Raw genomic sequence first — 114,532 nt, 5'->3', positions numbered from 1 at the left:
ACCGGGCCGCTGGGTTCGGGCGCCTGCAGCAGATGGTCGATCACGGCGATGAGCCGGTCATTGAAGTAGCGCCCCGGATAGCCGAGGTCCTCGTAGGCTTTCTGGAAGAGCGGATAGAGCTGGGCATAGGTCTTGGCCGCCTTGGCCGGATTGATCGACTCGGCAAGCTGCACGATGGGCGTGTAGCGCGCGGCATTGCCGGCCGCGATGGTCTGCGCCGCGCCCTTCCCTTCGGTGGTGAAGCGCTGCCTGGTGGGCTGCACCGGCCACGTGCTCGCGGGCGCCTGCTCGCGTGCCAGGTTGTCGACCGTGGCCACGGTGCGGCGCACGATGCCCTCGAACTGCAGGAAGTCGGCCACGTTCTTGCTGCCCATCAGGTCGACGAGCGCCTTCATCACGCGGGTATCGGAATCCGCGACGGCGGGCAGCCCCGAGGCGGGCAGCGCGATTGCATCGATGGGATTCTGCGGCTCCAGCGATTCGGGCAATGGCGCTGGCGCCGGCGCAGGCGCAGGGCCGTCGTTTGGCGCGGTGGTGGCGACCGGTGACGGCTCCACCGGCCTTGGTTGCTGCTGCTGGTACCAGCGCCAGCCGAGGAATGCGGCTGCAAGCGCCAGCAGCACGATGACGATGAGGGTTCCCGTCGACGATTCGCCGCGCGGCCTGTACGAGGGGGCGTCGCGCAGTTCGGGCACATCGCGGATTTCGGGGGTGTCTCTGTCGGACATGTGGGCGGTTTCCTTTTGCGGGGATTGCAGTGGGAGACGAGCTGCTATGGTGCACCAACAGAGCCCGCATCACGGCCGCGTCCTCGTAACGCCCTGTGACGCGCCGACCGCGCGAGAGTTCAGCCGCTACGGTGCGCCTGCTGTAAGCGATTGCAGCCACGCCAGCGAGCCCTGCAACTCGGCCGGGCGAATCTCGTGCCCCCCCGGAAAATCGGCACCCGACAGCGCCAGCGGAAGGCCGCGGGCCAGCTCGCGCGAGGCCTGTGCAGCACTGGGCGGAATCACGTTGTCCGCGCTTCCGTGGCTCACCCACAGCGCCTTGCCCTCGAAAGCCTCGGGCGGTGCAATGTGCGGCACCACCTGCGACAGCAGCCGGCTGTGCCACACCATCGCGGCACGCACCTTGCCGGGCTGGGTCAGCAGCAGCGACAGCGCCATGATGCCGCCCTGACTGAAGCCGCCGACCACCACGCGCTGCGGCGGCACGCCCAGCTGCTGCGCCGCGGAGCTGATCATCTCGCCGACCAGGAAGCGGCTTTCGCGCTCCTGCTCCTCGTTGATGCGCCGCTCGCCATCGGCCAGCACCTGGAACTCGAACCACGCATACGCATCGGGCGAAAGCACATAGGGGGCGCGCAGGCTCAGCACGTGAAATTGCGGCGGCATGAGCCGCGCGAGGCCGAACAGGTCTTGTTCGTTGCTGCCCACGCCATGCATGAGCACCAGCAGCCACGGCTCGCGCACGCTCGGGTTGGAGGCTTGCTCGAGAAACTTGAAGGGAAGGTGGAGTTGTTGCGTCATGGTTTCTTCAGGCGGCAAGGGCATGGATGAAACCTTGCGCAAGGGCGCGCGTGATCTCGGCGGCCGGCAGCTCGCGGCAGCCCGTCGCGTTCTGGCCCGACCACAGCGGGGAAAAATCGCCGCTGCCTTGCGCTTCGGCCTTGGCGCGCAGCGGTGCAATGCCCGAGGTGGCAAGCGGGAACTCCGGCGCCACCGAGCCGATCGGCCCCAGTTCGCGCATCACGCGGTTCACGATGCCGCGCGCGGGCCGGCCCGTGAAAAGGTTGGTCAACGCGGTGTGGCGCGCGGCATCGCTCTTCAGCGCCGCGCGGTGAATCGCGGTCGTCGCGGCTTCCGGCGCCAGCATGTAGGCGGTGCCGACCTGCACGCCCGCAGCCCCCAGCGCCATGGCCGCGGCCACGCCGTTCGCATCCGCAATGCCGCCGGCCGCGATCACCGGCACCTTCACGGCGCGCACCACCTGCGGCAACAGCGCGAAAGTGCCGAGCTGCTTCGTCAGGTCGTGCGAAAGAAAATGGCCGCGGTGGCCGCCCGCCTCCAGGCCCTGGGCAATGACCGCATCGGCGCCATGCGCCTCGAGCCACAAGGCCTCGTCGACCGTCGTGGCCGACACCAGCACCTTGGCACCCCAGCCACGTACCTGCGCCAGCAGCGCCTCGGGCGGCAATCCGAAATGAAAGCTCACCACCGGCGGCTTGAACTCGGCCAGCAGGTTGGCCACCTCGGCGCTGAAGGGATTGCGGCCCGGGCCGGTGGGAATGCCGGCCGCATCGATGCCGAATTCAGCGTAGTACGGCGCCAGCGCGGCGCGCCATGTCGCCTCGCGTTCGGCACTCGGCTCCGGCGGCGCGTGGCAGAAGAAATTGACGTTGAAGGGCTTGCCGGTTCCGGCGCGGATCGCCGCGAGTTCGCTGCGCATGGCATCGGGGCCCAGCATGGCGCACGGCAGCGAGCCGAGCCCGCCTGCGTTGCTGACCGCGATGGCCATTGCGCTGCCCTGGACGCCGGCCATCGGCGCCTGGATCAGCGGAAGCTCGGTACCGAGAAGTTGCTGCAGTGTGGTCATTCGAATGCGCTCCTTGTTCGTGTGTCGTCGGATGCCGGCCATTCTCCTGCCAAGACCGAGGTCGCGGCGGCGGACGTGGGTCCGCTTGATTCGAGCCTAGATCAATGCCCTCAATCGGCGCTGCGCGCGGTCGAGTCCGACGACCAGGCGATTCTCGATACTTTCCGCCTCCGTGATTCGCTCGTCGAGCCACGCTGCATCCGTGCATCCGACTTGGGACATTCTCTGCATCATGACGCCGATGAGGGCGTTTTGATCCGTGATCAATCCATCCCAGAGGTCGACATCCGCCTGGGCGCCTTGTATTTCCAAGTAGCTGGCCGTCATCGTTGTCTCCTGCGCCTGTATGCGGCGCTCTATTGCGGTAGGCCGTGCGCGGAAAACGGGACAAGAACACTCAGGCCGGCACCACGGCGTTGCATGCGATGGCGTCGCCGCGAGCCCTTGCCTGCTCGCGGCGACGCCTGATCAGAGCCGCATCAAATCGGCAACCGCGAGGATTGCCTAGGCGATGTCGAACCGGCCAAGGTTCATCACCTTGGTCCACGCCGCGATGAAGTCCTTCACGAACTTCTCCCCTGCGTCCGAGCTGCCGTAGACCTCGGACAGGGCGCGCAGCACTGAGTTGGAGCCGAGCGCCAGGTCCACGCGCGTCGCGCTGCCCTTGCGCTCGCCCGTCGTGCGGTCAATGCCCTCGTACAGGTTGTTCTCGCCGGGCGCAGCCTTCCATGTGGTGTTCAGGTCGAGCAGGCGCACGAAGAACTCGTTGGTCAGCGCGTGTTCCTTCTGGCTGAAGATGCCGTGCTTGGTGGCACCGACGTTGGCGCCCAGCGCGCGCATGCCGCCCACCAGCACCGTCATCTCGGGCGCCGTCAGCGTGAGCAGCTGGGCCTTGTCGACCAGCAGCGCGTCGGCGGGAATCGCATAGTCCTTCTTCAGGTAGTTGCGGAAGCCGTCAGCCACGGGCTCGAGCACCTTCATGGCCTCCACGTCGGTTTGCTCCTGCGACGCATCCATGCGGCCGGGAGTGAAGGGCACCGTCGCGCTGTGGCCTGCGTTCCTGGCGCCCTGCTCGACGGCGGCGCAGCCGGCCAGCACGATCAGATCGGCCATCGAGATCTTCTTGCCGCCCGATTGCGCCTTGTTGAATTCGCCCTGGATGCCTTCCAGCGTCTGGAGCACCTTGGCCAGCCTGGCCGGCTCGTTGACTTCCCAGTCCTTCTGTGGCGCCAGGCGGATGCGGGCGCCGTCGGCACCGCCGCGCATGTCGGAGCCGCGGTAGGTGGAGGCCGACGCCCATGCCACCAGCACCAGGTCTGTGACCGACAGGCCCGAGGCCAGGACCTTGGCCTTGAGAGCCGCGGCGTCCCTCTCGTCGATCAGGGGATGGTCGACCTTCGGGATCGGGTCCTGCCAGATCAGCTCTTCCTTCGGCACTTCCGGGCCCAGGTAGCGCGAGCGCGGCCCCATGTCGCGATGGGTCAGCTTGAACCAGGCGCGCGCGAAGGCGTCGGCGAACTGATCGGGGTGCTCGAGAAAGCGCCGGGAGATTTTTTCGTAGGCCGGGTCGAAGCGCAGCGAGAGGTCGGTGGTCAGCATGGTGGGCACGCGCTTCTTCGACTTGTCGTGCGCATCCGGAATGTCAGCCGGTGCGCCCTTGGCCTGCCACTGTCCGGCGCCAGCCGGGCTCTTGGTCGGCTCCCATTCGAACTTGAACAGGTTCTCGAAGAAGAGGTTGCTCCACTTCGTCGGCTGCTGGGTCCAGGTGACTTCCAGGCCGCTGCCGATGGCGTCACCGGCAATGCCACTGGCATGGGTGCTCTTCCAGCCCATGCCCATTTCTTCCAGGTCATTGGCTTCAGGCGCCGAGCCGACGAGGGTTGCCGGACCGGCCCCGTGGGTCTTGCCGAAGGTGTGGCCGCCGGCGATCAGGGCAACGGTTTCCTCGTCGTTCATCGCCATGCGGGCGAAAGTCTCGCGGATGTCCCGCGCCGCCGAGACCGGGTCGCCGTTGGCGTTGGGACCTTCGGGGTTAACGTAGATCAGGCCCATCTGCACGGCCGCAAGAGGGTTCTCCAGTTCGCGGTCGCCGGTGTACCTCTTGTCTTCGAGCCACGTTGTCTCGTTGCCCCAGTAGACGTCCTGGTCGGGTTCCCACGTGTCCGGGCGGCCGCCGGCGAAGCCGAAGGTCTTGAAGCCCATGGACTCGAGGGCCACGTTGCCGGTCAGGATCATCAGGTCGGCCCACGAGATCTTGCGGCCGTACTTCTGCTTGATCGGCCACAGCAGGCGCCGGGCCTTGTCGAGGTTCACGTTGTCGGGCCAGCTGTTGAGGGGCGCAAAGCGTTGCTGGCCCCGGCCGCCGCCGCCCCGCCCGTCGCCGGTGCGGTAGGTGCCGGCGCTGTGCCAGGCCATGCGGATGAACAGCGGCCCATAGTGGCCGAAGTCCGCCGGCCACCAGGCCTGGGAGTCGGTCATCAGCGCACGCAGATCATTCTTCAGCGCTTCGTAGTCGAGGCTCTTGAACTCCTTGGCGTAGTTGAAGTCCTTTCCCATCGGATCGGACTTGGAGGAATGCTGGTGAAGCAGGTCGACCCGCAACTGGTTGGGCCACCAGTGTTGATTGACGGTGCCGCGGCCCACCACATGGTGGACGGGGCACTTGGCTTCAGGATTCTGGGTCATGGGGGTCTCCAGTTTTGGTTGAGGCGTAACATTCTGGATCCGCAGGGACGAATAGGGCAAACGCTTTGCCTATGACGGCGATAGCTCATTGCCGCGTCGACGGACGCCTTCTTGCGAAACCGGTGCTGCCGGCCCCAGGGAGCATCAGACCAGTTGCAGGTCCTTCGGCGCCACGCCGTCGAATACCCGCGCGAGCTGGACCGGCGAGAGGCCGTACATCCGCCTGAACAGCCCGCCGAACACCGCCCTGTATTCGTTGAGCACCGGATAGTCGCGGTTCTGGAACAGCGTGGCTTGCGCCACCTCCTGCTGTTCCCCCACGACGCGCCCGCCGGCCTGCGCCGAGAGGCCGCCGCCCAGCACCCAGTAGACGGTGCCGTGGCCGTGGTCGGTGCCGCGGTTGCCGTTCTCGCGGAAGGTGCGGCCGAACTCGCTGATGACCACCACCACGGCGTTGCGCCAGGCCGCCTCGCCCATCTCTTCGGCGAAGCCGGCCACGCCACGGCCCAGTTCTTCGAAGCGGTTGGCGAGGTAGCCGGCGGCCGCGCCCTGCCCCACGTGCGTGTCCCAGCCGCCGACATCGACAAAGCCGATGTCGAAGCGCTCGCGCATGAGCCGCGCCATCCGGCGCGCAACGAGCTCGAAGCCCTTGGCCGTCATCGCGCTGCGGCTGGCGGCGTCCATCTCGGCCTGCATGGCGCGCATCACTTCGCCCTGTACCTGGAAGCCCTCGGCCACGGGCTGCGCGAGCGCGGTGTTGCGGTACATCGCCGCAATCACCTCGCTCTGGTGCGCATCGATCGAGGGGCGCGCATTGCCCGAGAGTGCCATGTTGGCCGCCTTGGCCTGGCCGCGCATCACGATCGGCAGCTGGTTGGTGAACGCCATGGGCGACACACCGGCCAGGGGCCCGGCGCCGAGCACGGCCGCAAGCCGGTTGAGAAAGCCCGAGCCGTAGTCACGCCGCTTGCCGAGGTCCTGGCCGAGCTCGATGGAATCCTGCGTTTCGAAATGGCTGCGCGTGAGGTCGTCGGTGCCGGCAAAGGCGATGAAGGCGGCCTGCTTTCGCTGGTACAGCGGCAGCACGCTCTGCGCCAGGACCGGGTGCAGGCCCCATTGGCCATCGAGCGGCAACGCGCCGCTGGGCTCGCCGGGCCGGGCAATCGCGATATTGGGCCGCGAGGCGTAGTAGAAGTCGCTCGACGTCGGCACCAGGAGGCTGGCGCAGTCGTAGGCGCCGCGCAAAAACACCACGAGCAGCTTGGTCCCGTCAGCCGCGGGCGCGGCCACCAGCCGGCCGGCCGCGCCGGCGAGCGGTGCGGCGGCCGCGAGCTTCAAGAGTTCTCGGCGTTGCATGACATGTGTCCTTTCTCGTGCCTTGCTCCTTCCCCTTTCGGGGGAAGGCTGGGATGGGGCAGGCGGTGCTGGTTCCGCCTCGGCGCTTCATCGAACGCCGCCTTGCCCCCACCCCTGCCCTCCCCCGAAGGGGAGGGAGAAAATCCATCAGCGGCGCATCAGCTCGGGCGAAGCGAGCAGGAAGGTGTTCCATTCCTGCGGATTCTTCGCCTGCGCGAGCGCGGTACGGGTCTCCGCCGCCAGGCCGGCTTGCATGACGCGCACCGCGGGCGACTCGGCCAGCGGCGGATATGCCGGGCGCTCCAGCGGCGCCTTGTTGTCGCCGGCGCGGAACAGCACCGCGCCGTTGCTGCCGATGGCCCGCGCGACCTCGAAACGCGTGTTCATCTGGCCGGCGCTGGCCCACGCGGCTTCGCCGAGCGGATAGCCGTCGGGCGTCTCGTGCCCGTAGAGCGGCTCGCCCATGCGGTTGAGCCAGCCGAGCAGCGGATCGACGTTCTGCACCACGCGGTCGTCATACGCCAGCCGCACGCCGGCCATCACGTAGTGCACCGGGTCGCGAAACTTCCGGCCCAGCGAGGCGGCGAATTCGGTGGACTCGAACATGGTCCGCAGCACGGCGGCGATGTTGCCGTCGCTGCGGCCGAACGCGCCGGCCATGCGGTCGACCAGCGCGGGCGGCGGATCGTCGGCCACGAAGTACATCGCGAGCTTGCGCGAGATGAAGCGCGCGGTGGCCGGCGACCGCACCAGGCGGTCGAGTGCCTCGTCGGTCTCGACCAGGCCGCGCGCCTTGATCGGCTGGCCGAGCAAGGTCTTGGCCCCGTAGTCGTGGCGGTTCGGGTTGAATTCGAACAGGCCCTGGCGCACATGGTCGGCCTGTACCTCGGGGCGCATCTTCGGCGGCGGCGCGTCGGCCGGCTGCAGGTTCATGCCCACGCCGGTGAGCACGCGCGCCAGTTCCTGCACGTCGGTCTGGGAATAGCCGCTGTCCACGCCCATGGTGTGCAGTTCCATCAGCTCGCGCGCGTAGTTCTCGTTGATGCGGTTGGCGGCGTTCTGGGCGTTGTCCAGGTAGCGCAGCATCGCGGGATGGCGCAGCGTGGCGCCGAGCAGGTCGCGGAACCGGCCGAGCGCATGCGGGCGGATGGCACTTTCTTCGTAGTCGCCCACCAGGGCGCGGATGACGTCCTTGCGGACGTTGACGTTGAAGTGGTTCATCCAGAACCAGGTCATCTGCTCCTGCAGCTGGTTAGGCGAATAGAGGGCGCGCAGCACGAAGCGCTGCTGCGCCTCGCGGGCGAGTCGGTTCAGCTCCTGCTGGTAGGCTTGGCGCGCGGCCTTCTTCTGTTCTTCGTCCGTGAACGCGTCGGCCGCCTTGCGCTGGGCCTCGAGCGCTCTGGCGAGTTCAGGCAAGGGCGTGCGCGAGAGGGTCATCGCGTCGACCTGGGCTTGCGCGGCCGGCGGCAGCGGCTGCATCCGCGGGCTGAGCTGGCGGCCCATCCAGGTGGGCAGGCCGGTGCGCGCCAGCTCGGCCTGGCTGCTGGCGCTGGCGCCCCAGGTCACGCGGTCGAGCCAGCGCAACTGCGTGGCAGGGTCTTCGGCCACGCGGTTCAGCGCCGTGAGCGGCTCTGAACCAGGCCGCTGCGTGCCGACCGTGCAGCCTGCCAGCAACACCCCTGCTACGGCAACCGACAACACGCAAAGACGTCCGGAAAGCTGCATGGATCGCATCATGAACCGATCAACCCGCGCCGTGGTGGCGCGGTTGACCGGCTCGCGGCGCCGGTCAGGTAAAGCTGGCGCTCAGCCTGGTTTCAGGCCGCGACCACGGTGCTGGGCTCTGCACCGCCAATCTGGCGCAGCGCCCGCTCGAACACCTCTACCGGCTGCCCGCCCGAGATCAGATGCTGGTCGTTGATGATGATCGCGGGCACCGAATGGATGCCCGCGTCCGTGTACATGCGTTCGCGCTCGCGGGTTTCGCGGGTGAATTCGTCGCTGGCCAGGATCTCGCGGGCCCGCGCCGCGTCCAGCCCGGCCTCGGTGGCCGCGCGAACCAGCACCTCGGGGTCCGAGGGGTTCTGCCTGTCGGTGAAGTAGGCCTTCAGCAGCAGCTTCTTGAGCGCCGCCTGCTTGGCCGGGCTTTCGAGTTCGGCCCAGTGCAGCAAGCGGTGTGCGTTGAAGGTGTTGTAGACGCGTGGTCGGCCTTCGGGGCTGAACTCGAAGCCCACCTCGGCCCCGCGCTGGCGGATCATCTCGCGCGACTGTGCCTGCTGTTCACGGGTGGAGCCGTATTTCTGGTTCAGGTGCTCGAAGGTGTCCTGCCCTTCGGGCGGCATCTGCGGATTCAGCTCGAAAGGCTGGAAGTGCAGTTCCGCCGTGACGCCGGGCGACACGCGCCGCAGCGCCGCCTCGAGCGAAGCGAGGCCAACGGCGCACCAGGGGCAAGAGACATCGGAAACGAAATCGATCTTGAGATGGGAAGTCATGGGCGCCATTCTTCATGGCGCCGACGCCCTTGGTGCGCGCAAGGTCTTCAGGCAGCGGCCTTGGCCATGCGGGCAGTCGCCAGCGTCTGCTCGCGCAGCCGGTCGTACTCAAGCTTGTCGACCGGAACCGCATCGGGCATGCCCAGGTCGTTCATGTGCACGCGATAGGTTTCGCGGGCGGTCCAGGCCGAGATCGCGGCGACGGCGCAGATCGCCAGCGTGATGGCACCGACGGTCAGCGGGATGTTGGCAGCGCCGGGGGGCGCGACCGCCACGAACAGCGCCGGCAGCAGCGCAGTGATCGCGGTGCCGATGTTCTGCGAGATCGCCATGCCCGAGACGCGAGTGCGCGTGGGGAACATCTCCGGATAGAAGCTCGGGAACACGGCGTTGTAGCCCTGGTAGACCACGCCCCACATCAAGAGCGACATCACGATGGCCAGCGGCACGTTGTGGATGCTGATGGCATACAGGTAGCCGAACGACAGCAGGCCCGAACCGATGGCACCGACGACGATCGGCAGGCGGCGGCCGACCTTGTCCGACAGGTTGCCGACGAACGGGATCACGATCACGGCCAGGATGTTGCCCATCACCGGAATCCAGAGGTAGATGTCTTTCTCGAAGTTGATGCCGTAGCCCGGCTGCACCGCGTAGGCGGCGCCGAAGATGGTCGCGACCACCGGGATCACGTTCATCAGTGAGCACAGCAGCACGCGCAGCATGTCGCCCCAGCTCTCGGTCACGGCCTGGATCACCGGCGCCTTCGGCTTTGCGCTCGTGGCGACTTCGGCGAAGGCGGGTGTCTCGTCCACTTCCTTGCGGATGATGTAGCCGGCCACGATGACGATGAAACTCAGCAGGAACGGAATGCGCCAGCCCCAGGAGTTGAAGGCGTCCTTGTCCATGTAGTGCGCGAGCGGCAGGAATACCGCGGCCGCCATGATCTGCCCAGCTTGCACGCCCTGCAGCGTGAAGCTCGCGAAGAAGCCGCGACGCCCGAATGGCGCGTGCTCCAGGATCATCGAACTCGCCCCGGAAATCTCGCCGGCCACCGCGAAGCCCTGGATCAGACGCAGCACCACCAGCAGCGCGGGTGCCCACAGGCCGACCTGGTCATACGTCGGCAGCAGGCCGACGGCGATGGTGGAAAAGCCCATCAGGAACATGCAGACGATCAGCACGGTCTTGCGGCCGTGCGTGTCACCCCAGTGGCCCAGCAGCAGTGCGCCGATCGGTCGTGCGACGTAGCCCACGCCGTACGTCGCGAGCGATGCGATGATCGCGATCTGCGGGTCGCCCTTCGGAAAGAAGATCTGGGGAAAGATCAGCGCCGCGGCGGTGGCGTAGATGAAGAAGTCGTAGTACTCCAGCGCCGAGCCTATCCAGCCGCTGGCGGTGGCTTTCTTCGACTGGTGCTTGCCTTTCGGCTCGTGGGCCGTAATGGTTGCCATGGTTTGTCTCCAGGGTTGACGAAAAAAATCTATGCCTGCGCCTGCGATGCCATGCGCGCGGGCGCGTTGAGCGCACCGTAGGCGTCGTAGCCCGCGGTGCGCTGTGCCAGTTCGAAGAAGAGTCCGCCTTCGATGTTCTCGGTGTAGATGTGCAGGTAGTCGCCCGCGGGCGAACGGTCGAACAGCACACCCGCCTCGCGCAGGCGTGCGAGCAGCGCCGGATCCAGATCGATGCGCGTGGCCAGGTCGTCGTAGTAGTTGTCCGAAATGGGCACGAATCGCGTGCCGGCGGCGCGCAGGCGCGCCACGCTCTCGAAGATGTCATCGCATCGCAGCGCGATGTGGTGCACCGCGCCGCCGCCGGTCACGCTCAGCGTGCGCGCGGTGCGGGTGCGCTGGCTCAGCGACACGTTGAGCACCAGCCGCACGCTGCGCCCGGCGTTGGCCACGCCCCGGCTGCGGATCAGGCCGAACGGGTCGGCCAGCTCCAGGCTTTCGCCCGGCTCCAGGCCCAGCACGGCGCGCGTGAACAGCACCCAGGTGTCGAGCTGGTCGACCGCCAGGCCCAGCGCCACATGGTCGATCTGCGTCAGGCCGGCGCCGCCGGCATCGGCTGCCGCGTCTTCCTCGAGGATGAAATCGGCTTCGTACAGCCCGTTGGCGCCCAGGGCCTCGGAAACGAAATGGATGAGGTTGCCGCCCGGTGCCACGATGGCAGGCACGCTCAATTCATCGGGGCCGACCGGGCTGTCGTGGCGCTGCGAGCGCATCGCGGTCGCGCGGTCGACGGCAGCGATCGGATCGGCACAGCGCACGCCCAGCGCGCAGACCGAGGTACCGTGCGCTTCGAAGCGGCTGCGCGCGAACGAATCCGGCTGGGCATTGACGATCAGGTTGATCTCGCCCTGGCGGTACAGCACCACGGCTTTGGAGCGGTGCCGGCCGACGCGGCGGAAGCCGAGCTGCCCAAGCAGCGTGCCGAGCGAACGGGCCGATGCCTCGTCCGCCGCGAACTCGATGAACGACAGACCCGAGAGCGCCGGCGCGGCGGGCGGGCTGAACAGCTCGACGCGCTGAGCGCGCGCAGGTTCATCGGCGGCTGGCGCCAGCCGCCGCTGCGCCTCGCTTTCGAGGTACAGCAGCGAGCGCATCGCGTCCACGGCGGTGCGCCGGTTGGGCGTCTCACGGAACAGGTCGTTGAAGATTTCCAGCGACAGCGGCCCGGTGTAGCCCGCGCGCAGCACCTGCTCGAAGAACCCGATCACGTCGAAGTCGCCCTGTCCCGGAAACGAGCGGTGGTGGCGGGCCCACTGCAGCACGTCCATCGAGAGCAGCGGCGCGTCGGCCATCTGCAGGAAGAAGATCCTGTCGCCCGGAATCGCCGCGATGCCCGCGGGATCGTCCTTCAGCGACAGCGTGTGAAAGCTGTCGAGGATCAGGCCGAGGTTCGGATGGCCGGCCTGCCGCACGATGTTCCAGGCCTGGCCATAAAGCGAGGTGAAGCGGCCCCAGGCCAGGGCCTCGAAGCCTACGCGCAGGTTGCGGCGGGCGGCACGCTCCGCGAGTTCGTGCAGCTGGGCTGCGGCGAGTACCGGGTCGTCGATGGCCAGCGGCGAGGTGTTCGAGCAGCACAGCATCGTCGGCGCGCCCATCGCCTCCATCAGGTCGAACTTGCGCTCGGCGCGCTCCAGGCTGCGGCGGAACTGCGCCTCGGGCATGCCCTCGAAGTCGCGGAACGGCTGGTACAGGTCGATCGAAAGGCCAAGGTCCGCCGCGATGCGGCCCAGCTCGGCGGCGCTGCCCTTGAAGTTGACGAAGTCGGCCTCGAACAGCTCGATGCCGTCGAATCCCGCGGCCGAAACGGCTTCGAGCTTCTGGCGAAGCGTGCCGCTGAGAGAGACGGTGGCAATGGAGCGATGCATGGGGGTGACTGTAGGAACACCCGCCAACCGTCACAACGCTTCGCACCCTGGTCGCGTTCGATAATCGGACGCCTACGTCCACTGTTCGCACGAAACAGGGGTTACACCTAGGCAAGCCGCCCCCGCCGCATGCGGTTTTTTTCAGAGGCTGCGCCAGTAATCGATCAGCAGCTGGGCAAACTCGACCGGCCGCTCCACAGCGCTCAGGTGCGCCGCATCGATGGTGGCCAGGCGCGCACGGGGAATCGCGGCCACCATGGATTCGGACATTGCCGGCGGCGTCGCTTCGTCCTGCAGGCCGGCAATCACCAGCGTCGGTACGGCGATGCGGTGGTTGCTCTCGCGAAAATCGATGGCGGCCACGGCGTTGCAGCTCTCGATGTAGCCCTGCGGATCGGTGCGCACCAGCACGTCGTTCAGCGCCTGGGCCGCGGCCTTGCCCTCCCCGGTGGTGACGAAACCGTGCGTGAGCCAGCGAGACACCGCGCCCGGCGCAATGGCGGCCACGCCCTTGGCTGCCACCGTTTCGACGCGGGCACGCCACGGCGACTGGTCGGGATAGTGGGCCGACGAATTCGCGATCACCACGCTGCGCAGCAGTTCGGGATGCCGCACCGCCAGCGCCTGCGCGGTCATGCCGCCCATCGACAGGCCGACGAAGTGCACCGGCTCTGCGCCCGCCTCGCGCTGGATGAGCTCGGCCGCGTCCTGCGCCAGCGTTTCGACGCGCAGCGCGCCCGGCACCACCTCCGAGCCGCCATGGTTGCGATGGTCGTAGCGGATCACGGTGTGGGCGCGCGCGAGCTGCTCGGCCACGCCGTCCCACATGTGCAGGTCGCAGCCGAGCGCGTGGCTCAGCACGACGAAGGGGCCGCTGCCTTCGCGGACGACATTCAAACGGGTCATGGTGATTCCTTTTTCATCGGATGTTGAAGACGCGGCAGCCACAGGAACGCGATGGCCAGCAGCACGCAACCCGCGAGCAGCATCGGCACGACCATCGGCCAGGCGCCATTCGAAAAATCGTTGTCGACGAACTGTGCCGCAAGCTGCCCGGCGCTGAACGCCACCATCATCATGCCGAAGCCCGACCACGACACGGCCCGGCCCGCCAGGTGCGGCAAATCGCCCACGGCGCCGGCCTGTCCGCAGGGCTGGTGGATGCCGTGGCCCAGGGAATAGACCGCATGCCCCACAAGCAGCGGCACGGCACTGTACGGCGCCAGCCAGCAGCCCAGCGCCTGGATCGATGCGCCGGCCATGCTCAGCGTGGCGCCAAGCTGCACGGTGCGCACCGGCCCGTGCTTGCGCAGCAGGCGCCGGCACAGGGTGGTGCTGAAGATGTAGACCAGCGAGCCGCCCGCCGGAATCCAGCCGTACATGGCGGGCGACCAGCCCAGATAGCCGATGTAGACCATCGGCGAGAGCAACAGGAAGCAGAAAAGGCCGCCGTAGGTGGTGGCGGCCAACGAGGCCCAGGCCCGAAAGCTGCGGCTCGCGAACACGGCGCGGGCGCTGCCGCGCGGCGCCGAAAGATCGCCCGCCAGCGGCCGCCGCGTTTCGCCGAACGAACGCCAGCAAAAGGCTAGCAGCAGCAGCGCGTAGAGCGCCATCGAGGCCATCACCCAGCGCCAGCCGGCGCCTTGCACCAGCCATGCGCCCAGCAGCGGCGCCAGCAAGCCCACCACGCCCAGGCCCGTGAGCCCGCGCGCCATGATGTGCGGGCCTTCGTGCGCGGGATAGAGGTCGCGCACCGCCGCGCGCGCACACACGAGGATGGCCGCCATCGAAAAACCCTGCAGTGTGCGCCAGCCCGCAAGCACCGCCACGCTGCCGGCGAACGCACCGCCGAGTGCGGCGACCACATAGCAGCCGAGCCCCGCCAGCAACACCGGCCGGCGGCCGAAACGATCGGCCAGCGGCCCGCAGAGCAATTGCGCAAAGCCGAAGGCCAGCACGAACAGCGTGAGGCTGGTGCTGGCCGAGCCCAGCTCCTTCGCGATGGCGGGCAGTGCGGGCAGGTAGCTGTCGGTGGCCATGGGCTGTGCCGCCAGCAGCAGCGGCAACAGCAGGCTGAAGCCGACCTCGAACCGGCGGCGCTCGCGAAGCCCGGGCCGCGTCACTGCGCAGGCGCGGCCAGCAAGCCCTTTTCGCGCAGGATGCCGGTTGCGATGCCGAAGGCGTGGTTGGCCACCGGCACGCCGCAATAAATGGCCGCCATCATGATGACTTCCTTGATGTCCTCGGGCGTCAGGCGCGACTCGGGCGGCCCGTCGAGTGCGGCGCGCACGTGCATCGCGAATTCTTCATAGGCGTGGATGCCCAGCATCATCGACAGCACCATGTAGCGGCGCGTCTTGTCGCCCAGCGCCGGGCGGCCCCAGATGTCGTTCCAGGCGTGGCGGGTGATGAGCTCCTGGAACTCGGCGTTGAACTCGTTGCGGTTGGCCAGCGACTTGTCGACCCACGCATCGCCCAGCACGCGGCGGCGGTTGACGAGCCCGGCTTCGTAGTCGCTGGCGGGAGGTGTGCTTGCTTGGTCGGTCATCGGGATGTGTCTTTCGCAGTCAGTTGGGCGCGCAAGGCCGCCACTTGCAGCAGCGCGGTTTCGCCGGCGCCCCCGGCCAGGGCGGGGTCGAACCATTCGTCCGCGGCCTCGCGCGGCAGCTCCGCGCGCAGAGTGTCGATGTTGGCACGCATGCGCGCCGCGTCGATCTGCAAGCTCGGCAGCGCACCGGCCAGCGCGCGCGCGCTGCCATGCGCAGACATGAGCAGCTGCGGCCATTCAGCCAGTTCGGCCTGCCAGCCGCCGAGCGCGCGCTCGTGCTCCTGCGGCATTGCGGCCAGCAGCGCGGCCACGCGCTGCGGCGCGCGCTGGGCCGCGGCCAGCGCAACCATGGCGGCCACGGGGTTGCGCTTGTGCGGCATCGCCGAGGAACCACCGCGGCCCGGCTCGGTGGGTTCGGCCACCTCGCCGACCTCGTACTGGCCCATGAGCGAGATGTCGCGCGCGATCTTGCCCAGACTGCCCGTGAGCAGCCCCAGCTCGCAGCCGAGCGCGACCCATTCGTCCCGCTGCGTGTGCCAGGTGGCGCCGGCGTTGCCGAGACCGAGTTCGTCCGCCACGCGCTGCACGACCGCCGGGCCCTGCCCCTTCATCTGCGCGAGCGTGCCGACGGCGCCGCCGAGCTGCACGTTCAGCGCGTGGCGCGCGGCCGTTTGCAGCCGCGCACGGCTGCGCACCAGGGGCGCTGCCCAGCCGGCGCATTTGAGGCCGAAGCTCGTGACCGAGGCGGGCTGCATCAGCGTGCGCGCAAGAATCGGCGTGGCCGCATGCTGCGTGGCGTGCTGCAGCAGCGCCTCGATGGCGCGGTCGACATCGGCTTCGATCAGCGCGATGCCTTCGCGCGTGACCAGTGCCATGGCAGTATCGATCACGTCCTGGCTGGTGCTGCCGAAATGCACGAAGGGCACGGCAGCGGGATTGAACAGGCCCACGGCCTCCTTCAATGCCTTGACCAGTGGAATCGCGACGCTGCCGGCGCGGCCGCTGTCGCGCACGATCTTCGCCACGTCGAACAGCTCGACCTTGCAGCTGCCGACAATCGAATGCGCGGCCGTTTCCGGCACCAATCCGAGCGCGGCCTGCGCACGGGTCAATGCTGCCTCGAAGCGAAGCATGGCATCGACGAAGTTGTGATCGCTGAAGGCGGAGAGCGTCTCGGACGTGGAAAGAAAGCCTTCAAAAATACTCATGGTGAACGCCTCTTGCGTAAAAAAATCAGGTGGGCGCAACGCGCATTACACCGCGCCTGCCACTTGGACCGCACGGCCACCCCGAAGGCGCCGCACTTCAGTAGCTGATCTTCGCCGTGGCGCGCAGCGCGTCGGCCGTGGCGGTGCCGAAGCCGAAAAACTCAAGGTATGCGGGAATCATCTCGAACAACATGTCGGTACCCACCTGCACGGCGCAGCCCTTGTCCAGCGCGGCGCGCAGCAGCGGCGTGTATTCCGACTTCATGACCACCTCGCCGACGAAGGTCGACGGTGCGATGCGGTCCACGTCGAATGGCAGCGGATCGCCTTCCTTCATGCCCAGCGGCGTGGCATTGACGATCACGTCGAAGCCCGCCGGATCGTTCGATCCCGTGGACACGGCGAGCGCGGGATAGTGCGCGCGCAGGCGTCCGGCAAGCGCATCGGCCGAAGCCGTGTTGGCGTCGAAGAGCGCGATTTGCGCCACGCCGGCCGCCGCGAGCGAAGCCGCGATCGCGGAGCCCACGCCCCCGCTTCCGGAAACCAGCACGCGCGCGCCCTCGAGCGCGCGGCCCTTGCGCAGAACGCCGCGCACAAAGCCCGCGCCGTCGAACTGGTCGCCCACCAGCGTGCCGTCGGCGCGCTTGAGCACGGCGTTGCAGGCACCGGCGATCCGTGCCGTTGGCGTTACCTCGCCGACCAGGCCCATGGTGGTGATCTTGTGCGGCATGGTCACCAGCGCGCCCCGGATGTTGGTGAGCCGGAACAGCGCGGCGAAAGCCGCGGGATAGTCCTCGGGCTTCACGCCCATCGGCACCACGACCGCGTCGATGCCCTGCTTCTCGAACCAGGGGTTGTAAATCATCGGCGCCTTGAAGCTTTCGGTGGGAAAGCCCAGGTGCGCCACGAGGGTGGTCTTGCCGGTGATCATGAAGTCCTTCGCTTGGCTTTTGGATTTACTTTCGAACCTTGGCGATCTCGGCGTACAGGTCTTTCACCACGGCCTCGCCCACCAGGGCACTGTGCTTGTCCACCACCGGCTTGACCTTGTCGCGAAGGCGCTGCATTTCGGCGGGGCTGAACTCGGTCACCTGCATGCCGGCCTTCTTGAGGTCCTCCAGAGCGGCTTGCGCCTGGCCACGCGACATTTCACGCTCGAACTTGGTGGCTTCTGCGGCCGCCTCGGTCATGACCTTCTTCTCGGCATCGCTGAGCGAATCCCAGAGCTTCTTGCCGACGATCAGCGCCTGCGGGTTGTAGACGTGCTGCGTCAGCGCCAGGTGCTTCTGCACTTCGGCGAACTTCGACGTGCGGATGACGGTGTTCGGATTCTCCTGGCCATCGACCGCCTTTTGCTCGAGCGCCGGGTAGAGCTCGGGGAACGGCATGGGCGTGGCGTTGGCACCCAGCGCGGTAAAGAGGTCGATGTAGATGGGCGACTGGATCACGCGGATCTTCAGGCCGGCCAGGTCTTCCACCTTGTTGATCGGACGCTTGCTGTTGGTCACGTTGCGAAAGCCGAGGTCCCAGTACCCGAGGCCGATGAGGTTCTTGGCAGCGAGTTCAGTAAAGAGCTTCTTGCCGAAAGGCCCATCGGTCACCGCGTCGGCTTCCTGCGGGTTGGCGAACAGGAACGGGAAATCGAACACCGCGAAGGCCTTGACCTGGTTGGAGAGGATGCCGGCATTGAGCACGGTCATCTCGATGGTCCCGCCCTGGATGGCCGAGACGGTCTGCACGTCGCCGCCGAGCGTGCCGCCGGGGAACAGCTTGACCTGCATCTTGTTGCCCGACTTCTGCGCGACGAGTTCGCCGAACTTCTTCGCACCCAGGGCCTGCGGATGATCGCCCTGGTTCTGGAACGCGAACTTGATCGAACGCTCCTTGATGTCCTGTGCAACGGCCGCGGCCACGGGCAGCAGCATTGCAACGCCGAGGCAAAGGGCACGGGTGATGGTCTTCTTCATGGCTTGTCTCCTTGGGGGTTTGAATCGAAACAGGGAACGTGGAACGCGGGGTCAGTTGGCAAACCAGCGCATGGGCACCAGCACCAGCGAGGGAAAAAATACGAGCAGGAACATCACGATGAACTGCGCCGTCATGAACGGCAGCACGCCGCGCGTCACCTCGTCCATCTTCATCTTGCCGACGCCCGCCACGACGTTGAGCACGGTGCCCACCGGAGGCGTGATCAGCCCGATGGCGTTGTTGATGATGAACAGCACGCCGAAGTAGACCGGGTCGATGCCCGCGGCCTTGACCACCGGCATCAGCACCGGCGTGAGAATCAGGATGGTCGGCGTCATGTCCATGGCCGTGCCGACCGCCATCACGAGCACCATGATCGCAATCAGCAGCAAGGTCTTGTTGCCCATGAAGGGCTCCAGCAGGCTGATGAGCTTGCTCGGCAGGTCGGCCACCGTGATGAGCCAGGCCGAAACCATGGCCGCGGCCACCAGGAACATGATCACGGCCGTGGTCTTGGCCGCGCTCACGAAGACCTCGTAGAGCTGAGCGACGCTCATCTCGCGGTAGACCACCATCGCGACGAACAGCGCGTACACAGCCGCGACGACGGCTGCCTCGGTGGGCGTGAACACGCCCATCTTGAGACCCACCAGCACGATCACAGGAAGGAACAACGCCCACAGCGACTCCTTGAAGGCCTTCGCGCGCTCGGCGCCGGTGGCCTTGGGCGCCGGCTGGATATTTTCGCGCTTGGCGACCCACCACCACGCGACGGCGATGCCCAGCCCCAGCATGATGCCGGGCACGATGCCCGCGAGGAACAGCTTGCTGATCGACACGTTGGCCGCAACGCCGAAGATCACGAACCCGATCGACGGCGGAATGACCGGCGCGATGATGCCGGCCGAGGCGATGAGACCCGCGGCACGCGCCTTGTCGTGGCCCGCACGCACCATCATCGGCAGCAGCAGCGCCGCGAGCGCCGCGGTGTCCGCTACCGCCGAGCCCGACAGCGCGGCCAGCAGGCAGGCCGCCAGGATGGCCACGAAGCCCAGGCCGCCGCGGCGATGGCCGACGAGCGTCAGGGCGAGGTTGACGATGCGCTTGGAAAGGCCGCCGACATTCATGATCTCGCCGGCCAGCATGAAGAAGGGAACGGCAAGCAGCGGGAAGCTGTCGGCGCCGTTCACCACGTTCTGCGCCAGGATCTGCGCGTCGAACAGGTCGAGGTGGTACATCAGCGCCACGCCCGAGAGCAGCAGCGAATAGGCAATGGGAATGCCCAGCGCCATGGCGGCGAGCAACGAGCCGAGGAAGATGAATACGGTCATGGCGGGTTCCGGCTCTCAGCGCTTGTCGTGGGTGTTGCGTTCGATCGCATCGTCGCGCCCGAGCTGCGCCAGGTCTTCCGACTCCTGCACCATCACGAGTTCTTCTTCGCTCAACTGGCCGGTGAGCGCACGCACCAGGTCGCTCAGCAGGAACACCGCCGCCGAGGCTGCGAACACGATGCCCGAGGCGTAGAAGATCGCGGTCGATGCGCCGGTGACCGGCGCCTCCACGTCCCAGTTGATCTTTGCCTGCGCGAGGCTGCCGCTGAACAGCAGCCAGGTTGCGTACAGCATGAGCAGATGGCCGATGACAAGGCAGATCTTCTTGCCCAGCACCGGCAGGCGTGCCACCAGGAAGTCGGTGCCCAGGTGCGCGCGCTCCTTGACCGCGACCACGGCCCCGAGGAACGTGACCCAGACGAAGAGCCACCGCGACACTTCCTCCGACACCGTGATGCCCGAGTTGAAGGCGTAGCGAAGCACCACGTTGCCGAACACCAGCACGACCATGATGGCAAGCGCCAACGCGATCAACGCATCGAGCACCTTGCAGTAGCCGTCGAATATCTTTGTCATTGCGTCTCCTCCTTGATATGGGTTTTGGTTTCGCCGCTTGGGGTCAAGCCACGCTCGGCGAGCGGTAGCGCAGGGGCATGCGGATCTCGGCGTGCATGGCCGGCGGATAGACGATCTCGCGCAGAAAGTCGGCGTCGTCGCGCACCCCCTGCGCCGCATCGGCATGGCCGAAATACCCGAGGTAGTGCGGCATCTGCTGGATCAGCATCTCGAAGCCGGCCTGCGCGTTGAGACCGCGCGCACGCGCCGCGCGCACCAGCGGCGTCGGCTGGTTGCGCAGCAGGATGTCGAACAGCGCGGCATGGCGGTCCAAGCGGGCGACATCGACGGGAAGCGCGTCGTTCTCATCCAGTCCGAGCGGCGTGGCGTTGATCACCAGGTCGTAGCCTTCGGGCGCGTTGCTGTCGGCGACGGCCACATCGGCATCGAAGAACGCGTCGAGCTTGGCAGCGACGCCGGCGGCCTTGCCGGCCGAGGTGTCATAGAAGGCAATGTGCTCGGCGCCATCGACCGTGCCGCCTTCGGCCAGCGCCACGCCGATGGCGGCGGCGCTCACGCCGGCACCGAGGATCAGCACCCGCTTGCCGCGAAACGGAATATTGAAGTGGTCCAGCGCACCCACGAGGCCTTCGCCGTCGAACAGGTCACCCTCCAATTCGTTGTTCTCGATGCGGCGCACCACGTTGACCGAACCCGCCACGCGGCCAAACAGGCCGCAGCCGTCGAGCAGGTCGACCACCAGCGGCTTGTGCGGCGGCGCGATCACCATGCCGCGCACGTTGCGGGCCAGGAAAGCCGACTTGAAGAACACCGCGAAGTCGCGCAGCGGCACCTGCACGGGCAACAGCACCGCGTCGATGCCGAAACGCTCGAAGACGGCATTGAACAACCTCGGCAGGCGCACGTTGCGCACGGGGTCGCCGGGGATCAGGTACGCCAGGGTGCTGCCAGTGATGGAGGTGGTCATGTCTTGCCTCTTTTGTGCGGCAATCGCTCCAGGGCCATTGCCAAGCCGAACTCTATCCATCTCGCCACCCCAGTCACCCTCGGGGCAGGCCTAATTTGGCCGACAATCGTGCCGATGCGTTCGTTTATCGTACAAAAACAGGGTTTATCCCGATCCAGGCTGGAGGCGGAGGCGCCCGCGGCGCCTGCACACTTCCGCCCATGAGCACCGATCTCACCGATCTTTCTCCCGCCCCGGCCGGCCTCGACAAGCGCGACTGGATCGCCGGCCTGGAGCGCGGCGTGAGCATCATCGAGGCCTTCGACGACGCCCATCCGCGCCTCACCGCAAGCCAGGCCGGCGAGCGCACCGGCATGACGCGCACGGCCGCGCGGCGCTACCTGCTGACGCTGCAGCACATGGGCTATGTGGCAAGCGACGGCAAGCTGTTCTGGCTCACGCCGCGCGTGCTGCGGCTGGGGCAGTCGTATCTCGACTCGGCGCGGCTGCCGCGCATCGTCCAGCCCTTCTTGCAGCGCGTGGCGGCCGGCACGCACGAGATCGCCTATCTGAGCGTGATGGACGGCGACGAGGTGGTCTACATCGCCCGCAACGGCCCCAACCGAAGCATGAGCACCGGCTACGTGCTGGGCGCGCGCGTGCCGGCGCAGGTCACGGCCGCCGGCATGCTGATGCTCGCGCTGCGCGGCGAGGCCGAGTTGTCCGAGTGGCTGGCCAACCGGCAGCTGCAGGTGTTCACCTCGTACACCATTGCGAGCATGGAGCGCATGAAGCTCGAGCTGGCGCGCATCCGCGCGCAGGGCTGGGCGCTGTCGGAACAGCAGCTCGATCTCAATTCGCGCGGCATTGCGGTGCCGCTGCGCGACCGGCACGGCACGCTGGTCGGCGCGCTCAACATCACGATGCCGATGGGCCACGAAAGCTCCGAAGACGCGGTGGCGCGGGTGCTGCCGGTGCTGCGCGAAACGGCGCAAGCCATGCGCAACCTGATCTGACTGACAGCTTTCCGACAGCCTCCGTGGAGCAGGATGCGGCTTTCTTTCAAACAAGCGATGGAGACAAGCACCATGTCCGACAACTTCCTGAACGACCCGCAGCCCACGCGCCGCCAGTGGCTGCAGGGCGGCAGCGCACTGGCCCTGGGTGGCCTGCTGCCGTCGATGGCCTCCGCGCAAGCCGGCTGGCCCAGCAAATCGGTGCGCTTCGTGGTGCCTTTCGCGCCGGGCGGCAGCTCGGAGATCGTGGCGCGCTCCACGGCGGCCGAACTCTCGCGCACACTGGGCCAGAGCGTCTTCGTCGACAACAAGCCGGGCGCAGCGGGCAACATTGCCATGAGCGAAGTGGCGCGCAGCACCGACCAGCACACGCTGATCCTGGGCCACATCGGCACGCTGGCGGTGAACCCGTACATCTTTGCCAAGCTGCCCTACGACCCCAACAAGGACTTCAAGCCCGTGAGCCTGCTGGCCAAGGTGCCGAGTCTCTACGTGGTGCACCCCGACGTGCCGGCACAGAACCTGAAGGAGTTCATCGCCTATGCCAAGTCGAAGCCGGGCAAGCTGAGCTACGGTTCGGCGGGCAACGGCAGCGCGGGCCACCTGGCCTTCGAATACCTGAAGATGACGGCCAACGTCTTCATGCTGCACGTGCCTTACCGCGGCACCGGACCGATGGTGACCGACCTGCTCTCGGGCCGCCTCGATGCCTCGGCCATCGGCGCGGCGGCGATCATTCCCTTCATCAAGGCCGGCAAGGTGCGTTGTATCGCCACCGGCTCGGCCAAGCGCCTGCCACAGCTGCCCGACGTCGCCACGGTGGCCGAGCAAGGCTTTCCGGGCTTCGAGATGACGCAGTGGTACGGCATGCTCGCGCCGGCGAACATCGAGCCCGCGAACCTGGCCAAGCTGTCGGCCGAAACGATGAAGGCCGTGAAGTCGCCCGATTCGATGCAGCGGTTGACCGCTGACGCGGCCGAGGCCGTCGGCGGCACGCCCGAGCAGTTCGCGCAGTTCATCGCGGCCGAACAAGCACGCTGGCAGAAGGTGATCGCAAGGGCAAACATCAAGCCGGACTGATTGGCACACCCCCAGTCTTCGCGCACTTCGTGTCGCTTCGCCAACCTCCTTGCAGGGGGCAACACCAGCGGCCCGGCAAAGCCGGTTCCGCGGTGTTCCCCGAAAAGACCTGGCGCCACTAGCATCACCCCATGCGCATTCTCTTGGCCGAAGACGAACACACCCTGGGCACCTGGCTCTGCAAGGCGCTGGAGCATGCGGGTATCCAGGTCGAATGGGTGGACGACGGCCGGCTGGCGGACCGTGCGCTGCAGCAGCGCGACCACGACGCGCTGGTGCTCGACCTGGGCCTGCCGGGCATGGACGGCCACACGGTGCTGCAGCGCCTGCGCGAACGCGACCAGCGGCTGCCGGCACTGATCCTCACGGCGCGCGATTCGCTGGGCGAGCGCGTGGCCTCGCTCAACGCCGGTGCCGACGATTTCCTGGCCAAGCCCTTTGCATTGGCCGAACTCGAGGCGCGGCTGCATGCGCTGGTGCGCCGCGCGCGCGGCGTCGAGCATCCGCGCCTGGCGTGCGGCCCGCTGGTGTACGACAGCGCACGCCGGCAGTTCGCGCTGAAGGGCGAGGCCTTGGCGCTGTCGCCGCGCGAACTGGCCGTGCTGCGCGTGCTGGTGCAGCGCAGCGGCGAGCCCTTGTCGAAGCAGCAGATTCTCGAACGGGTGTTTTCCGACGACGAAGAAGTGCACCCCGAGGCCGTCGAAGTGCTTGTCTACCGGCTGCGCAGGCGGCTCGACGGCACCGGCGTGCGCATCGTCACGCTGCGCGGCCTGGGCTATGTGCTGGAAGCGGACTGAGTGCGCGTGACACTGGGCATCGCCAACCGGTTGCGGCGCGCGAGCCTGTGGCGGCGGCTCGCGCTGCTGCTGTTCCCTGCCCTGCTGGTGGTCACGGGCCTCGAGTTGTGGATGACGCGGCATGACGCGCTCGCCGCCGCCAACGCGGCCTATGACCGCTCGCTGCTGGGCGCCTTGAAGTCCATCGACGCCAACATCTCTACCGCGTCGGGCGGCCTCTCGGTGGAGCTGCCCTACGCGATGTTCGAGTTCTTCGAGCTGACGGCCAGCGGCCAGGTGTTCTTTCGCGTAGCGACTTCCGACGGGCTGGTCGAGCTCGGCAGCGCCGACCTGCCCGCGCCGCCCACCGAACTGGCGATGGGCGTGCCGGCCTTCTACGACGCAACCTACTTCGGCGAGGCCGTGCGGCTCGCCGCCTACCGGCGCGACCTCGACCGTGCGCCCGCCGGCAGCACCGGCCGCAGCGTGTTGATCCAGGTGGGCGAGAGCACGCGCTCGCGCAAGGAGTTCAGCACGCGCTTCGTGCGCAGCGCCGCGTTGCGCGATGGGCTGGTGCTGGTGCTGCTGCTGTGCGGCACCGCCATTGCACTCGCGGCGGCACTGCGGCCGCTGTCGCGGCTCGCACGCGAGGTGCAGGCCCGCACGCCCGACGACCTGACGCGCATCGCCGAAACCGACCTGCCCGCCGAAGTGCGCCCGCTGGTGGACGCGGTCAACCAGCAGATGTCGCGCACGCAGGATCTCGTGACGCAGCAGCGCCAGTTTCTCGACGATGCCTCGCACCAGTTGCGCACGCACCTGACCACGCTGCAGATGCAAGCCGACTACGCCAGGCGCGAAGAAGACCCGGCGCAGGTGCGGGCCGCGCTCGATGCGCTCGGCACCGAGATCGGCCGCGCGACGCGCAGCGCGCAGCAGTTGCTCGCGCTCGGCCGCAGCGACACGGTGGCGGTGGAACCCGCCGAGTTCGACCTTGCCGCGCTGTTGCGCGAAGTGGCCGTCGATCTGCTGCCGCTGGCACGCGCCAAGCGCATCGACCTGGGCATCCATGCACCCGCGCCGGAGTTCTTCGCGGTCGCGGACCGGGGCCTGCTGCGCGAGGCCTTGAGCAACCTCGTGACGAACGCCATCACCTACACGCCGGCCGAAGGAACCATCACCCTCTTCGCAGCCGGCGATGCCGCGGGCTGGAGCCTCAACGTAGAAGACGACGGCCCCGGCCTGGGCGAAGAAGAGCGTGCCGCGCTGGGCCAGCGCTTTCGCCGTGGCGCGCGTGCGGGCCAGGGCGGCTTCGGCCTCGGGCTGGCCATTGCGCGTTCGATCGCGCAGCGCCACCGGGGTGAACTGCGGCTCGAGGCGCGCGAAGCCGGCGCGGGACTGCATGCCATCATCTGGTGGCCCCGGCCGGCGGCCAGCTAGCAGCCCACCTTCCATGCAGATCCCCTTCTCCAACCGCCGACATGCGCTGCGCGCGTTGTCCGCGCTGCTGATCCCCGGCATCGCCTGCCGGGCCGCTGCGCAATCCGGCGATCCGTCATTGGCCGCGGCCGACTGCGTGATTCCCGCCAAGGCCGGCGGCGGCTTCGAACTCACCTGCGCCCTCGCGCGCGATGCACTGCAGGCGGTGCGCCCTTCGCGTCCGCCACTGACCCAGCGCTACCTCCCGGGCGGCATCGGCGCGGTCGCCTTCGACCGCATCGCCACCGGCCAGCTCGGCGGGCCGGGCACGCTGGTCGCGTTCTCCAGCGGCTCGCTGCTCAACCTCGCGCAGGGCCGCTTCGGCCCGCATCCCCCTTCGGCCGTGCGCTGGATCGCCACGCTGGGCACTGACTACGGCGTGATCGCCGTGCACCGCGACTCGCCTTACCAGCGACTGCAAGACTTGGTCGCCGCTCTGCGGCAAGACCCCTCGCGCATGGCCTTCGGCGCGGGCGGCACGGTCGGCAGCCAGGACTGGGTGAAGGCCGCGCTGCTGGTGCGCGCCGCGGGGCGCGATCACAAGGCGATGCGCTTCGTCTCCTTCGAAGGCGGCGGCGATGCGCTGGGCGCGCTGCAGGGCAAGCACGTCGACGTGTTCCCGGGCGATGCGGCCGAGGCGCTGCAGGCCATCGCGGGCGGCGCGGCAGTGCGTCTGCTGGCCGTGCTGTCGGAGACGCGGCTCGGCGGTGCGCTCACCGGCGTGCCGACCGCACGCGAGCAAGGCGTGGACATCGTCTGGCCGACCGTGCGCGGCCTGTACCTCAGCGCGAACGTGCCCGACGCTGCCGTGCGCGCATGGACCGCCGCGTTTGCGGAAGCCACTGCCGCGCCGGGCTACGCCGCGCTGCGCGAACGGCACGGCCTTTATCCCTTCGCGCTCACCGGCGCCGCGCTCGGCGACTACGTGCAGGCCCGCATCAAGACCTACCAGGCACTCGCGGAGGAGCTCGGCTTGCGCCGGTGGAAGCCCTGACCGAGCTCACGCCGAAGGGCGTGACAGCGTTGCCAATTTCTTCTTCGCGCTTTGCAAGAGGCCGAGCCTCTCGACGGGCAGTTGAGCCTTCGTATCCCCCAGCGCGATGATCTCGAGCGCACAGGGCGCCGCCAGCTTCGACGCGAGTGGGTCGTGCGGCGTCAGGCTGTTGAACCTGGCGTGCGAGATGACGTGCATCTTCAGATGGCGGTGGATGTTCTTCGACAGTTTCTGACAGGCGGCCGTCATGGCAGCTTCGTCGGGCGTCAGCTGGCCGTGCACGACGAGGAGTTCCACGGTGCCGTCCTTGTCCTCACCCAGAACGAAGGCGCGCAAGACCGAATCCTTGAACTTGGCGCGAAGCATCGAGCGAACCGGCTCTGCGGCGGCGAACGACTTCAGCGCGATGTTGCGCAGTTCGTCATGGAAGAGGAACGAGCGATCGATCGAAACGGTTTCGGCCTGGTCGGCCTTCGGTTTTTGCCGCTTCAGGATGCCGCTGCTGACAAGGTGCTCCAGGGTGCGCGTCACATCGGCGGGGTCGAGCTTCGAACGCTGGGCCAGATCGCTGGAAGAAAACTGTTGGTCGGGAGCCGCGTAGGCGACCATTAAAAGCTTTTGCACCTCAGGGGCGAAAAGGAAATCTGCGGAGCTCATTTTTTTCCGGTTTTCGACAAGTGGATCGCATTTTCGGCCCCGCGAACGGGTCAGCGCCCCCGATGCGGTTTTATCCACGGCGTTTTCGGGACGAATTCCGTAGGGGCGCATGGTGCAGGCCTACAGCGGCGCTCGACGCCGGCCATCAAGAATGCCTGAACACGAACAAGGAGCTTCAGCCATGGAACAGACGATGGACAAGCCGGGCATGGCCGCGGCGCGGAAGTCGCGGGCCGCCGCGCCCCGATCCAGCTTCGGCTCAGGCTCCGAACGGTACTGGGCACCGTGCCTGGCCGTGGCGCTGCTGGCGGTGTTTCTCTTCTATGTGGCATTGAAAGACCTGGTGCACGAGAGCGCCGCGCGCGCGCCAACCTTGCCGCCCGCGGTCATGCCAGCCCACGTCGAGGCCACCGTGCCGGCCGGCAACCGCACGGCGACACGGTCGTCCGAGGAACCGGCCTTGCCAACGCCCCATCGCGCGCCGCTGGCGAACGCCACCTTCGAGACCGCGGTGATCGCACCCTTGGTGGTTCCCACGCAGCCGCACGCAGAGGCCGTGCCCGCCTTCGTCGAGGTGCACAAGTGCGTGACGCCCGAGGGCGATGCCGCCTATTCCGACGGGCCTTGCCCCGAGGGCGCACGCGCGAGCACGCTGCGAGTGCCGCGCAACCTGCAAGCAGCGGCGAGGCCGTAAGCGGCTCGGGCCGGCCGCCTCAGGCCGCCTTCAGGAACACGTCGTGGTCCGGCGCGAAGTTGGCGTGCAGCGGCAGCATCGCACCGCCCAGCGCGCAGGCTTGCGCACCGGCCCTTCCGCCATGCAGGCGCGGCTGCCAGATGCCTTCCCAGTTGCACCGGCCCAGAGCAGCGCGCGTCTGCTCCAGCAGCGCCTCCAGCAGCGAACGCGACATCGAGCCGTCCATCACCACGTCGGCGAGGTCGAGCACCGCCGTGCCGCTTGCAATGGCATGGGCCAGCGCCACCGATGCCGAGGCAAGCCAGGCTTGCGTTGCCGCCGCAAAAGGCGCCTGCAAGGCGCGGTCGTCGTAGGCCGCGGTGGCATCGAGGCCCTCCCTGCGCAGGCGCTGCTCCAGCTCCCAGAGCGAGGCCACGGCAATCAGCTGTTGCGCGGGCGCACCGCCGGCCGCAGCAGGCTGCATGGGCAGCGAAGCCAACGCCCCCGCGTTGCCGTGCGCGCCGGTATGCAGGTGCGAGTTGATGACGAGCCCGCCGCCCACGAAGGTGTCGACGAACACATACAGAAAACTCTTGAGATCGTGGCCACGGCCCGTGACCAGCTCGGCCACGCAGGCGGCCACGGTGTCGCGCGCATAACCCACCGGCACCTCGGTGCGCGCGCGTACCTCGGCGGCCAGATCCATCTGGTTCCACACGTCGGACTGCGCCTTCGACAAGCCGAGCGTGCGGTGCCAGCCGCCCAGCTGGAACGGCGCGGCCAGCCCCGCGCCCACGGTGCGCACCGCCAGCGGGCCCAGTCCGTCGCGCAGCCGGTGGATGTGCTGCGCAATCGCGGGCAGCAGCTGCTCCGCATCGGGAAACTCGTAGCTGATGGCATGGCGCTCGCGCACCTGCGCGGCAAAGTCGATGAGCAGCCATTCGGCACCCCGCCGGCCCACCTTGATGCCGATGGCAAAGGCCCCGTCAGGGTTGAGCGCCAGCGGTACCGAAGGCTGCCCGATGCGGCCGCGCACGCGGCCCTGCTTGACGATGAGCTGGTCTTCCTCCAGCCGCGCGGTGATGAGCCCGATGGTCTGCGCGCTCAGCCCGGTGAGCCGCGCGAGCTCGGCCTTGGGCAGGCTGGTGTGAACGCGCAGCGCCTGCAGCACCACGCGTTCGTTGAACTGGCGCATGCCGACCTGGTTGGAGCCGCGCGGGCGCAACAGGTCGGGTGGGCGCGCAGCAGCTTCTGCATCAGGCATGGGCCTCCGCGGGCAGCTGGTCGGCAGTCATGGCGCCGGTCATCACGGCCACCGTGTCGCTCATGCTGATCTTCTTCGGGTTGAGCACAGCCGCGCGCTTGCCGAGCCGCGCCACGTGGATGCGGTCGGCCACCTCGAACACATGCGGCATGTTATGGCTGATGAGCACCACCGGCAGGCCACGATCGCGCACGCGGCGGATCAGCTCGAGCACCATGTTGCCTTCCTTCACGCCGAGTGCGGCGGTCGGCTCGTCCATGATGACCACGTGCCGCGCGAAGGCCGCGCTGCGCGCCACGGCCACGCACTGGCGCTGGCCGCCGGAGAGCGTTTCCACCGCCTGCGTCATCGACTGGATGCCGACCTTCAGGTCCGCCATGCGTGCGCTGCTCTCCTGCAGCATCTTCTTCTTGTCGAGCATGCGCAGCACATTGCCCATGAAGCCCGGGCGGCGCAGCTCGCGGCGAGAAAGAGGTTCTCGTAGATGGTCATGGCCGGCGCCACGGCCAGGTCTTGATAAACCGTCTCGATGCCGGCGCGGCGCGCGTCGAGCGGATTGCGAAAGTGCACGGGTGCGCCGTCGAGCAGGATTTCGCCCTGGTCGGGCACGATGGCGCCCGAAAGCGCCTTGATGAGCGACGACTTGCCCGCGCCGTTGTCGCCGATCACCGCGAGGATTTCTCCTTCGCGCAGCTCGAAGTCGACACCGTCTAGCGCCGTGACGTGGCCATAGCGCTTCACCAGGCCCTTGGCCTGCATGATGATTTTCGGATTTGCCACAGTGTTCATCAGCGGGCTCCCCGGCGCGAGAGTTGATCGGCCGCCACGGCAAGAATCACCAGCACGCCCGTAACCAGCACCTGGTAGATCGACGAGACGCCCATCAGCGTGAGCCCGTTGCGGAACACGCCGACGATCAGCACGCCGATGAGCGAACCCAGCACCACGCCGCGGCCGCCGAACAGGCTGGTGCCGCCAAGCACCACGGCCGTGATGGCATCAAGGTTTTCGGTCTGCCCCGCGTTCGGGTCGCCCACGCCGGTGCGCGCCACCGACAGCAGCGAGGCAATGCCGTAGAGCACGCCCGCGGCCACATACGCGCCCAGAAGCACGCGTTGGGTGGGAATGCCGACCAGGCGCGTGGCCTCGGCGTTGTTGCCTACTGCGTAGATATGCCGGCCCGCCGCCGTCTCGCGCAGCACGAACCATGCGAGCAGATAGAGCACCAGCATCAGCACCGCGCCCCAGGTCACTTCGGCGCTGCCGATGGTGAAGGTGGTGCCCAGCCCCGTGAGGCCGGCGGGCAGATCGGTAATGGTCTGCGAGGACGAATACAGCTGCGTAATCGCAAACGCGATGTTCAGCGTGCCCAGCGTCACGATGAACGGCGGCAGCTTGATGCGCGTGACCAGCAAACCGTTGAGCAGGCCGAACAGCGTCGTCACACCGATGCCACACAAAATGGCCACCGGCACCGGCAGCCCGAGCTCGGTGGCGAACTTGCTCATGATGATGCTGCCCAGCGCCATCACCATGCCGCACGACAGGTCGATGCCCGCCGTGAGAATGATCAGCGTCTGGCCGATGGCGATCACGCCGACCACCATCACCTGCTGCATGATCAGCGAGAGGTTGCCGCCCGTCAGAAAGCGGTCGGACTGGGTCGCAAAGAAGATGCATGCGCCAAGCAGGGCCAGCCACGGCCCCAGGGCGCCCCACGGAATGTGGTGCGTCGGAGATTTCGCCATCAAGGTGCTCCGGGCCTTGATTACTTCTTGCCCCAGCACAGCTCGGCGCCCGTCTTGGTGTCCTTGCTGTCGACGCCCGCCACGCTCTTGCCGGCGATGAGCGTCACGCCCGTGTCGACGTAACCCGAAGCCTTCTTGCCCGTCTTGGCATATTCCACGCCCGCCGCCACGCCCATGGCCGCCATCTTGAGCGGGTACTGCTGCGACGTCGCCGCGATCACGCCGGCGTTGGTGTCCTTGATGCCCTGGCAGCCACCGTCCACGGAGACGATCATCACGCCCTTCTCCTTGCCCGCGCGCTTCAGCGCGTTGTAGGCACCGGCCGCGGCGGGCTCGTTGATGGTGTAGACCAGGTTCACGTCGGGCGCCTTCTGCAGGCAGTTTTCCATCGCCGTCTGCGCCTTGGCCTGGTCGCCGAAGCTGTCGGCCATGCAGACGATTTCAGGCGACTTCGACAGCTCGTTCGACTTGGCATCGTTGGCCGCGAGCCCGAAGCCCTTCATGAAGCCGTTGTGCCGCTGCGCACCCACCGGGTGGCCCGGCAGCAGGTCGAGCGCAACGATCTTTGCCGGCTTGCCGGCCATCGCGGCCTTGGCGTATTCGCCGATCAGCACGCCGGCCGTGTAGTTGTTGGTGGCAAAAAGCGCGTCGGTTGCGTCCGGCGGATCGGCCGGGCTGTCGAGCGCAATCACCATCACGCCCTTGTCGCGCGCCTTCTTGATCGCCGGCACGATGGCCTTGGCGTCGCTCGGCGTGATGAGGATGGTCTTGGCACCCGCGGCAATCATGTTTTCCATGGCCGTGATCTGGCCCGCGTTGTCGCCGTCGGCCTTGCCCGAGCCCGAAAGCAGCTTGGCGCCGAGCTTCTTGGCCTCTTCCTGCGCGCCCTCCTTCATCTTCACGAAGAAGGGATTGGTTTCGGTCTTGGTGACGAGGCCGATGACCGGCTGATCGGCGGCAAAGGCGGCGGACGATGCGGCGAGGGACATGGCCGCCAGGGCCAGGATGGAACGGGAGCTGAGCATGTGTGTGTCTCCATGGGCAGACGGCGTGCGCCTGCGGTCTTGGGATCCGGTAGCGGGTCCGGCGAGGGACGCGGCATCCGGGCGCAGGGAGACTATCGGCCAGGAGAGCGACTAAATCAAGTGGATTTAGTTATCGAAAACCCGGAGTCGACCAGAGGAGTCGTCTGATCCGGCTTGCCTTGAAACTTCGCCTTCGCGCAAATATTCGCCATTGACCCAGAAGATCTTTTTTGGCTTGGATCATTGGTGCGAGTCTTGAAAGAATCGCTGCATCGCTCATTTTTTGCGAGGCACTGTCAGAAACCAAGCAGCTGCATACGCGCGTATGTCAGAAGCGCCGCTCCCATATCGGGATTGAATCGTTTGAGCAGAAAAAGGTAGAGCGGGATAGGCGTCGCGTCTTCTTCTTTATCAGGGTCCCAGCCGCCTTCCTCATAGAAGCAACACACGGCACATCGAATCAGTGCAGCAAGGTCCGGTCGTTCGCTTTCGAGGCGACTACAAAGCCTCACTAGCTCGACTCTGCGCGATCTTCGCACCTCGTCACTATCGTCAGTGCCGAAGCTGGCGATTGCCGCTTGAAGGTGTTGAACCAGCAAATTCAACTCAGTAGATGGACTGATTTTTTTTCGACCTGTCCGCTTTTGATAGATGCGAGTAAGAGCTCCGCATCCATCTTCATCATTCGGCTGTAAGTAACCTCGCCACTCGTCAGTTCGTGCTCGAGGGTTTCGAGATCTTCTTCTTCGGCGTCACTAAATGGTCCACTTATTTTTTTGCTCCATCACATACGCCAAGCCGACCCATCACATGTCCACATGAACTACAGAACGGAAGAACGCACGCGGCACGCTCCGCTGTTCGCCGTTCCACAGCGGATCCTGCTCGATGTCATAGACGCCACCATTGGTGCACGCTCCACCCCTGCCCTTGCTGTTCGTTCAACGCGGCAGCGCTTTGCGTGCTCTCGAACGCGAGCACGTCGCCGTCCCATCCGAACGAGGTGGTCGCGTCGCCTGATCGCTTGACGATGCGGCGGCCCAATGGGTCGTAGCTGAAGGTGGTGGTGAGGCCGTCGTGGTCGGTCGCCGCCGTCATGCGGTTGAAGCCGTCCCACGCGAAGACCGTCTTGCGACCGTTCTTCACACGTTTGGCCGCCCGCAAAGCTGATGTCGTCCGATTGACACTGCGTGAAGGTGCTGGTGCCAACGGAAGAACTACTCGCGCACGTCAACGCCTTGCGGTCCCGCGCTCTCGACCAACTCGACATCCGGGCCGAAGTCTCTGTGCTGCGGCTCGTGGTCAGAAAGCTTTTTGTACAGGGCGCGCAAGTAGGCAGGCTTGTCCTCAACTTCATCGAGGTCCACTGCTTGCGGCACTACCCAACCCCAGAGCTTCTCGATCTGACCAGACGACCAGATGTACTCCAGGGCTTCCAGAACTCTTTGCTTGCTCACTGGCCCGAAGCTATCGAAGTCCGCCTTCATTGCATCGAACAGCTTGGCGCGACAAGGCTCTTCATTAATGTGGAACTCATCGAGCTCGTCATCGCTCATGGCGAGCAGGTAGTAGTACATCTTGTGGATGTAGCGAGGAAATATTTGTGTCGTCATGGATCGAGATCCGGATATGCAGTGATGATCCCTTTGGGACCTCTAACTACAGTTGCATGAGTGGTGGTTTCTGGACAGCCTCCGCCGCCTTTCCTGTAACCCTCACCAATGTCGCGCCCCATATTGATCGTAGCTTCGTTGGTTCCCGTGCGATCCATTGCCGTCTTCCCGCGTTGAATCGCATCGAGCTGATCAATGTTGCTCAGGAAGCGCGTTGAATTCGGGCCGCTTGACTTGAGCTTTTTGCAGGGTTGATCTGGTGGCACCCCCGTCTTGGCACGATGCTGCTGCTGTGGCAGCGTGGTGTGTGCCCCGTGCCGCGAGTACGCATGGCCGCCTGAAGCAGCGTCTTGCTGCTGAAGAATTTGACCGGCCCTGCGGTTGGCCCGATTGCCTGCCAATCCGAGCGGGTCAGTCCAGTCGAGAGGATTCGGCGCGTACTGGTGCAGATTGTTGCCCCCAGCCAGCTTGATTGGATCACTGGAGACAAACCGACCCGACAACGGGTCGTAGTACCGATACCGGTTGTAGTGCAGCCCCGTTTCCTCATCGAAATACTGTCCCTGGAACCGAATCGGGTTCCTGAACCCCGCTCTTCTCCCTGCCTCGCTGATGGCCTCCCGCGCCTCGCCCCAGGCCTTGTACTGCACCGACCACGCAATGCTCCCCTCATGGTCCGTCAGTTCCTGCGGCGTGCCCAGGTGGTCGCACTGATAGAAGGCCATATCCTTCCTGTCGAACGCACGCGGCACGCTCCGCTGTTCGCCGTTCCACAGCGGATCCTGCTCGATGTCATAGACGCCACCATTGGTCTCCATCAGCGCCTTCACATCCGTCGTCTCGCTCAGCGCCATTGCGCGCGGCTGCCTGATCTGCACCAGCGGCACGAACGAATTGCGCTCGTGGATGTAGTGCACGCTCCACCCCTGCCCTTGCTGTTCGTTCAACGCGGCAGCGCTTTGCGTGCTCTCGAACGCGAGCACGTCGCCGTCCCATCCGAACGAGGTGGTCGCGTCGCCTGATCGCTTGACGATGCGGCGGCCCAATGGGTCGTAGCTGAAGGTGATGGTGATGCCGTCGTGGTCGGTCGCCGCCGTCATGCGGTTGAAGCCGTCCCACGCAAAGACCGTCTTGCGACCGTTCTTCACGCGCTCGACGAGATTGCCGCGCTCGTCATAGCGGTAGCTGGTCCCGGCGTATTCCTTCAGCAGGTTGTCGAGCAGCTTGTTCGCCGTCCGCTGCGCGGGGCCTTCAGCCTGGGCGGGATCGACGATGTTGCCCGCGGGGTCGAAGGCGAACACTTCGCGGCCCAGGCGGCCGTGGGCTTCGAGCAGGCGGCCTACGGGGTCGTAGCGATAGTCCAGCCGGCCGCGGCGGCTGTCGCCGATGGCGGTGAGCTGGCCGGACTTGTCGTAGGTGTAGCGGCGGCTGAGCTCCAGCGCCTCGATGGCGCCGCGCCCGGTGTGGGAGATGCGTTGCTCCAGCAGGCGGCCGGCCGGGTCGTACTTCTGGCGCTGGCTCAGGCCGTTGCCCTGCTCCCTGGCCACTTCGCGGTGCAGGTCGTCGCGCTCGAAGCCGAGAATGTCCTGCCCGTCGATGAGCAGGCCGTGCACGTGGCCGGAGCCATAGGTCAGCCACTGCGTGACGTGGCCATCGGGGCGCACGGTCGCGATGCGTTCGTTGAGTTCGTCGTAGCGGTGCTGCCAGACGGCCGTGTGCGCGTTCGCGAGGTAATGGTGGTGCTCGCGCGTCAGGTTGCCGGCGGGGTCGTAGAACCACTGCAGCCGCGCGTCGCGATTGGCGGCCTCCAGCAGGCGGCCGTTGCGGTCGTAGGCAAAGCGCTCGCACTGGCCCTCGCTGGCGTTGCGCTCGACAAGGCGGCCCAGCGCATCGAACTGCAGTTGCGTCGTGCGGCCGGCCTCGATCACTTCGGAGAGCTTGCCGGTGGTTGCTTCGTGGAGGTACTCGGTGGTCTTGCGGTCGAAGCCGGTTTCTTCGATCAGGCGGCCCACTGGGTCGTAGCGAAAGTTGTAGTGGCTGCCGTTTTCGTTCTGCAGCTCGGTGAGGCGGCCCAGCAGGTCCCAGTGGTACTTGAGCGAGCGGCCGGCCGCGTCGGTGCGCCCCTCGATGAGACCCGCGCGCGTGTAGCTGTAGCGCGTGCGCCGGCCGAGGGCGTCGGCGTGCGCGAGCAAGCGCCCTTCGGCGTCGTGCGTGAAATGCTCGCTCGTTTCGTCGGGCAGCACGATTTCTTCGAGCTGCCCGGCTGCGTAGCGATAGATGATGGTGCTGCCGGCGGCGTCGACAGCTTTGGCGAGGCGGCCACGTTCGTCGTACTCCCACCGGCTGGTCTTGGCGGAGCAATCGGTGTAGCTCGCGAGCTGGCCCGACGGTGCGTAGGCGAGTACCTTGACGCCGCCCTTCGCATCGGTGATGCGCACCGGCCGCCCGGCCTTGTCGTAGGCGTACTCGGTCTTGTGGCCCAGCGGGTCGATCTCTTCAGTGAGGTGGCCTTGCGCGTCGTAGTCGCGCTTCCATACGCCGCCCTCGGCATCGCGCAGGCCGGTGAGGCGGTGCAGCTTGTCGTATTCAAAATGCACACGGCTGCCGTCGGCGCGCGTGTGCGTCTGCAGGTTGCCGTCTTGGTCGTAAGCGTAGTCGTCGGTGCTGCCGTCGGTGTGCACGTGGCGCGTGACGTTCTTCGCGTCGTCGCGGAAGAACCACTCCTCCAGCTTGTCCGGATGGATGATGCGGTAGGTGTAGCCCCGGATGTCGTAGTAGTACCAGGTCTCGCCGCCCTGCGCATCGGTGACGTAGGTCAGACGGATGTTTGGGTCCCACTCGAGCGTGGTCGCAAAGCTGCCGTCGTCGGACCATTCGCGCACGGCCTTGGCGTCGGCACCGGTGCCGTTGTACTCCAAGTTCATGCCGCGGCCGGTGCGATCGGTGTAGCGGGTGATCAGGTGGTGCGAGTAGCTGTAGCTCCAGCTCGCGCCGTTCTCGTCCTGTGCCGCGACCAGGTCGCGATCGGCATCGTGCGTGTAGGCGGCCAGCTGGCGAACGACCTGGCCGTCTTTCAGCTCCCACAGCGACTGGATGAGGCCCGTCTGCGCATCGGGCTGCGTGCCTACATGCGCCATGACGACATCGCCCTGCTTGCTGACGATGTCGCTCAACACCTGTTCGCCGGTGGATGCGATCACGTGGTCGTAGCGCAGGCCGATGGCGGCGCCATCCTTGGTTTGCAAGCTCACGAGCCGGAAATGCCGCTGACCGCGCAGTTCGACAAGTTCATAGATTTCGCGCCATTCGGCTTGCTCGCCGATGGGCAACGGTTTGCCGAAGTCCAGCGTCAACAAGGTTTCGCTGAGCCGCGTGAGCGTTATTTCTTCAATGGCATCGCGGTGTGCCTGGCCCGGGGCCAGCAGCGGATAGGCATGGCTGCGGCCATCGTCGCCGTGGTAGACGAGGCTGGGCTTCCCCTGGCGCCGGCCCTTGGCCGGCGTGGCAAGGTCCACGCGCATGCTGTAGCGCGTGAGCCAGCGCGCACCCAGGCTGCCCCGGTCGTAGGCGTCGAGGTCGCTGCGATAGGTGCGCGCCCATTCGATGGGCAGCGGCGCCGCCAGCGAAAAATCGGTGTGCGTGAAGCTCTCGCTGCCCGTTACGAAGCTGATGGAATTTGGAGTGCTTGAAACTCCGGGGCAGTTCTTGCAAGCCTTGGGATCGTTCTGTCCTGCGGCCTGCTTGTTGATATGCCCCAGCTGGTTCCCCGGCCTGTCCTGCTCCGACACCGCGCCTGAACGCGGCGGCACAATGGCCGCGCGCCGCCCCTTCTTTCGCTTGATGGCCTCCAGCAGCTTGTGCAGCAGCCACATGATGCTGGCCTGCGCTTCCTTGTCCGCCAGCTTCACGAGCTGCGCGCGGAAGCTGATCTTGAAATCCAACAAGCTTTGGATCACGCCATTGACCCGTCCCGCCACGCTCTCCGGCAGGTAGTCGGTAGCCTTCTTTGCCACGTAGTTGGCTGACTGCTTCGAGTAGCGCACCGCGCTGCCCCACATGCGGCTCCAGGTACTCTCGGTGTTCGGGTCATACACCTTGGATTCGGGCACCGGCGGCGTACCGACGCTGAACAGGTCCTTCTTTCCGAGCACGCGGTTCAGGATGTCGACCAGGTTGTCCACGATGTCGTCGGCCAGGTTCGCGCAGCCTTTCAGCATCTCGCCAAGCAGCCCGATGGCCTTGTCGATGAAGGTTTCCAATTCGCCGACGATGGTGGCGTTCAGGTGCCCCACCAGCGTGGTGATGATCGCTTCGCCCAGATTGGAAGTGGCGGTCTTCAGCTGCTGGCGCACCAGGTGCAGCGTGGGCCGCAGGCTCATGCGGGCCGCCGCCATGGTCGGTGGCGCTGGAATCAGCCCGATCAGGTTGATGCCCAGGCTGACCCAGTTCAGGAACGCGCCAACGCTGTCCTTGGCCTTCTTCTCGACGATGTTGATGAGGTCCAGAAACACGTCCACCAGCGCCATGATGTTGCCGACGATGGGCAGGCTGCCCAGCACCATGGTCAGGCGCTCGAGCGTCACATAGCCGCCCGTGAACGAACGCAGCCAGTCGTCCACCGCCTTGCTGGCCGCAGCGACGTCTTCATCGACGATGGTGTTCAGCGGCGCCACTGCCGTCTGCGGTTCGCGCTGCACCGGCGCCTTGCTTTCGTCCGTCCCTGCCATTTATCTGTTCCCTGTCAGTTGATGTTCGCGCCCTGGAACTCCAGCTGTTCGAACGTGCTGTTCGAGAAGTCCACGCTGCGTCCTTGCAGGCCCTGCGCATGCACCACGGTGCCGCTGCAGTTCAGCACGCCGACGTCGTTCCACCGGCCGCGCGCGAAGCTGATGTCGTCCCACCGGCACTGCGTGAAGGTGCTGGCACCGATGCTGCCGCCGTCGAAGTTCGCGCGCCTGAAGCTGCAGTTGACGAAGGTGCAACCGGTAATCGCTATGCCGCTGAAGTCGCACTGCGTGAAGTTGCAGCCCGTGAACTGGCAGGCGCTCCAGCCCGCCTGCTTGAAACTGGTGCCAGTGAAGCTGGTGCCCGCGAAAGTCGAGCCGGCGAACTGCGCCAGGCCCAGATCGAGCCCCGCGTAGGCGAAGCTGTCGGCTTGTCCGACCAGGCCAGCCGGCGCTCCGCCTGCGCCCTTGCGCCACATGTCGTGGGCAAGGATGATCAACTGCGAGCTCATGTCAGCGGGCTCCACCCGGAAACGACCTTCGCAGTCTCGATTTCCATTAGCAGCCAGCCGGCTTCGACATTGCCGTTTTTCTGCGCCTCCGCAGCCCAGTACGCGGCCTTTTCGAGGTCCGTGCCATCCATGTACAGGTCGTAGGCGAGATTGTGCTGCGCAATGCCATGGCCGCCCTTGGCCGCCATCGACAGCCAGTGCATGGCCTGTTCGGCGTCGGAGAAGGTGAAGGTGTAGTACAGCGAGAGGCGAAAGGCAGACTCGGGGTTGCCGGCCTCGGCCTTTGCGGCCAGCGCAATGCGCTGCTCGTCAGTGAGCGCAAAGCTCTGAGCGCCCGAGATGGGCGAGAGAGACGAGGTCGATCCGGGAGCGTCGCGGTCCATATGACTGTTCTCCATTGCATATGAAAGAGACAAGAACGGTGCGGGCAAAGCCGGGCGTGTCATCGGTGGGTGCTCAGCGGCTTCCGGAGCGCATGGCTTCAATTCTCTGTAGCAGCCGTTCCGCATCCGCATCGCCGTTGCTGCGTGCCTGCGCGGCCCAGCGCATGGCTTGAGCCAGGGAGCCGCCGTCCAATTGCAGGACCACGGCAAGGTCGTACTGCGCCGTCGTCTGGCCGCCCTCGGCTGCCCGGACAAGCCAACGCCGCCCCCGCACCCGGCCGTCCTGGTGCACGAAGTGGTGGTACTTCGAAAGCCGGAACGCGGCCTCGGCATCGCCGGCCTCGGCCTTCGTGACCAGCGCGGCTTCTTCTTTGGGTGTAAGTGAGGCGGACTGCAGCGCCTCGATCTCCCGCAGCAGCCGGCCTGCATCCGCATCGCCGTTCTTGCGTGCCTCTGCAGCCCAGCGCGCAGCCTCAGCGAGTTGCTCGCCGTCCATGTACAGGGCGACGGCAAGATCGTATTGCGCCGCCGCATTGCCGCCCTCTGCCGCGAGCTTGCGCCATCGTCGTGTTTGCGCGCGGTCCTTGTGCACGAAGTTGTAGTACCTCGAAAGCCGGAACGCCGCGTCGGCATCGCCGGCCCCAGCCTTTGCGGCCAGCGCGGCCTGCTCTTCGGGCGCGAGCATGGCGGACTGTGCCGCCTCGATCGCGCCCAGGAGCCGGTCTGCACTTTCATGGCCTTTCTGGAGCGCCTCCGTGGCCCAGCGCGCGGCCTGGACGAGGTCCTTGCCGCCTCTGCTCAGGTCGGAGGCGAGGTTGTATTGCGCTGTCGCATGGCCGTTCTTGGCGGCCACCGTGAGCCAGCGCTGCTCCTGCTCGTAATCCTGGCGTACGAATCCGTAGTACCCCGAAAGCCGAAATGCGGCTTCGGCATCTCCAGCCTCCGCTTTCGACATCAGCTCGGCCTGCTGCTGCAGCGTCAATGCGAAACTCGCAGCGCCGGTGGTAGGGCCCTCGGAGGGGGGGGTACTGTTGTCCATGCAATGGCTCTCCGTGAGATGCGAAAGAGAAAATGCCAGCGCAACCACCGCTGGCCCAGTGAGCAATTTGCCGTATATCTGCTTTATCACAGTGGCCTGAATGTGCGCCATTTGCCCGGGTCAGAGGGGACCATCTTTCTGTCGGGCGTCATACCCATTGGCACCGTTTTTCCGTCCGGCCAGATCCACAGGAAGTTGTCCGGCGCACTCACAGGCGCGTTGAGCTCATTAGCAAGGTGCTGCGCAAAAGGGGCCTCGCCCTTGCCGGTATTGCACGACATCAAGACCACATGCTGCCCCTCCTTGTACGACGGGTGCGCCCGGATCTTCTCGGCAAGCTGGTCGGGCTCCACGCGGTCGTGTGCGGCGTTCCACATGGCTCTCGAGTCGCCGTGCCCGCCCACAGTGAAACCGCCCGGCGGATTCGGAATGTTGTCCGCCGACTTTCGGATCGCCTCGTCGTGCGGGAACATGTTGATATCCACCAGCCCCAGCGGGTCGATGCCGCGCACCGGGTTGTTGCCCGCGTACACATGCAGATTGCGCCCGCCCGCCAAGCCCAGCGGATCGCGCGACACGTAGCGGCCGCTGGCCGGGTCGTAGTAACGGTGGCGGTTGTAGTGCAGGCCAGTTTCGGCATCGAAATACTGGCCCTGAAAGCGGATCGGGTTCGCAAGGCCCGCGCGCCGCCCGGCCTCGCTGATGGCTTCGCGCGCCTCGCCCCAGGCCTTGTACCGGGCGGACCATGCCACGCGACCTTCGTGGTCGGTGAGTTCGTGCGGCGTGCCAAGATGGTCGCATTGGTAGAAGGCGATCTCGTCCCGGGTGAAGCCTTCGGGCTCGGGTTGCTCTTCGCCGTTCCAGAGCGGGTCTTGCTCGATGTCGTAGGCACCGCCGTTGGCTGCCATCAACGCCTTCACGTCGGGCGTCTTGCTCAAGGCAATGGCCTGGGCCTGGCGCACCTGCGCCAGCGGCACGAAAGAGTTTCGCTCATGGATGTAGTGCACGCTCCAGCCCCGGCCTTGCTGCTCTTGCGCACCCGCGAAGGTCTGGGTGCTTTCGAAAGCCAGTGTGTCGCCGTCCCAACCGAACAGCGTCACGGCATCGTGGGCGTGCTTGGCTATGCGCCGGCCCATCGGGTCGTAGCTGAAGGTGGTGGCGGTGCCGTCTTCGACGGTGGCACCGGTCATGCGGCCGAATCCATCCCATGCAAAGGCGGTCTTGCGCCCATTGCGCGTGCGCTCGATGAGGTTGCCATGCTCGTCGTAGCGATAGCGGGTGCCGGCATATTCCTTCAGCAGGTTGTCGAGCAGCTTGTGCGCCGTGGCTTGCTCGGCCGCGAACCCGGTGATCGCCGGGCTGGCGATGTTGCCGGCAGGGTCGAAGGCAAACACCTCGCGGCCGAGGCGGCTGTTCGCCTCCACGAGGCGGTCAGCGGCGTCGTAGCGGTAGCTGAAGTTGCCGTGGCGGCTGTCGCCGATGGCGATCAGGTGGCCAGCCTTGTCGTAGCTGTAGCTGCGGCGCAGTTGCAGCGCCTCGATCGCGCTCGGCCGGGTTTGCGCGATGTCCTGCTGCAGCAGCCGGCCGCCGGCGTCGTAGCGCAGCCGTTGGCTGAGGCCGTTGTGCTGTTCGCGCAAGACTTCGCGGTGAAGGTCGTCGCGTTCGAACCCCAGAATGTCTTCGCCGTCGAGCAGGAGGCCGTGCACATGCCCAGACCCGTAGGTCAGCCACTGGGTGGTGTGGCCGTCAGGGCGAATCGTCGCGACGCGCTGGTTGAGCTCGTCGTAGCGGTGCTGCCAGATTGCCGTGCGCGCGTTCGCAATGTAATGGTGATGCTCACGCGTGAGGTTGCCGGCCGGGTCGTAGAACCACTGCAGGCGCGCATTACGGTTGGCGGCCTCGATCATGCGGCCATTGCCGTCGAATGCGAAGCGCTCGGTCTCCTCGCCGGCAGTGCGTTCGACAAGTCGCCCCATCGCATCGGATCGCAGCTGCATCGCGCGTGCGCCCTCTTCTACCGCCACCAACCGGCCTGTGCCTTCTTCGTAGCGGTAGCTCGTGGTCTTGCGATCGAAGCCGGTTTCCTGGAGCAACCGGCCCACGGGGTCGTAGCTGAAGCTGTAGCGGCTGCCATTCTCGTTCTGCAGTTCGGTCAACCGGCCGAGCAGATCCCACTGGTAGCTGAGCGAATGGCCTGCGGCGTCGGTGCGGCCGGACACAAGGCCCGCGCGCGTGTAGCTGTAGCGCCTTCTGCGGCCGAGCGCGTCGATGTGCGCGAGCAGCCGCCCTTCGGCATCGTGCACGAAGTGCTCCCGCGTAGCGTCGGGCGAGGTGATCTCTTCTAGCCGACCGGGGGAGTTGCCGCCGCCACGCTGCACGATGCCTTCGCCCGAAGGACTGTAGCGGTAGCGCGTGGTCTGGCCCGCAGCGTCGATGGCCTTGATCACCCGGCCGCGGCTGTCGTACTCCCAACGCCGGGTCTTGCCCGAACAATCGGTGAAGCTCGCAAGGAGGCCGCCGGGCGTGTAGCTCAGCAGCTTCGTCCCGCCCTTGGCGTCGGTCACGCGCACGGGCCGCCCGCCCTTGTCGTAGGCGTATTCGGTCTTGTGGCCCAGCGGATCGGTCTCTTCGGTGAGGTGGCCCTGTGCGTCGTAGCCGCGCTTCCACACGCCGCCTTCGGCGTCCCGGATGCCTGTGAGGCGGTGCTGGTTGTCGTACTCGAAGTGGATGCGGCTGCCGTCCGCCCTGGTGTGCGCCTGCAGGTTGCCGTCTTCGTCGTAGGTGTAGTCGTCGGTGGTCCCGTCCGTATGCACGTGGCGGGTGACGTTCTTCGCATCGTCGCGGAAGAACCATTCCTCCAGCTTGTCGGGGTGGATGATGCGGTAGGTGTAGCCCTCAATGTCGTGGTAGTACCAGGTCTCGCCGCCCAGCGCATCGGTCACGTAGGTCAGGCGGATGTTTTCGTCCCATTCGAGCGACAGCGCAAAGCTGCCGTCGTCGGACCACTCGCGCACGGCCTTGGCATCGGCGCCGGTGCCGTTGTACTCGAGGTTCATGCCGCGGCCGGTGCGGTCGGTGTAGCGGGTGACCAGGTGGTGGCTGTAGTTGTAGCTCCAGCTGGCGCCGTTCTCGTCCTGCGCCGCCACGAGGTCGCGTTCCGCGTCGTGCGTGTAGGCGGCCAGCTGGCGCACGACCTGGCCGTCTTTCAGCTCCCACAGCGATCGGATGAGGCCTGTCTTTGCATCGGGCTGCGTGCCCACGTGCGCCAGGATGACTTCGCCCTGCTTGCTGACGATGTCGCTGAGTACCTGCTCGCCGGTGGAGGCGATCACATGGTCGTAGCGCAGGCCGATGGACCTGCCGTCTTTCGCTTGTTGCGCTACAAGACGGTAGCGGGGCTGGCCTTCCACACGTTCGTAGATCTCTTGCCAATCGCCCTGCTTGCCGAAATCCAGCGTCAACAGCGTATCGCTGAGCTGGCTCAGCGTCAGGTCCTCAATGGCATCGCGATGCACCTGTCCAACGGCCAGCATCGGATACGAGTGGCTGCGCCCGTCGACACCGTGGTAGACCAGCCCGCCGTGCGGCGCGATGTCGATGTGTGTCGTGTACGGCGTGATCCAGCGCGCGCCCAGCATGCCGTGGTCATATGCATCCAGCTGGCTGCGATAGACACGCGACCACGAGATTGGAAGCGGCGCGCTCAGAACAAAATCGGTATGCACGAAGCTCTCGCTGCCGGTCGCAAGGCTGATGGAGCCGCCGACGGCCGCGCGCGCCGGCCGGTTGCGGCAGCCCGGGTCCTTGCGGGCGGGTGCCTGTTTGCTGATGTGGCCGAGCGCGGCTCCGGGCTTGTCCTTGTCCGCCTGCGCTCCTTTTGCCGGTGGCACGATTGCCGCGCGCTGGCCCCGCTTGCGCAGCAGCGCGGCCTTGAGCTTGTGCAGCAACCACATGATGCTGGCCTGTGCCTCGCGGTCGGCCAGCTTCGCCAACTGCCCGCGCAGCAGGCGCTTGAAGTCCAGCATCTGCGCGATGACGCCGTTGACCCGGCTCGCCACGCCCGCGGGCAATTGGCTTGCCGCAGCCTTGGCCACGTAGTTCGCCGACTCCTTGGTGTAGCGCACCGCACTGCCCCACATCCGGCTCCAGGTGCTTTGCGTTTTCGGGTCGTGCACCTTGGTTTCGGCCGCCACGGGCTTGGCCACCGTGAACAGGTCCTTCTGCCCCACGACACGCCGCAAGATGTCCACCAGGTTGTCCACGATCCGGTCGGCCAGGTTCGCGCAGCGCTTGAGCATGTCTTCGAGCAGCGCGATGGCGCCATCGATGAACTTGTCAAGTTCGCCCATGATGGTCGCATTCAAATGCCCGACCAGCACGACGACGATCGTCTCGCCCAGGTTCGACGCTGCCGTCTTGAGCTGCTGCCTGACAAGGTGCAGCGTGGGCCGCAGGCTCATGCGCGCCGCCGCCATGGTCGGCGGCAGCGGGATCAAGCCAATCAGGTTGATGCCCAGGCTCACCCAGACCAGGAACGCTTCGACGCCGTCCTTGGCCTTCTTCTCGACGATGCTGATGATGTCCAGGAACACATCCACCAGCGCCATGATGTTGCCGACGATCGGAATGCTGCCCAGCACCATGGTCAGCCGCTCCAGCGTGACGTAGCCGCCGCTGAAGGAACGCAACCAGTCGTCGACCGCCTTGCTCGCCGCCGCGATGTCTTCCTTGACGATGGTGTTCAGGGGCGCGACCGCGGTCTGGCGTTCCCTTTGAGATGGTTGCTGCTGCGATCCTTCCGCCATTGCCCTGTTTTCCCTCTGCCTGAGCCGTCTTGTTATTCGAAATACACGCGGTGCGGCCGTCAGCCCATGAAGCCAGGGGTGCGCGCCGCAAGCGCGGGATTGGTGCCGGCCGTGGCAATGCCCGTCTTGATGCCGGCCGGAATGCCGCCGCTCGCGACGCTGCCTGCCATATTCGTCGCCATGCCAGCGACAGGCGCGCCCATGGGCCCGAGCCGCGCGCCGGCGGCCTGCATCGCCATGCCTGTCGCAGCCTGGCTCGCCTGGCCCAGCAGCGCCTTGGCGCCGCCTTGCTGGATGGCTTGCGCTGCGCCCACGGCCTGCTGCGCCATGCCCGCCGCCTGGGTGACCTGGCCCAGCATGCCCGCGGCCTTGCTGTTCATTCCGGCGACGCCCGCCAATGCGCCCGCCGCGCCGCCGGCTGAACCGGCCAGCCCGGCAAGATTGCCCGCACTGCCCAGAATGCCGGAAAGACCTGGCGCACTACCCGCCGCATCGGCCCCGCCGCCGACAGGTTCCTTGGCCTTCCAATCCTTGGGCGTGCCGAAGTAGCTGCCCTCTTCCCACGGATCGCGCGGGTCCTTGCCGAAGCTGACCTTCGCGGTGCCGATCGGCAGGCCCGACACGGTCGCGAAGCCGTTGCGGTCGAAGGTGCCGGCGTGCGTGCCGCCTTCCGAATCGACCACGGTGAAGTCGCCCTGCGCAACGCCCTGGTGCTTTTCGCCCGTCGGCTTGATGTACTGGTGGTACAGGTCGAGCTGCCCCTTCGGCAGTTGCGGCGGGTTGGGCAGCGAAGGCTTGCCCTCGCTGGCCGGGCCCACGAGGCTGTGCACCGCGGCGTGCTCGCGCCAGGTGCCCGAGGTGCCGTGCTCGATGCCGCCCGAACTCCAGCGGCTGTAGCTGGAGCCGCCGTTGATGACCACCTCTTCCTTCGCGTGGATGGTGATCTTGTTAGCGGTCTGCGTGATGTTGAGCTTGGCCAGCACGTTGACGCTGTCTTTCAGCGCCTTGATGTCGATATCGGCGCTGGCCGCCACCAGCCGCATGCCGGCCTTGGAGGCGAACATGCGGATGGCGCTCTGCACGCTCACCAGGAAGCTCTTGCCCGCGCTCACGCTGGTATGGCCACCGCTGGTGAGCGCGTTGTGCTCGTTGCTCACCATGTGGGTGGAGCCCTGCGCCACGGTCTGCAGACCCTTGGCGCTGGCCAGCGTGAGGTGCGGCTCCTGGAACTCGGGAAAGTCGCCCTGCTCGCGATTGCCGCCCTGGCCCTTGATGGCGTCGTTCTGCTCCTTCAGGCCCTTGGCGACTTCGTCCTGGTCGCCGCTGTCGTGCGCCTCTGCGGCCTGGGCCGCTTCGCTCAGGCCTTCATGCAGGTCGCGCGCCTGCGTGAGGCGGCCGACGGTCTCTCCCATGTCGGTGGTGTGCGCCTGCGCGTTGGGCCGCGGCTCGGTGGTCACCAGCAGGCCCTTGGCCGCGCGCGCCACGCCGTGTCCGTCGGTGCGCAGCTCGAAGCCCTGCCCGCGCGGCTCCTTGCGCCCTGCGGTGTCTTCGATGCGGCCGATGTGCCCCACGCTCAGCTGGCTGGCCTGGTGGTCGCTGCGCAGCTGCGCCTGGATCTTTCCGTTGGTGTCGTCCAGCACCAGGTGATTGCCGCGCCCACCGCCGAGTTCGCGGCTGCGGATGCCCGACAGGTGCTTTTGCTCCGGCAACTGCCATGCCGCCATCGTGTCGGCGTTGTAGACGCAGCCCGTCACGATCGGGTAGTCCGGATCACCGTTCAGAAAATCGACGATCACCTCCATGCCGATGCGCGGCACGGACACCGCGCCGAAAGTGGCACCCGCCCAGGCGGTGGACACGCGCACCCAGCAGCTGGAGTTCTCGTCGTCCTTGCCGAGGCGGTCCCAGTGGAACTGCACCTTGATGCGGCCGTATTGGTCGGTCCAGATTTCTTCGCCGGCCGGCCCCACCACCATGGCGGTTTGCGGACCGCGGGTGCGCGGCTTGGGTGTGGTGCGCTGCGGGCGCCACGCCAGGCTGGTGGGTTGCACGTCGAAGGCAAAGCGCTGCACCGATCCCTCGGTGGCTTCCGCCCCCTCGCTCGCCTGCAGGTTCTCCTGCAGGTGGTAGCTCACGCTCAGCAACAGGTACTGCTGGTTCTGGTCGGCGCGGGGATGGCCGGTCAGGCGCAGCGTGTGGCCGGTGGCAAGCTCGCGCAGGTTGGAGCGCCCGCTGGCGCGGCTGCGCTGGGCCAGTTGCTCTTCGTTGCGAAGTCGCGCATAGGTTTCGCCATCGGCGTGCTGCACGAAGCCACCGGGCCACTCGTAGTTCTCGTAGCCGTCGTGGTCGTGGCCGGGCGGCATCTGCCGCAGGTGCGAGAGGTCGGCCTTGGGCTTCTCGAAGTCGTAGTCGTTGTTGTAGTGATGGCCCGCGCGCACCTCTTCTGCGGTTTCCCAGGCATAGATGCGTTCGCGCTGGCCCATGCCGGATTTTTCGAGCGGGTGGTAGCGCACCGACTCTCCGCCGGGCAGCGGGCCGTGCGAGCTTGCGATGTCGTCCGCAAACACCAGAACGTGCTGCGACGCCTCATGCCTGAAGTAGTAATAGATGCCCTCGAGCTCGCACAGGCGCGAGATGAAATTGAAGTCGCTCTCGTGGTACTGCACGCAGTAGTCCCAGCGGCGGTAGTCGCCCCGGCTGAGCTTCTTTTCGATGGGATAGCCGTAGCTGCCGAGCACGTCCGTCAATATTTCGGGAACGCTCTTGCCCTGGAAAATGCGGAAGTCGCTGCGCCGCGTGGCAAGCCACAGCCAGGGCCGCAGTTGCAGGCGATAGAAGGAATGGCGCGCGTCTTCCTGCTGCAGCCCGAAACGGGTCGCGATGCCGCCAAGGTAGCGCACCCCGCCGCTTTCGGTTTCCACCGCCACGGTGGAGGCCTTGCCGAGCAAGGCTTTCGGGTCGATGGCATTGCTGCTGCCCAGCAGCTCGATGTCGAAGGCATAGAGCTGGCTCAACGCCTCGCGGCCTACCAACTGGCGAAATTGCAACGCCTCGCCAAGGGGCGTCTGTATCGTGACGCGGCGGCTCATTGCGGTGCCGCGGCAAGCCAATAAGACAAACCGCCTAATGCGAATTCATTCAATAAGAATATTGTTTTCAAATTGAGCTTCATGCTCACCTCCCATTGCATCTTTTCACAATTATTTTAAATGTTGATTTATCGTAAAAGCCAATGCAAGGAATTAATCTTTGAGGGAGGATGTGCAAAACTTCCGACCGGCCGTCCAATGCCACGGGCCGTGCGAGATGCGCCGAACCCTGCCTCTGCAATACGGCAAACAATTCATGTAAGAAGAAATAGCGCGTGAGCGCGAAGATCCAGATCGCGGAATTCTTTTGAAATTCAGAATTCGGAAGACGGGCGGCTTACGGCGCTCTTCAAACCACACCTGGCCGTGTCGGCCGCTCCAGCCTCACCACCCGCCACGCACACAGGCTGCCCACCGCCGCCAGCAAGGCCGCCAGCGCGAACATGGTCCGGTAGCCGAATTCCTGCGCAACCGCACCGCCGAGCAGCACGCCCAGCACGCCGCCAAATCCGTAGCCAATCACCGTGAAGAGCGCCTGCCCGCGCCCGCGCAGCCGGCCGGGGAAGCGGCGCGACACCACGGCGATGCAGGTGGTGTGGTGCGCCGCGAAGCTCAGCGCATGCAGCCCCTGTGCCACGACCAGCGCCGCGATCCAGCCGCCCAGCCCCGCGGTCAGGCCCAGCCGTGCCACGGCGGCAATGCCGCACACCAGCATCCAGCGCGGCATCGGCAAAAGGCCGATGAGCCGGCCTTGCAGAAAGAACCAGACGATCTCGGCCACCACCGACAACGCCCAGAGCAGGCCGATGACGCTTTTGCCGTAGCCGAGCGAATCGAGGTAAAGCGAGAAGAATGCGTAGACCGAGAAATGCGACATCACCTGGAAGAACAGCGATGCAAAGAACCACCGCACGGCCGGAATGCGCAGCACCGGCCCGATGGGCTCCTTGACCGCATCGTGCGCTGCCACAGGCTCGCGGATGTCGGGCAGCTTCATCGTCGCGATCAGCACGACGGCCAGCGTGCCGGCCGCCCAGGCCGGAAAGTGCTTCATGCCGAAGCGCTCGAACCACTCGCCCGCAAAGAACACTGTCACCAGGAAGCCGGCCGAGCCGCACAGCCGGATGCGTCCGTAGCGCCCCCAGTCGCCCGCCACCAGCTGCGCCATGGCGGCCTCGGTGAGCGACATCATCGAGCTGGTGTGGGTGAACATCACCAGCAGCACCAGCGCCAGCCACCAGGCGCCGCCGTGCCACCAGAGCCCGAAGGAGCTGGCCAGCGCCACCGCCGCACTGAAGCGCAGCAGCTTCACGCGCTGGCCCGTGTGATCGCTGAGCGCGCCCCAGGCATAGGGCGCGAATACCCGCGTGATCGACTGCACCGACGCCAGCAGGCTGATCGTGAAGATCGGCAGCCCCAGGTCCTTGAGCCACAGCGGCAGGTAGGGGTTGAAGAAGCCGATGTGCGCGAAATAGCTGGCCGACAGACCAGCGAACGCCAGCAGGTGGCCGCGCCCGGCGGCCACTGGTGGCGGGACCGACACTAGAGGAAAGACGCCTGCGGGGACGCGGCTTCGATCTTGTCGGCTTGCTGCGCCTGCACATCGCCGCACTGTGCGCGGTTGCGCAGCGCATGCTCCATGACCACCAGCGCAAGCATGGCCTCGGCAATGGGTGTCGCACGAATGCCGACGCACGGGTCGTGGCGGCCCTTGGTCACCACTTCGACGGGATTGTTGTGAATGTCGATGGACTGGCGCGGGCTGATGATCGAGCTGGTGGGCTTGATCGCGATGCTCACTTCCAGGTCTTGCCCCGAGCTGATGCCGCCGAGGATGCCGCCCGCATTGTTGGTGGCGAAGCCCGTGGGCGTGATCGAGTCGCCGTGCGTGGTGCCGCGCTGGGTGATGCTGTCGAAGCCGGCGCCGATCTCGACCGCCTTCACTGCGTTGATGCCCATCATCGCGTAGGCGATCTCGGCGTCGAGCTTGTCGAACAGCGGCTCGCCCAAACCGATGGGCACGTGGGTGGCCGTCACGCGAATGCGCGCGCCGCAGGAGTCGCCGGCCTTGCGCAGGCGGTCCATGTAGGCCTCGAGCTCGCTCACGTCGGCCACGGGCGCAAAGAAGGGGTTGTTGGGCACATGGTCCCAGCTCTCGAACGGAATGGCGATCTCGCCGATCTGCGTCATGCAGCCGCGAAACACCATGCCGTATTTCTCGGCCAGCCATTTCTTGGCGACCGCGCCGGCCGCCACCATGGGCGCCGTGAGCCGTGCCGAAGAACGCCCGCCGCCGCGCGGATCGCGAATGCCGTATTTCTTCCAGTAGGTGAAATCGGCATGGCCGGGGCGAAACTGCTGGGCGATCTGCCCGTAGTCCTTGCTGCGCTGGTCGGTGTTCTGGATCAGCAGCGCAATCGGGGTGCCGGTGGTCTTGCCTTCATAGACGCCGGAAAGAATCTGCACCGCGTCGGGTTCGTTGCGCTGGGTGACGTGGCGGCTGGTGCCGGGGCGCCGGCGGTCGAGGTCGCCCTGGATGTCGGCTTCGCTCAGTTCCATGCCCGGCGGGCAGCCGTCGATCACGCAGCCGATAGCCGGGCCGTGCGACTCGCCGAAATTGGTGACTGCGAAGAGAGTTCCGAATGTGTTGCCGCTCATGGCGGGGATTATCCCCACAAAGCGGCGGCCACTCACTCAGTCGTGTTTTCCATGCGCCGGGTGAGCGTGCCCAGTTGCAGTTCGATGGAGAAGAGCCGCTCGTTCAGCACGGCGGTCTGCAGCCGTATGGCCTCGATGATGGCCTTGGTCTGCGGGTCCGTGGTGTTTTCGGACAGTTCCGCCAGGTCATGCAGCTTCTTGCGAAGTTCGTTGCTCATGGGAGGCTCCGTTCATCGTCTCGTCGTGGAGCCTGCAGTATGGGTCTTCGCCAGCGCAGAGGCAATGCGGGCAAGCCGGCCACGCGCCCGGCGATCTCCTCGGGGCCGAACCAGGCTTTCAGCGCTTGCGGGTCGGTCCACGCGCGCCAGACTTTTTCGGCGGCGACGGGGTAGTGCCTGCGGAGGGTGAGCGAGGGTCGCTCTTTGGCGGGTGCGACAGGTTTTGCCATTCGGTCTCCTCTTGGTGAGAGAGATAGCGCGCCAGCGCATCGAGGCGCCCGGTCCAGAATTTCTCGTACCGCGACAACCACACAGCCGCCTCTTGCATGGGCCGCGGCGAGAGCTCGCAGCGCACGATCCGGCCCTCTTTCGTGCGCGAGATGAGACCGGCATCCTCGAGCACCCGCAGGTGCTTCATGAAACCGGTCAGCGACATGCCATGCGGCTCGGCGAGCTCGGTCACGCTGAGGCTGCGCTCGCCCAGCGTTTCGAGCACGGTGCGGCGCGTCGGATCCGAAAGCGCGGCGAAGACCGCATCCAGGGTGGCAGCGTCTGAGTGAACCATATGGTTGAGTATCTCGCAGCCAGCCCCTTTTGGGAACGCTTTATGCGTACCGCACCGCAGCATCTCATCCAAACCTGCGAAGGAGCGCCCCATGCTGGACCGAACCACCACCCAGTTCTCCCACGTCAAACCCGGCGACACCGAGTACGTCTCGGGCGGCCTGCGCGATTTCTTTCTCTACCGCGACCTGGGCATTGCAGAGGCCACCAACGGCAAGGTCATCGCGCACCTCGTCAAGGCCAACATGGCACCGGAAACGGGCACCGGCTGGCACCGCCACGAGGCCGACTTCCAGATCGTGATCATGCTCAAGGGCTGGGCCCGTTTCATGTATGAAGACAAGGAAACCCTGGTCGAAGCCGGCGACGTGGTGCACCAGCGGCCCGGCATCCGCCATTTCCTGTTCGATTACTCGCCCGACATGGAATACCTGGAGATCGTCTCGCCGGCCGACTTCAAGAGCATCGACGTCGAGCCGGTGTGCGAAATTCCGCCGCCCACGCCCTGGCCCTGAACGCGGCCCTCACACGCCGTTTTGGCGCCGCCCTGGCGCCGATACACTCCTCGCGTCTCACAAAAACCGACAACAACCGAGGAGAGAGAACTTGCGTATTCATACCCCTGCGGCCCGCCTGACGGCCGGCCTGCTGTTCGCGTGCGCGCTTGCGGCCGCCAACATCGGCAACGCCGCGGCGTCCGCCACTTCCACGGCTCCCCCCACCTCCACCGCCAACGCTCTGGAGGCCGAGCAGGAGGCGGCCTTCAAGGCCGCGAAGGCCGTGCAGAAGGCCGGCCCCGCCGACATCGCCCTGCGCGACCAGGCCCACCTGCACCTGCCGGCCGGCTACGTCTGGGTGCCGACGCCCGCGGCTGCGCAGCTCATGCGCAGCATGGGCAACCGGACCGATGACACCTTCATCGGAGTGATCTTCCCGTCTGACGACGCCGACTGGATGGCGGTCGTCAAGTTCGTGAAAGAGGGCTACATCAAGGACGACGACGCGAAGGACTGGAACGCCGACGACCTGCTCAAGAGCCTCAAGGAAGGCACCGAGGCCGCGAACGAGGAACGCGCCAAGCGCGGCATTGCCAGCATCGAGGTCACGGGCTGGGCGCAGAAGCCGCAGTACGAAGCCTCGACGCACCGCCTGGTCTGGTCGGCCCTCTCGAAGAACAAGGGCAGCACCGGCGAGAACCAGGGCGTCAACTACAACACCTACGCGCTGGGCCGCGATGGCTACATGAGCCTGAACCTCATCACCAATGCGAAGGACCTCGAGACGTACAAGCCCGACGCCGCCAAGCTGCTCGGCGCGCTGCAGTATGACGACGGCAAGAAGTACGCAGACTTCAATTCGTCCACCGACAAGGTCGCAGCCTACGGCCTGGCCGCGCTGGTGGCGGGCGTTGCCGTGAAGAAGCTGGGCTTCTTCGCGCTCGCCCTGGCCTTCCTGGCCAAGTTCGCGAAAATCGCGGTCGTGGCGGGCGGTGCGGCGCTCTGGGGCATCGCCAAGCTCTTCAAGAAGAAGGCCTGAAGAGCGACAGGAGACAGGCACCATGGTGAAGCTGCTGCTGGTTCTGCTGAGCGCGGGCAAGCTCGGCAAGCTGCTGCTGTCGGGCGGCACGATGCTGCTCTCGGTGGTGGCCTATGCCTTCGTCTTCGGCTGGCGCTATGCGGCGGGTTTCGTGGCGCTCATCTTCATCCACGAGATGGGGCACTACCTTGCGGCGAAGCAGCGCGGCCTCCATGTCGGCCTGCCCACCTTCATTCCCTTCGTCGGCGCATGGATCGAGCTCAAGGACCAACCGCACGACGTGGAGACCGAGGCCTGGGTCGGCTTCGGCGGTCCGCTGCTCGGCAGCCTCGCGGCATTGGCCTGCTACTTCGTGGCGCGCGAATCGGACAGCCGGCTGCTGCTGGCGCTGGCCTATGCGGGCTTCTTCATCAACCTCTTCAACCTGATCCCGCTCTCGCCCTTCGACGGCGGGCGGATCACCGCGGTGCTCACGCCGCGCGTCTGGCTCTTGGGCGTGCCGGTACTCGCGGGCCTGTTCTTCTGGCGCCCGAGCCCGATGCTGATCCTGGTGGCGTTGCTCGCCGCGCCGCAGGTGATGCGGGCCTGGAAGTACGACCCGAAGGACCCGGCCAACCAGCAGTACTACGCCGTGTCCACCGAAACGCGGGTGACCTACAGCGTGTACTACATCGGCCTGCTGGCATTCCTGGCGGTGATGGCGCACGACACGCACGAGATGCTGGGCGCGGCGCGCAGCCTGTCCGGCAGCTGAGCGCCCGCGCCCACCTGGCCGGATCGCGGTTGGAGTGAGTTTTCAGAAGCTACCGAAACTCCAGCAAACTCGCGCGACAATCCGCGAATGGCCACCGCACCCGACCTGCCCCCGCTCAACCGCCAGTTCGTCGCCCACTTTGGCGAGATGGGCAGCAAGTGGGGCATCAACCGCACCGTCGGGCAGATCTACGCGCTCATTTTCCTGTCGGAGCGCGCGCTCAACGCCGACGAGATTGCCGAGCTGCTGGAGTTCTCGCGCTCCAACGTGAGCATGGGCTTGAAGGAGCTGCAGGCCTGGCGGCTGGTGCACCTGCGCCACCACCCCGGCGACCGGCGCGAATATTTCGAGGCGCCGGCGGACGTATGGGAAATCTTTCGCGTGTTGGCCGAGGAGCGCCGCCGCCGCGAGATCGAGCCCACGCTCTCCATGCTGCGCAATGCCCTGCTCGAGTCGCCCACGAGCGACGCGGAGCGCCATGCGCAGCAACGCATGCGCGAGATGCACGAGCTGATCGACCGGCTGATGAAATGGTTCGACGACGTCCAGCGGCTCGCGCCCGAAACCGCCATGCAGCTGATGGGCATGGGCGCCACCGTGACCAAGGTGCTGGGCCTCAAGGACCGCATCACCGGCAGCGCTCCCAAAAAGAAGAAGCCGGCTGCCGGCTGAGACCGCACCGAGGCGGCATCAAAGCCGCTCCTGCCCCTGCGACGCTTCGGGCATGGCGAGCTTTTCCTTGCGGATGGCGTCGTCATCCATGAGCTCGTACCACATGGCGTTGAGCACGGCGAAGGCGGCCGCCAGCGGCAGGCCGAGAATCCAGGCGAAGTACCACATCTCTTTTCGTCCTTTCAGTACGCGTGCCCGCTCTCTTCGCGGATGGCTTTTTCGTCGACCTTGCCCCACAGCACGTAGTACACCCAACTGGTATAGGCCACGATGATGGGAATGAAGAAGGCCGTGACCACCAGCATGATGAAGAGCGTGAGGTGGCTCGACGACGCGTCCCACACCGTGAGGCTGGCGCGCGGGTCGATCGACGACGGCAGGATGAACGGGAACATCGATGCGCCCACGCTCAGGATGATGCCGGCAATGCCGAGCGCGGCCGCCAGCAGCGCGAGCACCGGTCGGCGCAGCAGCAGGCCCGCCAGCGCAACCAGCAAGCCGACGAACCCCGTCACCGGCGCGGCCATGGTCCAGGGATGGGCCGCATAGTTGGCAAGCCATGCGCCCGCATGCAGCTCGACGGTCTTCAAGAGCGGATTCGACGGTCCCACCATCTGGACCGCGCTGGTGATGCGGTACCCGCCGATGGCCGAAGCCATCCACACGCCTGCCAGCGCATACAGCACGACAGCCGCCACGGCGGCAATGCTGCCGCAGCGGCGCGCGCGCTCGGCCACCGGGCCCGCGGTCTTGAGCTGCAGCCACGCCGCGCCGTGCACGACCATCATCGCGACCGACACCAGCCCGCACAGCAGCGCGAACGGATTGAGCAGCGCGAAGAAGCTGCCGTCGTAGTGAATGTGCATGTCGGTCGCGAAGCGGAACGGCACCCCCTGCAGCACGTTGCCCACGGCGACGCCAAAGATCAGCGCCGGCACCAGGCCGCTGAAGAAAAGCACCCCGTCCCAGCGCGCGCGCCAGGCCGGGGACTCGCGCTTGCTGCGGAACTTGAAGGCCACGGGCCGCAGGATGAGCGCCGTGAGAATGACGAACATCGCCAGGTAGAAGCCCGAGAACGACACCGCGTACAGCTGCGGCCAGGCCGCGAAGATGGCGCCGCCGCCAAGGATCAGCCACACCTGGTTGCCCTCCCACACCGGGCCCACGCTGTTGATGACCACGCGCCGCTCGAGGTCGGTGCGTGCGGCGAACGGCAGCAGGATGCCGCTTCCCAGGTCGAACCCGTCGGTGACCGCAAAGCCGACCAGCAGCACGCCGATCAGCGCCCACCAGATGATTCGAAGCGTGTCGTAGTCGATGAGTTGATGCAGGATCATGAAGAGCTCCCTGAAGCCGGAATGGCGCGAACTGGCGGAACATGCGAGCGGGTTTCGCCGACATCGGGCGCATGCTCGGCCTCCGGCCCCTTGCGTATCACCTTGAACAACAGCTTCATCTCGATGATGAAGAGCGCGGTGTAGATGGCGATGAATCCGCCGAGCGTGAGGAGCAGCGTCTTCACGCCCAGGTTCGACACGGCCACCGCCGTCGGCAGCACGCCTTCGATCACCCAGGGCTGGCGGCCGAACTCCGCCACCAGCCAGCCGGACTCGATGGCGATCCACGGCAGCGGTATGGCGAACACCGCGGCCTTCAGCAGCCAGCGGTGGCGGTCGAGCCGGCGCCGCGCCGAAAGCACGAAGAAGGTGGCCGTCAGCAGGATCAGCAGCATGCCGATGCCCACCATGATCCGGAACAGCCAGAAGAGCGGCGCCACCTGCGGCACGGTGTCCCATGCGGCCTTGGTGATCTGCTCGGGCGTGGCGTTGCGGGGGTCGTCCACATAGCGCTTGAGCAGCAGTGCATAGCCCATGTCGGCGCCGCTGTTCTCGAAGGTGTCGCGCACGCCCTGCGTCACGGTCTGCGTGCTGCCGGCGGCCCGGATCTGCTGCAGCGCGTCGTAGGCCTTGATACCTTCGCGGATGCGCACCTCGGCGCGCTTTACGAGCTCGTCGATGCCCGGGATCACGGTATCGAGCGAGCGCGTGCCGATCAGGCCCATCACCGCTGGAATATGGATCGCGTAGTGCGTCTCGCGCGCTTCCTGGTCAGGAAAACCGAAGGCGGTGAAGGCCGCGGGCGCGGGATGCGTCTCCCACATGGCCTCGATGGCGGCGAGCTTCATCTTCTGGTGTTCGGTGGAAAGGTAGCCGCTCTCGTCGCCCAGCACCACCACCGACAGCGACGCCGCCAGGCCGAACGAGGCCGCGACCGTCATCGAGCGCTTGGCCAGTTCCAGGTGGCGCCCCTTCAGCACATACCAGGCCGACACGCCGAGCACGAACACCGCCGCGCACACATAGCCCGCCGACACGGTATGCACGAACTTGGCCTGCGCCACCGGGTTGGTCAGCACCGCGAAGAAGTCGGTCACCTCCATGCGCATGGTCTGCGGATTGAAGGCCGCGCCCACGGGGTTCTGCATCCAGCCGTTGGCAATGAGAATCCACAGCGCCGAGAAGTTGGAGCCGATGGCCACGGCCCAGGTGGCGATCAGGTGGCCTACCTTGGAAAGCTTGTCCCAGCCGAAGAAGAACAGGCCCACGAAGGTGGCTTCCATGAAGAAAGCCATCAGCCCCTCGATGGCCAGCGGCGCGCCGAAGATGTCGCCGACGTAATGGCTGTAGTAGCTCCAGTTCATGCCGAACTGGAACTCCATGACCACGCCGGTGGCCACCCCCATCGCAAAGTTGATGCCGAACAGCACGCCCCAGAACTTGGTCATGTCGCGCCATATCACGCGGCCCGTCATGACGTAGACGGTTTCCATGATCGCGAGAATGATCGACAGGCCGAGCGTCAGCGGCACGAACAGGAAGTGGTAGAGCGCCGTGACGGCGAACTGCAGGCGCGATAGCGCGACGATGTCGAGGTCCATGGGTGCTTCCTTTGTGTTCCCTGTTTCTGTCGTTGGCTTCAGTCGGGCCGCAATGCGTTCAGCGCGGCATCGAAGGCGGAGCTGCCGCGCCGCAGCTCGGCAACGATGCGCCCCTGCCGCATGCACACCAGGCGGTCGGCGAGCGCGGCTTCGCGCCGCAGGTGCGTGGCGATCAGCAGCGTGCGCGGGCCGGCCTGCGCGCACAGGCGCCGAAGCACGTCGTGCGCAATGGCGGCATCCAGCGCCTCCGTGGGCTCGTCGAGCAGCCAGAGCGGCACCGGGCGCAGCAGCAGGCGCGCCAGCGCGAGCCGGCGCGACTGCCCACCCGAGAGGCCCAGGCCCCCTTCACCCAGCGCGGTATCGAGGCCGGCGGGGAAAAAAGAACGCACGTCGCTGGCAAGGCCGGCGGATTGCAATGCGTTCCAGAGACGGGTGTCGTCCGCGGTCGGATCGGCGAGCCGGAGGTTGTCGCGCAGGCTGTCCTGAAAAAGTTCGGTGCGCTGGGTCAGAAGGCATGAAGGCTGTGCGTACGCAATGCCCGTCTGCGGCACGATCTCTCCGGCAATCACCGAGAGCAGTGTCGACTTGCCCGCGCCGCTCGCGCCGATCAGCGCCACCCGCTCGCCCGGGGCCATGTCAAGCGAGACATCGTTGAGCGCGGGGACACCGCTGCCGGAGTGCGCCGCGCTCAGGTTGGCCAGGCTCACCGCGCAGGAATGCACTCGGGATTCGACCGCGACGCCCGGCTGCACCTCGTCCGGCGCCATGCGCGGCCCGAGGCGCCGGACCCCGAGCCAGGTGCGGCCGGCGTCGAGCGCACCGCGCCGCAGGGCCGCGAAAGGCTCCGTTGCCGTCAGGGCCACGAGCAGCCCCAGCACCGCGGCAGGTGCGCCGATGGCGCCCTCGCCCATGAGCGTGCCCACCGCCAGCAGCACACCCACCAGGGTCAGCGTGCCGGCCACTCCGTAGGCAGCGCCGGCCGAAGTCTCGAGCCTGTTCAGCGCGAGGTCGGCCTTGGCAAGATGCGCATCGGCGTTCATCAACGCTTCGCGCTGGGCGTCGGCACGCCCCGCCATCACCAGATCGGTCTGGCCTGCGACGAGGTCGACAGTGCGGGCCCGGAGCGCCTCGATGGCATGTGCGCGGCGCAGGGCCGGGCGCCGGGCGCGCCGCGCGATGAACAGCGCCATGCCCCAGCCGACGGCCACCAGCCACAGCAGCAACGCAAGCCCCACGCCGACGTGCATGAGCCCGAGCACCGCGCCCGCGAGCAGCGCCGCGCCCAATGCCGCCGCGGCGGGCACGAGCAACCGCAGATAGAGCGACTCCAGCGCGTCGAGGTCGCAGGTCAGCCGGAACAACAGCCGCGACGGCCGCATCATCAGTTCGCGCGCCGCGCCGGCGCGCGCCCAGCCGCGGAACAGGCGCACGCGCAATGCCGCCAGCACACCGAAAGTTGCATCGTGCGTGACCAGTCGCTCGCCGTAGCGCGATGCGGTGCGTCCCAGCGCGAGCAGCCGGATGCCGGCCGAGGGCATGAACACGTCGAAGGTAAAGGCGGTGGCCGCATGCAGGCCGGCCAGCGCCGTCGCGGTGATGAACCAGCCCGACAGGCCGAGCAAGGCCATGCCTGCCAGCACGGTGACCGCCGCCAGCAGTCCACCCCACAACAGCGCGCGAGGCTGCGTTGCAACGAAGGGCCGCAGCACCAGCCGGAGATCGCGCCAGTCGCTCCGGCTGCGGTGCCGAGCGCCTTCGGGCGGCCGGACGGTGCTCATGCGGCACGCTCCAAGGCTTCGGCGGCCGGTTCGGCGGCGAGACAGATGGAGCGGTTCATGCGCGCCGCCAGGACCGGATCGTGCGTGGCGACGACGAGGGTCTTTCCGTGGGCCAGGCCCAGCAGCGCATTCACCACGTGCCTGGCGGTTTCAGTGTCGAGGTGGGCGGTGGGCTCGTCCACCAGCAGCAGGTCGGCATGCGGATGGACCGCGATGCGCGCCAGCGCCAGCCGCACCGCCTCCCCGCCCGACAAGCCGATGCCGCCCTCGCCCAGCGCCACCTCCGGGTGCGCCTGCGCCACTGTCTCGAGGGAGGCGAAATGCATCGCGGCCGCAACTTGCGGGCGATCCACGCCTGCGCGCCCGAGTGCGACGTTGAACTCGACCGAGCCCGCAAACACGTGCGGCTTCTGTCCCATCCAGCCCATGCGCCGGCGCAGCGCACCCACGGTGCGATCGGACAGCGGCACGCCGCCAATGGAAATTTCGCCGCGCGTGGCCGGCAGCAGCCCCGCCATCAGCGACAGCAGCGCCGTCTTGCCCGTGCCGCTCGCGCCCGTGAGCGCCACGTGCTCGCCGGCCGCAATGCGCAGATCGCAGCCATCGAAGACTTGGCGCTGCTCGCCCGGCCATGCGAAATGCAGGTCGCGGATCACGATGGCAGGCGCGGAGCCTGCGCGAAGCACCCCCGTCGCAGAGCTGGCGACCGGGGCATCCGCTCCAGGCAGCGGCAATGCGCGGGCGCGCAGCGCGTCGAGCGCCTGCAGCGCCGCCTCGCCGGCCGCGCGATCGTGCCAGACCGCCGAGAGTTCGCGCAGCGGCTCGAAGAACGCCGGTGCAAGCAGCAGGATGAACAGGCCTTCTCCCAGGCTCAACTGACGTCCCCAGGCACCGAAACCCAAGGCGCCCAGCAGATGGAAGCCGACGTAGGCCGCCACCATGGCAACGCCCAGCGCCGAGAAAAGCTCCAGCACCGCCGACGAGAGAAAGGCGATACGCAGTACTGCCATGGTCCGCTCCCGCAGCGACTGCGTGGCCTCGCCCAGTCGCTGCGCGGTGGCATCCACCGCACAGAGCGCACGCAGCGTGGCGAGCCCGCGCAGGCGGTCGAGCAGGAAGGCGTTCATGCCGCCCATTTCGACCATCTGCGCCTGGCTCGCCGCCTTGGCGCGCCAGCCGACGATGGCCATGAAAAGCGGAATGAGCGGGGCGGCGGCCAGCAGCACGAGCGCGGCAACCCAGGAAAAGCCGGCAACCACCCCCAGGATGACGACCGGGACCACCATTGCACGCCAGCGTGCGGGCCGGTAGCGCACGAGATAAGGCACCAGCGCTTCCGCCTGTTCGGCGAGCACGCTGGCCGCGCGCCCGGACGCGGCACGTTCGCGGTCCAGCGGCGAACCGGCCGCCAGCGCGAAAGCGGTTTGCGCGCGCAGCGCCGAGAGCTGCGCCCTGGCGCGCCCGAAGATGCGCCGTGCGCCCCATGCCTCGCCAACAGCCCGCAGCACGCCGAGCAGCAGGATGCCGCAAGCCGGCCACTGCACCGCCGAAACCCCCTGCCCCGATGCCAGCCCCTGAACGCCCATGGCCAGCAGCGCCGCCTGCGGAAGCCACGTGAGGGCCGCCACGCCCTGCACGAGGCTCGCGGCATCCAGCAGCGAAAAAACCTGCAGCGGCTGCCGTGGCGAAGGATGTTCGATCATTCCTTGATATTTTGTATTTTCAGTATTTACTGAATATTCGCGATCATATCAAAGGCGAATAACCAGCGAAGCAACCGGAGCGTGACCGCTCCGGCGCCCTCTTGCAACCATTTCAGTGAAAACGGCCACCCCCGCGCTGCCTGCGGCAGGGGCTTTCAGGTCAGGACGAGACCAGCACCCCGCTGACCAGCAGCGCCGCGAACAATGCAGCGACCGCGCGCCACGACGCCGGTCGCACCTCGACCCAGCGGTACAGCAGCAGCGCGGCCGCCACCGAAAGCCCGAAGGTGGCCGCCATGCCCAGCGCATCGATCCAGGCCGCATGCGGGCCCACCTGGCCAACCGCGGCATTCGTGGCCAGGAGCACCGGAAAGTGAATCAAGAACAGCGAGTACGAAATGCGGCCCAGGCGCTGCAGGGGCATGGCCGCGCCTGGCCAGCGCGCCATCGACAGCCAGTCTTGCCGCTGCGCGATCGCGATCAGCAACGCGCTCACGAGCGCCGTGGCAATGCGGCTGCGCCAGTCGATGGCCAGTGCGCCCGCGCCGGCCAGCGCCAGCAGCACGATGGCGCTGTGCCAGGTGCTGGCACGCGTGGCGCGCCCGATCCAGAAGACCAGCATGCCGAGGCCATAGGCGCCGAAGAAATAGAACGCCGTGCTGTCCAGGTCGGCGTAGCGGTTGAAAACCGCCAGCGAGGCCATGGCCACCCCCAGCACCAGCGCGATGGGAATCCAGCGTTCGCGCGAGGCCGGTGCGGCCGCTCGCCGCCGCAGCATGGCGGGCAGCCCCATGAGCGTCAATGCCAGCACGAACAGCTGGAAGTCGATGGCCACGTACCAGACGCCGGTGGACAGCGACTCGTACCCCAGCAGGTCCTGCATCAGCAATCCGTGCGCGAGCAACTGGCCGATGCTGGGCGATGCCGGCACGTCGTCGCCACTCATCCACGGACGCACGAGCGCAGCCACCAGCACGCACACCGTGAGCGCGGCCAGGTACGGCATCACCAGGCGCCCATAGCGCTGCAGGATGCGCGCCAGGGGACGGTCGACGCGCAGCACGCCGTCGGGCGCGAGGCTGGCCGCCGCGAGAAAGCCCGCGATCACCAGGAAGACCTGCACCGCAAGCCGGCCGTCATCGGCCAGCCAGCCCAGGAAGTCCGGCGCCAGGGGAAAGGCGCCCACCGGCATCGAGCCGTAGCGCGACAGGTGGTGCCCGACGATGACCGCGCAGGCGATCCCTTTCGCGATGTCGAGCAGCGGCATGCGCCCGCGCTGCGCGAGCTCTGCGGAAGGCGCCAGGTTGGGCGCTCCGTTCAAAGTGCGAGCCGCTGCCTTGCTTCCAGGTATTCGCGCTTGAGCTTTTCGATGAACGCGGCCGCGCTGGCCACTTCGGTCACGGCGCCGATGCCCTGGCCCGAGCCCCAGATGTCTTTCCAGGCCTTGGCCTTGCTGCCTTCGCCGCCGCCGAAGTTCATGGTCTTGACGTCGCCTTCGGGGAGGTTGGCCGGGTCCATGCCGGCCTTGACGATGCTGGGCGCCAGGTAGTTGCCGTGCACGCCGGTGAAGAGGCTGGAATACACGATGTCGTCGGAGGTGCCGTCGACGATGGCCTGCTTGTAGTCGTCGCTCGCGCGTGCTTCCTCGGTGGCGATGAAGGCGGTGCCGATGTAGGCGAAGTCGGCGCCCATGGCCTGCGCCGCGAGCACCGCGCCGCCGGTGGCAATGGAACCCGACAGCGCGATAGGGCCGTCGAACCACTGGCGGATTTCCTGCACCAGCGCGAATGGGCTCTTCGTGCCTGCATGGCCGCCGGCACCGGCCGCCACGGCAATGATGCCGTCGGCGCCCTTCTCGATCGCCTTCTGCGCGAACTTGTTGTTGATGATGTCATGCAGCGTGACGCCGCCGTAGCTGTGCACCGCGTCGTTCACGTCGGTGCGCGCGCCGAGCGAGGTGATGACGATCGGCACCTTGTACTTCACGACCATTTCCATGTCGTGTTCGAGGCGGTCATTGCTCTTGTGCACGATCTGGTTGATGGCGAACGGCGCGGCGGGTTTGTCCGGATTGGCCTTGTTGTAGGCCGCGAGTTCCTCGGTGATTTCCGCCAGCCAGTCTTCGAGTTGCGCTGCGGGCCGCGCATTGAGTGCCGGCATCGATCCGACCACGCCCGCCTTGCATTGGGCGATCACGAGCTTCGGGTTGCTGATGATGAACAGCGGCGAACCGATGATCGGCAGCGGCAGGTTGGCGAGCACGGGGGGCAGCTTGGACATGTCGTCTCCGGGATAAGGTTTCGGTTTTATATAAGAGGAAGGCCGCATCGCCCGTCAGGTGGGCGACACGGCAGGCCGTAGGTCAGAACGCGTCGAGCGCCAGGGCCGTGACACTCTCGGCGCCGTCGACGATGCTGTCGCGGATGCCCGGCACCTTGTTGAGGATGTGCTCGGCGTAGAAGCGTGCCGTGGCCACCTTGGCCTGCATGAAATCGACATCGACGCTGTGGGATGCAAGGTCTTGTGCAATGACCAGCGAGCGCGCGAGCTGCCAGCCGGCCACCAGGTTGCCCGCGAGCATCAGGTAGGGCACGCTGCCCGCGAACACCGCATTCGGCGATGCCTTGGTCTGGCCCGCGACGAAATCGACGACGTCGACGAATGCTTCGCGTGCGGCCTTCAGGCGTTTGAGGACGGCTGCGGCGGCCGCGCTGTCGCTCTTGGCAAGCTCGGCCTCGGTCTTCTCGATCTGCGCGGCAATGGCCTTCGCGGTCTGGCCGCCGTCGCGCGCCGTCTTGCGGCCCACGAGGTCGTTGGCCTGGATGGCGGTGGTGCCTTCGTAGATCGTGAGGATTTTGGCGTCGCGGTAATACTGCGCCGCGCCCGTCTCCTCGATGAAGCCCATGCCGCCGTGCACCTGCACGCCGAGCGAGGTCACTTCCAGGCTCATCTCGGTGCTGTAGCCCTTGACCAGCGGCACCATGAATTCATAAAAGGCCTGGTTCTGCTTGCGCGCGTCGGCATCGGGGTGGTGGTGCGCAGCGTCGTAGGCTGCGGCGGCCACCGCAGCCATGGCGCGGCAGCCTTCGGTATAGGCGCGCATCGTCATCAGCATGCGCTTCACGTCGGGGTGGTGAATGATGGGGGCGCTGGCGTTGATGGAGCCATCGACCGGGCGGCTCTGCACCCGGTCTTTCGCGTACGCCACGGCATGTTGATAAGCGCGCTCGGCGATCGCGATGCCCTGCATCCCCACGGCGTAGCGGGCCGAGTTCATCATGATGAACATGTACTCGAGGCCGCGGTTCTCCTGGCCAACGAGATAGCCGACGGCACCGCCGTGGTCGCCGTACTGCAGCACCGCAGTGGGCGAGGCCTTGATGCCCATCTTGTGCTCGATGCTCACGCAATGCACGTCGTTGCGCGCGCCCAGCGCGCCGTCCTTGCCGACGATGAACTTCGGCACCACGAACAGGCTGATGCCCTTCACGCCTTCGGGCGCGCCGGTGACGCGGGCCAGCACCAGGTGCACGATGTTCTCGGCCATGTCGTGCTCACCATAGGTGATGAAGATCTTGGTGCCGAACACCTTGTAGGTGCCGTCAGGCTGCGGCTCGGCGCGGCTGCGCACCATGGCCAGGTCGCTGCCGGCCTGCGGCTCGGTGAGGTTCATGGTGCCGGTCCACTGGCCGCTCACCAGCTTTTCGAGGTACACCGCCTTGAGCTCGTCGGAGCCGGCCGTGAGCAGCGCCTCGATGGCGCCGTCGCTCAGGAGCGGGCACAGCGCGAAGCTCATGTTGGCCGAGTTGAGCATCTCGCCGCAGGCCGCGCCGATGGTCTTGGGCAGGCCCTGGCCGCCGAAGTCCGCCGGATGCTGCAGGCCCTGCCAGCCACCCGACACGTACTGCGCAAAGGCTTCCTTGAAGCCGGGCGTGGTCGCCACTTCGCCATCCTTGAACGACGACGGGTTGCGGTCACCCGCCACGTTCAGCGGCGCGACCACGTCCTGGTTGAAGCGCGCGCATTCCTCGAGCACCGCCTGCGCGGTTTCGAGGCCGGCATCCTCGAAGCCGGGCAGCTTGGCGATCTCGCCGATGTTGGCCAGGTGTTCGATGTCGAACAGCATGTCCTTGAGGGGGGCGGTGTAGCTCATGGTCTTGTCTCCAGATACTGCGGATACGAAAAGGGCATCGCGAACGATGCCCTCTGGCTCAATCAGGGCCTGTCAACCCTGCGACGCGGTCAGAGCGCCTTGACGAGTTCCGGCACCGCCGTGAACAGGTCGGCCACCAGCCCGTAGTCGGCCACCGAGAAGATCGGCGCTTCCTCGTCCTTGTTGATCGCCACGATCACCTTGGAATCCTTCATGCCGGCCAGATGCTGGATGGCCCCGGAGATGCCGCAGGCGATGTACAGCTGCGGCGCGACGATCTTGCCGGTCTGGCCCACCTGCCAGTCGTTGGGGGCGTAGCCCGCGTCCACCGCCGCGCGGCTGGCGCCCAGGCCGGCGTTGAGCTTGTCGGCCAGCGGCGTCATCACTTCGGTGAACTTCTCGGCGCTGCCCAACGCCCGGCCGCCCGAGACGATGATCTTGGCGGCGGTGAGCTCGGGGCGGTCGCTCTTGGTGACCTCGCGGCCCACGAAGCTGGACTTGCCGCTGTCGGCCACGCCTTCGGCCGTTTCGACCGCGGCGCTGCCACCGGTGGCGGCCGCGGCGTCGAAGCCGGTGGTGCGCACGGTGATCACCTTGATCGGGTCTGCGCTCTGCACGGTGGCAATGGCGTTGCCGGCGTAGATCGGGCGCTCGAAGGTGTCGGGGCTTTCGACTTTGGTGATGTCGGAGATCTGCGCCACGTCCAGCTTGGCGGCCACGCGGGGTGCCACGTTCTTGCCGTTGGCGGTCGAGGGGAACAGGATGTGGCTGTAGTTGGCAGCAATCGCCAGCACCTGGGCGGCGACGTTCTCGGCCAGGTTCTCGGCCAGGCTCGGGCTGTCGGCCACGATGACCTTGGCCACGCCGGCGATCTGGGCGGCGGCCTTGCCGGCTTCGGCGGCATTGGCACCGGCGACGAGCACGTGCACGTCGCCGCCGCAGGCCAGGGCCGCGGTCACGGTGTTGAGGGTCGCGGGCTTGACGGTCGCGTGGTCGTGTTCGGCAATAACTAGTGCGGTCATGTCGTTGTCTTCCTCAGATCACTTTGGCTTCGTTCTTGAGCTTGTCCACCAGGGTGGCGACGTCGGGCACCTTGATGCCGGCGCCGCGCTTGGGCGGCTCGCTGACCTTGAGGGTCTTCAGGCGGGGCTTGACGTCCACGCCCAGGTCTTCGGGCTTGAAGACGTCGAGCGTCTTCTTCTTGGCCTTCATGATGTTGGGCAGGGTGACGTAGCGCGGCTCGTTCAGGCGCAGGTCGGTGGTGATGACGGCCGGCAGGCTCAGCTGGATGGTTTCCAGGCCGCCGTCGACTTCGCGCGTCACGGTGGCCTTGCCGCCCTCCACTTCGACCTTGGAGGCGAAGGTGGCTTGCGGCAGGTCGGTCAGGGCGGCGAGCATCTGGCCCGTCTGGTTGGCGTCGTCGTCGATGGCCTGCTTGCCCAGGATCACGAGCTGGGGCTGTTCCTTGTCGACCAGGGCCTTGAGCAGCTTGGCCACGGCCAGGGGCTGCAGCTCTTCGGTGGTCTCGACCAGGATGCCGCGGTCGGCGCCGATGGCCATGGCGGTGCGCAGGGTTTCCTGGCACTTGGCATCGCCGCAAGAAACTGCGATCACCTCGGTGACCACGCCCTTTTCTTTCAGGCGAACCGCTTCTTCCACGGCGATCTCGTCGAACGGGTTCATGCTCATCTTGACGTTGGCAATGTCCACCCCGGTGCCGTCGCTCTTCACGCGCACCTTGACGTTGTAATCGACGACCCGTTTGACAGGCACTAGAACCTTCATTGACTTGACTCCATTGGGATTGCAAAAAGGGGGCTTCGAGGGCAACCGGTCATTTTAGAGTCCGACCTCTGCCGGCTCTGCATTCGTATCGGCATGTACCGCGGGGCAACAAAAAAGAACGGTCGTGCTTTTTCGAGATTATACGGCAGCGCCGGGTGGGCCGGAAACACCCGGCGGCAGGGACTCCACGCGCAGCACGCGCTGGGGATACGGAATGTCCACGCCCGCGCTGCGCAGGCCTTCGAGGATGGCGATGTTGATGGCCGAGCGCACGTTGTCCTTGCCCTTGTCGGGGTCCGCGACCCAGAAGTTCAGAACGAACTCGAGTCCATCGGGCGCAAAGTTGGCGAGAAAGGTCACCGGCTCGGGGTCGGTCATGACGCGCGGCTGCGATTTCGCGGCCCCGCACAGGATGGACTGGACCTGCGCCACGTCGCTGTCGTAGCCCACCACGACGCTGGTCGTGATGTTGAACTTGCGGTCCGCCATCGAGAGGTTCTCGACGCGGCTGGTAATGAGCGATTCGTTCGGCACGATGGCCTCGCGGCCGTTGCCCGCACGGATGAGCGTGTAGCGGGTCTTGATGTCGGTGATGCGGCCCTCGAAGGTGTCGACCTTGACGTTGTCGCCAATGCGGATGGAACGTTCGAGCAGTATCACGAAGCCGCTCACGTAGTTGGCCGCCAGCTTCTGCAGCCCGAAACCCAGGCCCACGCCAAGCGCGCCGCCCAGAACCGAGAGCGCGGTGAGGTCGACCCCCACCGCCGCAAACAGCAGCCCGACCAGCAGCAGGACGGCGCGCACCGCGTTCGAGGCGACCTTGCGCATCGAAAGATCGGTCACGGCCTCGAGCAGGATGCGCTTCTCGATGGTGGCGGCAATCCACAGCGCGATCACCAGCACCAGCCCGGCCGATAGCGCGCCCTGGACGATGGTTTGCAGGCTGACGCGCGTCTTGCCGAACGACAGGGTGATGTTGTCGAGTTCGGCCAGCACCGGCGGCAGCAACCCGACGATCCAGAGAATGGCGGCAATCCAGGCCAGCCAGGAGATCGTGCGCTCCAGCAGCCGCACCAGGTTGGAGGTGGGAAACACCGCCCTCATCACGCGCGCGAACAGGCGGATGACCAGCAGCGACAGGAAAACCGACACCGCGATGCGCAGCACCAGCACCGGCTGGAAACCGTTCACCGCGCGGCGGGCGAGCTCGGTGAAAACCAGCGCCAGCAGCGGGAACAGCACGCCGTCGAAGGTGCGCTCGCCGAACCAGATCGAATCCTTGGGCTGGTCGCGCCCGAACCAGCGGCTCGCCACCCAGGCCAGGGCCACGCAAGCCACCAGCGCGGCCAACTCGATGCCCAGGCCGCGCGCGTCGACCTGGCCCAGGCGTTGTGTGAAATCGTTGAAGTTCATCTCTTGGGAAAACATGGCGCCGTGTTCGCGCCTGCGGCTCTACAGATCGGCAAGGACGCGGATGTGCGCTTCGACGCTGCGGGCCAGCGCATCGAGGTTGTAGCCGCCCTCGAGCATCGAGACGATGCGGCCGCGCGCATGGCGCCTGGCAACGTCCTGTATGCGGCTGGTGATCCAGGCAAAGTCGTTCTCGGTGAGGCCGAGCTGGCCCAGGTCGTCCTCGCGGTGGGCGTCGAAACCGGCGCTCACGAAGATCATCTCCGGCGCGAACTCCTCAAGCCGGGGCATCCACATGGCCTCGATCAGCTCGCGCACGTCCATGCCCCGGGTGTAGGCCGGGATCGGCAGGTTCAGCATGTTCGAAGCCGGGTGCTCGGTGCCGCTGTACGGATAGAACGGATGCTGGAAGAAACCCACCATCAGCACGCGCGGATCGCCCGAAAGAATGTTTTCGGTGCCGTTGCCATGATGCACGTCGAAATCGACAATGGCCACGCGCTCCAGGCCATGCACCTCGAGCGCATGCCGCGCCGCGATGGCCACGTTGTTGAGAAAGCAAAAGCCCATGGCCTGCTCTCGGCAGGCATGGTGCCCGGGCGGCCGCACCGAGCAGAACGCGTTCTCGATCTCGCCCGCCATGACCGCATCGGTGGCGGCAATGGCGGCGCCGGCGGCGCGGCGCGCGGCCAGCAGCGTGAATCGAGTCAGGATGGTGTCGGGGTCGAGCTGCGCATGGGTGGGGCCGCCAGCCGGCTCGTCGGCCACCAGGCGCTGGTGAAGCTCTTCGAGGTATTCGAGGTGCGCCTCGCTGTGCGCCCGCGTGATCTGCGAAAGTGTGGCCAGCGGCACGTCCCGGTGTTCGAGGGCATCGCCCACGCCGGTGAGCAGCAGCCTGTCTTCGATGGCATCCAGCCGCTCGGGACATTCGGGGTGGCCCCGTCCCATGTCGTGCTTCCAGCAGTCGCGATGTGTGAAGTACCCGGTCTTGCCCATGTCTTTGCCGTGTCTCTGTCGTATCTAGACCTCACACAGCATGGGGCCGGGCGGTCTTACGGTATCGTTTGCATATGGATACAAATATGGACGTCGCTGCGAAGCTTGCCACTTTGCTGAGTCAGCTTAACACGGTGATCGTGGGCAAGGAGCCCCAGGTGCGCGACTGCGTGGCATGCCTGCTCGCGGGCGGGCACCTCTTGATCGAGGATGTGCCCGGGGTCGGCAAAACCACCCTCGCCCATGCGCTGTCGCACACTTTCGGCCTCCAGTTCTCGCGCGTGCAGTTCACGGCCGACCTGATGCCGGGCGACCTGTCGGGCGTGGCGATCTACGACCGCGGCCAGCAGGCCTTCGTATTCCACCCCGGCCCGATCTTCGCGCAGGTGCTGCTGGCGGACGAGATCAACCGCGCCAGCCCCAAGACGCAGAGCGCGCTGCTCGAGGCGATGGAAGAGAAGCAGGTCACCATCGAGGGCGAAACGCGGCCGCTGCCCACGCCCTTCTTCGTGATTGCCACCCAGAACCCGCAGGACCAGCTCGGCACCTTTGCCCTGCCGGAGTCGCAGCTCGACCGGTTCCTCATGCGCATCTCGCTGGGCTACCCCGACCGCGCCGCGGAGCGCGAACTGCTCGCGGGCGCCGACCGCCGCGAAATGCTGGCCACCCTGCCCGCCATGCTGACCGCGGGCGAACTGACGGCGTTGCAGCAGCGCGTGCAGCAGGTGCATGCCGCCGAACCGCTGCTGAACTACGTGCAGGACCTGATCGCCGCCACGCGTTCCGGCCGGTGGTTTTTGCAGGGTCTCTCGCCGCGGGCCGGCATTGCCGTGCTGCGCGCCGCCAAGGCGCAGGCGCTGCTGGCCAACCGCAGCTACGTCGCGCCCGACGACGTGCAGTCGATATTGCCGCAGACCATTGCGCACCGTCTCACCCCCGTGGGCGATGCGGGCCGGGGCGCCGTGGAGCAGGTGCGCGCGATGATCGCGGACGTGCCGTTGCCGTAAAGATGAACCAGCCCGTGAACCAGTCCCTTTGCCTCCGATGATCGCGTCGCTACGCTCGCGCATCGACGGCTGGTTTCTGTCGCGCCGGCCGCCTTCGGACACGCTGGAGCTCACGCAGCGCAACGTCTACATCGTGCCCACGCGCGCTGGCTGGCTGCTGGGCGCCACCCTGCTGGTGCTCCTGATCGCATCGATCAACTACCAGCTCAACCTCGGCTATCTGCTGACCTTCCTGCTCGCGGGCAGCGTGGCCGTGGGCATGCATGTGTGCCACGCCACGCTGCGCGGCCTGGCCATGCACCTGACGCCGCCCGAGCCGCATTACGCAGGCGCCGCCGCCGTCTTTCGCGTGGTGCTGCACAACACGCGGCGCAGCGTGCGCTACGGCATCGGCATGGCGGTGCGCGGCAGCGGCCAATGGGCCTGGACCGACGTGCCGGCCGAAGGCAGCGCAACCGTCGAGATCGCCTTCCAGCCCGAAAGGCGCGGGCTCCACCCGGTGCCGCCGCTCACGGCCGAAACCCGTTTTCCGCTCGGAACCTTCCGCGTCTGGACGGTGTGGCGGCCCGCCGCGCAGATGCTGGTCTATCCAACGCCCGAGGCGCATCCGCCGCCGCTGCCGCCCGGCGAGCCCCTGTCGGGCCCGGCGGCCACGTCGGCCGCGCTGCGCGCCCAGGCCGCTGGGGAATACGACGGCCTGCGGGCCTATCGCCGCGGCGACCCGCTCAAGCTCGTGGTCTGGAAAAAAGCGGCCCGCGCGCAAGCCACCGGGTCGGAAGACCTGGTGAGCCGTGACACGCAGCAGACCCAGCGCGAGGAGTTGTGGCTCGACGCGCAGGCAGCCAACGTCGCCGACACCGAGGCACGTCTTTCGAGGCTCTGCGCCTGGGTGCTGATGGCGGACCGGCTGGGCGTGGACTACGGTATCCGCGTGGCCGCACGGGTGGTGCAGCCGTCGCAGGGCGAGGCGCACCGCAGAGCCTGCCTGGAAGCGCTGGCCTTATGTTGAACGCCCGCTTTTTCCGCCCGGAGCACCGCGCATGAACAAGTTCATGCGCGAGATCTCGGCGCTGCCAAGGGACGCCAGGGACACCCTCTTCCTGCTGATCGTCATCGCGCTCATCGTGCTTCCACAGGCCGAGAACCTGCCCTGGTGGTGTACCGCCATCACCGCGATGGTCCTGGTGTACCGCGGCACGCTGGCCATCGAGGCCCGTCCGCTGCCGGGCAAGTGGGCACGCGTGGGCCTGCTGGTCCTGACGTTGGCCGCCACCTACGCCACGCACCGTACGCTGCTGGGCCGCGACGCCGGCGTCACACTGGTCGTGATCCTGCTGGCCCTCAAGACGCTGGAGCTGCGCGCCCGCAGGGACGCCTTCGTGCTGTTCTTCCTGGGCTTCTTCGCGATGCTCACGAACTTCTTCTATTCGCAATCGCTGATGACCGCGGTCACCATGCTGCTTGCGCTGCTGGGCCTGCTCACCGCGCTGGTCAATGCGCACATGCCGGTGGGCAAGCCGCCGCTGATGCTGGCGGCGCGCACCGCCAGCTGGATGGCTTTGCTGGGCGCGCCGATCATGCTCGCGCTGTTCCTGCTGTTCCCGCGCTTCGCGCCGCTGTGGGGCACGCCCGCGGACGCCATGGCGGGCCGCACCGGCTTGTCGAACACCATGCGCGTGGGCACCATCGCCAAACTGGCGCTGGACGACCGCATTGCGGCGCGCATCAAGTTCGAGAACGACCGCGTGCCGCCGCAGAGCCAGCTTTATTTCCGCGGCCCGGTGCTCGCGCAGTTCGACGGGCGCGAGTGGACGGCGCTGCCGAGCTGGTCGCGCGGCGCGCCGACATCAGCCAACCTGCGCACCAGCGGCCAGCCGGTGCGCTACGAGATCACGCTCGAGCCCAGCCATCGGCCCTGGCTGCTCACGCTCGATGCGGCGCAAAGTGCACCCGAGGTACCTGGGTTCGAAGTGCTGGGCACGCCGGACCTGCAGTGGCTCGCGAACCGCCCCATCTCCGACCTGGTGCGCTACCGCGCCGAAAGCCATACGCAGTTTGCGAGCGGCCCGACACGGCAGACGGCCGCGCTGCGCCCGTACCTTGCGCTGCCGCCCGGATCGAACCCGCGCACCGCCGCGCTTGCCACGGAGATGCGCGCCCAGCCCGGTCTGGCCAATGCCGATACGCAGGCCTTCGTTCGCGCGGCGTTGCAGCGGCTGCGCACCGGCGGCTACACCTACACGCTGGAGCCGGGTTTCTACGGCAACGACACGGCCGACGAGTTCTGGTTCGACCGCAAGGAAGGCTTCTGCGAGCACATCGCCTCGGCCTTCGTGGTGCTGATGCGCGGGCTGGGCGTTCCGGCGCGCATCGTGACCGGCTACCAGGGCGGCGAACTCAACAGCGTCGACAACTACTGGGTGCTGCGCCAGAGCGATGCGCACGCCTGGGCCGAGGTCTGGCAGGAAGGCGTGGGCTGGATGCGCGTCGATCCCACCGGCGCGGTGTCGCCGGGGCGCGTCGGCCAGTTTCAGCGGCTCGTGCCGCAGCCGGGCCTCTTTGCCGGCGCCATCGGCGCGATGAGCCCGACGCTGGCGCAAAACGTGCGCGCCGCGTGGGAAGCCGTGAACAACAGCTGGAACCAGTGGGTACTCAACTACACCCAGAGCCGCCAACTCAACCTGCTCAAGAGCATCGGCTTCGAAGCGCCGAGCCTCGAAGACCTCGCCTATGTGCTGCTCTACCTGCTGGTGGGCGCAAGCCTGGCCGGCGCGGGATGGGCCTTGTGGGAACGCAGCCAGCACGACCCGTGGCTGCGACTGCTGGCCCAGGCACGCACGCGCCTCGCCAAGGCCGGCCTGAAGGTGCCGGAAACAGCACCGCCGCGCCAGATGGCCGCGCAGGCCGAAGCACGCTTCGGCCCCGCCGCCCAGGCGGTGCGCGACTGGCTGCTGAAGCTCGAAGCCCAGCGCTACGCCGAGGCCTCGCCCGCTTCGCTGGCGGCCCTGCGCAGCGAGTTCCGCCGGCTGAACTGGCCCGCGCCGAACCCCAGGCGCTGAAACCGCATGTGTCCCGCGGCGGTCGGCTTGCGGGCGGACGGCACAATCGCTCCCATGCGATTTTTTCTCCCCGCGCCGCCCCGCGCCGCCGCCGTCGTCCTGCTCGCCGCTTGCTGCGCATGGTCCATGGGCGCACAAGCCCAGAAACCCGCCAACGGCCGCGCGGTGAAAACCGTGGTTGGCAGCACGCCCTATGCCACCCGCGAGGACGCCATGCGCTTTGCCGACGACGTGGCCGAGCGCCGCGGCCTCGACCGCGAATGGGTGCGCGCCACCATTGGCAGCGCCCGCTTCCTGCCGAACGTGCCGCGGCTGATGCTGCCGGGCCCTGCGGGCTCTGTAAAGAACTGGCAGGCCTACCGCAGCCGCTTCATCGACGCGACGCGCATCGCCGCCGGCGTGCGCTTCTGGCGCGCCAATGCCGAGACGCTCGCGCGGGCTGAAGAGGTGTACGGCGTGCCGGCGGAAATCATTGTCGGCATCATCGGCGTCGAGACCATCTACGGCCGCAACATGGGCAACTTCCGGGTGATCGATGCGCTGTCCACGCTCGCGTTCGATTTTCCGCAGGCCCACCCGCGCGCGGCCGAGCGCGAAGCCTTCTTCCGCGGCGAGCTCGAGAGTTTTCTCAGCACCGAGAGCCGCACCTCCGAGGACCCGCTGCGGCCCGTGGGCAGCTACGCGGGCGCCATGGGCATGCCGCAGTTCATGCCGAGCAGCATCGCCAAGTACGCGGTCGATTTCGACGGCGACAGCCGCATCGACCTGGTCGACAACCCGGCCGACGTGATCGGCTCGGTCGCCAACTACTTCAAGGCCTTCGGCTGGACGCCCGGCATGCCCGCCATCTACCGCGTGCATTTCGAAGAGGCCCGCCTCAAGAAAGCGGTGCTCCTGGCACCCGACATCCTGCCGAGCTTCAGCGCCGACAGCTTCGTGGCGGCCGGTGCGGTGCCCGAAGGCGACGGCCTGCGGCACAAAGGCCTGCTCGCACTCATCGAGTTGCAGAACGGCGCCGACGCGCCGCCGACCTATGTGGCCGGCACGCGCAACTTCTACGTGATCACGCGCTACAACTGGAGCAGCTACTACGCGATGTCGGTGCTCGACCTCGGCCAGGAGGTCAAGGCCGCCATGGAGCAATAGCCTGTGACGCCCGAGGCACTGCTGGCCAACTGGAACGCCGCTTGGCGCTCGGTGGGCGTAGCCTCAGCCGATGAGGCGCTGTGCATCGAGCTCCAGCGCCGCTACAGCGAGCCGCAGCGCCACTATCACACCCTGCAGCACCTGGGCGAATGCCTGGCGTGGTTCGAGCATGAGCAAGCGCTGGCCGAGCGCCCGGGCGAAGTGGCGCTCGCACTCTGGTTTCACGACGCGATCTACGACGTGCATGCCCACGACAACGAGGCTCGCAGCGCCGATTGGGCACGCAGCGCCATGCTCGCGGCCGGCGCGCAAGCCGAGGCGGCCGAACGTGTGCACGCCCTGGTGATGGCCACGCGGCACGATGCCGTGCCCGAAGGCCGGGACGCCGAACTGCTGATCGACATCGACCTGTCGATCCTCGGCGCGGAGCGGGCGCGGTTCGACGAATATGAACGGCAGGTGCACGCCGAATACGCCTTCGTGCCCGACGAGGTGCGCTTGCCACGCCGCCGGGCCATCCTGCAGCGCTTCCTGGCGCGGGAGGCGATCTACGCCACGCCTCGAATGCATGCGCTGCTGGAGGCACGCGCTCGCGCCAACCTGGCGCAGTCGATCGCGGCATTGGCCTGATTTCGCCGGGCGCGGGCGAGACAGAGGCGTTTCAGGCCGGCACCAGACGCCACCATTCGGAGCGCGGCTTTTCGCCATTGCGCTCCTCCTCCACCACCCCGATCAGCAGGCCGGCCCCGCCGGCGCCGAGCCTCGATAGCCGCAGCAGATGCGCCGTATCGCGGCACAGCGCAAAGCTCGCGTCGCCTTGCCAGTCGAGACAGCGGGCGACTTCAGCCAGCATCAATGCGGGCTGGCCCTGCATGAAGGTGAAAGGCATCAGCGCGCCTGCGTCGAGCTGCGCCAGGCCTGCATGCGTCGCACCCCAGGCGCCGCGCATGCTCGATACGCGCAGGCGGGCACCCATGGGCAATGCCTCCTCGCCCGCCGCATCGAGGCAGCAGCGCGCGCCGTACATCGCGAGTTCGGTCCAGAGGCCCACGCGCCGTGGCCGCCGGCCGAGCCGGTGCGCCAGCTGGTCGCGCCAATCCGCTGGCAAAGGATCGGCGCTGAAGTGCGCAACGGTGCGCCATGCGACGGCGGAACCGGCGTTCATGCGGTGCAGTCCTGCAGCACCAGCGAGGCGTGTCCACCGCCGAACCCGACCACATTGAGCAGCATGTTGCGCAGCCTGGCGGGCGCCTGCGTGCTCAATGCGATGCCGAGTTCGCCATCGATCGCATACCCTGTCGAAGGCCACGCCCCGGCTTCGATACAGGCGACGATCAACGCCAGTTCGGCGGCACCCGATGCGCCCAGCGTATGGCCAAGCGCCGACTTGAGCGACACCAGAGGCGGCAGCGGATCGAAGACCTGCTTCAGCGCCTGCGCCTCGATCGCATCGTTGACCGGGCTGCCCGCGGCTTGCACCTTGATCAGATCGATATCCCGCGGGTTCAACTTGCTCTGCGCCAGGGCCTCATGGCACATGGCAATCACCGCGCTGGCTTCGGTACCCGAGGGGTTGCGGCCATCGACCACGTTGGACCCGCCGGCAATGCGCCAGCGCGCCGCGCGCGAGCCAATGCGCAATGCGGCCACCGCCTCGCCGAGCACCAGCCCGTTGCGGCCGGCGCCGAAAGGCCGCGCGCCGTCAGGCGAGAGCAACTGCATGGCGCCGAAGCCCGCCACGGTGAAGCGGTTGCCGAGTTCGGCCCCGATGACCAGGGCCTCGTCGGCCTCCCCGCTTCGGATCAGGTCGCAGGCCGCCAGCACGGCATTGAGCGCCGAGGTGCAGGCCGTGGAGATTGTGAGAACCGGCCCTTGCCAGTCGAGCGCGCCGGCCACGAGGTCGGCGAAGTCCTGCAGGTCGCCGCCCAGGCGGAGGTCTTGCAGCTCGTGTTCCATGTTGCCGATGTCCAGCGAGGACGATGCAACGAAGAGCGGGCCGGAGCGCCCGCCTGCACCCTCGCCCGCCTGTGCAGCCACGCTGCGCACGGCGCGCTCCAGCCGCCCGGCCCAGCTGCCATCCTGCGGCGGCAGCATGAACACAGGCCACTGCACGCCCTCGGAGACCGCAACCGGTGTGGGCCGCACACCCCCGCGTGCAAGGGCTGTCACGCAGGACGCGGGATCGTTGCCCAGCGCACAGGCCAGGCCCGTGCCGGCAAGATACACGTCCTCAATGCTCACTCGATGACCTTCGTGCTTCGCACTGCGGTGCGAGCTTGCTTGGGGCGGCCCGGCGCGGCGCTCATGTCTTGCCCGCTTGCGCCAGGTGGTCGGCCAGGTGGGCGATGGAGGTGAGCGCGCGGCGCGTTTCCTTGCTGTCGGGCATGCGCAGGCCAAAGCGCTGCTGGATCGTCATCGACACCTGCAGGGCATCGAGCGAATCGAGATCGAGCCGGGCCTCGGGGCCGAACAGCGGCTCGTCGTCGCCAAGGCCGCCCGGCGGCGCGTCTTTTTCGACGGCCTCGAGCACCATGGCCTTCAGGCTGGCAATGAATTCTGCGGATACGGAGTCGGTCACGATGCGGGCCTGCGAAACAGAAAAACAGCGAGCAGGAACATGGCGGCCGCGAACACCATGAGCCGGCCGACCTGCGGCAGGGTGTCGGCCACGCCGCCGCCGCGCAACAGCACGGTGAGCAGCGCTTCCAACCCCCAGTTCATTGGAGAGATTTCGACCAGCCGCTGCATGAAGCCCGGCATGACGAACTTCGGCACCATGATGCCGCCCGCGGCCGCCATCAGCACGTTGACCATCGGCCCGATGGTCGCGGCCTGTGCATGGCTGCGCACCAGGCAAGCGAGGGCAAGCGACAGGCTCACCGCGGCCAGGCTCACCGCGGCCAGCGCCAGCACCAGCGCGCCCCAATGGATGCCCGCGAGCGAAAGCGCGTCACCGCCGATCAGCGGCATCAGCCAGATGCCGGCGGCCAGCATCAGCACGGCCTGCAGCGCGTTGACGCCAAGGTAAGGCAGCGCCTTGGACATCAGCAGCATGAAGCGTGACACGCCCAGGCTGCGCAGCCGGCCCAGCGCGCCCGAACTGCGCTCCTGCACGAACAGGCTCGAGAGCGATGCGACCACGAAGAACATGCCGAACACCAGCCACGCCGGCACGTTCTGCTGCACCGAGGTGGGCCGCGGCCCGGTGGTCGAATAGCGCTCGGCATTCACCAGCGCCTGGATCGAGGCCCCCGGCGGCGGCCCGGACGTGCCGGGCACCGCCAGCGCGAGGCGCGCCTTCAGTTCGCCCGAAGCGCCGGCCAGCTCCGCGCGCAGCGCGTTGAAAAGGTTGGCATCGATGCCCGGCTCCGTCAGCAGCCGGATGTGGGCCCTGGTCGACAGCGCGGCCGATTCGAGCTCCGCCGAAAGGCCTGGCTCCAGCACGATCACGTACTTGAGCGCGCCGCTGCGCAGCTGCACCTGCCAGTCGGCATCGAGCGCTCGGGGTGCGCCATGGCTGCGCTGCCAGATCTGCTGCAGCCATTGCGCAGGCGTCCCGGTGTCGCGCACGTCCACCGCGTAGCTCAGCTCGGCCAGCGGCGGGCGGTAGATGTCTTTCAGCGTGAGCGACATCAGCACGATGAAGACCATCGGCATGAAGAACAGCGCCGCCAGCCCGTGCATGTCGCGCACGAGTGCGAGCAGTTCCTTCTTGATGAGCGCAAGCAGCATGGCGTTCAGTCCCGCAAGGAGCGATGGGTGAGTGCCATGAAAAGCTGTTCGAGATCGTGGCGGCCGAACTCGGCGTGGCGCACGTCGATGCCTTCGGCTTCCAGGGCCTGCAACACGGGACCTGGGCCGGTGCCTTCGTGCAGGTGAATGCGCCAATGCACGCCGCCCTGCTCCACCGTGCCGAAACGCGAGAGACTCTCTGCGTCGAGCCCGTCGGCCGCCAGCGTCAGCAGCATGGCGCTCTTCGACAGCAGCTCTTCGAGCGAACCTTCGCGCAGCACGCGGCCTTGGTCGAGGATGGCCACGCGGTCGGCGATGGCTTCGATCTCTTCCATGTAGTGCGAGGCATAGATCACCGCCGCGCCTTGCTGCGCCAGGCTCTTGATGGCATCGAGGATGAAGGCGCGCGATTGTGGATCGACGCCCACCGTAGGCTCGTCGAACAGCATCAGCTCAGGTTCGGGCAGCAAGGCGATCGCCAGGTTGAGCCGGCGTTTCAGTCCGCCCGAGAGGCGCTCGGCGCGCACGCCCGCGAACTGTTCGAGCTGGGCAAACTGCGTGCAGGCTTCGATCCGCGCCTTCTTGCGCGCGCCGGAAAGCCCGCCCGCCGCGGCGAAGCATGCGAGGTTCTCGGCCACGGTGAGCATGGGATAGAAGGCCTGGTCCTGCGGCGCCACCGCGATGCGCGTGGGCGCCCGAGCGCGCACTTGCTGCAGCGGTTGGCCGTCGATGCGGATCTCGCCCGACTGCACGGCCAGGGCGCCCGAGAGGTGAGAGATCAGCGTGGTCTTGCCGGCGCCGTTGGGTCCGAGCAGGCCCATCACGCAACCGCGCGGAACCGCGAGCGAGACGTCGGCCAACGCGGGCCGCTCGGCGTGCGGATAGCGGTAGCCGAGGTTCTTCAGTTCGAGCATCGGCGTGTCGCTCGTTCGGGGCGCTGTTCTTCGGGGCACGGCTTTTCGGGACGCGTGCACAGGCCACCGGGTACTCCCCTCCGCGAATGTCCCCCGTCGGCGGGAGCGCGCCCTGAACAGCGCATTTCGCACCCCAAGCACCGAATCGAAAAGCGACGATCCATCTCAGGCAACAACAGCCTTGAGGTCACGAAAGAATGTCTCCTCCTGCTGCGCCTGTTCACGCAGCTTGTCAGCCAGCGCCACCGGATCCACAGGCTCTCGCCCCTTCACCATGCGCGCTGCCTTGAGTGCGAAGGCGCGCCAGCCGTCGCCGATGGCGATGAGCCGTTCGGACATCTGCTGCAGCTGCGGCTTGCCGAGCAACTGCGCCGCCTCTTGCAGGAAGCCCGCATAGATGAAACGGAAGCCCGCCCCACCCGTGCCGATTTCTTCCTGCATGCGCACCACGTGGCCGATGAAATCGACACTGCGCGGATCGGCCGGCGACAGCTTCTGCATGCGCCTGGCCAGCGTGCGCATGCCGCGCACGCCGACAATGGGAATCGGCGCCAACATGGTGCGCACCGTCTTGCGGATGGCTTTTTGCACCGATGCCGCATCGACCGTCTTGCGCTCGATGGCCTGCGGGTAATACATAAGGCCCTTGGGCGCGAGCACGCCCTTGGCAAAGCGTGCACGCGAAAGATCAGCGCTGGCGCAGCGCACCGGCTCCTCGAACACGGGGTCGCTGATCAGGTAGTCGTCGCCCTCCTTGCCGTAGACCAGCAGGTTGTGCGCATTGAAGTGAAAGCGCATGTTGGGCGGAAAGTACGGCAGCCAGTAGACCGAGGTCTGCAGGCCCACGATCTGCCCGCCGGCCAGCAGGGCGTCGAGGCGCTGGGCACCGGCCTCGGGACTGCGGAAGGTCTCGAAGCGGAAGCGCGCGGCCATCGGCGCCAGCAGGCCCTTGATGATGGCCTTGGGCGGCATGCGGTATGAAATGAGCGGCAGCCCCGAAAGCTTGATGAACGGCAGGTAGGCGAACGACAGCGCCGACGACAGGCCGAGCGCCATGCTCTCGGTCATGGGTACGCCGTGGTGGCGCATCAGGTTCGAGATGACGCCGCTTTCGCAGTGCGCAGCTTGTTGATGTTCGAAGTTCACGGCAGGCCTCGCAAGGTGGATACGGGCAGGCCCAGAGCCTCCGAATAACGCGCCAGCTGCTTCGCGGACAGCGCTGCGAAGTGCTTGGGCATCAGGTGGCGCCGTACGCGCCATTGCCAGAATCCGCTGGTCTGCGATAGCAGCGCCACGTCCATGCGACGCTCGTACATCCAGTATTCGAGCGGCGACGCGAGCCCCTGGACCACGCGCTCTCTGGCCGCCTGCGCCTGCACGACGAGCACGTCGACCGCATGGCTGGTGACGATTTCTTCCGCCTCCCAGCCACGCGAACGGGTGGTCACGACGCGGCCCTGCGCGTCGCGCGCATACATGAGCTTGGCGTGGCCGTCGAGTGTGGCGTTGCCTTCCTGCGGAACATCATCAAGATTCATCAGACCGCTTCCAGATAGATGAAACCGCTCGAGAAGCGGCCGCTTTCGGGTACGAACATCAGCAGCTTGTGGCCGGGCTTGATGCGGCCCGAACGGAACAGCTCGTCGAGCATGATGTAGGGCGACGCCGACCCGGTATTGCCCTTGCTCGCCAGGTTGCTGAACCAGCGTTCGCGCGGAATCGCGAAGCCCATCGATTCGAGGCAGCGACTCACCGGCTCGACGAAATAGCCGGACGACAGGTGCGGCAGGAACCAGTCGACGTCGGCCGCCTTCAGGCCGCGCTTCTCGACGATGGCCGCCAGCGGCTCGCCCAGCGTGGCGCGCACGATGTTCTCGTTGAGCAGGCGCACGTCCTGCTTGACGGCGAAGGTCGACTCGCGCCGCCAGTCTTCCGGCGCGGTGCGCGCCCAGCCGTCCAGCCCGCCTTCGGCGTTCTTGTCGGCGCCTGCATACATGCACACCGGCAGCTCGTGCGCGGCGGAAGACAGGTCGATCCATTCCACGCGCAGCGACAGCGGGCCGCGCGGCTCGCGCTCGAGCAGCACGGCGCCGGCGCCGTCGGAGAGCATCCAGCGCAGGAAGTCTTTCTCGAAGGCGAGTTCCGGACGCTCCTCGAGCGCTTCGAGCTTGTGTTCGAGTTCGGCCTCGAACCTGGATCCGCGCATCACGGCCGAAGCCAATTCCGAGCCCGTGGCCACCGCGCGTCGCGCGTCACCCGAACGTACCGACAACCACGCATGCTTGAGCGCCGTGGTGCCCGCCAGGCAGATGCCCGCGCAAGCCACCACCTCGAGCCGCGGCCAGCCGAGCTCGCCATGCACCATCACGGCGTGGTTGGGCATCAGCTGATCGGGCAGCGAGGTGCCGGTGGCGAGGCAATCCACCGGCCCGATGTCGCCCAGCGCCCGAATGGCCGAGGCGGTGAGCTGCGCATTGCTCATGGCGAGCCGGCCGGTGGCCCGGTCGATGGCGTAGTGGCGCGACTGGATGCCGTTGCTGCGAAGAATCAGCCGCCGTGCGCGCGACGCCTTGCCGCCGATGCGACCGAGGACGTCTTCGATGTCTTCATTGCTGACCGGGGCAAAGGGCAGAAAGGCGGCAGTGCGGGTCAGGAAGACATCAGTCGTCATAGAGGGGGGAACGATCCGTGGCCGAGCCCGAGGGGCGCTCGAAATGAGCCGTCATTTTAGTCAGCCACCCCTTGAACAAAGGCCGCAGCAGCGCCTGCAGCGTCAAGCTCACGGGCACGACCGTGACAATCAGCACAAGAAGGAAGACCACATAGAGCAGCAGCAACGGCTTGCGCTGCCATGCGCCGGGCCGCCCCGCCGCCATGATCAGCCTGCCCCAGAGGAAAAAGCTCCGCGTGCCGGCTTTTTCGCTGATCAGCAGCCGGGCGTCGGCCCGCACTGCGCCCAGCCCCGCGAGCAGCGGCTGCGATCCGCGTTCGAGGTCGTTGTGCAGCGCCTCGCGCAGCGCGCGGCCGAAACGGCCCGCGCCCTGGATCTGTTCGGCGCTGAGGCCGGCGTCGGGCATGCCCCAGAAGCCGCGCTTGCGGCCCCAGATGAGCCAGGCCGGCGTGGTGAAAAAAGTGGCCAGCGTCGGGCCGGGGTCGGTCAGCACCACGTTGTCGATCAGGCGTGCGCCCACCGCATCGAGCAGGCCCTTGAGCTTCTCGTGCGCCAGCAGCCACATGTTGCGGCAGGCGATGACCGTGACGACCGGCTTGCCCTCGAGCAGGCGGCTCGCCAGCGAATGCTTGAGAAAGGCGGCAATCGGCTGCGATGGCGCCAGGAACCAGACCTGGTACGGCAGGATGACCAGATCGAAGTCTTCGTCCCCCGAGAGCGAAAGCGGCGCCAGCGGCGGCGGCTTCAGGTGGGCCGACTCCGGAAAGGCATCGAAGAAGGTCAGGAACGGCCAGGGAAACGGAAAATCCGCCTGCGGACGCAGCGTTTCGACGTGAACGGAAATCTGCGGATCGGCCCTGAGCGGCGCAACGATCTGCTCGGCGACGCTGCCGAGCTGGCCGGTCTGCGAATAGTGAATCACCAGGACACGTTTGGGGCGCGCGGCGGGGCTGGAAATGCTTGAGGTCACTTGCTGGGGCTGAGCGGGGGCCGTCGAATGTAAGCCAAGCGTCGCACTGGCGCATCTGCCATTGGTCATGCCGTCGCGCCGGCCCCACGGATAGGGACGAAAAAAAGGGCCGCACCCTTCGGCGCGGCCCTGGTCGGCTGTTTTGCAAGAAACGCAGGCGGTCAGCGCGCCTTGCCTTCCTTCCAGGCTGCCAGCATCTTGCTGTACTCGATGGTCTCGCCCTTGGGCTTTTCGTTGGCCAGCTTCTTCCACGGCGCGTTCTTGTCGCTCAGCCATTTGTTGGGGTCACCCTTGGCGTTGAGCTTGGGTGCGCAGTGGGCCATGCCGGCGCGCTCGAGGCGGGCCATCACGTTGTCCATCTCGTCGGCCAGGTTGTCCATCGCCTTCTGCGGGGTCTTCTCGCCCGTCACGGCCTCGGCCACGTTCTTCCACCAGAGCTGCGCGAGCTTCGGATAGTCGGGCACGTTGGTGCCAGTGGGCGTCCATGCCACGCGGGCCGGGCTGCGGTAGAACTCGACCAGGCCGCCGAGCTTGGGCGCCAGGTCGGTCATGGCCTTGCTCTGGATATCCGACTCGCGGATCGGCGTGAGACCGACGATGGTCTTCTTCAGCGAGACGCTCTTGGAAGTGACGAACTGGGCATAGAGCCAGGCGGCGGCGGTCTTGTTGGCGTCGTGGGCACTGAAGAAGGTCCACGAGCCCACGTCCTGGTAGCCGTTCTGCATGCCCTGCTTCCAGTACGGGCCGTTCGGGCCGGGCGCCATGCGCCACTTGGGCGTGCCGTCTTCGTTCACCACGGGCAGGCCCTTCTTGGTCATGTCGGCCGTGAAGGCCGTGTACCAAAAGATCTGCTGTGCGATCTGGCCCTGGGCCGGCACCGGCCCGGCTTCGCCGAAGGTCATGCCCGTGGCTTCCTTGGGCGCGTACTTCTTCATCCAGTCGATGTACTTGGTGAGTGCATAGACCGCGGCCGGCGAATTGGTGGCGCCGCCGCGCGAGACAGAGGCGCCTACCGGCGTGCACTTGTCGTCGCCCACGCGGATGCCCCATTCGTCGATCGGCATGCCGTTCGGAATTCCGATGTCTGCAGTGCCTGCCATCGAGAGCCAGGCATCGGTGAAGCGCCAGCCCAGCGACGGGTCTTTCTTGCCGTAGTCCATGTGGCCGTAGATCGGCTTGCCGTCGATGGTCTTCACGTCGACGCTGAAGAACTCGGCGATGTCCTCGTAGGCGCTCCAGTTGAGCGGCACGCCCAGGTCGTAGCCGTACTTGGCCTTGAATTTGTCCTTCAGGTCCTTGCGGTCGAACAGGTCGGCGCGGAACCAGTACAGGTTGGCGAACTGCTGGTCGGGCAACTGGTAGAGCTTCTTGTCCGGCGCCGTCGTGAAGCTGGTGCCGATGAAGTCCTTGATGTCCAGACCCGGATTGGTCCATTCCTTGCCCGTCCCGGCCATGTAGTCGGTCAGGTTCATGATCTTGCCGTAGCGGTAGTGCGTACCGATCAGGTCGGAGTCGGAAATCCAGCCGTCGTAGATCGACTTGCCCGACTGCATCGAGGTCTGCAGCTTCTCGACCACGTCGCCTTCCTGGATCAGGTCGTGCTTGACCTTGATGCCGGTGATCTCCTCGAAGGCCTTGGCCAGCGTCTTCGACTCGTACTCGTGCGTGGTGATGGTTTCCGACACCACCGAAATCTCCTTGACGCCCTTGGCCTGGAGTTTCTTGGCGGCATCGATGAACCACTTCAACTCTGCGGTTTGCTGATCCTTGGTCAGGGTCGACGGCTGGAATTCGCTGTCGATCCACTTCTTGGCTTCGGCTTCGCCCGCCGAAGCGCCTTGCGCGGCGAACATCGCCGCTGCCAGTGCCAATGCCGTGTAGCGCATCTTCATGAGTCTGTCTCCTCGGTTGAAAGCTTCCCCGGTTTTTTCGATCGCGGCTCCGGGGAGGCGGAGAGCCGGTCGCGTCTGAAAAAGAATCCTTGGACCTAGCCTTTGCGCATCACCAGCGCCAGGAGAAACATCGACAGCACGAAGCTGATCCAGATCGAGGGCTCGGCCTGCAGGCTCAGCCATTCCTGGAGCTTGCCGGCCAGGCCGATGAAGACCAGGTTCAGGTAGGCCGCCGACAGCAGGCCGATGAAAAGGCGATCGCCGCGCGTCGTGGCAATGGGCAGCCAGCCGCGCCGCATGGTGGTGGGCGACTTGAACTCCCACACCGTCATGCCGACCAGCATGAGCGCGATGCAGATGAAGAAAACGGCCACCGGGGTGGTCCAGACCATCCAGTCGAACATCTACTTGTCTCCTTAGACACGACCCATCGCAAAGCCTTTTGCGATGTAGTGGCGGACAAACCAGATCACGATCGCGCCAGGCACGATGGTCAGCACCCCAGCCGCTGCCAGCGTGGCCCAGTCCATGCCCGAGGCGCTCACCGTGCGCGTCATGGTCGCGACGATCGGCTTGGCGTTCACGCTGGTCAGCGTGCGGGCCAGCAACAGCTCGACCCAGCTGAACATGAAGCAGAAGAACGCCGCCACGCCCACGCCGGCCTTGATGAGCGGCAGGAAGATCCTGACGAAGAAGCGCGGGAACGAGTAGCCGTCGATGTACGCCGTCTCGTCGATCTCGCGCGGAATTCCGCTCATGAAGCCTTCCAGAATCCACACCGCCAGCGGCACGTTGAACAAAAGGTGCGCCAGCGCCACGCCCAGGTGCGTGTCCATCAGGCCGACCGTGCTGTACAGCTGGAAGAACGGCAGCAGGAACACCGCGGGCGGCGTCATGCGGTTGGTCAGCAGCCAGAAGAACACGTGCTTGTCGCCCAGGAACGAATAGCGCGAGAACGCGTACGCCGCCGGCAGCGCCACGGTGAGCGAGATCACCGTGTTGATCGCCACGTAGATCAGGCTGTTGATGTAGCCCGAGTACCACGACTCGTCGGTGAAGATGCGCGCGTAGTTGGCCCAGGTGAGCTCATGCGGGAAGAACGAGAAGCTCGAGACGATCTCCTCGTTCGTCTTGAAGCTCATGTTGACCATCCAGTAGATGGGCAGCAGCGCGAACAGGATGTACAGCACCAGGAAGATGCTGCGCTTGTGGAATCTTTTTTCGTTCATTGTTCTTTCTCCACCTCTTGCGTGCCCACCCGCTGCATCCAGTTGTAGAGCACGAAGCAGAACAACAGGATGATCAGGAAATAGATCAGCGAGAAAGCTGCCGCCGGCCCCAGGTCGAACTGGCCCACGGCCTTCTGCGTGAGGTATTGGCTCAGGAAAGTGGTGGCATTGCCCGGACCGCCACCCGTCAGCACGAAGGGCTCGGTGTAGATCATGAAGCTGTCCATGAAGCGCAGCAGCACCGCGATCATGAGCACGCCGCGCATCTTGGGCAGCTGGATGTAGCGGAACACCGCGAACTTGCTGGCCCCGTCGATGCGCGCCGCCTGGTAGTAGGCATCGGGAATCGAGCGCAGGCCGGCAAAGCACAGCAGTGCCACCAGCGGCGTCCAGTGCCACACGTCCATCACCAGCACCGTAAGCCAGGCGTCCGCCGCGCTGCCCGTGTAGTTGTAGTCAACCCCCAGCTTCTGCAGCGCGTGCCCCAGAAGGCCGATGTCGGCACGGCCGTAGATCTGCCAGATGGTGCCGACCACGTTCCATGGAATGAGGAGCGACAGCGCCACCACCACCAGCACCGCGGAAGACTTCCAACCCTTGGCCGGCATCGACAGTGCCAGGCAGATGCCCAGCGGAATCTCGACCAGCAGCACCGAGAGCGAGAAGCCCAGCTGGCGCCACAGCGCCTGGTGCAGCTCGTCGTCGCGCATCACCGAGGCGAACCATTCGGTGCCGACGAAGACGCGCCGGTCGGGCGAGATGATGTCCTGCACCGAGTAGTTGACCACCGTCATCAGCGGCACGATGGCCGAGAAGGCCACGCAGATGAGCACCGGCAGCACGAGCCACCAGGCCTTTTGATTGATGGGCTTGTTGGTTGGGTTCATTGAAATACCTCCGTGCTCCGCACTGCGGTGCGAGCTTGCTTGGGGCGGCCCTGCGCTGCGCTCATGCCACCAGCTCCTCGTCCTTGTAATAGCAGGTGTGGGTGTCCAGCACCCGCAGCCACACGGTGTCGCCCACTGCCGGCGGCTGGTCGTCCGAGTGCAGCCGTACCTTGACCACGCCGCCGTCGATCTCGGCGCTCAGCATCGCGTGCGTGCCGATGTCCTGCACCTGCTTCACCACAGCCGGCACGGCACCGGCGGCGCCCGCGTTCGACAGGCGCAGGTATTCGGGCCGGATGCCGATCTTGAGCGCACCCTGCGGCAGCTCGCGCGTCGGCACGAGCGGTGTGCCCGCGACTTCGAGCGCGCCGTTCGCGCTCTTCGCGGACAGGAAGTTCATGCCGGGCGAGCCGATGAAGTGGCCGACGAAGGTGTGGGCCGGGCGCTCGAACAGCGCCTCGGCGCTGCCCACCTGCACGGCCTTGCCGCGCGTCATCACCACCACCTCTTCGGCGAAGGTGAGCGCCTCGACCTGGTCGTGCGTGACATAGATCAGCGTGAGCTTCAGCTCGCGGTGGATCTGCTTGAGCTTGCGCCGCAGCTGCCACTTGAGGTGGGGATCGATCACCGTGAGCGGCTCGTCGAACAGCACCGCCGACACGTCGCTGCGCACCAGCCCGCGGCCGAGCGATATCTTCTGCTTGGCGTCGGCCGCGAGGCCTGCAGCGCGCTGGTTGAGCTGCCCGCTCATGTCGAGCATCTCGGCGATCTCGCCCACGCGCTTCTTGATCTGGTCTTCCGGCACCTTGCGGTTGCGCAGCGGAAATGCGAGGTTCTCGGCCACAGTCATGGTGTCGTAGATCACCGGGAACTGGAACACCTGCGCGATGTTGCGTTCCTGCGGCGTGGCGCGCGTCATGTCGCGCCCGTCGAACGTCACCGTGCCCTGCGAAGGCACCAAGAGGCCCGAGATGATGTTGAGCATGGTCGTCTTGCCGCAGCCCGAGGGGCCGAGCAAGGCGTAGGCGCCGCCGTCGCGGAAGCTCATCTTGAGCGGCAGCAGCGCATAGTCGCTGTCCTGCGTGGGGTTGGGCCGGTAGGCGTGCGCCAGGTCGAGATCGATGCGAGCCATAGCTAGTTTCCTTTGCGCCATGCCGGCGCGAGCGCCAGCTTTTCGCCGGCATCGAACACATAGGCTTGTGACGCGCTGAAGTACAGCGTGATCGGCGTACCCAATTCGAAGCGGTGCACCCCAGTGAGCTGCGCCACCAGTTCGCCCACCGCCGTGTCGACGTGAACGAAGGTGTCGGAGCCGGAGATTTCGGCCAGCTCCACCTTGCCGGGCAAGGCGATGTCGCCCTCCCCCGCGCCGACGTTCAATGCGCTTGCACGCAGGCCGACCGTGACCGAGCCCGAAATGCTTTCGGGCACGGCCAGTGCCAGCGCCGGGCCGCCGGCCAGTTGCACCCGGCCCGCCGTTGCGGTGCCGGGCAGCAGGTTCATCGGCGGATCGCTGAAGGCGCGCGCCACGCGCAGCGATTGCGGCGCATGGAACACCTCGGCGGTCGGGCCGTACTGCAGCAGTTCGCCCGCGTCCATCACGGCCGTGTAGCCGCCCAGCAGCAGCGCCTCGCCAGGTTCGGTGGTGGCGTAGATCACCGTCGAATCGCCAGTGGCGAACAGCTGCGTGAGTTCTTCGCGCAGGCCTTCGCGCAGCTTGTAGTCGAGGTTCACCAGCGGTTCGTCGAGCAGCATCAGGGGCGCGTTCTTGGCCAGCGCGCGCGCCAGCGCCACGCGCTGCTGCTGCCCGCCCGACAGCTCGGCCGGCAAACGGTCGAGGAACATGCCGATGTGCAGCTTGTCGGCCAGCGCCTTCACGCGCGCCTCGATGTCCTTCTCGCCGCGCAGCTTGAGCGGCGAGGCGATGTTGTCGGCCACCTTGAGCGACGGATAGTTGATGAACTGCTGGTACACCATGGCCACGTTGCGCTCGCGCACCGGCATGCCGGTCACGTCCTTGCCGTCGACCAGCACGCGGCCCGTGCTGGGCGTGTCCAGCCCCGCCATCAGGCGCATCAGGCTGGTCTTGCCGGCCTGGGTGGCGCCCAGCAGAACGGTGACCGCACCGCTTCTCGGCGCGATGCTCTGTTCGTAGAGCCAGGTTTGCGCGCCGACCTTCTTGGTGACGCGCTCCAGAGTCAATTGCATCAGCGCTTCCCGTTGATCATGTAGAGGTTGTTGGTTGCGCGCGCCTGCAGCCAGTCGGCCACTTGCGCGCGCTCTTCGGCCGTATAGCGCAGGCCGAGCTTCGACCGGCGCCAGAGCACGTCGTCGGCACTCACGGCCCACTCGTTCTCCTGCAGGAAGCGCAGTTCGCGCTCGTGAAGCCCGGGCGCCACCGCTTCGCCCATGTCGGCCATGGACTGCGCATCGCCCAGGAGCTCGGCTACGCGTGCGCCGTAGGCGCGGGCCAGCCGGCGCGCGAGCTTGGCATCGAGCCATGGATAGCGGGCCTGCACCGCGGCCACGAAGCGCTCGAAATCGTCGTCGGGCCGCGTGGCGGCACCGATCCACGCGGATAGATCGCCGCCGGCCAGGAAGGCGCCGTCGGTCCACGCAGGACGCTGCGCGCTCGACTGCCCGAGCATCTTGCCGACCTCGTCGGCCGCGTCTTCGGCCAGCTTGCGGAAGGTCGTGATCTTGCCGCCCCACACCGACAGGAGCGGCGCCGCCGCGGTGTTCGATTCGAGCATGTAGTCGCGCGTGACGGCGGACGGGTCGCCCGACGCATCGTCGAGCAGCGGGCGCACGCCCGAATAGGTCCAGACCACGTCGGCCGGCTTGATCGGCTTCTCGAAATAGCGGCTCGCCTGCATGCAGAGATAGGAAATTTCTTCCTCGGCAATGCGCGCCGCGCCGGGATCGTCGCCGTTCAGCTCGATGTCGGTGGTGCCGATCAGCGTGAACTCGTCCTGGTACGGAATCGCGAAGATGATCCGCTTGTCGGGATTCTGAAAGATGTAGGCATGGTCGTGCTCGAACAGGCGCGGCACCACGATGTGGCTGCCCTTGACCAGCCGCAGGTGCCGGGTGGCCAGCGCCTCGCCCTTGGCCGATTGCGCCACGCCGCGCAGGAACGATTCGGCCCACGGCCCCGCGGCATTGACCACGGCGCGGGCGCGCACCACGCGAATGCCGCCGTCCGCGCCTTCGAGCGTGGCGGTCCAGCCGTCGGCATCGCGCTGCGCATGGACGCAGCGGGTGCGCGTGAGCACCTCGGCGCCGCGCGCCCTGGCATCGATGGCATTGAGCACCACCAGCCGCGCATCGTCCACCCAGCCGTCGGAATAGACAAAACCGCGCTTGAACTGCGGCTTGAGCGGCGCGCCCGCTGCGTGGCTGCGCAGATCGATGCTGCGCGAGCCCGGCAGCACTTCGCGCTTGGCAAGGTGGTCGTACATGAACAGGCCGATGCGGATCATCCAGGCCGGCCGCATCGACGGGTCGTGCGGCATCACGAAGCGCAGCGGCCACATGATGTGGGGCGCGCTCTTGAGCAGCACCTCGCGCTCCTGCAGCGCCTTGCGCACGAGCGAGAACTCGTAGTACTCCAGGTAGCGCAGCCCGCCGTGGATGAGCTTGGTGGACGAGGAAGACGTGTGCGAGGCGAGATCGTCCTTTTCGCACAGCACCACGCGCCAGCCCCGGCCCGCCAGGTCGCGCGCAATGCCGCAACCATTGATGCCGCCACCAACGATCAGAACGTCGCAATCGGTTGCCGGCAGAGGCGAATTGGAGGAGAGATCGCTCACAGAAAATGGGCCCGTAGTTTCGTGACTTCGGTCACAGAAGGGCGCCATTGTATTTTCGCGTCTTTTCATTTGGGTTCCTTTTGACGCGATTTTCCCCCGAGTTTTCCCTTAGAAATCTTCGTTTTCTTTCGCTTTAAAGTGGCGTGGCCTGTACTCTCCTGAGAGTCTTCACGTTCTTTACGACGCCCCTGTGAACTCCAATCCGCGCCAGATCAACCTTCTCGATACCGTGCGCACGCGCGGCTCCGTCACCGTCGAGCAGCTGGCCGACATGCTGGGCGTCACGCTGCAAACGGTGCGGCGCGACGTGCAGCGGCTGGCCGACGAAGGCTTGCTCACGCGCTTTCATGGCGGGGTGCGGGTGCCGAGTTCCACCACCGAGAACATCGGCTACCAGCAGCGCGAAACGCTGCATGCCGAAGGCAAGGCGCGCATCGCGCGGCGCGTGGCCGAGCTGGTGCCCAACGACTGCTCGCTGATCCTCAACATCGGCACCACCACCGAAGCCATTGCCAAGGCACTGCTGCGGCACACGGGCCTGCGCGTGATCACCAACAACCTGAACGTGGCGACCATCCTGAGCGGGAACACCTCGTGCGAGGTGATCGTGGCGGGCGGTTCGGTGCGCCCGCGCGACCGCGCCATCGTGGGCGAGGCCACCATCGATTTCATCCGCCAGTTCAAGGTGGACATCGCACTGATCGGCGTCTCGAGCATCGAGGCCGACGGGTCGCTGCGCGACTTCGACCTGCGCGAAGTGAAAGTGGCGCAGACCATCATCGCGCAGGCGCGCGAGGTGTGGCTCGCGGCCGATGCAAGCAAGTTCAACCGGCCCGCGATGATCCAGCTGGGTACGCTCTCGCAGATCGACCGGCTCTTTACCGACGCCGAGCCGCCACCGCCTTTCACCGACCTGCTGCATGCGGCGCAGGTGCGCCTCGAGATTGCGCGCGGCTGAGCGTGCGCCCCGGACAACAGCGCCAAGAACGCAAGGCAAGCCTCCACGCATGACCAGACTCCAAGGAAACCCATGACCTACCTGCTCGCACTCGACCAGGGCACTTCGAGCTCACGCAGCATCGTGTTCGACCGCGAAGGCCATATCGTCGCCATCGCACAGAAGGAGCTCACGCAGATCTACCCGCAGCCTGGCTGGGTCGAGCACGATCCGATGGAAATCTGGCGCAGCCAGCTTGCGACCGCGCGCGAAGTACTCGTCAAGGCCAAGCTCCAGTCTGCGGACATTCACGCCATCGGCATCACCAACCAGCGCGAGACCACCGTGCTGTGGAACCGCAAGACGGGCCAGCCGGTGCACCACGCCATCGTCTGGCAAGACCGGCGCGCCGAGCCGCTGTGCGCAAAGCTGCGCGACGAAGGCATGACCGGCACCATCCAGGAGAAAACCGGGCTGGTGATCGACGCCTATTTCTCCGGCACCAAGCTGCGCTGGCTGCTCGACAACGTGCCTGGCGCGCGCGCCCAGGCCGAGCGCGGCGAACTCGCCTTCGGCACCGTCGACAGCTGGCTCATGTGGCAGCTCACCGGCGGCAAGGTGCACGTGACCGACGTGAGCAACGCGTCGCGCACGATGCTCTTCAACGTGCACAGCAACGAATGGGATGCAGCCTTGCTCGAGGCGCTCGATATTCCCGCAGCGCTCATGCCGAAGGTACAGCCGTCGAGTTCGCACTTTGCAGATACCGATGCGGCCCTGCTCGGCCGCGCGCTGCCCATCGGCGGCGTGGCCGGCGACCAGCAGAGCGCCCTCTTCGGCCAGGCCTGCTTTGCGGCCGGCATGGCCAAGAACACTTACGGCACTGGCTGCTTCCTGCTGATGCACACGGGTGCGGCGTTCCAGCCGTCGCACAACGGCTTGCTCGTCACCAGCGCCGCGCAGACCGACGCCACACCGCAGTACGCCATGGAAGGCAGCGTCTTCGTCGGCGGCGCCGTGGTGCAATGGCTACGCGACGGCCTCAAGGCCATCAAGGGCAGCGCCGAAGTGCAGTCGCTCGCCGAGAGCGTGCCCGACGCGGGCGGCGTCATGATGGTGCCGGCCTTCACCGGCCTCGGCGCACCCTACTGGGACGCCGACGCGCGTGGCACGATCACCGGCCTCACGCGCGGAACCACGGTGGCGCACATCGCGCGCGCCGCGCTCGAAAGCATCGCCTACCAGAGCGCCGCGCTGCTGCAGGCCATGAGCCGCGATGCGGTCGCGGCCGGCGGCACACCGGTGGCCGAGCTGCGCGTGGATGGCGGCGCGAGCGTGAACGACCTGCTGATGCAGTTCCAGGCCGACCTGCTGGGCATTCCCGTGGTGCGGCCCGAAGTGATCGAGACCACCGCCCTCGGCGCCGCCTATCTCGCGGGCCTGTCGACCGGCGTCTACAGCGACGCGCGGCAGTTGTCGAAGCTGTGGAAGGTGGAACGGCGCTTCATGCCCACCATGGGCCGCGCGCAAGCCGAGGAGTCGATGGCCCGCTGGGAGCGGGCGGTGCGGCAAGCCACCGCCACCTGAGGCGCGTCGGCTCGCGGTTCTTTACTGCGCCGGAACCAGGAAGTCCTGGCTGATGCGCGCGCCCAGCTCGTTCACCCGGTCAAGGAACTGCGTGAGATAGGCGTGCAGCCCGGTCGCAAGAATTTCGTCGACCCGCGCGTACTGCAGGTCGGCCAGGAGCTTGCCGGCGCGGCGCTGGGTTTCGGCGCTCTGCTCGTTCTGCACCTTGGCGAGGTTGTTCACCACCTCGACCAGGCTCGCGTGCAGCGAACGCGGCATGTCGGCACGAAGAATGAGCAGCTCGGCCACGCGCTCGGGCTTGATCACGTCGCGGTACACCTTGCGGTACACCTCGAAGGCCGAGACGCTGCGCAAGATGGCGCTCCAGTGATAGAAGTCGTACTCCTGGTCTTCCTCGGTGGCGGTGCCGAAGAATTCGCTGTTGAGGGCGTGGAACTTCACGTCCACCAGCCGCGCGGTGTTGTCGGCGCGCTCCAGGAAGGTGCCCAGGCGCGAGAAGTAGAAGGCCTCGTCCTGCAGCATGGTGCCCAGCGTGACGCCGCGCGAGAGGTGCGAGCGGAACTTGACCCATTCGAAGAACTGCGCCGGGTCGCGCTCGAAATCGCCGGCGCGCAGCATGCGGTTGACTTCGAGCCAGGTGGTGTTCTGGGTTTCCCAGGCTTCGGTGGTGAGCGCGCCGCGAACCGCGCGCGCGTTTTCTCGCGCGGCCTTGAGGCAGGAGACGATCGAGGACGGATTGCTCTCGTCCTTGACCATGAACTCCATCACGTCGTGGGGCGTGATCTGTTCGTACTTCTTGTTGTACGAGGGCAGCAGCTCGCTGATGGAAAGCACGCCCTGCCAGCCGTACTTGGCCACTTCGGCCGACTGGGGCAGGAGCGAGGTCTGGTAGTTGACGTCGAGCATGCGCGCGGTGTTTTCCGCGCGCTCGGTGTAGCGCGACATCCAGTAGAGGTGGTCGGCGGTGCGTGACAGCATCGTTTGTTCTCCTGATTCCTTGCTTGCTTGCCTGCTGCGCTAGGCCGATTGCGATTGACTTTGCGACTGCGTCGCCTTCGGCTTGGCGCCGCGGTCCGCCTCGAGGATCCAGGTGTCCTTGGTGCCCCCGCCCTGCGACGAATTGACCACCAGCGAGCCTTCCTTGAGCGCCACGCGCGTGAGGCCGCCGGGCACCATCTGCACTTCGCTGCCCGAAAGCACGAACGGACGCAGGTCGATGTGGCGCGGCGCAATGCCGGCGTCGACGAAGGTCGGCGAGGTGGAAAGGCTCAGCGTGGGCTGCGCGATGTAGCCGTCGGGCTTGGCGATCACGGCCTTCTTGAAGTCTTCGATCTCGGCCTGCGTGGCGGCCGGGCCGATCAGCATGCCGTAGCCGCCGGCGCCGTGCACCTCCTTGACGACCAGGTCCTTCATGTTGTCGAGCGTGTACTGCAGCTCGTCCTTGTTGCGGCACATGTAGGTGGGCACGTTCTTCAGGATCGGCTGCTCGCCGAGGTAGAACTCGACCATCTTGGGCACGTAGGGGTAGATCGACTTGTCGTCGGCCACGCCGGTACCCACCGCATTGCAGATGACAACGTTGCCGTCGCGGTAGGCGCGCATCAGGCCCGCGCACCCGAGCGTCGACGTGGGGCGGAACACCTCGGGGTCGAGGAAGTCGTCGTCGACCCGGCGGTAGATCACGTCCACGCGCTTCGGCCCGCGCGTGGTGCGCATGTAGACGAAGTTGTCGCGGACGAACAGGTCTTGCCCTTCGACCAGCTCCACGCCCATCTGCTGGGCCAGGAAGGCGTGCTCGAAGTAGGCGCTGTTGTACATGCCGGGGGTCAGCACCACCACCGTGGGCTCGGCCGTGGCAGCCGGCGCGCTGGCGCGCAGGGTTTCGAGCAGCAGGTCGGGGTAGTGCGCCACGGGCGCGATGCGGTTCTGGTTGAACAGCTCGGGGAAGAGCCGCATCATCATCTTGCGGTTTTCGAGCATGTAGCTCACGCCGCTGGGCACCCGCAGGTTGTCCTCGAGCACGTAGTACTCGCCGTTGCCCTGGGCGTCGGGCGCCCGGACGATGTCGATGCCCGAGATGTTGGAGTAGACGTTGTGCGGCACGCTGACGCCCATCATTTCGGGGCGGAATTGCGCGTTGTTCAGGATCTGCTCGGCCGGAATGATGCCGGCCTTGATGATTTCCTGGTCGTGATAGACGTCATGCAGGAAGCGGTTGAGCGCCGTGACGCGCTGCACCAGCCCCTTTTCCATGCTCTCCCACTCATGGGCGGGAATGATGCGCGGCAGCAGATCGAACGGTATGAGCCGTTCGGTACCCGAACCATCCTCGTCCTTCGCGCCGTACACCGCAAAGGTGATGCCGACCCGGCGGAAGATCATTTCCGCCTCCTCGCGACGCGCCCGCATCACTTCGCCGGGTTGCTTCGCGAGCCATTGGTCGTAGCGCTTGTAGTGTTGCCTGATTGCAGCCCCCGCATAGGGCAACTGCTCATACATCTCATCGAATTTGTGCATGGAACGACCAATCTCCTTGAGCCATAGCTTAGCAAGTTCGAGGCCAGTGAAAGCCCTATGTTGGCGCAGCCACACGTCTTCAAGGCAGGCGGTGGTGCCAGTAACGGGCCTGGCGCTCCCGTTCGCAGCCGACCTCGTCAGGCGCCCGGCTGTGCCATGAAGCGGCGCCGCAGGGCACGTTTTCGACCAGCCGTACGCCGTGCGCAGCATAGCGCTCGACCACCTCCGGGGCCGGATGACCGAAGCGATTGCGATAGCCTGCCTGGACCAGCGCGATGCGCGGGCGCACCGCCTCGAGCAGCACCGCGCTCGACGAGGTCTTGCTGCCATGGTGCGGCGCCAGCAATACATCGGCCCGCAGCGCCGGGGTTCGCGACACCAGCGCCGCTTCCTGCAGGCGCTCGATGTCGCCGGCCAGCAGCGCCGTGGCGCGGCCGTTGGCGACACGCAGCACGCAGGAAATGGCATTGGGCTTGGTGAAGGAAAGGTAGTCGGCGGCCACAGGATGGAGAACTTCGAAATCCACGCCATCCCAGCGCCAGCGCTGGCCGGCTTCGCAGCGCCGGGCCGGGCGCACCGACTGCAGCGTATGCCCGGCTTCGATCGAACTCAGGAGCGCGGCCTGCGGCTGCATCGCGAGCACCGCGGCCGCGCCACCCGTGTGGTCGCTGTCGCGGTGGCTCAGCAGCAGCATGTCCAGGCGTTCGTCGAAGGCGCGCAGCAAGGGCACGAGCACGCGATGGCCGGCGTCGCTTTCGAGGCTGTAGCGCGGCCCCGCGTCGTACAGCAGGCTGTGCGTTGCGGTGCGTACGAGGACCGCGTTCCCCTGCCCGATGTCCGCGGCCAGCAGCTCGAACTCCCCGGCGGGCGGCCGGGGCGCCTGCCACAGCAGCACCGGCAGCAGGAACGGCAAGCCCAGCGTGCGCAGCGACCACGGCAGCCGCATGGCCAGCAGGACGCCGCCCGCCACGCCGCAGGCCGCCATCCACGCCGGCGGAGCGGCCATCGACAGCGTGGCGTACGGCAATGCGGCCAGCCACCGCAGCAGCAAGGCCAGCGCCTGGACCGCCCATGCGGCAACATCCCAGAGCGGCGCCACAGCGGTGCCCAGCATGGCCAGCGGCGTGATCACCAGCGTGACCCAGGGGATCGCCACGGCATTGGCCAGCAGGCCAACCACCGAGACCTGCTGGAAAAGCAGCAGGCCGAGCGGCGTCAGCGCCAGCGTGATCACCCATTGCTCGCGAAAAAACGCCAGCAGCCGCGCCGATGGCCCCCTCTTCTCGTCGGCCGCCCGCATGAAGCCGGTCGTGAACAGCACCCCGACCGCGACGAAGCTGAGCCAGAAGCCGGCCTGCATCAGCGCCCAGGGATCGATGGCCACCACCACCGCCGCGATCAGCAGCCAGACCTGGGGCCACGGCCAGCGCCGCCCCGTGAGGCGCAGCAGCGCCGCGGTGGCCAGCATCCAGGCCGTGCGCTGCGACGGCACGCCCCAGCCGCTGAAAAGCGCATAGAGCCCGGCCAGGAGCACGCCGCCGACCAGCGCGGCCTGCGGTGCGGGAAAGCGCAGCATCAGGCGGCCGCTGCGGCGCCATAGCGCGCCGACCGCATGCGCCGCGAGCCAGGCGAACATGGTGATGTGAAGGCCCGAGATCGACATCAGGTGGGCCACGCCGGTGGCGCGGAAAATGTCCCAGTCGTTGCGCTCGATGGCGCCCTGGTCCCCGGTGACGAGTGCGGCGATCACGCCCGCCTGCCGGGGGTCGGCCACGCGCTCGAACACGGCGTCTCGCACCGCTTCGCGCGCACGTTCGAGGGGGTGCTGCCACGTGGATTGCAGACGTGCCGGCGCCGCGTCGCGAGTCCCTGTCCGCACATAGCCGCTGGCATGCACGCCCTGCTCCCACATCCACAGTTCGCTATCGAAGCCATGCGGATTGAGATTGCCATGCGGCGCCTTGAGCCGGACCGTGAGGCGCCAGCGTTCACCCGCGTGCAGCGGGACGGCTGGGTCTCCCCTGGCCGCGGCTCGCCCTTCGGGAGCACGTCCCCAGAGGCTGGTGTCGTCGCGATACCAGCCGAGTGCGACGCGCGCCGGAACACGCGGTGGCGATGCGAGGGGCTCATCGGCCCAGCGGGCCGATTCCACGTCGAGCCGAAACCGCGTACCGCCCTCGTTGCGCTGGGGCATCTGCGCCACCACGCCCACCACCTGCAGGTCTCGTCCTTCGATGGCCGGGTCCAGTGCGCCGCTCGCATGGGCAGCCGCCCGCCACCCTGCGAGCCCGCCTCCGGCGAAGGCTCCGCAGGCCAGGGCCACGATCACCGGCAGCCCGGCCGGCATGCGCCATGCATGAAGCCAATGAAACATCGGCCGCCATCGCCGCGAGAGCGCGGCCAGCCCCGCGAGGCCTGCGAAGAACAAGGCCGCATAGGCACCCCCGCTCCACAGCCGCGCCTGATGCAACTGCCATGCAGCGCCGAGCAGCGTTCCGCCCAGCGCGGCAAAGGCCCACGACCCGGCCATGACGACACCGGACGCCCGCGCCGGCGTCAACGGCAAACTCCGGAACACATGATGCAAACCCTCCCAGGCCGACGCTCAATGGCGCGTTAATTGCTTTGCTTCTGGGCTAGTATGCGTCTCACAAGAGACATCTTTTCGATGCAATCTCGCAGTACTGCACACAAAACGCATGTCCATTCACGCCGCACTCCACCACGTCACCCACTACAAATACGACCGCCTGGTGCAGCTGGGCCCGCAGGTCGTGCGCCTGCGTCCCGCGCCGCACTGCCGCAGCAAGGTCATCTCGTATTCGCTGCAGGTCGAACCGGCCGAGCACTTCGTCAACTGGATGCAGGACCCGTTCGCCAACTACCAGGCGCGGCTCGTGTTTCCCGAGAAGACGCGCGAGTTCAAGGTCACGGTCGACCTCGTGGTCGAGATGGCGGTCTACAACCCTTTCGACTTTTTTCTCGAGCCGCAGGCCGAGAACTTTCCGTTCAAGTACACCGCCTCGCAGGCCGAAGAACTCGCGCCATACCTCGTCACCGAGGAACCCACGCCACTCCTGTCGGCCTACCTCGACAAGATCGAGCGCAAGGAGCAGCGGACCATCGACTTCCTGGTCGGCCTCAACCAGCAGGTCCAGAAGGACGTCAACTACCTGATCCGCATGGAGCCCGGCGTGCAGACGCCGGAAGAAACGCTCACCAACGGCAGCGGCTCCTGCCGCGACTCGGGCTGGCTGCTGGTGCAGCTGCTGCGCCACTGCGGGCTGGCCGCGCGCTTCGTCTCGGGCTACCTGATCCAGCTGACACCCGACGTGAAGGCGCTCGACGGCCCGAGCGGCACCACGGTCGACTTCACCGACCTGCATGCCTGGTGCGAGGTGTTCCTGCCGGGCGCGGGCTGGATCGGCCTGGACGCCACCTCGGGCCTCCTGGCCGGCGAGGGCCACATTCCGCTGGCGTGCACACCCACGCCGTCGAGCGCCGCGCCCATCGAAGGCGGCGTCGACGAGGCCGAGGTCGATTTCGGCCATGAGATGAAGGTCACGCGCATCTACGAATCGCCGCGCGTCACCAAGCCCTATACCGAAGAACAGTGGGCCGAGGTGCTTGCGCTCGGCGACGCAGTCGATGCGCGCCTCGCGGCCGGCGACGTGCGGCTCACGATGGGCGGCGAGCCCACCTACGTGGCCACCGGCGACCGCGACGCGCCCGAATGGAACACCGATGCGCTCGGCCCCACCAAGCGCGGCTATGCCACCGAACTCGTCCACAAGCTGCGGGCCGAATACGGCCAGGGCGGTTTTCTCCACTTCGGGCAGGGCAAGTGGTACCCGGGCGAGCAGCTGCCGCGCTGGGCACTTTCGATCTTCTGGCGCGCCGACGGCCAGACGCTCTGGCACAACCCCGAACTCTTTGCCGACGAACGCGTGCCCACGCACTACACGAGCGAAGACGCACGCCGCTTCACCACCGTGCTGGCGCACAAGCTCGGCATCACCGAGCGCTATGCGCAACCCGGCTACGAAGACGTTTATTACTACCTCTGGCGCGAACGGCGCCTGCCGGTCAACGTCGACCCTTTCGAATCGAAGCTCGACGACGAACTCGAGCGGGTTCGCCTGCGCCGCGTGTTCACGCAAAAGCTCGACGCCGTCATCGGCTACATGCTGCCGCTCGAACCCGCCAACGCCAATCTCGACGCCCCCGCGCTCGAAGGCCCGGGCTGGAAAACCGGCCCCTGGTTCCTGCGCGACGACCGGCTCTACCTGATCCCGGGCGACTCGCCCATGGGCTACCGCCTGCCGCTCGACTCCCAGCCCTGGGCCAGCAAGGGCGACTACCCCTACCTGGTCGAGCGCGACCCGACCGCGCCGCGGGCCGCGTTGCCGACTTCGGCCGACTACCGCGCGCGCTACGCCGTGCCTGCCGGCGGAGCGATGGGTGCCGATCTTGGCACCGTGCCCTACGAATTCGGTGCGCCGCCCATGGTGCCTGCGGCCCTGCGCATGCAGGCGCCGGGCGGCAGTGGAACCGCGGGCGGCGACGCCGCGGCCGCAGGCGACGGCAAGGCACTGGCCGATGCGGTCGACCGCTCCGCGACGGCGGCCACGCGACAGCCCCAGCGCGGCGAATCGGCCCACTGGGTCACGCGCACCGCACTGTGCGTCGAAGTGCGCGACCCACGCCGCGCCAACGGCCCCTCGGCCGAGAAAAAGGGCAGCGCTTCGGGCGTGCTTTACGTCTTCATGCCGCCGCTCGCGCGCCTGGAAGACTATCTCGACCTGGTCGCGGCCGTCGAGGCCACGGCCGAGCAGCTGGGCATGCGCATCGTGATGGAAGGCTACCCGCCGCCGCGCGATCCGCGCCTGAAGATGCTGGCCGTCACCCCCGACCCGGGCGTGATCGAAGTCAACATCCATCCGGCCCACAACTGGAAAGAACTGGTCGCCCACACCGAGTTTCTCTACAACGCCGCGTTCGAAACCCGCCTCTCGGCCGAGAAGTTCATGACAGACGGGCGCCACACCGGCACCGGCGGCGGCAACCACTTCGTGATGGGCGGGGCCACGCCCGCGGACAGCCCCTTCCTGCGCCGGCCCGAGCTGCTCGCGAGCCTCTTGCTCTACTGGCACAACCACCCCTCGCTGAGCTACCTGTTCTCCGGCATGTTCATCGGCCCGACCAGCCAGGCGCCGCGCGTGGACGAGGCGCGCAACGACCAGGTCTACGAGCTCGAGATCGCCCTGAAGGAAATCGCGAAGAACCGCGAGATCCACGGCCAGAACATGCCGGCCTGGCTGGTCGACCGCACGCTGCGCAACATCCTGATCGACGTGTCGGGCAACACGCATCGCAGCGAGTTCTGCATCGACAAGCTCTACTCGCCCGACTCCAGCACCGGCCGCCTCGGCCTGCTCGAACTGCGCGCCTTCGAGATGCCGCCGCATGCGCGCATGAGCATTGCGCAGCAGCTGCTCATCCGCGCCCTGGTGGCACGCTTCTGGGACGATCCCTACAAGGCACCCGTCACGCGCTGGGGCACCGAGCTGCACGACCGATTCCTGCTGCCCACCTTCGTCAAGATGGACTTCGACGACGTGATCAGCGAGATGCGCCAGGCCGGCTTCGGCTTCGACGTCGACTGGTTCGCACCGCATTTCGAGTTCCGCTTCCCGCTGGTGGGCCAGGTGCAGGCCATGGGCGTGGAGCTCTCGCTGCGCAACGCGCTGGAACCCTGGCACGTGATGGGCGAGGAAGGCTCGGCAGGCGGCACGGTGCGCTATGTCGATTCCTCGCTCGAACGCATCGAGGTGCGCGTCACCGGCCTGAACGAAAGCCGCCACGTGATCACCGTCAACGGCAAGGTGCTGCCGCTGCAGCCCACCGGCACCGTGGGCGAGTTCGTCGCGGGCGTGCGCTACAAGGCCTGGAACCCGCCTTCGGCGCTGCATCCGAGCATCGGCGCCCATGCGCCGCTGACCTTCGACATCGTCGACACCTGGATGAAGCGCTCGCTGGGCGGCTGCCAGTATTTCGTCGCCCACCCGGGCGGGCGCAATTACGACACCTTCCCGGTCAATGCCTACGAAGCGGAAAGCCGGCGCATGTCGCGCTTCACCGAGATGGGCCATACGCCCGGCCTGATGCGCACGCCGCCGGCCACCATCGAACTCGCGGGCAGCCGCGAATTCCCTTTCACGCTGGACTTGCGGCGCTGAGGACCCGGAAAAAGGACGCAAAGGGACATTTGGCACATCGGCCTTCACACCACCCGTGACGGCAATGTGACAATCCATCCCCTGTGGAACCTTTGAACGAATCCCTGTTCGACGCCCAGGCGCTGGAATTTCCAGCCGCCCTGGCGTCCGCGCTCGCCCCGGCTGCCCTGCCCGGCCACTTCGACGAACTGCGCGGCGAGGCCACGCCTGCGGCGCCGGCGCGGCCTGCCTTGGGCATTCCGCCCATGGCGCCAATGACGCCTTTGCTCTACGACGCCGCGGCGGAGCGCCCGGCTGTGGTGCCAGGCACGCCGCAGGCCCCATCCCAAGCGCAAACGCAGTCCCAGGCTGTCCAGCCAGCGCAGCCCCCCAGCGAGAGGCCCCCCCTCACGCCCGCGTGGAACGCCTTCTTCGACCAGCTCGGCCCGGGAGGGTTCGGCGACCTGCCACGGCGCGCGGTCAGCCTGGAGCGGCAGATCCGGGACAACGGCGTCACCTACAACGTCTATGCCGACGCCAACGGGCCGCAGCGCCCCTGGTCGCTCGACCTCTTTCCGCTGATCGTCTCGCCCGAGAGCTGGAGCCAGATCGAAACCGGCGTGCTGCAGCGCGTGCGCGTGCTCGACCGCGTCATGGCCGACGTCTACGGTCCGCAGCAGTTGCTGGCCGAAGGCCTGCTGCCCGCGGCGCTGGTGCGCGGCCACCCCGGTTACCTGCGCGCCCTTCACGGCGTGAAGCCGCCCGGCGACACATGGCTGCACATCGCGGCCTTCGACCTCGCCCGCGGGCCCGACGGCAACTGGTGGGTGGTCTCGCAGCGTACACAGGCGCCGTCGGGGCTGGGCTACCTGCTGGAAAACCGCCTCGCCATTGCGCGCCAGTTTCCGCAGGCTTTCGAGGCCCTGCAGGTACAGCGCCTGGCCGCCACCTACAGCGCCATGATGGACGGCCTGCAGCACATGTGCCCGGCCGGCGTGCCGCCGCACATCGCGCTGTTGACACCCGGACCCTACAACGAAACCTACTTCGAGCACGCCTATCTCGCGCGCTACCTGGGCGTGACGCTGGTCGAGGGCAGCGACCTTACCGTGCGCGACCAGCGGCTCTATCTCAAGACGCTGCAGGGGCTGCGGCCGGTGCACGGGCTCATCAAGCGGCTGGACGACCAGTTCCTCGATCCGCTCGAACTGCGCCCCGACTCCACGCTCGGCGTGCCGGGCCTGCTGCAGGCCATTCGCGCCGGCAACGTGCTGGTGGCCAACATGCCGGGCTCGGCGTTCCTCGAATCGCCCGCGCTGCTGGGCTTCCTGCCCGGCCTTGCGCGCCGCCTCATCGGCGAAAAGCTCAAGCTGCCGGCGCTGCCGACCTGGTGGTGCGGCGAGCGCGCCGCGCTCGAGGCGGTGCTGCCGCAGCTCGGCGATTGCGCCATCAAGCCCACCTATCCCGGCTTCGACGGACAGACCAGCTTCGACGCGGTGCTGGGCAGCCAGCTGAGCCGGCGCCAGCTCGACGAGTGGGCCGGCCGCATCGTGCGCGAGGGCGAAGCCCACACGATCCAGAGCTACCTCCCACTGTCGCAGATGCCCACCTGGGCCAACGACATGGGCCCCGGCCACATCGCGCCGCGCGCGGTGCTGCTGCGCGTCTTCGCGGTGAGCGACGGCGCGCAGTCGTGGCGGGTGCTGCCCGGCGGGCTGGCACGGCTGGCGGGCCGCGATGCGCAGATCGCCTCCATGCAGCGCGGCGGCAGCAGCGCCGACGTATGGGTGCAGACGCATGGCGAGGTCGACCGCACCACGCTGCTGCAGCCGCACGCCACGCCGGCCTCGCTGGCGCGGCACCGCGCGCCCGTGACCAGCCGCGCGGCCGAGAACATGTTCTGGCTCGGCCGCTACACCGAGCGCGCGGAAAACGCAGTGCGCCTCGCGCGCCTCACGCTCAACCTGCTGGGCAGCGAAGACCAGTCGTCGCGCCCGCTGCTCGACTGGCTGCATCGCATGGCGCTGCGCAATGCGCTGGTGCCGGCCGGCGTGCCCAGCGCGCCGCAATCGCGCCGCGTGTTCGAACGCGCGCTGGTCGCCGAGCTCGGTGATGTGGAGCGCGGCGGCAGCGTGGGCTTCAGCCTGCGCTGCATCCGGCAGGCCGCCGCCGCCGTGCGCGAGCGCCTCTCGCAGGACAACTGGAACCAGATCGTGCGCGCCGAAGCCGAGTTTCTGCGGCGCGCGGCCGAGCAGGCCGGCGAAGGCAGCTTTGCCACCGGCGCGGCACTGCGCGCGCTCGAATCCGCCAGCACCGCGCTTGCCGCCATGACCGGCGCGCAGACCGACCGCATGACGCGCGACGACGCCTGGCGCCTGCTGTCGATCGGCCGCCACATCGAGCGCCTGGGCTTTCTCTCGAGCGCGCTGGAGGCCGGCTTCGAGAACGGCGCGGTGCACGAAGTGAGCGGCTTTGAAGCCATGGTGGCGCTGTTCGACAGCACCATCACCTTTCACGCCCGCTACCAGCAGCGGCGCGACGTGGCCACGCTGGTCGACCTGCTGGTGCTCGATGCCGAGAACCCGCGCTCGCTCGCGTGGGTCACGCAAACGCTGCGCGGGCGCATTGCGCGCCTGGCCGGCAGCGCGCCCGGCAAGCTCACCGCGCTGTCATACGAGCTGCCCGATCCGGCCGACTGGACGCTCGAGCATCTCTGCGCGCCCGGAGCCGACGCGAACTACCCTGCGCTGGTCGAGCTACTGGCCAATTGCGAGACGGCGGCCTACCATGTGTCCGACGCCATCGGCACGCGCTACTTCACGCTCACTTCCGAATCGCTGCGCTCCGTCGGAGCCTGATGACGCTCTCTCCCAGGAGGCAGCCCATGCTCGACAACCGCCGCTTCATGCTGATTGCCGCCGGCCTTCTCGCCAGCCTTGCATTGGCTGGCTGCGGCAAGCAGGCGCCCATAGCCACGCCGACAGGCGCACCCGCTGCCCGCGTCTACGTGGTGGGCACCGACGCGGCCTACACGCCCTTCGAGTCGCAGAACGACAAGGGCGAGATTGTCGGCTTCGACATCGACGTGGTGAAGGCCATCGCAAGCAAGGCCGGCATCGAGGTGAAGTTCGTCAACACGCCGTGGGAAGGCATCTTCAACGCGCTCGGCCAGGGCGATCGCGACCTGCTGGTTTCGGCCATCACCATCACCGACGAGCGCCGCCAGACCATGGACTTCTCCAAGCCCTACTTCGACGCGAAGCAGCTGATCGCCGTCCGCACCGATGCGCCGGTGGCCCGGTTCGAAGACATCAAGGCCATGAAGGTCGGCGTGCAGAACGGCACCACGGGCGACGAGGTGGTGGGCAAGCTGCAGGGCAAGTCGAGCGGCAACATCAAGCGCTTCGAATCCACGCCGCTGGCGCTCAAGGAACTCGAAGCCGGTGGCGTCGAGGCCGTGGTGGCCGACAACGGGGTGGTGGTGCATTACCTCGCCAACAACACCGCGGGCGGCTTCAAGACCGTGGGCGATGCATCCTTCCCGGTCGAGCACTACGGCATCGCGGTCAAGAAGGGCAACGCCGAACTGCTGGCCAGGATCAACAAGGGCTTGGACGACATCAAGGCCGACGGCAGCTACGACAAGATCTACGCAGCGCATTTCGGCAGCACGCCAAAGTAGCCAAAGAGAAACCCCATGCTTCTTCACGTCACGCACGAAACCCGCTACGAGTATTCGCCTCCAGTCGAAACGGCGCAGCATCTGGCCCACCTGAAGCCGCTGGCCACCGACTCGCAGCGGCTCGTGAGCCACAAGCTCGCCATCGAGCCGCAGCCCGCGCAGCGCAGCGAGCAGCCCGACGTCTACGGCAACATGCGCGCCTTTTTCGCACTCGAATCCACGCATGACAGACTCGTCGTCACCGCCGAAAGCGTGGTCGAAACCTCGGTGCCCCTGCTTGCGCCGGGCATTGCACGCGACATGCCCTGGGAGGCCGTGCGCGAGCGCTTCCGCTACCGCAAGGACGCCACCTTCGACCCGGCCTCGGAGTTTGTTTTTCCGTCGCCCTACGTGCCGCGCCACGACGACTTCGCGGCCTATGCGCGCGCGAGCTTCGCGCCCGAGCGGCCGACCTTCGACGTGGCCATGGATCTCACCGAGCGCATGTACCGCGACTTTGCCTACGACGCCGACAGCACCGAGATCAACACGCCGGCCGTGGAAGCCCTCGCGCAGCGCAAGGGCGTGTGCCAGGACTTCGCCCACATCATGATCGCCTGCTTCCGCGTCATGGGCCTGCCGGCGCGCTACGTGAGCGGCTACCTGCTCACGCAGCCGCCGCCGGGCCAGCCGCGGCTGGTGGGCGCCGATGCCTCGCACGCCTGGGTTTCGGTGTACCTGCCCGGTGAAAGTGATGGCGGCGATGGCGACAGCCGCGACAGCGCAGGCGGCTGGGCCGAATTCGACCCCACCAACGGCCGCCAGCCCGGCGAAGACTACGTGGCACTCGCCATCGGCCGCGACTATTCCGACGTCTCGCCCATGCGCGGCGTGCTGCACGGCGGCGCACGCCACACGCTCAAGGTGGGCGTGACGGTGCGGCCGATCGAAGAGCTGCGGACCCAGGCCGCAGAGGCGGCGCAGTCACAATCACAGACACAATCGCGGATTCAATCGCAACCCACAGACAAGGACCTCCAATGAGCGTTTACGACAAGCTTTCCAGCCTCGGCATCACCCTGCCCCCGGTCGCCGCCCCCGCCGCCGCCTATGTGCCTTTCGTGCGCACCGGCAACCTCGTTTTTCTTTCGGGCCACATTGCCAAGAAGGACGGCAAGGTCTGGGCCGGCCAGCTCGGCGCGAACATCGGCACCGAAGAAGGCAAGCAGGCCGCACGCGCCATTGCCATCGACCTGCTGGGCACGCTGCATGCGGCCGTGGGCGACCTGAACAAGGTCACCCGCATCGTCAAGGTCATGAGCCTGGTCAATTCGGTGGGCACGTTCACCGAACAGCACCTGGTGACCAACGGCGCGAGCGAGTTCTTCGCCGAAGTGTTCGGCCCCGAGAAGGGCGCGCATGCGCGCAGCGCGTTCGGCGTGGCGCAAGTGCCCATGGGCGCCTGCGTCGAGATCGAGCTGATCGCCGAAGTCGGCTGACCGGCTCCGGGCAGGCAGCAACAGCCATGAGCGTGCAGGCCCTGCGCTCGTCCTTCGGCAACAACTGCCACTGGTGCGGACTGCCGATGGATTTTGCGGAGCCTCGCAGCGCGCCGGAATCGGCCACCATCGAGCACCTGAACGACTCGACGCTGGGCGGCGTCCGCAAGCAGAAGCACCGGCGGCTCGCCCACGCCATCTGCAACCAGACGAGAAACGAGTTCAAGCTGCAGGCCGAACGGGGTTTCCAGCGCTGGATTGCCGAGCGCGTCGAGGCCGGCCTCGCCCGCGCTGCGAATCAGTCCGTCATGCCGGCCGGGACGAGCCCCGCACCACCAGTTGTCCCGGCAGCAGCAGTTGCCGCGGCGCTGCATCCAGTCCCTGCAGCCGTTCGATCAGGCAGGTAGCGGCCGAGCGGCCGATGGCGTCGGTCGGTTGCGCCACGGTGCTCAGGCCGGGGCCGATCAGCGACGCCCATTCGGGATCGTCGAAGCCGACGAAGCCCAGGTCTTGTCCGAACTGCCAGCCCAGCCGCGCCATCGACTGCGCGATACGCAGCGTGACCACGGCATTGCCCGCGACCACCGCCGCCCGGCGCCCCCTTTTTGCGCGCTGCCGCAGCAAGCGCAAGGCTTCGTCGAGTGCATCGCTGTCGCCTTCGACGCTCTCGAACACTTCGCCCGCCACCCGCGGCTCGTGCGCGGCCACGCAGGCACCGAAGGCGGCTGTGCGTTCGCGCCGCGAGCTCACGCCCTTCTGCGGCTCCGTCACATAGAGCAGTTCGCGAAAGCCGCCTTCGACCAGGTGGCCGCAGGTGTCTCGCATCGCCGAATGGTTGTCGAGCGCGACGAAGTCGGTGTGCATGCCAACATGGCGGCGGTCGACCAGCACCGCGGGCTTGCCATGCAGCGTGACCGCATCGACCACGTTGCTGCCACGGCCCAGCGTGTTGAGGATGAAGCCGTCGACCTGGTAGCCCGCGAGCGCATCGATGGCCTCGCGCTCGCGTTCGCTCTCGTTGCCCAGGTTGAACAGCATCACGAGGTAGCCCGCTTCCTGGCAGGCCTTCTCGGCACCGCGCAGCACCGCCACCGAGTAGGGGTTGGTGATGTCCGCCACGATCAGGCCGATGAGCCGCGAGCGGCCATGGCTCAGCGCCTGCGCCATCGGGCTGGGGGTGTAGGCCAGCTTGGCGATCGCCGCCTCCACGCGCGCCGCGATGTCGCGGCTCAACAGGCGGTCGCGGTGGTTGAGAAAACGCGAGACGGTGGCCTTGGAAACACCCGCCGCCTTCGCGACGTCGGCGATGGTGGCGCGGCCGCTCGGGTTCATGCGCGGCTCTCGCTCCCTCTCCCCTTGGGGAGAGGGTCGGGGTGAGGGCAGGCGGCGATGGCGAGGCTAGCGTTTGCACGATGGCCGCCCCCCTCACCCCAACCCTCTCCCCGGGGGGAGAGGGAGCAAGGCACGGTGTTCATGCAGCCGCCGTGTCGTACGGCGCAGTCGCCTTCTCGCCGGCCAGTACCTGCAGCAGATTGGTGGTTGCCAGTTCAGCCATGGCATGCCGCGTCTCGTGCGTGGCCGAGCCGATGTGCGGCAGCGGCGTCACGCGCGGATGGGTGCGCAAGGGCGAATCGGCGGGCAGCGGTTCCTTCGCGAACACGTCGAGGCCCGCGGCACGCAGCGTACCGTGGTCGAGCGCGTGGAGCAAGGCGGCTTCGTTCACCGTGGCGCCGCGGCCGCCGTTGATGAAGGCCGCTCCGGGCTTCATGCGCGCGAAGAAGGCGGCGTCGATCATGCCGCGCGTCGCATCGGTCAGCGGCAGCATCGCCAGCACGATGTCCGAACGCGCGAGCAGTTCGTCGAGCGGGGTGTGCGTGGCACGGCCCTGCAGCTCGGGCGCCTGCGTGGCCAGGTCGACCGGCCGGCGCGAGTGATAGAGCACGGGCATGCCGAACCCGAGCGCGGCTCGGCGCGCCACCGCCTGGCCGATGCGGCCGAAGCCGAGAATGCCCAGCGTCTTGCCATGCACGTCGGTGCCGAAGAGTTCCTCGCCGATGTTCTTCGTCCAACGGCCTTCGCGCACGAGGTTCGAGAGTTCGACCACGCGGCGCTGCGTGGCCATCAGGATCGCGAACACCGTGTCGGCCACCGTTTCGGTGAGCACGTCGGGCGTGTGGCACAGCATGATGCCGCGCTTGTGCAGTTCCGCCAGCGCGTAGTTGTCAACGCCTACCGAGATGCTCGAAATCACCTCGAGCTCGGGCGCCGCGTCGAGCAGCGCCGCATCGACCGTGTGGCTCGCGCCGATCAGCCCGTTCGCCGTGCGCAGCGCGGCGGCGAACGCCTCGGGCTCCTTGCGCGGATCGGCCACGGTCACATGGTGTGCAGCCTGCAGGCGCGCCAGCTGGTCTTCGGGCAAGGGCCGGAAGACCAGCACGTTCTTTTTTGCCGTCATGGTCAGAGTCCTGCTTCTTCGAGTTCGGTGCGCGTGGGCAAGCCTTCAGTGTCGCCCAGAACCTGCACGGCGCGCGCACCGATCCAGGCACCGCGGCGCACGGCCTCGGGCACGCTCTTGCCTTCGAGCAATGCGCTCACCACGCCGGCCGCGAAGCCGTCGCCCGCGCCCACAGTATCGATCACCTCTTTGACCGGAAAGCCTTCGACGCGGCCGGTGCCAGCCACATCGCTGTCGTAGTAGGCGCCCTCGGCGCCGAGCTTGACGACCACCAGCTTCGCGCCGCGTTCGCGGTAGAAGCGCGCCACGTCTTCGGGCTTGGTGTGGCCGGTGAGCAGCAGGCCTTCCTCGATGCCGGGCAGCACCCAGTCAGCGCGCGAGGCCAGCTCGTTGACCCAGTGGCGCATGGTCTCGGTCGAAGACCACAGCGTGGGCCGCAGGTTGGTGTCGAACGAGATCGTGCGGCCGGCCGCGCGCATCACATCCATGCTCTTGAGCGCGGCCTGCAGGCTGGTGTCCGAGATGGCCGCGAACACGCCGGTGGCATGCAGGTGCCGCGCCGAACGCAGCCAGGCTTCATCGACATCGGCAGGCCCCATCTGGCTTGCCGCCGAGCCCTTACGGTGATATTCGACAGGTGGGTCGCTGCCATCGGTCACGCGGCCCTTGAACTGGAAGCCCGTGCGCTGCGCCGGGTCGCAGATGACGTGCGAGCAGTCGATGCCCTCGCCCTTCATCGCGGCGATCAGATAGCGCCCCATCGAGTCGGTGCCTAGCCGGCTGGCCCAGCCCACCTTGAGCCCCAGGCGCGAAAGGCCGATGGCCACATTCGTCTCGGCACCGGCCGTGCGCTTGTGGAACGCCTCTGCGTTCTCCAGCGGACCGGGCCGGTCGGCCACCAGCAGCAGCATGGCCTCGCCGAACAGGGCAACGTCGAAAGCGGTGGATTCTGTCATGTGTGGTTCCAACTACGCCCGTGCGGCGCGGATGAAGTCGATTTGCGTGCGAGTGACGGACGGCAGGTCGTCGCCCGCCAGAGGATATTCGATGGCGTGCGGCACGTCGGCGGGCAATGCACGCAGCACCGCGCGCCACGGCGCGACGGAGTCGCCCAGCGGCACCGCCACCCACTTGTGCGGTAGGCGCTGCGCGCCCTTGCAATGCACGTAGCGGACGCGGCGGCCCAGCGCCTGCGCGGCCTGCAAGGGACACTCTCCGACCCAGTGCCAGTTGCCCATGTCGAAGGTCATGCCCAGCTCGACGCCGGCGCGGTCGGCCGCGTCAAAGAAAGCCTGCAGCGCGGGCAGCGTGCCGGCGCGCACGGTCTGGTCGTTCTCGATCAGCAGTTCGACGCGGGTTTCCGCGAGCTGCACCTTCAGGCCCCAGAGCGAACCGTGAGAGGACGCACGAAAGTCGCCGATCGACATCTTGAGCCGCCTGGCGCCCAGACTGGTGGTGGCCGCAATGCCGCGTGCGAGCGCGGCGCTGTCGAGCCAGCCGCCTTCGGCCCAGAGCCCTTCGGGGCTCGAATACACCGAGGCAAGCCCGGCCAGCGAAGGCAGCTCGGCATCGGCGTTGCGCAGCATCTCGCCGCGCACCTCGACCGATTCGGCCCCCGCCTCCAGCGCCATTTGCGCGCACCAGAGCTGGCCATGCCGGCCCACCTCGGCCGCACCGAAGGACGACAGAGAGATCAGTACCTGGAACGACATCAGTGCGCCTGGTGGGAACTCAGGATCTGGCCAAGGAATTGGCGCGTCTTGTCGTTCTGCGGATTGCCGAAGAATTGGGCGGGCGGCGCCTGCTCGACGATCTTGCCGTCGGCCATGAAGATCACGCGGTCTGCCACGCTGCGGGCAAAGCCCATTTCGTGCGTCACGCACAGCATGGTCATGCCGTCTTCGGCCAGGCCGATCATGGTGTCGAGCACTTCCTTGACCATCTCGGGGTCGAGCGCCGAGGTGGGCTCGTCGAACAGCATGATCTTGGGCGTCATGCACAGCGCGCGCGCAATCGCCACGCGCTGCTGCTGGCCGCCCGAGAGCTGGCTGGGGTACTTGTGGGCCTGCTCGGGAATGCGCACGCGCGCGAGGTACTTCATGGCCACCTCGTCGGCCTGTTCCTTGGTCATGCCGCGCGAGCGCATCGGCGCGAGCGTGCAGTTTTCCAGGATGGTGAGGTGGGGGAACAGGTTGAATTGCTGGAACACCATACCGACCTCGGCACGCACCGCGTCCACGTTCTTGCCACCGGCCGTGAGGTCGATACCGTCGACCACGATGCGGCCCTTCTGAACCGTCTCGAGCCGGTTGATGCAGCGGATGAGCGTGGACTTGCCAGAACCCGAGGGCCCGCAGATCACGATGCGCTCGCCCTGGCGCACCGACAGGTCGATACCGGTCAACACCTGGAATTCACCGTACCACTTGTTGACCGCTTCCATGCGGATGATCGATTCCGTCGTCATGCCAGATTCCTTCTTCTTCAGCCTTGGCGGCTCACTGCATCTTGGGCAGGTCGGCCTGCAGCCACTTCTGATAGAGCTTGTTCAGCTCGCCGTTGGCGGTGTTCTTGGCGACGAATTCGTTGACCGCCTTGTGCAGCTCTTCCTGACCCGGACGCATCGCGATGCCCATCGATTGCTGCACCAGCGTGAACTTGTTTTCGTAGGTCCCTGCGGGCACGCGCTTGGCGATCTGCGCCGCCACGGTGACCGAGCAGCCGATGGCATCGACCTGGCCGGAGATCAGCGCCTGCATGGCCGAGGCGTCGTCGTCGAAGCGCCGGATCTCGGTGCCCTCGGGCGCGGCCTTGGTCACGGCCACGTCTTGCGTCGAGGCGCGGGCCACGCCCACGCGCAGGCCCTTCAGGTCGCCCGCCGCCTTGATCGGCGTCTTGGTGGCACCGTACAGCACGATGGTCGCGGCCGCATAGGGCTGCGAGAACTGCACCTGCTTGGCGCGCTCGGGCGTGATGGCCAGCGAAGCGACCAGCACGTCGACCTTGTTGGTCAGCAGGAAGGGAATACGGTTCGGGCCGGTCACCGGCACGATGCTGGCCTTCACGCCCCAGTCCTTGGCCAGCAGCTTGGCCACGTCGGCGTCGTAGCCGTCGGGCTGGTTCTTCGCATCGGTGGTGCCGTAGGGCGGAAAGTCGACCAGCATGCCGATGGTGATCTCGCCCTTCTTCTTGATGTCGGCGACGGATTGTGCCGAGGCAAAAGGTGCGAACACCGTGAGCGCGGCGCCAAGGCCAAGGGCTGCCAGCGCAACGCGGCGGGTGGTGGTACGGGTCATGGGAAGGTGTCTCCTGAGAAAGAAGGGAAGCGGTAAGAAGAAGAAAAGAATCAGCGGGCCAGCGCCTGGGCGCGCCTGCGCTCCATGCGAGCTGCGAGCAATGAGAGCGGCCAGCAGATCGCGAAGTAGATGGCGGCCACCACCGAGAACACGATCAGCGGCTGGAAGGTGGCGTTGTTGATGATCTGCCCCGCGCGGGTGATCTCCGCAAAGCCGATGATCGCCGCGAGCGAGGTGCCCTTGATGATCTGCACCAGGTAGCCCACCGTGGGCGCGAGCGCGATCTTGAAAGCCTGCGGCAGCACCACGTCGCGCATGCGCGCGCTGTACTTGAGGCTCAGCGCCTCGGCCGCCTCCCACTGGCCGCGCGGAATGGCCTGGATGCAGCCGCGCCAGATTTCGCCGAGGAAGGCCGCGCTGTTCAGGATGAGCGCCACGCCCGCGGCAATCCACGGGTTGATGTCGAGCCCCAGCACCGGCGCACCGAAGAAGATCAGGAACAGCTGCAGCAGGAGCGGCGTGCCCTGGAAGATCTGGATGAAGACCATCGAAGCGTTGCGCGCCCAGGTCGACTCGGACGTGCGCATGAGCGCAACGATGAGCCCCAGCGCCGCCCCGCCGATGAAGGCGATGGCAGACAGCGCAAGTGTCCACTTGGCCGCTTCGAGAATGAAAAGGAATTCGGGAAAGCCGAAGGTACGCATGATTGTTTCTGCTCCGCGCGTGGCCTGTTACCGGCGGTCCGGGTAGTTGAGCGTGCGCTTGTAGATGAGCTTGAACAGCGCCGAGAAAGCCAGCGCCAGTGCCAGATAGATGGCCGCCACCACGATGTAGATCTCGAAGCTGCGGAAGGTCTGCGACTGCAGGTTGGCAGCCACCGAAGTCAGGTCGTCGGCCGAGATGACCGACACCACGGCCGAGCTCAGCATCAGCAGGATGAACTGGCTCGTGAGCGCCGGGTAGATGGCCTTCAGCGCGGGCTTGATGATCACGAAGCGGAAGATCTCCCAGGGCTTCAGGTTGAGCGCCCTGCCCGCCTCGATCTGCCCCTTGGGAATCGACTCGATGCCCGCGCGGATGATCTCCGTCGCATACGCGCCGAGGTTGACCACCATGGCCACCAGCGCGGCCGTTTGCGGCGACCACCGCAGCCCGATGGCGGGCAGTGCAAAGAAGAAGAAGAACAACTGCACCAGGAATGGCGTGTTGCGGATCACCTCGATGTACGCGTTGACGACAAAGCGCAGCCAGCCTGGCCCCGAAGTCTTGCCCCAGGCACAGAAGATGGCGACCACCAGGCCCAGCAGGGTGGCCACCAGGGAGAGCTGGATCGTGATCCAGGTGCCCTTGAGCAGCAGCGGCCAGGCAGCGAAGACGGCGTCGAATTGAAACTGGTAATTCATGGGTGCGGCAAACACGGCGTGGCCGCGCGCATGCCTTGAAAGCAATGCTTGCAGCTTATATGAAACCGGTTTCAGCCCTACCTAGGGATTCCCCTAGGTAGGCCTTTCGACCACCCTTCTGCCTACACTCATGCGATGCTGAATACATCCGAGGCCCCCGTTCGCGCAGAGGCAGGCGCACCCCTTGCAGGCGCTTCCGCAGCGCCTGCCGTGCAGCATTTCAGGCAGGCCTTGCTCTGGCCCCTGCGGCTGATGCCGGCCCCGGACGACAAGCCCTCGCACCATGGTCCCTGGCATGTGCTGCGCGAGATGGGCGATGCCTCGCCATGGCGCGAAGAGATCGATGAATACACCGGCGACAGCAGCCGTTTTCACGAACGGCACTACAACGAGTTCGTGAGCTTCCTGCCGTATGTGCAGCGCTTTCTCTACGGCGAGGGCCGCTCGAAGAGCAAGAGCGGCAACGAAGACGGCCACGGCGGCGATTCGCCGATGCGCGTCTTCCGCCGCCACGACA

Annotated in this window: 98 protein-coding genes and 1 pseudogene (2 of these 99 cut by a window edge); 23 read left to right on the top strand and 76 right to left on the bottom strand. The window is 66.9% G+C overall.

What is annotated here, in order from left to right; all coding sequences use genetic code 11:
• The 19 genes from ACAM55_RS08540 to ACAM55_RS08450 all read right to left on the bottom strand — a co-directional run.
• Nucleotides 1–728: the 5' portion of a DUF3014 domain-containing protein gene (locus ACAM55_RS08540; RefSeq protein ID WP_369655601.1), read on the bottom strand. The gene continues 214 nt to the left of window position 1, outside the view; 728 of the gene's 942 nt are visible here — the first part of the coding sequence; it begins with the start codon at nt 726–728; its stop codon lies off the left edge, out of view.
• Between the two features lie 126 nt (nt 729–854).
• Entirely contained in the window at nt 855–1,529 is a 675-nt protein-coding gene (locus ACAM55_RS08535) for an alpha/beta hydrolase (RefSeq protein WP_369655600.1), read from the bottom strand.
• A 7-nt stretch (nt 1,530–1,536) separates the two neighbouring features.
• Nucleotides 1,537–2,595, bottom strand: coding sequence for an NAD(P)H-dependent flavin oxidoreductase (locus tag ACAM55_RS08530; protein WP_369655599.1), 1,059 nt, complete (start codon nt 2,593–2,595; stop codon nt 1,537–1,539).
• A 96-nt stretch (nt 2,596–2,691) separates the two neighbouring features.
• Nucleotides 2,692–2,922, bottom strand: coding sequence for a hypothetical protein (locus ACAM55_RS08525; protein WP_369655598.1), 231 nt, complete (start codon nt 2,920–2,922; stop codon nt 2,692–2,694).
• Nucleotides 2,923–3,099: 177 nt separating this feature from the next.
• Entirely contained in the window at nt 3,100–5,280 is a 2,181-nt protein-coding gene (katG, locus tag ACAM55_RS08520) for a catalase/peroxidase HPI (RefSeq protein WP_369655597.1), read from the bottom strand.
• A gap of 144 nt (nt 5,281–5,424) precedes the next feature.
• Nucleotides 5,425–6,636: a DUF1501 domain-containing protein gene (locus ACAM55_RS08515; RefSeq protein WP_369655596.1), complete on the bottom strand. Its 1,212-nt coding sequence runs from the start codon at nt 6,634–6,636 to the stop codon at nt 5,425–5,427.
• A gap of 147 nt (nt 6,637–6,783) precedes the next feature.
• The gene (locus ACAM55_RS08510; RefSeq protein ID WP_369655595.1) at nt 6,784–8,361 is read right to left on the bottom strand and encodes a DUF1800 domain-containing protein; all 1,578 of its coding nucleotides are present in this window, start codon (nt 8,359–8,361) and stop codon (nt 6,784–6,786) included.
• A 92-nt stretch (nt 8,362–8,453) separates the two neighbouring features.
• Entirely contained in the window at nt 8,454–9,137 is a 684-nt protein-coding gene (locus ACAM55_RS08505; RefSeq protein WP_369655594.1) for a DsbA family oxidoreductase, read from the bottom strand.
• A 38-nt stretch (nt 9,138–9,175) separates the two neighbouring features.
• On the bottom strand, nt 9,176–10,582 hold the full coding sequence (locus ACAM55_RS08500; RefSeq protein WP_369655593.1) for an MFS transporter: 1,407 nt from the start codon (nt 10,580–10,582) through the stop codon (nt 9,176–9,178).
• Between the two features lie 29 nt (nt 10,583–10,611).
• On the bottom strand, nt 10,612–12,504 hold the full coding sequence (locus ACAM55_RS08495) for a bifunctional sugar phosphate isomerase/epimerase/4-hydroxyphenylpyruvate dioxygenase family protein (protein ID WP_369655592.1): 1,893 nt from the start codon (nt 12,502–12,504) through the stop codon (nt 10,612–10,614).
• A gap of 141 nt (nt 12,505–12,645) precedes the next feature.
• The gene (locus ACAM55_RS08490) at nt 12,646–13,410 is read right to left on the bottom strand and encodes an alpha/beta fold hydrolase (RefSeq protein WP_369655591.1); all 765 of its coding nucleotides are present in this window, start codon (nt 13,408–13,410) and stop codon (nt 12,646–12,648) included.
• Nucleotides 13,407–14,627, bottom strand: coding sequence for a Bcr/CflA family efflux MFS transporter (locus tag ACAM55_RS08485; RefSeq protein WP_369655590.1), 1,221 nt, complete (start codon nt 14,625–14,627; stop codon nt 13,407–13,409). Before ACAM55_RS08485 ends, ACAM55_RS08490 begins: the two co-directional genes overlap by 4 nt.
• Nucleotides 14,624–15,052, bottom strand: coding sequence for a carboxymuconolactone decarboxylase family protein (locus tag ACAM55_RS08480; protein ID WP_369655589.1), 429 nt, complete (start codon nt 15,050–15,052; stop codon nt 14,624–14,626). The genes ACAM55_RS08485 and ACAM55_RS08480 overlap by 4 nt, the downstream gene beginning before the upstream one ends.
• A complete protein-coding gene (gene pcaB, locus ACAM55_RS08475; protein ID WP_369655588.1) occupies nt 15,049–16,260 on the bottom strand; it encodes a 3-carboxy-cis,cis-muconate cycloisomerase in 1,212 nt (403 codons plus the stop codon). The genes ACAM55_RS08480 and pcaB overlap by 4 nt, the downstream gene beginning before the upstream one ends.
• Before the next feature lie 97 nt (nt 16,261–16,357).
• Nucleotides 16,358–17,191 carry a shikimate dehydrogenase gene (locus ACAM55_RS08470; protein WP_369655587.1) on the bottom strand — a complete coding sequence of 278 codons (834 nt, stop codon included), beginning with the start codon at nt 17,189–17,191 and terminating at the stop codon, nt 16,358–16,360.
• Between the two features lie 25 nt (nt 17,192–17,216).
• Complete coding sequence (locus ACAM55_RS08465; RefSeq protein WP_369655586.1) at nt 17,217–18,227, bottom strand: TRAP transporter substrate-binding protein; 1,011 nt, start codon at nt 18,225–18,227, stop codon at nt 17,217–17,219.
• 51 nt (nt 18,228–18,278) lie between these two features.
• The gene (locus ACAM55_RS08460) at nt 18,279–19,559 is read right to left on the bottom strand and encodes a TRAP transporter large permease subunit (RefSeq protein WP_369655585.1); all 1,281 of its coding nucleotides are present in this window, start codon (nt 19,557–19,559) and stop codon (nt 18,279–18,281) included.
• 15 nt (nt 19,560–19,574) lie between these two features.
• On the bottom strand, nt 19,575–20,135 hold the full coding sequence (locus ACAM55_RS08455) for a TRAP transporter small permease (protein WP_369655584.1): 561 nt from the start codon (nt 20,133–20,135) through the stop codon (nt 19,575–19,577).
• A 43-nt stretch (nt 20,136–20,178) separates the two neighbouring features.
• Complete coding sequence (locus ACAM55_RS08450) at nt 20,179–21,102, bottom strand: shikimate dehydrogenase (RefSeq protein WP_369655583.1); 924 nt, start codon at nt 21,100–21,102, stop codon at nt 20,179–20,181.
• A gap of 200 nt (nt 21,103–21,302) precedes the next feature.
• On the opposite strand from ACAM55_RS08450, the gene ACAM55_RS08445 reads away from it, so the two are divergent.
• From ACAM55_RS08445 to ACAM55_RS08425, 5 genes are all read left to right on the top strand, one after another.
• A complete protein-coding gene (locus tag ACAM55_RS08445) occupies nt 21,303–22,097 on the top strand; it encodes an IclR family transcriptional regulator C-terminal domain-containing protein (RefSeq protein WP_369655582.1) in 795 nt (264 codons plus the stop codon).
• 72 nt (nt 22,098–22,169) lie between these two features.
• A complete protein-coding gene (locus tag ACAM55_RS08440; protein WP_369655581.1) occupies nt 22,170–23,177 on the top strand; it encodes a Bug family tripartite tricarboxylate transporter substrate binding protein in 1,008 nt (335 codons plus the stop codon).
• Nucleotides 23,178–23,308: 131 nt separating this feature from the next.
• On the top strand, nt 23,309–23,974 hold the full coding sequence (locus tag ACAM55_RS08435; RefSeq protein WP_369655580.1) for a response regulator: 666 nt from the start codon (nt 23,309–23,311) through the stop codon (nt 23,972–23,974).
• 12 nt (nt 23,975–23,986) lie between these two features.
• Nucleotides 23,987–25,393, top strand: a complete 1,407-nt coding sequence (locus tag ACAM55_RS08430) for a sensor histidine kinase N-terminal domain-containing protein (protein WP_369656355.1) — start codon at nt 23,987–23,989, stop codon at nt 25,391–25,393.
• A 13-nt stretch (nt 25,394–25,406) separates the two neighbouring features.
• Nucleotides 25,407–26,426, top strand: coding sequence for a Bug family tripartite tricarboxylate transporter substrate binding protein (locus ACAM55_RS08425; protein WP_369655579.1), 1,020 nt, complete (start codon nt 25,407–25,409; stop codon nt 26,424–26,426).
• A gap of 6 nt (nt 26,427–26,432) precedes the next feature.
• Here ACAM55_RS08425 and ACAM55_RS08420 read toward each other — a convergent pair whose 3' ends face one another.
• A complete protein-coding gene (locus tag ACAM55_RS08420) occupies nt 26,433–27,194 on the bottom strand; it encodes a MarR family transcriptional regulator (protein WP_369655578.1) in 762 nt (253 codons plus the stop codon).
• 70 nt (nt 27,195–27,264) lie between these two features.
• Between ACAM55_RS08420 and ACAM55_RS08415 the strand changes: the two genes are divergently transcribed.
• Complete coding sequence (locus ACAM55_RS08415) at nt 27,265–27,777, top strand: hypothetical protein (protein ID WP_369655577.1); 513 nt, start codon at nt 27,265–27,267, stop codon at nt 27,775–27,777.
• Between the two features lie 19 nt (nt 27,778–27,796).
• Here ACAM55_RS08415 and ACAM55_RS08410 read toward each other — a convergent pair whose 3' ends face one another.
• From ACAM55_RS08410 to ACAM55_RS08330, 17 genes and pseudogenes are all read right to left on the bottom strand, one after another.
• Nucleotides 27,797–29,020, bottom strand: coding sequence for an ROK family protein (locus ACAM55_RS08410; protein ID WP_369655576.1), 1,224 nt, complete (start codon nt 29,018–29,020; stop codon nt 27,797–27,799).
• Nucleotides 29,013–29,809: pseudogene (locus ACAM55_RS08405) on the bottom strand (ATP-binding cassette domain-containing protein). The gene ACAM55_RS08410 and the pseudogene ACAM55_RS08405 overlap by 8 nt, the downstream one beginning before the upstream one ends.
• Nucleotides 29,809–30,768, bottom strand: a complete 960-nt coding sequence (locus ACAM55_RS08400; protein ID WP_369655575.1) for an ABC transporter permease — start codon at nt 30,766–30,768, stop codon at nt 29,809–29,811. The pseudogene ACAM55_RS08405 and the gene ACAM55_RS08400 overlap by 1 nt, the downstream one beginning before the upstream one ends.
• Before the next feature lie 20 nt (nt 30,769–30,788).
• Nucleotides 30,789–31,793, bottom strand: coding sequence for a sugar ABC transporter substrate-binding protein (locus ACAM55_RS08395; RefSeq protein WP_093017668.1), 1,005 nt, complete (start codon nt 31,791–31,793; stop codon nt 30,789–30,791).
• An 891-nt stretch (nt 31,794–32,684) separates the two neighbouring features.
• Nucleotides 32,685–32,939, bottom strand: a complete 255-nt coding sequence (locus tag ACAM55_RS08390; protein ID WP_369655574.1) for an RHS repeat domain-containing protein — start codon at nt 32,937–32,939, stop codon at nt 32,685–32,687.
• Between the two features lie 71 nt (nt 32,940–33,010).
• Nucleotides 33,011–33,406, bottom strand: coding sequence for a hypothetical protein (locus ACAM55_RS08385; protein WP_369655573.1), 396 nt, complete (start codon nt 33,404–33,406; stop codon nt 33,011–33,013).
• Nucleotides 33,403–38,133 carry an RHS repeat-associated core domain-containing protein gene (locus ACAM55_RS08380; RefSeq protein ID WP_369655572.1) on the bottom strand — a complete coding sequence of 1,577 codons (4,731 nt, stop codon included), beginning with the start codon at nt 38,131–38,133 and terminating at the stop codon, nt 33,403–33,405. The genes ACAM55_RS08385 and ACAM55_RS08380 overlap by 4 nt, the downstream gene beginning before the upstream one ends.
• A gap of 14 nt (nt 38,134–38,147) precedes the next feature.
• Nucleotides 38,148–38,642 (bottom strand): pentapeptide repeat-containing protein, encoded by a 495-nt coding sequence (locus tag ACAM55_RS08375; RefSeq protein WP_369655571.1) that lies wholly within the window; start codon nt 38,640–38,642, stop codon nt 38,148–38,150.
• Nucleotides 38,639–39,025, bottom strand: a complete 387-nt coding sequence (locus ACAM55_RS08370; RefSeq protein ID WP_369655570.1) for a hypothetical protein — start codon at nt 39,023–39,025, stop codon at nt 38,639–38,641. The genes ACAM55_RS08375 and ACAM55_RS08370 overlap by 4 nt, the downstream gene beginning before the upstream one ends.
• 73 nt (nt 39,026–39,098) lie before the next feature.
• On the bottom strand, nt 39,099–40,007 hold the full coding sequence (locus ACAM55_RS08365) for a hypothetical protein (RefSeq protein WP_369655569.1): 909 nt from the start codon (nt 40,005–40,007) through the stop codon (nt 39,099–39,101).
• A gap of 143 nt (nt 40,008–40,150) precedes the next feature.
• Complete coding sequence (locus tag ACAM55_RS08360) at nt 40,151–44,869, bottom strand: RHS repeat-associated core domain-containing protein (RefSeq protein WP_369655568.1); 4,719 nt, start codon at nt 44,867–44,869, stop codon at nt 40,151–40,153.
• Between the two features lie 59 nt (nt 44,870–44,928).
• A complete protein-coding gene (locus ACAM55_RS08355) occupies nt 44,929–47,958 on the bottom strand; it encodes a type VI secretion system Vgr family protein (RefSeq protein ID WP_369655567.1) in 3,030 nt (1,009 codons plus the stop codon).
• A 349-nt stretch (nt 47,959–48,307) separates the two neighbouring features.
• Nucleotides 48,308–49,501, bottom strand: coding sequence for an MFS transporter (locus ACAM55_RS08350; protein ID WP_369655566.1), 1,194 nt, complete (start codon nt 49,499–49,501; stop codon nt 48,308–48,310).
• Complete coding sequence (aroC, locus tag ACAM55_RS08345) at nt 49,501–50,616, bottom strand: chorismate synthase (protein ID WP_369655565.1); 1,116 nt, start codon at nt 50,614–50,616, stop codon at nt 49,501–49,503. The genes ACAM55_RS08350 and aroC overlap by 1 nt, the downstream gene beginning before the upstream one ends.
• 32 nt (nt 50,617–50,648) lie before the next feature.
• Nucleotides 50,649–50,834 (bottom strand): hypothetical protein, encoded by a 186-nt coding sequence (locus tag ACAM55_RS08340; protein ID WP_369655564.1) that lies wholly within the window; start codon nt 50,832–50,834, stop codon nt 50,649–50,651.
• Entirely contained in the window at nt 50,831–51,064 is a 234-nt protein-coding gene (locus ACAM55_RS08335) for an SRPBCC domain-containing protein (protein ID WP_369655563.1), read from the bottom strand. The genes ACAM55_RS08340 and ACAM55_RS08335 overlap by 4 nt, the downstream gene beginning before the upstream one ends.
• Nucleotides 50,953–51,399, bottom strand: a complete 447-nt coding sequence (locus tag ACAM55_RS08330) for an ArsR/SmtB family transcription factor (RefSeq protein ID WP_369655562.1) — start codon at nt 51,397–51,399, stop codon at nt 50,953–50,955. Before ACAM55_RS08330 ends, ACAM55_RS08335 begins: the two co-directional genes overlap by 112 nt.
• 91 nt (nt 51,400–51,490) lie before the next feature.
• On the opposite strand from ACAM55_RS08330, the gene ACAM55_RS08325 reads away from it, so the two are divergent.
• The 4 genes from ACAM55_RS08325 to ACAM55_RS08310 all read left to right on the top strand — a co-directional run bounded on the left by ACAM55_RS08325 (nt 51,491) and on the right by ACAM55_RS08310 (nt 54,360).
• Nucleotides 51,491–51,913 (top strand): cupin domain-containing protein, encoded by a 423-nt coding sequence (locus ACAM55_RS08325; protein ID WP_369655561.1) that lies wholly within the window; start codon nt 51,491–51,493, stop codon nt 51,911–51,913.
• A 91-nt stretch (nt 51,914–52,004) separates the two neighbouring features.
• A complete protein-coding gene (locus tag ACAM55_RS08320; RefSeq protein ID WP_369655560.1) occupies nt 52,005–52,934 on the top strand; it encodes a DUF2167 domain-containing protein in 930 nt (309 codons plus the stop codon).
• Nucleotides 52,935–52,956: 22 nt separating this feature from the next.
• Nucleotides 52,957–53,688, top strand: coding sequence for a site-2 protease family protein (locus tag ACAM55_RS08315; protein WP_369655559.1), 732 nt, complete (start codon nt 52,957–52,959; stop codon nt 53,686–53,688).
• An 87-nt stretch (nt 53,689–53,775) separates the two neighbouring features.
• Entirely contained in the window at nt 53,776–54,360 is a 585-nt protein-coding gene (locus ACAM55_RS08310) for a GbsR/MarR family transcriptional regulator (protein WP_369655558.1), read from the top strand.
• 18 nt (nt 54,361–54,378) lie between these two features.
• Here the strand turns inward: ACAM55_RS08310 and cydX are convergent, their stop codons facing one another.
• From cydX to ACAM55_RS08250, 12 genes are all read right to left on the bottom strand, one after another.
• A complete protein-coding gene (cydX, locus tag ACAM55_RS08305) occupies nt 54,379–54,528 on the bottom strand; it encodes a cytochrome bd-I oxidase subunit CydX (protein ID WP_369655557.1) in 150 nt (49 codons plus the stop codon).
• Nucleotides 54,529–54,542: 14 nt separating this feature from the next.
• Complete coding sequence (cydB, locus tag ACAM55_RS08300; protein ID WP_369655556.1) at nt 54,543–55,697, bottom strand: cytochrome d ubiquinol oxidase subunit II; 1,155 nt, start codon at nt 55,695–55,697, stop codon at nt 54,543–54,545.
• Entirely contained in the window at nt 55,694–57,298 is a 1,605-nt protein-coding gene (locus ACAM55_RS08295) for a cytochrome ubiquinol oxidase subunit I (RefSeq protein WP_369655555.1), read from the bottom strand. The genes cydB and ACAM55_RS08295 overlap by 4 nt, the downstream gene beginning before the upstream one ends.
• Nucleotides 57,299–57,336: 38 nt before the next feature.
• Nucleotides 57,337–59,076: an amino acid ABC transporter ATP-binding/permease protein gene (locus ACAM55_RS08290; protein WP_369655554.1), complete on the bottom strand. Its 1,740-nt coding sequence runs from the start codon at nt 59,074–59,076 to the stop codon at nt 57,337–57,339.
• On the bottom strand, nt 59,073–60,779 hold the full coding sequence (cydD, locus tag ACAM55_RS08285; protein ID WP_369655553.1) for a thiol reductant ABC exporter subunit CydD: 1,707 nt from the start codon (nt 60,777–60,779) through the stop codon (nt 59,073–59,075). The genes ACAM55_RS08290 and cydD overlap by 4 nt, the downstream gene beginning before the upstream one ends.
• 160 nt (nt 60,780–60,939) lie before the next feature.
• Nucleotides 60,940–62,100 (bottom strand): acyltransferase family protein, encoded by a 1,161-nt coding sequence (locus tag ACAM55_RS08280; protein ID WP_369655552.1) that lies wholly within the window; start codon nt 62,098–62,100, stop codon nt 60,940–60,942.
• Nucleotides 62,097–63,059: an NAD(P)H-dependent flavin oxidoreductase gene (locus ACAM55_RS08275; protein WP_369655551.1), complete on the bottom strand. Its 963-nt coding sequence runs from the start codon at nt 63,057–63,059 to the stop codon at nt 62,097–62,099. Before ACAM55_RS08275 ends, ACAM55_RS08280 begins: the two co-directional genes overlap by 4 nt.
• Before the next feature lie 82 nt (nt 63,060–63,141).
• Nucleotides 63,142–64,932, bottom strand: coding sequence for an acyl-CoA dehydrogenase (locus ACAM55_RS08270; protein ID WP_369655550.1), 1,791 nt, complete (start codon nt 64,930–64,932; stop codon nt 63,142–63,144).
• 89 nt (nt 64,933–65,021) lie between these two features.
• Nucleotides 65,022–65,954 carry an electron transfer flavoprotein subunit alpha/FixB family protein gene (locus tag ACAM55_RS08265; protein ID WP_369655549.1) on the bottom strand — a complete coding sequence of 311 codons (933 nt, stop codon included), beginning with the start codon at nt 65,952–65,954 and terminating at the stop codon, nt 65,022–65,024.
• A gap of 13 nt (nt 65,955–65,967) precedes the next feature.
• Entirely contained in the window at nt 65,968–66,717 is a 750-nt protein-coding gene (locus ACAM55_RS08260) for an electron transfer flavoprotein subunit beta/FixA family protein (RefSeq protein ID WP_369655548.1), read from the bottom strand.
• A gap of 138 nt (nt 66,718–66,855) precedes the next feature.
• Nucleotides 66,856–68,130 (bottom strand): mechanosensitive ion channel family protein, encoded by a 1,275-nt coding sequence (locus tag ACAM55_RS08255; protein ID WP_369655547.1) that lies wholly within the window; start codon nt 68,128–68,130, stop codon nt 66,856–66,858.
• Between the two features lie 39 nt (nt 68,131–68,169).
• Nucleotides 68,170–69,123 carry a histone deacetylase family protein gene (locus ACAM55_RS08250; protein WP_369655546.1) on the bottom strand — a complete coding sequence of 318 codons (954 nt, stop codon included), beginning with the start codon at nt 69,121–69,123 and terminating at the stop codon, nt 68,170–68,172.
• Between the two features lie 86 nt (nt 69,124–69,209).
• On the opposite strand from ACAM55_RS08250, the gene ACAM55_RS08245 reads away from it, so the two are divergent.
• The 5 genes from ACAM55_RS08245 to ACAM55_RS08225 are packed head-to-tail and all read left to right on the top strand — an operon-like array spanning nt 69,210 to nt 74,965.
• Nucleotides 69,210–70,130: an AAA family ATPase gene (locus ACAM55_RS08245; protein ID WP_369655545.1), complete on the top strand. Its 921-nt coding sequence runs from the start codon at nt 69,210–69,212 to the stop codon at nt 70,128–70,130.
• Nucleotides 70,131–70,167: 37 nt separating this feature from the next.
• The gene (locus ACAM55_RS08240) at nt 70,168–71,139 is read left to right on the top strand and encodes a DUF58 domain-containing protein (RefSeq protein ID WP_369655544.1); all 972 of its coding nucleotides are present in this window, start codon (nt 70,168–70,170) and stop codon (nt 71,137–71,139) included.
• Between the two features lie 31 nt (nt 71,140–71,170).
• Entirely contained in the window at nt 71,171–73,189 is a 2,019-nt protein-coding gene (locus ACAM55_RS08235; RefSeq protein ID WP_369655543.1) for a transglutaminaseTgpA domain-containing protein, read from the top strand.
• Between the two features lie 54 nt (nt 73,190–73,243).
• The gene (gene mltB, locus ACAM55_RS08230; protein WP_369655542.1) at nt 73,244–74,335 is read left to right on the top strand and encodes a lytic murein transglycosylase B; all 1,092 of its coding nucleotides are present in this window, start codon (nt 73,244–73,246) and stop codon (nt 74,333–74,335) included.
• Between the two features lie 3 nt (nt 74,336–74,338).
• Nucleotides 74,339–74,965, top strand: a complete 627-nt coding sequence (locus ACAM55_RS08225) for an N-methyl-D-aspartate receptor NMDAR2C subunit (protein ID WP_369655541.1) — start codon at nt 74,339–74,341, stop codon at nt 74,963–74,965.
• A gap of 31 nt (nt 74,966–74,996) precedes the next feature.
• On the opposite strand, the gene ACAM55_RS08220 is transcribed toward ACAM55_RS08225, so the two are convergent.
• The 16 genes from ACAM55_RS08220 to glpD all read right to left on the bottom strand — a co-directional run bounded on the left by ACAM55_RS08220 (nt 74,997) and on the right by glpD (nt 90,511).
• The gene (locus tag ACAM55_RS08220) at nt 74,997–75,500 is read right to left on the bottom strand and encodes a hypothetical protein (RefSeq protein WP_369655540.1); all 504 of its coding nucleotides are present in this window, start codon (nt 75,498–75,500) and stop codon (nt 74,997–74,999) included.
• Nucleotides 75,497–76,576 (bottom strand): beta-ketoacyl synthase N-terminal-like domain-containing protein, encoded by a 1,080-nt coding sequence (locus ACAM55_RS08215; RefSeq protein ID WP_369655539.1) that lies wholly within the window; start codon nt 76,574–76,576, stop codon nt 75,497–75,499. Before ACAM55_RS08215 ends, ACAM55_RS08220 begins: the two co-directional genes overlap by 4 nt.
• 61 nt (nt 76,577–76,637) lie before the next feature.
• Nucleotides 76,638–76,913 (bottom strand): acyl carrier protein, encoded by a 276-nt coding sequence (locus ACAM55_RS08210; protein ID WP_369655538.1) that lies wholly within the window; start codon nt 76,911–76,913, stop codon nt 76,638–76,640.
• Nucleotides 76,910–78,067, bottom strand: a complete 1,158-nt coding sequence (locus tag ACAM55_RS08205) for an ABC transporter permease (protein WP_369655537.1) — start codon at nt 78,065–78,067, stop codon at nt 76,910–76,912. Before ACAM55_RS08205 ends, ACAM55_RS08210 begins: the two co-directional genes overlap by 4 nt.
• 5 nt (nt 78,068–78,072) lie before the next feature.
• Nucleotides 78,073–78,981, bottom strand: a complete 909-nt coding sequence (locus ACAM55_RS08200) for an ABC transporter ATP-binding protein (RefSeq protein ID WP_369655536.1) — start codon at nt 78,979–78,981, stop codon at nt 78,073–78,075.
• 165 nt (nt 78,982–79,146) lie between these two features.
• Nucleotides 79,147–80,127 (bottom strand): BtrH N-terminal domain-containing protein, encoded by a 981-nt coding sequence (locus tag ACAM55_RS08195; protein ID WP_369655535.1) that lies wholly within the window; start codon nt 80,125–80,127, stop codon nt 79,147–79,149.
• The gene (locus ACAM55_RS08190; RefSeq protein WP_369655534.1) at nt 80,124–80,519 is read right to left on the bottom strand and encodes a hypothetical protein; all 396 of its coding nucleotides are present in this window, start codon (nt 80,517–80,519) and stop codon (nt 80,124–80,126) included. Before ACAM55_RS08190 ends, ACAM55_RS08195 begins: the two co-directional genes overlap by 4 nt.
• Entirely contained in the window at nt 80,519–81,652 is a 1,134-nt protein-coding gene (locus ACAM55_RS08185) for a beta-ketoacyl-ACP synthase III (RefSeq protein ID WP_369655533.1), read from the bottom strand. Before ACAM55_RS08185 ends, ACAM55_RS08190 begins: the two co-directional genes overlap by 1 nt.
• On the bottom strand, nt 81,642–82,622 hold the full coding sequence (locus ACAM55_RS08180) for a dialkylrecorsinol condensing enzyme (protein ID WP_369655532.1): 981 nt from the start codon (nt 82,620–82,622) through the stop codon (nt 81,642–81,644). The genes ACAM55_RS08185 and ACAM55_RS08180 overlap by 11 nt, the downstream gene beginning before the upstream one ends.
• A gap of 161 nt (nt 82,623–82,783) precedes the next feature.
• Entirely contained in the window at nt 82,784–84,514 is a 1,731-nt protein-coding gene (locus ACAM55_RS08175; RefSeq protein ID WP_369655531.1) for an ABC transporter substrate-binding protein, read from the bottom strand.
• Between the two features lie 95 nt (nt 84,515–84,609).
• On the bottom strand, nt 84,610–84,918 hold the full coding sequence (locus tag ACAM55_RS08170; protein WP_369655530.1) for a DUF2160 domain-containing protein: 309 nt from the start codon (nt 84,916–84,918) through the stop codon (nt 84,610–84,612).
• 12 nt (nt 84,919–84,930) lie between these two features.
• Nucleotides 84,931–85,743 carry a carbohydrate ABC transporter permease gene (locus ACAM55_RS08165; protein WP_369655529.1) on the bottom strand — a complete coding sequence of 271 codons (813 nt, stop codon included), beginning with the start codon at nt 85,741–85,743 and terminating at the stop codon, nt 84,931–84,933.
• Nucleotides 85,740–86,630: a carbohydrate ABC transporter permease gene (locus ACAM55_RS08160; RefSeq protein ID WP_369655528.1), complete on the bottom strand. Its 891-nt coding sequence runs from the start codon at nt 86,628–86,630 to the stop codon at nt 85,740–85,742. The genes ACAM55_RS08165 and ACAM55_RS08160 overlap by 4 nt, the downstream gene beginning before the upstream one ends.
• A 61-nt stretch (nt 86,631–86,691) precedes the next feature.
• Complete coding sequence (locus ACAM55_RS08155) at nt 86,692–87,762, bottom strand: ABC transporter ATP-binding protein (RefSeq protein ID WP_369655527.1); 1,071 nt, start codon at nt 87,760–87,762, stop codon at nt 86,692–86,694.
• A 2-nt stretch (nt 87,763–87,764) separates the two neighbouring features.
• Nucleotides 87,765–88,838: an ABC transporter ATP-binding protein gene (locus ACAM55_RS08150; RefSeq protein ID WP_369655526.1), complete on the bottom strand. Its 1,074-nt coding sequence runs from the start codon at nt 88,836–88,838 to the stop codon at nt 87,765–87,767.
• On the bottom strand, nt 88,838–90,511 hold the full coding sequence (gene glpD / locus ACAM55_RS08145; protein WP_369655525.1) for a glycerol-3-phosphate dehydrogenase: 1,674 nt from the start codon (nt 90,509–90,511) through the stop codon (nt 88,838–88,840). The genes ACAM55_RS08150 and glpD overlap by 1 nt, the downstream gene beginning before the upstream one ends.
• 121 nt (nt 90,512–90,632) lie before the next feature.
• Here glpD and ACAM55_RS08140 point away from each other — a divergent pair, with 121 nt between their 5' ends.
• Together ACAM55_RS08140 and glpK are read left to right on the top strand one after the other, a co-directional pair.
• Nucleotides 90,633–91,400: a DeoR/GlpR family DNA-binding transcription regulator gene (locus tag ACAM55_RS08140; RefSeq protein ID WP_369655524.1), complete on the top strand. Its 768-nt coding sequence runs from the start codon at nt 90,633–90,635 to the stop codon at nt 91,398–91,400.
• Between the two features lie 72 nt (nt 91,401–91,472).
• Entirely contained in the window at nt 91,473–92,966 is a 1,494-nt protein-coding gene (gene glpK, locus ACAM55_RS08135; protein ID WP_369655523.1) for a glycerol kinase GlpK, read from the top strand.
• Between the two features lie 21 nt (nt 92,967–92,987).
• Here glpK and ACAM55_RS08130 read toward each other — a convergent pair whose 3' ends face one another.
• The 3 genes from ACAM55_RS08130 to ACAM55_RS08120 all read right to left on the bottom strand — a co-directional run bounded on the left by ACAM55_RS08130 (nt 92,988) and on the right by ACAM55_RS08120 (nt 98,013).
• Nucleotides 92,988–93,944: an alpha-E domain-containing protein gene (locus tag ACAM55_RS08130; protein WP_369655522.1), complete on the bottom strand. Its 957-nt coding sequence runs from the start codon at nt 93,942–93,944 to the stop codon at nt 92,988–92,990.
• 39 nt (nt 93,945–93,983) lie between these two features.
• Complete coding sequence (locus ACAM55_RS08125) at nt 93,984–95,483, bottom strand: circularly permuted type 2 ATP-grasp protein (protein WP_369655521.1); 1,500 nt, start codon at nt 95,481–95,483, stop codon at nt 93,984–93,986.
• A gap of 79 nt (nt 95,484–95,562) precedes the next feature.
• Entirely contained in the window at nt 95,563–98,013 is a 2,451-nt protein-coding gene (locus ACAM55_RS08120) for a DNA internalization-related competence protein ComEC/Rec2 (protein ID WP_369655520.1), read from the bottom strand.
• Between the two features lie 169 nt (nt 98,014–98,182).
• Here ACAM55_RS08120 and ACAM55_RS08115 point away from each other — a divergent pair, with 169 nt between their 5' ends.
• From ACAM55_RS08115 to ACAM55_RS08095, 5 genes are all read left to right on the top strand, one after another.
• Nucleotides 98,183–101,722, top strand: a complete 3,540-nt coding sequence (locus ACAM55_RS08115) for a DUF2126 domain-containing protein (protein WP_369655519.1) — start codon at nt 98,183–98,185, stop codon at nt 101,720–101,722.
• A gap of 83 nt (nt 101,723–101,805) precedes the next feature.
• Nucleotides 101,806–104,559, top strand: a complete 2,754-nt coding sequence (locus tag ACAM55_RS08110) for a circularly permuted type 2 ATP-grasp protein (protein ID WP_369655518.1) — start codon at nt 101,806–101,808, stop codon at nt 104,557–104,559.
• A gap of 26 nt (nt 104,560–104,585) precedes the next feature.
• Entirely contained in the window at nt 104,586–105,383 is a 798-nt protein-coding gene (locus tag ACAM55_RS08105) for a basic amino acid ABC transporter substrate-binding protein (protein ID WP_369655517.1), read from the top strand.
• A gap of 15 nt (nt 105,384–105,398) precedes the next feature.
• Nucleotides 105,399–106,406: a transglutaminase N-terminal domain-containing protein gene (locus ACAM55_RS08100; protein ID WP_369655516.1), complete on the top strand. Its 1,008-nt coding sequence runs from the start codon at nt 105,399–105,401 to the stop codon at nt 106,404–106,406.
• On the top strand, nt 106,403–106,861 hold the full coding sequence (locus tag ACAM55_RS08095; RefSeq protein ID WP_012748505.1) for a RidA family protein: 459 nt from the start codon (nt 106,403–106,405) through the stop codon (nt 106,859–106,861). Before ACAM55_RS08100 ends, ACAM55_RS08095 begins: the two co-directional genes overlap by 4 nt.
• Nucleotides 106,862–107,167: 306 nt before the next feature.
• Here ACAM55_RS08095 and ACAM55_RS08090 read toward each other — a convergent pair whose 3' ends face one another.
• The 8 genes from ACAM55_RS08090 to ACAM55_RS08055 all read right to left on the bottom strand — a co-directional run bounded on the left by ACAM55_RS08090 (nt 107,168) and on the right by ACAM55_RS08055 (nt 114,015).
• Nucleotides 107,168–108,193, bottom strand: a complete 1,026-nt coding sequence (locus ACAM55_RS08090; protein WP_369655515.1) for a LacI family DNA-binding transcriptional regulator — start codon at nt 108,191–108,193, stop codon at nt 107,168–107,170.
• Between the two features lie 139 nt (nt 108,194–108,332).
• Nucleotides 108,333–109,316, bottom strand: coding sequence for a 2-hydroxyacid dehydrogenase (locus ACAM55_RS08085; RefSeq protein WP_369655514.1), 984 nt, complete (start codon nt 109,314–109,316; stop codon nt 108,333–108,335).
• A 2-nt stretch (nt 109,317–109,318) separates the two neighbouring features.
• A complete protein-coding gene (locus tag ACAM55_RS08080) occupies nt 109,319–110,272 on the bottom strand; it encodes a sugar kinase (RefSeq protein ID WP_369655513.1) in 954 nt (317 codons plus the stop codon).
• Between the two features lie 12 nt (nt 110,273–110,284).
• On the bottom strand, nt 110,285–111,028 hold the full coding sequence (locus ACAM55_RS08075) for a sugar phosphate isomerase/epimerase family protein (RefSeq protein ID WP_369655512.1): 744 nt from the start codon (nt 111,026–111,028) through the stop codon (nt 110,285–110,287).
• The gene (locus ACAM55_RS08070) at nt 111,028–111,783 is read right to left on the bottom strand and encodes an amino acid ABC transporter ATP-binding protein (RefSeq protein ID WP_369655511.1); all 756 of its coding nucleotides are present in this window, start codon (nt 111,781–111,783) and stop codon (nt 111,028–111,030) included. The genes ACAM55_RS08075 and ACAM55_RS08070 overlap by 1 nt, the downstream gene beginning before the upstream one ends.
• 31 nt (nt 111,784–111,814) lie before the next feature.
• The gene (locus ACAM55_RS08065; protein ID WP_369655510.1) at nt 111,815–112,612 is read right to left on the bottom strand and encodes a transporter substrate-binding domain-containing protein; all 798 of its coding nucleotides are present in this window, start codon (nt 112,610–112,612) and stop codon (nt 111,815–111,817) included.
• A 50-nt stretch (nt 112,613–112,662) separates the two neighbouring features.
• Complete coding sequence (locus ACAM55_RS08060) at nt 112,663–113,316, bottom strand: amino acid ABC transporter permease (RefSeq protein ID WP_369655509.1); 654 nt, start codon at nt 113,314–113,316, stop codon at nt 112,663–112,665.
• Between the two features lie 27 nt (nt 113,317–113,343).
• A complete protein-coding gene (locus ACAM55_RS08055; protein WP_369655508.1) occupies nt 113,344–114,015 on the bottom strand; it encodes an amino acid ABC transporter permease in 672 nt (223 codons plus the stop codon).
• A 135-nt stretch (nt 114,016–114,150) separates the two neighbouring features.
• Here ACAM55_RS08055 and ACAM55_RS08050 point away from each other — a divergent pair, with 135 nt between their 5' ends.
• On the top strand, nt 114,151–114,532 hold the start of the coding sequence (locus ACAM55_RS08050; RefSeq protein ID WP_369655507.1) for a hypothetical protein. It continues 1,340 nt past the right edge of the window; the window shows 382 of its 1,722 coding nt (coding positions 1–382); it begins with the start codon at nt 114,151–114,153; its stop codon lies beyond the right edge, outside the window.

The organism is Variovorax sp. V213 (assembly GCF_041154455.1).
Lineage (GTDB): Bacteria > Pseudomonadota > Gammaproteobacteria > Burkholderiales > Burkholderiaceae_C > Variovorax.
The sequence above is the reverse complement of the archived record's forward strand: the minus strand, read 5'-3'. Positions and strand labels throughout refer to the sequence as shown.

Excerpts from the sequence above, each read along its gene's own strand:
- ACAM55_RS08535 (WP_369655600.1), bottom strand. The coding sequence starts at position 1,529 with ATGACGCAACAACTCCACCTTCCCTTCAAGTTTCTCGAGCAAGCCTCC.
- ACAM55_RS08530 (WP_369655599.1), bottom strand. The coding sequence starts at position 2,595 with ATGACCACACTGCAGCAACTTCTCGGTACCGAGCTTCCGCTGATCCAG.
- ACAM55_RS08525 (WP_369655598.1), bottom strand. The coding sequence starts at position 2,922 with ATGACGGCCAGCTACTTGGAAATACAAGGCGCCCAGGCGGATGTCGAC.
- katG (WP_369655597.1), bottom strand. The coding sequence starts at position 5,280 with ATGACCCAGAATCCTGAAGCCAAGTGCCCCGTCCACCATGTGGTGGGC.
- ACAM55_RS08515 (WP_369655596.1), bottom strand. The coding sequence starts at position 6,636 with ATGCAACGCCGAGAACTCTTGAAGCTCGCGGCCGCCGCACCGCTCGCC.
- ACAM55_RS08510 (WP_369655595.1), bottom strand. The coding sequence starts at position 8,361 with ATGCAGCTTTCCGGACGTCTTTGCGTGTTGTCGGTTGCCGTAGCAGGG.
- ACAM55_RS08505 (WP_369655594.1), bottom strand. The coding sequence starts at position 9,137 with ATGGCGCCCATGACTTCCCATCTCAAGATCGATTTCGTTTCCGATGTC.
- ACAM55_RS08500 (WP_369655593.1), bottom strand. The coding sequence starts at position 10,582 with ATGGCAACCATTACGGCCCACGAGCCGAAAGGCAAGCACCAGTCGAAG.
- ACAM55_RS08495 (WP_369655592.1), bottom strand. The coding sequence starts at position 12,504 with ATGCATCGCTCCATTGCCACCGTCTCTCTCAGCGGCACGCTTCGCCAG.
- ACAM55_RS08490 (WP_369655591.1), bottom strand. The coding sequence starts at position 13,410 with ATGACCCGTTTGAATGTCGTCCGCGAAGGCAGCGGCCCCTTCGTCGTG.
- ACAM55_RS08480 (WP_369655589.1), bottom strand. The coding sequence starts at position 15,052 with ATGACCGACCAAGCAAGCACACCTCCCGCCAGCGACTACGAAGCCGGG.
- pcaB (WP_369655588.1), bottom strand. The coding sequence starts at position 16,260 with ATGAGTATTTTTGAAGGCTTTCTTTCCACGTCCGAGACGCTCTCCGCC.
- ACAM55_RS08470 (WP_369655587.1), bottom strand. The coding sequence starts at position 17,191 with ATGATCACCGGCAAGACCACCCTCGTGGCGCACCTGGGCTTTCCCACC.
- ACAM55_RS08465 (WP_369655586.1), bottom strand. The coding sequence starts at position 18,227 with ATGAAGAAGACCATCACCCGTGCCCTTTGCCTCGGCGTTGCAATGCTG.
- ACAM55_RS08460 (WP_369655585.1), bottom strand. The coding sequence starts at position 19,559 with ATGACCGTATTCATCTTCCTCGGCTCGTTGCTCGCCGCCATGGCGCTG.
- ACAM55_RS08455 (WP_369655584.1), bottom strand. The coding sequence starts at position 20,135 with ATGACAAAGATATTCGACGGCTACTGCAAGGTGCTCGATGCGTTGATC.
- ACAM55_RS08450 (WP_369655583.1), bottom strand. The coding sequence starts at position 21,102 with ATGACCACCTCCATCACTGGCAGCACCCTGGCGTACCTGATCCCCGGC.
- ACAM55_RS08445 (WP_369655582.1), top strand. The coding sequence starts at position 21,303 with ATGAGCACCGATCTCACCGATCTTTCTCCCGCCCCGGCCGGCCTCGAC.
- ACAM55_RS08440 (WP_369655581.1), top strand. The coding sequence starts at position 22,170 with ATGTCCGACAACTTCCTGAACGACCCGCAGCCCACGCGCCGCCAGTGG.
- ACAM55_RS08435 (WP_369655580.1), top strand. The coding sequence starts at position 23,309 with ATGCGCATTCTCTTGGCCGAAGACGAACACACCCTGGGCACCTGGCTC.
- ACAM55_RS08425 (WP_369655579.1), top strand. The coding sequence starts at position 25,407 with ATGCAGATCCCCTTCTCCAACCGCCGACATGCGCTGCGCGCGTTGTCC.
- ACAM55_RS08420 (WP_369655578.1), bottom strand. The coding sequence starts at position 27,194 with ATGCGCCCCTACGGAATTCGTCCCGAAAACGCCGTGGATAAAACCGCA.
- ACAM55_RS08415 (WP_369655577.1), top strand. The coding sequence starts at position 27,265 with ATGGAACAGACGATGGACAAGCCGGGCATGGCCGCGGCGCGGAAGTCG.
- ACAM55_RS08410 (WP_369655576.1), bottom strand. The coding sequence starts at position 29,020 with ATGCCTGATGCAGAAGCTGCTGCGCGCCCACCCGACCTGTTGCGCCCG.
- ACAM55_RS08400 (WP_369655575.1), bottom strand. The coding sequence starts at position 30,768 with ATGGCGAAATCTCCGACGCACCACATTCCGTGGGGCGCCCTGGGGCCG.
- ACAM55_RS08395 (WP_093017668.1), bottom strand. The coding sequence starts at position 31,793 with ATGCTCAGCTCCCGTTCCATCCTGGCCCTGGCGGCCATGTCCCTCGCC.
- ACAM55_RS08385 (WP_369655573.1), bottom strand. The coding sequence starts at position 33,406 with ATGACGACACAAATATTTCCTCGCTACATCCACAAGATGTACTACTAC.
- ACAM55_RS08380 (WP_369655572.1), bottom strand. The coding sequence starts at position 38,133 with ATGGCAGGGACGGACGAAAGCAAGGCGCCGGTGCAGCGCGAACCGCAG.
- ACAM55_RS08375 (WP_369655571.1), bottom strand. The coding sequence starts at position 38,642 with ATGAGCTCGCAGTTGATCATCCTTGCCCACGACATGTGGCGCAAGGGC.
- ACAM55_RS08370 (WP_369655570.1), bottom strand. The coding sequence starts at position 39,025 with ATGGACCGCGACGCTCCCGGATCGACCTCGTCTCTCTCGCCCATCTCG.
- ACAM55_RS08360 (WP_369655568.1), bottom strand. The coding sequence starts at position 44,869 with ATGGCGGAAGGATCGCAGCAGCAACCATCTCAAAGGGAACGCCAGACC.
- ACAM55_RS08355 (WP_369655567.1), bottom strand. The coding sequence starts at position 47,958 with ATGAGCCGCCGCGTCACGATACAGACGCCCCTTGGCGAGGCGTTGCAA.
- aroC (WP_369655565.1), bottom strand. The coding sequence starts at position 50,616 with ATGAGCGGCAACACATTCGGAACTCTCTTCGCAGTCACCAATTTCGGC.
- ACAM55_RS08340 (WP_369655564.1), bottom strand. The coding sequence starts at position 50,834 with ATGAGCAACGAACTTCGCAAGAAGCTGCATGACCTGGCGGAACTGTCC.
- ACAM55_RS08335 (WP_369655563.1), bottom strand. The coding sequence starts at position 51,064 with ATGGCAAAACCTGTCGCACCCGCCAAAGAGCGACCCTCGCTCACCCTC.
- ACAM55_RS08330 (WP_369655562.1), bottom strand. The coding sequence starts at position 51,399 with ATGGTTCACTCAGACGCTGCCACCCTGGATGCGGTCTTCGCCGCGCTT.
- ACAM55_RS08325 (WP_369655561.1), top strand. The coding sequence starts at position 51,491 with ATGCTGGACCGAACCACCACCCAGTTCTCCCACGTCAAACCCGGCGAC.
- ACAM55_RS08315 (WP_369655559.1), top strand. The coding sequence starts at position 52,957 with ATGGTGAAGCTGCTGCTGGTTCTGCTGAGCGCGGGCAAGCTCGGCAAG.
- ACAM55_RS08310 (WP_369655558.1), top strand. The coding sequence starts at position 53,776 with ATGGCCACCGCACCCGACCTGCCCCCGCTCAACCGCCAGTTCGTCGCC.
- cydX (WP_369655557.1), bottom strand. The coding sequence starts at position 54,528 with ATGTGGTACTTCGCCTGGATTCTCGGCCTGCCGCTGGCGGCCGCCTTC.
- cydB (WP_369655556.1), bottom strand. The coding sequence starts at position 55,697 with ATGATCCTGCATCAACTCATCGACTACGACACGCTTCGAATCATCTGG.
- ACAM55_RS08295 (WP_369655555.1), bottom strand. The coding sequence starts at position 57,298 with ATGGACCTCGACATCGTCGCGCTATCGCGCCTGCAGTTCGCCGTCACG.
- ACAM55_RS08290 (WP_369655554.1), bottom strand. The coding sequence starts at position 59,076 with ATGAGCACCGTCCGGCCGCCCGAAGGCGCTCGGCACCGCAGCCGGAGC.
- cydD (WP_369655553.1), bottom strand. The coding sequence starts at position 60,779 with ATGATCGAACATCCTTCGCCACGGCAGCCGCTGCAGGTTTTTTCGCTG.
- ACAM55_RS08275 (WP_369655551.1), bottom strand. The coding sequence starts at position 63,059 with ATGTCCAAGCTGCCCCCCGTGCTCGCCAACCTGCCGCTGCCGATCATC.
- ACAM55_RS08270 (WP_369655550.1), bottom strand. The coding sequence starts at position 64,932 with ATGAGCTACACCGCCCCCCTCAAGGACATGCTGTTCGACATCGAACAC.
- ACAM55_RS08265 (WP_369655549.1), bottom strand. The coding sequence starts at position 65,954 with ATGACCGCACTAGTTATTGCCGAACACGACCACGCGACCGTCAAGCCC.
- ACAM55_RS08260 (WP_369655548.1), bottom strand. The coding sequence starts at position 66,717 with ATGAAGGTTCTAGTGCCTGTCAAACGGGTCGTCGATTACAACGTCAAG.
- ACAM55_RS08255 (WP_369655547.1), bottom strand. The coding sequence starts at position 68,130 with ATGAACTTCAACGATTTCACACAACGCCTGGGCCAGGTCGACGCGCGC.
- ACAM55_RS08250 (WP_369655546.1), bottom strand. The coding sequence starts at position 69,123 with ATGGGCAAGACCGGGTACTTCACACATCGCGACTGCTGGAAGCACGAC.
- ACAM55_RS08245 (WP_369655545.1), top strand. The coding sequence starts at position 69,210 with ATGGACGTCGCTGCGAAGCTTGCCACTTTGCTGAGTCAGCTTAACACG.
- ACAM55_RS08240 (WP_369655544.1), top strand. The coding sequence starts at position 70,168 with ATGATCGCGTCGCTACGCTCGCGCATCGACGGCTGGTTTCTGTCGCGC.
- ACAM55_RS08235 (WP_369655543.1), top strand. The coding sequence starts at position 71,171 with ATGAACAAGTTCATGCGCGAGATCTCGGCGCTGCCAAGGGACGCCAGG.
- mltB (WP_369655542.1), top strand. The coding sequence starts at position 73,244 with ATGCGATTTTTTCTCCCCGCGCCGCCCCGCGCCGCCGCCGTCGTCCTG.
- ACAM55_RS08220 (WP_369655540.1), bottom strand. The coding sequence starts at position 75,500 with ATGAACGCCGGTTCCGCCGTCGCATGGCGCACCGTTGCGCACTTCAGC.
- ACAM55_RS08205 (WP_369655537.1), bottom strand. The coding sequence starts at position 78,067 with ATGCTGCTTGCGCTCATCAAGAAGGAACTGCTCGCACTCGTGCGCGAC.
- ACAM55_RS08200 (WP_369655536.1), bottom strand. The coding sequence starts at position 78,981 with ATGCTCGAACTGAAGAACCTCGGCTACCGCTATCCGCACGCCGAGCGG.
- ACAM55_RS08190 (WP_369655534.1), bottom strand. The coding sequence starts at position 80,519 with ATGAATCTTGATGATGTTCCGCAGGAAGGCAACGCCACACTCGACGGC.
- ACAM55_RS08185 (WP_369655533.1), bottom strand. The coding sequence starts at position 81,652 with ATGACGACTGATGTCTTCCTGACCCGCACTGCCGCCTTTCTGCCCTTT.
- ACAM55_RS08175 (WP_369655531.1), bottom strand. The coding sequence starts at position 84,514 with ATGAAGATGCGCTACACGGCATTGGCACTGGCAGCGGCGATGTTCGCC.
- ACAM55_RS08170 (WP_369655530.1), bottom strand. The coding sequence starts at position 84,918 with ATGTTCGACTGGATGGTCTGGACCACCCCGGTGGCCGTTTTCTTCATC.
- ACAM55_RS08165 (WP_369655529.1), bottom strand. The coding sequence starts at position 85,743 with ATGAACGAAAAAAGATTCCACAAGCGCAGCATCTTCCTGGTGCTGTAC.
- ACAM55_RS08160 (WP_369655528.1), bottom strand. The coding sequence starts at position 86,630 with ATGAACCCAACCAACAAGCCCATCAATCAAAAGGCCTGGTGGCTCGTG.
- ACAM55_RS08155 (WP_369655527.1), bottom strand. The coding sequence starts at position 87,762 with ATGGCTCGCATCGATCTCGACCTGGCGCACGCCTACCGGCCCAACCCC.
- ACAM55_RS08150 (WP_369655526.1), bottom strand. The coding sequence starts at position 88,838 with ATGCAATTGACTCTGGAGCGCGTCACCAAGAAGGTCGGCGCGCAAACC.
- glpD (WP_369655525.1), bottom strand. The coding sequence starts at position 90,511 with ATGAAAAGACGCGAAAATACAATGGCGCCCTTCTGTGACCGAAGTCAC.
- glpK (WP_369655523.1), top strand. The coding sequence starts at position 91,473 with ATGACCTACCTGCTCGCACTCGACCAGGGCACTTCGAGCTCACGCAGC.
- ACAM55_RS08130 (WP_369655522.1), bottom strand. The coding sequence starts at position 93,944 with ATGCTGTCACGCACCGCCGACCACCTCTACTGGATGTCGCGCTACACC.
- ACAM55_RS08125 (WP_369655521.1), bottom strand. The coding sequence starts at position 95,483 with ATGCACAAATTCGATGAGATGTATGAGCAGTTGCCCTATGCGGGGGCT.
- ACAM55_RS08120 (WP_369655520.1), bottom strand. The coding sequence starts at position 98,013 with ATGGCCGGGTCGTGGGCCTTTGCCGCGCTGGGCGGAACGCTGCTCGGC.
- ACAM55_RS08115 (WP_369655519.1), top strand. The coding sequence starts at position 98,183 with ATGTCCATTCACGCCGCACTCCACCACGTCACCCACTACAAATACGAC.
- ACAM55_RS08105 (WP_369655517.1), top strand. The coding sequence starts at position 104,586 with ATGCTCGACAACCGCCGCTTCATGCTGATTGCCGCCGGCCTTCTCGCC.
- ACAM55_RS08100 (WP_369655516.1), top strand. The coding sequence starts at position 105,399 with ATGCTTCTTCACGTCACGCACGAAACCCGCTACGAGTATTCGCCTCCA.
- ACAM55_RS08095 (WP_012748505.1), top strand. The coding sequence starts at position 106,403 with ATGAGCGTTTACGACAAGCTTTCCAGCCTCGGCATCACCCTGCCCCCG.
- ACAM55_RS08090 (WP_369655515.1), bottom strand. The coding sequence starts at position 108,193 with ATGAACCCGAGCGGCCGCGCCACCATCGCCGACGTCGCGAAGGCGGCG.
- ACAM55_RS08085 (WP_369655514.1), bottom strand. The coding sequence starts at position 109,316 with ATGACGGCAAAAAAGAACGTGCTGGTCTTCCGGCCCTTGCCCGAAGAC.
- ACAM55_RS08080 (WP_369655513.1), bottom strand. The coding sequence starts at position 110,272 with ATGACAGAATCCACCGCTTTCGACGTTGCCCTGTTCGGCGAGGCCATG.
- ACAM55_RS08075 (WP_369655512.1), bottom strand. The coding sequence starts at position 111,028 with ATGTCGTTCCAGGTACTGATCTCTCTGTCGTCCTTCGGTGCGGCCGAG.
- ACAM55_RS08070 (WP_369655511.1), bottom strand. The coding sequence starts at position 111,783 with ATGACGACGGAATCGATCATCCGCATGGAAGCGGTCAACAAGTGGTAC.
- ACAM55_RS08065 (WP_369655510.1), bottom strand. The coding sequence starts at position 112,612 with ATGACCCGTACCACCACCCGCCGCGTTGCGCTGGCAGCCCTTGGCCTT.
- ACAM55_RS08060 (WP_369655509.1), bottom strand. The coding sequence starts at position 113,316 with ATGCGTACCTTCGGCTTTCCCGAATTCCTTTTCATTCTCGAAGCGGCC.
- ACAM55_RS08055 (WP_369655508.1), bottom strand. The coding sequence starts at position 114,015 with ATGAATTACCAGTTTCAATTCGACGCCGTCTTCGCTGCCTGGCCGCTG.